Below are 113023 nucleotides of genomic sequence, written 5' to 3'. Positions count from 1 at the left end.
TCTGCCAACAGACGCCGAACTCGGATAGCCCTACTCGACAGTAGGTCGTGGATCACACTCCCGCACATCCGGTGCCGAACGTGCTACCTGGCGCGCTGTTTGCGGCCCGCTCCGGAAGGCGCCTCACCCGGTTCATCCCCCCTGACGATCGGCATACGCACCGAGTTGCCCCATTCGGTCCACGACCCGTCGTAATTGCGCACCGAGGGGTAGCCGAGCAGGTACGTCAGCACGAACCAAGTGTGGCTGGACCGCTCGCCGACCCGGCTGTACACCACCAGATCCTCGGCGCCGTTCAGCGCGCCGTAGAGCTCGTCCAGTTCCGCGCGCGAGCGGAAACGCTTGTCGGAGGCCAACGCTCGGTCCCAGGGGATGTTCAGCGCGGTGGGGATGTGGCCGCCGCGCAGGGCCGCGTCCTCGGGGTTGTCCGGCTTCGGGCTGGTCTCGCCGGAGTACTCCTCGGCGGAGCGCACGTCCAGCAGGGGCTTGCCGAGATGGGACAGCACGTCGTCGCGGAACGCGCGGGCGATCTCGTCGTCGCGGCGCACCGTGGGGTAGTCGCTGAGCGGGAGGTCGGGGGTGTCGAAGACGGTGTCGCGCTCCTCGGAGATCCACACGTCGCGGCCGCCGTCGAGCAACCGCACGTCCTCGTGCCCGAAGAGGGTGAACAGCCACAGCGTGTGCGCCGCTTGCGCGTTGCCGCGATCGCCGTAGATCACCACCGTGTCGTCGCGGGAGATGCCTTTCGCGCGCATGAGTTCGGTGAAACGCGCGCCGTCGATATAGTCACGCGTGACCGGATCGTTCAGATCACCTCGCCAGTCGATCTTGACCGCGCCGGGCACATGTCCGATGTCGTATAACTGGCTGTCCTCGTCGGCCTCGACGATCCGCAGTCCCGGCGCGCCGATGTTTGCCGACAGCCACTCCGTGGTTACCAGTCGGTGAGGATGCGCGTACGCACCGAAGGAGGGATGAGAGTCCGGGGCTACGGGCACGATTCGGGTCCTTCACACGAGGTGGTCGGTGGTAACGGCGGTTCGGGTCTCACAGGAGATGGTAAATGTGGGGCGTTTGTGAAACTGGTGTCAGATCACGAATCGGCTGAATGGGCGAATAAATCGCACCCTCATCCGATAAAGTCTCCCGGGAGGAGGGGTGAGCTATGTCCGATTCTTGGCCGCGGCGGCGACTGCTCGCGATCCTACGTGGCGCAAGCGAACCTCTCGACGCGCAGGAGCTGGCCAGGATCACCGGACAGCACGTCACCACGGTCCGTTTCCACCTGGATGTTCTCACCAAAGAATCCCTGGTCCGCCAATTCCAGCAGCCGCCCCGCGGGCGCGGCAGGCCGCGCATCGGTTACAGCGCGGTGCAGCGATCGGTCGGCTACCAGGAACTCGCGCAGGTGCTCGCCGATCAGCTCGGCCCCGACCCGCGCCACCGCCAGGAGGCGGGCATCGCGGCGGGCCGTGCGTGGGGCGGCAAACTCGATGTGGGTGACCACCCCGCCGAGACGCTGGAGGACGCGAAAGACGTCACCGTGACGGTGCTCTCGGAGCTCGGGTTCGCGCCCGAACGCGATCCGGCCGCCGACGACGAGCGCAGTGTGCTCATCCGGATGACCGCCTGTCCGCTGCGCGAGCTGGCCCGCACGCACTCCGACGTGGTGTGCGGGGTGCACCTGGGACTCATGAGGGAAGCGCTGGAGCGCTGCGGCGCCCAGGGCGTGTCGGTGCGGCTGCTGCCGTTCGTGGAGCCGGAACTGTGCCTGGCGCGGCTGGAATCGACCGGCTGCGGCGATCAGGACGAGCGCGCCGCGGTGCCGGTGGGCGCCGACCCGTCCGCCGAGCCGCCCCGCACGCCGCCGCTAGGAGGCCGTGTGCCGCCACAGCTGCGCAATACCGACCCCAACGTCTTCGAGCAGCCTGCGCAGCAGTGGTAGCCCGATCCCGATGACGCTGGACGGGTCGCCCTCGATCCGGTCGACGAACCAGCCGCCCAGCCCGTCCAGGGTGAACGCGCCCGCCACCTGCAACGGCTCGCCGGTGGCGATGTAGGCGTCCAGCTCGTCGGCCGCGGGCTTGGCGAAATGCACGGTGGTGGAACTGCAATCGACGGCCTGCGCGACCACCGCGCCGTCGCGCAACCGCAGCACGCAGTGACCGGTGATGAGATCGGCGCTGCGACCGGCCATGTCGGTCCAGCGAGCGCGCGCCACCTCGGCGGTGTGCGGTTTGCCCTGGAGTTCGCCGTCCACCAGCAGCATCGAATCGCATCCCACCACAACGCAATCGGCGTCGTAGTCGGGAACGGCCGCCGCCACCGCGGCGGCTTTGGCCTTGGCCAGCTCCACCACGACGGTCTGCGGGCCGGAGTCCGCGGGCAGCGCGGCGGCCACGGCGTCCTCGTCCACGTCCGACACCCGGACCACCGGGTCGATGCCCGCCGAGCGGAGCACCTCCCGGCGGGCGGGCGACGCGGACGCCAGGATCAGCGTGGACGTCACCGAAGGTGCGACAGTTGCGGGAAGGCGTACGGCGAGAACGGCGAGCTGCCGCGGTGCATCAGGGTGGGCCTGCCCCACGCGTCGGCGGGGCCGGTGGGCGCGGGGGGCGCATCCTGGCCCGCCGCGCTGAAAACGCACACCAGGGCAGCGAGTTCGAGGTCGTTCGGCGCGCCCTTCTCGATGCGGAGGAACGGCTGTCCGTCCGGCTCGGCGGCCGGGGTGGCCTGCACGGCGTTCGGCGCCTCGACCTCGACCTCGTCGGCGATCTCCTCGACCGTGAGATCCAACTCGGCGGCGGTCAACACGTCTTCATCTGCCACGGTCGTCACAGTGCCAGATCCTTCCTCTAGCTCGATCGGGCGGCTGTGTGTTCACCCGATGGGTGGGATGACGCGATGGTCATCCTCGGATCCACTCATTGCCTCTCAGCAACCAGTGTGCGCGGCTTACCGAGGGTATCGCTGATTCACAGCGGGATGTTGCCGTGTTTTTTCGGCGGGAGGGTCACCATCTTGCGTTCCAGCAGTCGCAGCGCGGACACGATCTGGCCGCGCGTGTGCGACGGCGGGATGACCGCGTCCACGTAACCGCGCTCGGCGGCGACGTACGGGTTCACGAGGGTGTCCTCGTACTCGTTCTGGAGCTCGAGCCGCAGCGCATCGACGTCGGCGCCGTCTTTCGCGGCCTGCTGCAACTGCTTGCGGTAGACGAATCCGACGGCGCCGGAGGCACCCATGACGGCGATCTGCGCGGTGGGCCAGGCCAGGTTCACATCGGCGCCCATGTGCTTGGAACCCATCACGTCGTAGGCGCCACCGTAGGCCTTGCGGGTGATGATCGTGATTTTGCCCACAGTGGCCTCGCCGTAGGCGTAGAGCAGCTTCGCGCCGCGCCGGATGATGCCGTTGTACTCCTGGCCGGTGCCGGGCAGGAAGCCGGGCACATCGACCAGCGTGATGATCGGGATGTTGAACGCGTCACAGGTGCGCACGAACCGCGCCGCCTTCTCCGAGGCGTCGATGTCCAGGCAGCCGGCGAACTGGGTGGGCTGGTTGGCGACGATGCCGACGCTGCGGCCGTCGACCCGGCCGAAGCCGACGATGATGTTCATCGCGCGCTCGGCCTGCACCTCGAGGAACTCGTCGTCGTCGAGCAACCTGCGGATGACCTCGTGCATGTCGTAGGGCTGGTTCGGCGAATCCGGGATGATCGAGTCGAGCTCGAGGTCCTCCTCGGTGAGCGAGTCCTCGATGGCGCCCTCGATGGGGTCGGTGGCCGGGAAGCGCGGGGCCTCGGCGCGGTTGTTGCTCGGCAGGTAGGACAGCAGATCCTTGACGTAGTCCAGCGCGTCCTGCTCGCCCGAGGCCACGTAGTGCGCCACACCGGACTTGGTCATGTGGGTGTGCGCGCCGCCCAGCTCCTCCATGGTGACTTCCTCACCGGTGACCGTCTTGATGACATCGGGGCCGGTGACGAACATCTGGCTGGTCTGGTCGACCATCACGACGAAGTCGGTGAGTGCGGGCGAGTACACGTGACCGCCCGCGGCCGGGCCCATGATCAGCGAGATCTGCGGGATCACGCCGGAAGCCTGGATATTGCGGTGGAAGATCTCGCCGTAGAGGCCGAGGGAGACGACGCCCTCCTGGATGCGCGCGCCCGCGCCCTCGTTGATGCCGATGAGCGGGCGGCCGGTCTTGAGCGCCAGATCCATGACCTTGACGATCTTCTCGCCGTACACCTCGCCGAGGCTGCCGCCGAAGACGGTGACGTCCTGGCTGAAGATGCAGACGTCGCGGCCGTCGATGGTGCCGTAGCCGGTCACCACGCCGTCGCCGAGCGGGCGGTTGTTCTCCAGTCCGAAGTTGACGCTGCGGTGGCGGGCCAGCGCGTCCAGTTCCACGAAGGAGCCCTCGTCCAGCAGTGCGAGGATGCGCTCGCGCGCGGTCATCTTGCCCTTGGCGTGGACCTTGTCGACCGCGGCCTCACCCATCGGGTGGGTCGCCTCTTCCAGCCGATTCCGCAGATCAGCCAGCTTTCCGGCGGTGGTGTGGATATCGGGTTCGCCCGCCGAACCGGAAGCGGACTGCTGCTGGACACTCGTCATGGCTCGGAGTGTAACCAGTACCAGTGCTCTTCCGGAACCGCGCCCGGGCTACCGATGAGTAGAAAAGCCCAGGTCGGCCACCGGATTCGGTGCTTTGTCACAAGCCGTGACCCGGGCCGGCGCGCGAAAAATCGGTATCGCCGGAGCCCCCCGCCCACTTAGCCTGAGTGCGTTCGTTTTTCGGCTTGAAAGGCAGGGGGAGCTGGGCTGATGTGGGAGTGGAGCAGACGGGTGCACGAGCACGCCGCGGCGGCCTCGTGGACCCGGTGGCGGATCACCGATCCCGAACCGACCATCCTCGATCCCGAGACCGACGCGGACCGGGGCGACGGTGTGGCGGAGGGGGCCGCGCCGGGCAGCATGACGCTGTCCGGCGCGGCCCCGTTCGCGTCCGGGCACGCAGTGGTGGTGACCGTGGTCGTCGCGGCGCCCGACCGGCCGGACACCTACGACCTGGCGGGCTGACCTGCCCCGCGCGGGCGATGCGGGCGAGTAGCGTGCACGACTGTGACGCCTTCGACTGATGCCCCCGACCGGTCGCCGCTGGACGCCGATCGCCTGCGGCGCGCGCCGGGCGAGTCGCCGGAACTCGCGTTCTTCTCGCGGGTGGACGTGGTGGAGTCCACCGGGTCCACCAACGCCGACCTGCTCGCGCTGGCCGGCGACGCCGACGCCGACCACCGGGCGCTGATCGCCGAGACCCAGGAGGCCGGACGCGGGCGGCACGCGCGCACCTGGGTGAGCCCGCCGCGCGCGCAGATCGCGCTGTCGGTGCTGGTGCGGCTGCCCGGTATCGACCCGGCGGCCCTGGGCTGGCTGCCGCTGCTCACCGGCGTCGCCGCCGTCGACGCGCTGCGCACCGCCGCCGGCGTGGACGCCGCCCTGAAGTGGCCGAACGACGTGCTGATCGGCGATCGCAAGGTGGCGGGCATTCTCGCCGAGGTCGGCGCGGCCGACGGGGTGCCCGCCGTGGTGGCGGGCATCGGCGTGAACGTGAGCCTCACCGAGCCGGAACTGCCTGTCCCGCACGCCACTTCGCTCGCGCTGGCCGGTGCGACCGATACCGACCGCACCCGCCTGGCCCTGGCCCTGCTCACCGAATTCGCCCGCCGCTTCACCGCCTGGCGCGAGGTCGCCTGGGACACCGCCGATCTCGCCGCCGCCTACCGCGCCCGCTGCGCCACCCTCGGCAAGGAGGTCCGCGCGGAACTGCCTGGCGGACGCGAACTCACCGGCGTCGCCGCGGATGTGGACGCCGCGGGCCGCCTGCTGATCGACGGCGAAGCGGTATCGGCGGGCGACGTCACCCACCTGCGCGCGGGGTACTGAGCGGCGCGGCGGTGAACCTCGCGATTCACCACCGCCCCAACGGAATTCGGCTCACACCGGCTGGAGCTTGCCCCGTGCCGCCTCCCTGGCGAACATGCGGTCGCGCTGTTCCTCGAACTTCACCACGTCCTGGCCGAGCTTCTCGACGAACGCGGCGAGCTCCTCGCGTGCCTTCTCCCCGCGCGGCCCGAAGTCGTTGCGGTCGAAGACGTTCCACTTCTTGAGCACCGGGTTGACCACTTCCTCCAGGTGCTGGCGCAGGTCGTAGATGCCGTGCTTGGCCATCAGCACACCGTTGCGCCGGAAGTTCGGCATCCCGTGGCCGGGCATGACGAAATTGGTGAGCACGCTGGTCAGCGCCGTCATCGCCTGGTCGGGCACCAGGTCCAGCGCCGCGCCGCACAGGTTGCGGTAGAAGATCATGTGCAGGTTCTCGTCGGCCGCGACGCGCTGGAGCATGCGGTCGGCGATCGGGTCCTGGCACACCTTGCCGGTGTTGCGGTGGCTCACCCGGGTGGCCAGCTCCTGGAACGTCACGTACGCGACGTTGACCAGGAACCCGCCCCAATCCTGCGGCGCGTGCGCGCCGTTGGTCATGTGGATCATCCGCGCCTGCTCCAGCGCGACCGGGTCCACGCCCCGCGTCACCACCAGGTAGTCGCGCATCACGATGCCGTGTCGGTTCTCCTCGGCCGTCCAGCGGCCCACCCAGGTGCCCCACGCGCCGTCCAGGGAGAAGTTCTGCGCGATCTCGCGGTGGTAGGAGGGGAGATTGTCCTCGGTGAGCAGGTTGGTGATCATGGCCGCCTTGGCGACCTCGCTCAGGCGGGACTGTTCGGGGTCCCAGTCGATGCCGCCGAGCGCCGCGAAGTTGCGGCCCTGGTCCCACGGCACGTAGTCGTGCGGGTGCCAGTCCTTGGCCATCGACAGGTGCCGGTTCAGGTTCTGTTCGGCCACCGGTTCGAGTTCGGTCAGGATTTCCAGCTGGGTCAGATCCTTGGTCACACACGCCTCCACAGTCGTTTCCACGTCTAGCCGAGCGGTTGTCGTCCGAAGTCGGGATCGAGCTTGTCGAGCAGAAGAGAACTTGGTCCAGCGCTATGCGAGGCAATGGGGTGAAACGTCCCCGCCAGGCTGAAGATTGTGCAGCACACGGCGCGGCGGTGTCAGCCATTCTGGCATCTCGGGCGGGGTAGGGTTTCGGGCATGGGTTATCCGGAGGACGTGCTCGCGCCCGACGAGCAGCTGATACTCCACCGCCATCCGCATTGGAAGATGCTGTTCTGGCCCGTCGTGACGCTGATCGTCGCCACGGCACTGGCCGGGTTCGCGGGGGGGCTGGCGTACCGCAATATCGAGGGTACGGGGCAGACGGTGGTGCTCGCGCTGATTCTGGCCGCCTGGGTCGGCATCGTCGCGTGGCGCTTCCTGGGGCCGCTGATCAGTTGGGCGTCAACGCATTTCATCATCACCGACCGGCGGTTGCTGATCCGCCAGGGCGTCATCACCCACGTCGGCACCGACATCCCGATGAGCCGCATCTCGAGTGTGCAGTTCCGGCACGGACTGTTCGACCGGATGCTGGGCACCGGCACGCTGATCATCGCGTCGTCCTCGGACGAGCCGCTCGAATTCGACGACATCCCCCGGGTGCAGGCCGTGCACTCGCTGCTCTACCACCAGGTCTTCGAGGTCGACCGCCACGCGGGCCGTCGCACCTACGGCGCACCGGACCACTGACGGGTTGCCGCCCGCGCGGCGCCTCCGTCCGTAATCTGTTGGCATGACCGCCGTACTCCTGGCCGAAGACGACGAGGCCATCGCCGCGCCGCTGTCGCGCGCGCTGGGGCGCGAGGGTTACTCGGTCACGGTGGAGAGCTTCGGGCCCGCCGTGCTGCGCCGCGCCCTGGAGGGCAATCACGACCTGCTGATCCTCGATCTGGGCCTGCCCGGGATGGACGGGCTCGAGGTGTGCCGCCAGGTGCGGGCGCGCGGCGCCGATCTGGCGGTGCTCATGCTCACCGCCCGCACCGACGAGGTCGATTTCGTCGTCGGGCTGGACGCGGGCGCCGACGACTACGTCGGCAAGCCGTTCCGCCTGGCCGAACTGCTGGCCCGCGTGCGAGCCCTGTTGCGGCGCAGCGGCATCGGCGACGAGGCGGTGGAGGTGGGCGGCATCCGGCTGGAACCCGCCGCGCGCCGGGTGCTGGTCAACGGCGTCGAGGTGGGCCTGGCCAACAAGGAGTACGAACTGCTCAAGGTCCTCATCGACCGGGCGGGCCAGGTGGTGCCGCGCGAGACCATCCTGCGCGAGGTGTGGGGCGACGCCGAACTGCGCGGTTCCAAGACGCTCGATATGCACATGTCGTGGTTGCGCCGCAAGATCGGCGACGAGGGGCCGATGGCCGAGCGGCGCATCGTCACCGTGCGCGGCGTCGGTTTCCGGCTGAACACCGACTGACGTGCGCAGGCGGATCCTGCGGTCGATCCTGACCGTGCTGACCATCACCACCATCGTGCTCGGCGTCCCCCTCACCTACACCGCGTGGCTGTGGGTGGAGGACATCACCCGCAACGACTTGCAGAGCAGGCTCGATCGGATCGCCGTCGAGGTGATCGCCCAGGAGCGCGCCGACGGCCTCGTGCACGGCGGGCTGGACGTGCGGTCGGTGCGCCCGCTGGTGCCCGAGAACGGCAGGCTCACCATCGTCTACCCCACGCCGGGCGACAACGCCGCCCGGATGGACGTGGGCGCGCAGACGGTGGCCGACCCGTTGGTGGAGTCGCTGTCGATGGGCACCGACGGGTCGCTGCGGTTGGAGGTGCCCGCCGCGCCGATGCAGGCCAGGCAGCGCCAGGCCGTCGCGGTGGTGGCGGCGGCCGTGCTGGCGTCCCTGGGTGCGGCGGTGACCGTCGCGGTGGTCACCGCGCGTCGGGTCGCCGACCCGCTGCGCGATGTGGCCGCGCGCGCGGCGCGGCTGGCGATGGGTGATTTCCGTCCTGATCCGCGCAGGCACGGCATCGCCGAACTGGATCGCGTCTCCGATGTGCTCGATTCGGCGACCGTCGAGATCGCGGGCCGCCTGCAACGCGAGCACGCGCTGGTGGCCGACGTGTCCCACCAGCTGCGCAGCCGGTTGACGGCGGTGCGGTTGCGCCTGGACGAGCTCTCCGCCCACCCCGACCCGGAGGTGGTGCACGAGGCCGAGGAGGCGATGGCGCAGGTCGACCGGCTCACCGAGGCCATCGACGATCTGGTGCGCGCCTCCCGCGACGAGGACGCCGCCGACCGCGACCCCATCCCGGTGATGGACGAACTGCGCGGCATCGTCGCCGAATGGACGCACCCGTTCGACGAGGCGGGCCGCACGCTGGTCCTCACCGGTGACGAATCGCTGAGCGCCCCGATCACCGCGTCCCGGCTGCGCGAGGCGGTCGCGGTGCTGATCGACAACGCCCTCATGCACGGCGGCGGCACCTGCACCGTGTCGGTGCGCACGGTGCGCCCCGGCAACGCCCGCGAACCCCTGGTGTGCGTGGAGGTGGCCGACGAGGGCGAGGGCGTGCGCGAGGAACTGGCCCCGCACATCTTCGACCGCGGCTTCTCCGCGGGCGGCTCCACGGGCGTGGGCCTGGCGCTCGCGCGAGCCCTGGTCGAGGCCGACGGCGGCCGCCTGGAACTGCAACGCCGCCGCCCCGCCCTGTTCGCCGTCTTCCTCGGCTACTCCGCGCCCCGGCGCCCGGTGGCCGCCGGCGTCCCGGAACCGCGCTAGCTACGGCCGAGCTGTTCTTCTTCGATGAGTTCCTCGAGTTCGGCGTCGAGTGCGCTCATTTCGTCGGGGAACACCCAGCGGCGCATGGCCCAGAAGCGGAACGCCATTTGCAGCAGGTTGCCGATGATGAACGCGCTGAAGAAATCGGCGAGGTTCTCGACGGTGAAGCTCACGTTGGGCTGGCGCAGATCGAACACGTAGCTCGAGATCCACAGTGGAATATTGCTCAACATCACACCGACGCCGCTCACTCCGAAGAAGAGCAACGCCTCGTGATGGCGTTCCCGTCCGCCCCGATTCTTGAACGACCATTCCCGGTTGAGAATGTAGGACGCGATGACCGCGATCACACCGGAGATGATCTTGGCGGTGACCGGTTTTTCGGTCAGCACCGTCCATTTCAGGGCGTAGAAGATTCCGCTGTCGATCACGAAGGTCGTGGCGCCGACGATGGCGAACTTGATCAGCTCGTGATGGCGGTACGCGATCTCCCGCAGGGGCGCTGGGAGGACGTTGACCACGTCGTCGACGAAAGACACGAGAGCCGAGTGTACCGGTAGCGGTGATTGCCGCCGGACATGACAAGATTGGTAGACGTGACCACCCGTTCTTTCGACAGTTCCGCCCTGCCCACCGTCACCATGATCGGCGGCGGCCAGTTGGCGCGGATGACCCATCAGGCCGCGATCGCGCTCGGCCAGCGGCTGCGGGTGCTCGCCGAGCGCCCCGAGGACCCGGCCGCCCAGGTCAGCCCCGAGGTGGTGCTGGGCAGTCACACCGACCTGGCCGCCCTGCGCAAGGCCGCCGTCGGCTCGCATGCGCTGACCTTCGACCACGAGCACGTGCCCACCGAGCACCTCGAGGTCCTGGTCGCCGAGGGCGTGAACGTGCTGCCGCCGCCGAGCGCGCTGGTGTACGCCCAGGACAAGCTGGCGATGCGCACCAAGCTCAGCGAGCTGGGCCTGCCGGTGCCCGCCTTCACCCCCGTGACCGAGGTCGCCGACGCGGTGCGCTTCGGTGACGAGCACGGCTGGCCGTTCGTGCTGAAGGCGGTGCGCGGCGGATACGACGGGCGCGGGGTGTGGATGCCCGCCGACGCCGCCGAGGCCGAGCGGATCGTCGCCGATCAGCTCGCGCACGGTGTGGGGCTGCTGGCCGAGGCCAAGGTGGATCTGAAGCGGGAGCTCTCGGCCATGGTGGCGCGCTCGCCGTTCGGACAGGCCGCGACCTGGCCGGTGGTCGAGACCGTGCAGCGCAACGGGCAGTGCGCCGTGGTGATCGCGCCCGCGCCCGACCTGCCCGACGATCTCGCGGCGAGCGCGGAGACCCTCGCGCTGAACCTGGCCGCCGAACTCGGCGTGGTCGGGGCGATGGCCGTGGAGCTGTTCGAGACCCACGACGGTGAGCTGCTGGTGAACGAGCTGGCCATGCGCCCGCACAACTCCGGGCACTGGGGGATGGACGGCGCTCGCACCGGCCAGTTCGAACAGCATCTGCGCGCGGTGCTGGACTATCCGCTGGGCGACACCAGCCCGCTCGCGCCGGTGACGGTGATGGCCAATATCCTTGGTGCTCCGCAGGCCCCGGCCATGTCGATGGACGAGCGCCTGCACCACTTGTTCGCGAGGATGCCCGAGGCGAAGGTGCACCTCTACGGCAAGGGGGAGCGGCCCGACCGCAAGATCGGGCACGTCAACGTGCTCGGTGACGACGTCGCCGCGGTGCGGGAGAAGGCCGAGCGCGCGGCGCACTGGATGTCGCACGCGGTGTGGACGGACGGATGGGATCCGCATGAGTGAGGGAGTGGTCGAGGCATGACCGAGCGCAGCGAGGTGCGGGCGTGAGCGAACCGCGGGTCGGGTTGATCATGGGCAGTGACTCGGATTGGCCGACGATGGAGGCCGCCGCCGAGGCGCTGTCGGAGTTCGGTGTGCGGTTCGAGGTGGGCGTGGTCTCCGCGCACCGCACCCCCCAGCGCATGCTGGACTACGCGCGCGGGGCGGCCGAGCGCGGTGTGCGGGTGATCATCGCGGGCGCGGGCGGTGCGGCCCATCTGCCCGGCATGGTCGCCTCCGCCACCCCGCTGCCCGTCATCGGCGTCCCCGTCCCCTTGAAGTACCTCGACGGCATGGACTCCCTGCTCTCCATCGTGCAGATGCCCGCGGGCGTCCCGGTCGCCACCGTCTCCATCGGCGGCGCCCGCAACGCCGGCCTGCTCGCCATCCGCATCCTCGCCGCCTCCGACGCCGCCCTGCGCTCCCGCATGGAGAAGTTCCAGGCCGACCTCGAACAACTCGTCCTCGACAAGGACGACGCCCTGCGCGCCAAACTCCTGGGCTGAGTTCAGCCCCGGCCACCCCGCAGCGCGGCTACGGCTTCGACGACTCCGTCGGTTTCGAGTGCGCCGAGCACTTCCTCGGCGCACTCGGGCGGGTTCCGTCGCGAATCGGCGATCTGCTGTACGCACGCCCACACGACCCGGTCATCGAGAGCGATCTGGTCGAGAAGAATCTCGTCGGGGCTCTATGGCCTCGATGTTCCAGTCCGCCAGATATTCGGCGGGGAGGTCGCGCAGGTTCGAGGTGACGATTACCTGCGCGCCTGCCTTGATCGCCGCCGCAAGCACGCGCCTGTCGTCGGGGTCGGGCAGCTTCAGCCCCTCGACCAGCGGGCTCGTATCCTTCGACCAGGCAGTCCGGTACCGTTCGCGTCGTACAGCACCACGAATGCCATGTCAGATGCCGAGATCCTGTCCGAGGGCGGACAATTCGTCGGCGGCCGCACGGCTCGCGGACTCGGCGGGATGACGCATGAGGTAGTCCTTGATGCGACGCATCGCCCGAGCCGCGACTTCCGCATCGATCTCGCCCGCAGCGATGCGCTTGGCTGTGTGCATGCCGGTCATGTCGGCCCCCTTTCCCCTCGAACATACGAAATAACCGACGTAAACGAAATAAACGAACAGCCACGGCGCGGTGTCGCTATTGGCCGGAGGTGCGGGTGCGGAGGTCGTTGTAGCGTGCGACGACGTCGGGGGTGGGGAGGGCTGTGGATATTTCGGGGGTGCCCGTGGCGGTCCAGGTGGGTTCGGCTTTGGTGTGGGTCCAGGCGGCTTGGCGGGCCGCGCCGAGGGCGACGTATTCGGCGGGGGCGGGGATGAGGACGTCGCGGGCGAAGAGGGCGGGGGCCAGGGCGCGGACGGCGGGGGATTTGGTGCCGCCGCCGACCAGCAGGATGCGGTCGATGGCGACGCCCTGGGCGGCGAGCCGGTCGAGACAGAAGACCAACGAGCAGAGCAGCCCCTCGACGGCCGCGCGCGCGATATTGGCGGGCGTGAGGTTGGTGAGGGTGATCCCGTGCAGGGCGCCCGCGGCGCCGGGCAGGTTGGGGGAGCGCTCGCCCGCGAGGTAGGGCACGAGGGTCAGCCCCTCGGCGCCGGGCGGTGCGGACAGCGCCAGCCGGGAGAACTCGTCCAGTCCGACGCCGAGGAGGCGCGCGGTCGAGGCGAGCACCGGCGCGCCGTTGAGGGTGCAGATGAGCGGCAGTTGGCGGCCGGTGGCGTCGGCGAACCCGGCGACCAATCCTTCGGCGTCGCGGGGCGGGGTGTCGGTGATCGCGCTGACCACTCCCGAGGTGCCCAGTGAGACAACGCAATCGCCGGGTGCGGCCGCGAGTCCCAGTGCGGCGGCGGCATTGTCGCCCGCGCCGGGCCCCAGCGTCTGCCCGCGCTCGGTGGTTCCCGCCGTCTCGAACGGACCGATCACGCGGGGCAGCAGGGGCGTTCGTCCGCGCAGGGCGAGGTCGAGAATCTCGGGGCGGTAGGTGTCGGTGGCGGCCGAGAAGTACCCGGTGCCCGAGGCGTCGCTGCGGTCGGTGGTGAGCGCGTCGAGACCGGGCGCGCCGGCCAGCCGCCAGGTGAGCCAGTCGTGGGGCAGGCACACGGCGGCGGTCCGGTCGGCATTCGCGGGCTCGCGGTCGGCCAGCCACCGCAATTTCGCCGCGGTGATCGCCGCGACCGGCACCACACCGACCTCGTCCACCCACCGCTGCCGCCCGCCGAACTCCTCGATGAGCTCCTCCGCGCTCCCCGCGGACCGAGTGTCGTTCCACAGCAACGCATTCCGGACGACATCGCCGTTCTCGTCCAGGCAGATCAGCCCGTGCTGCTGCGCCGCGACCGACACCGCCGCCACATCGTCGAGCCCGCCCGCCTCCGCCACGGCCCCCGCCATCGCCGCCACCCACGCTCCGGGATCCACCTCGGTCCCACCTGGATGCGGCCGCACCCCGGACCGGACGATCATTCCGTCCTCGGCGTCACACACCACCACCTTGCAGGACTGCGTCGACGAATCGATACCTGCCACCAGCACCACACCGACTCCCTTCCCTCGCCCCCGCCAGCGTACGGAGGGGAAGCGGAGCGGGGGATCGAACGAAGGGCACCGGGGTGATTGATTCGGGCGACCCCGGATCGCGTTCCGTATCGATCGGCCGAGCAGTACGCGTGGCGCACAGGCCCGTGCCCCGGCCGAGGGCGGCGAGCGCAGGCGGCCCGATGGTGCGCCGGTCTGACGCATGGCCGCACCCCGGATGAAGTTTCGTTCGTTTCGCCGAACGAGCGGAACACGCGGTCCGCACTGGCGAAGACTTGCCCCCGGCGTGCGCGGGTACCGCGCGCGTCAGGAGCCGCGCGTGCATGGGCGCCCCGGACGGTGCCGCGCGAGTCGGGGGCCCGGCACCGTAGTTCCCTCGGTCGCGCACCGAATCGGTGCGGTCCGGCCGAACCGGGGCGCCCGGGTCGCTACGGTGGCTGGCGTGAGTGAGGAGAGTGGGCGGGTGCGGGCGGGGGACGATCCGGCGCGGTTCCGGCTGACCGTCGTGGATCAGGCGCTGCGGTTGTTCGCCGACAAGGGGTACGAGGCGACGACCGTGGACGAAATCGCGGAGGCGGCCGGTATCTCGCGGCGGACGTTCTTCCGGCAGTTCCGGTCCAAGGAGGACGTGATCTTCGCCGATCACGAATCGCAGCTGGCGCAGGCGGCGCAGTACCTGGAGGGCGCGCAGGGCGACCCGTGGGAGGCGGTGTGCGAGGCGGTGGTGCAGGTGTTCGAGCGCTTCACCCAGTGGCGCGACATCGCGGCGCGGCGCTACCGGGTGGTGCGGCGGGTGCCCGCGCTGCGGGAACGCGAGATCGTCACGGTGTTCCGCTACGAGCGGCTGTTCACCGATTACCTGCGTTACCGGCTGCCCGAGGCCCCCGACTTGGCGCGGGTGCAGTTCACCGCCGCGGTCACCGCGACGCACAACTACCTGCTGCGCCGCATGGTGCGCGGGGAGTCCGACGCGGGCGCCGCCGATCTGCGCGTGGAGCTGGCCGCGATTCCGCGCGGTCCGGCCCGCGCCCGCGACGCCGACGAACTGGTGGTCGCGGTCTTCCCGAAGGGCATGCCGGCGCGCCGGGTCGCCGATCTGCTCGCCCACCGGCTGGGTACGCTATGACGTGCCCCACAATGCCAACAATCTGACACTGAGTGCCACGGGTATCCGCATGTGATGCCTGGCGCCCACGTATACTGGCGCACGATATGGCACTGAGTGCCGACTATCTCGACGGACCCAGGAGTGTGTCCCATGGCGGGAAACCCCGATTTCGACCTGTTCAAGCTCGAGGACTTCCACGACGAGCTGCGGGCGGCCATCCGCGCGCTGTCGGAGAAGGAGATCGCCCCGTACGCCAAGGACGTCGACGGTAACGCCCGCTTCCCGGAGGAGGCGCTGGCCGCGCTCAACGCCGCGGGCTTCAACGCCGTCCACGTGCCCGAGGCCTACGGCGGCCAGGGCGCCGACTCGGTCGCCACCTGCATCGTGATCGAGGAAGTGGCCCGCGTCTGCGGTTCCTCCTCGCTGATCCCCGCCGTCAACAAGCTCGGCACCATGGGCCTGATCCTCAACGGCTCCGAGGAGCTGAAGCAGAAGGTGCTCGGCGACCTGGTCGAGGGCAAGATGGCCTCCTACTGTCTGTCCGAGCGCGAGGCGGGCTCCGACGCCGCCGCCATGCGCACCCGCGCCAAGCAGGACGGCGACGACTGGGTCATCAACGGCACCAAGTGCTGGATCACCAACGGCGGCAAGTCCGACTGGTACACGGTGATGGCCGTGACCGCCGCCGACAAGGGCGCCAACGGCATCTCGGCCTTCGCCGTACACAAGGACGACGAGGGCTTCGTGGTGGGCCCGCTCGAGCACAAGCTGGGCATCAAGGGGTCGCCCACCGCCGAGCTGTACTTCGAGAACTGCCGCGTGCCGGGCGACCGCATCATCGGCGAGCCGGGCACCGGCTTCAAGACCGCGCTGCAGACCCTCGACCACACCCGCCCGACCATCGGCGCGCAGGCCGTCGGCCTGGCGCAGGGCGCGCTGGACGCCGCGATCGCCTACACCAAGGACCGCAAGCAGTTCGGCAAGGCCATCTCCGACTTCCAGAACACCCAGTTCATGCTGGCCGATATGGCGATGAAGATCGAGGCCGCCCGCCTCATGGTCTACACCTCGGCCGCCCGCGCCGAGCGCGGCGAGAAGAACCTCGGCTTCATCTCCGCCGCCGCCAAGTGCTTCGCCTCGGATGTGGCGATGGAGGTCACCACCAACGCCGTCCAGCTCTTCGGCGGCGCGGGCTACACCACCGACTTCCCGGTGGAGCGCATGATGCGCGACGCCAAGATCACCCAGATCTACGAGGGCACCAACCAGATCCAGCGTCTGGTCATGTCGCGCGCGCTGCTGCGCGGCTGAGTGCTCTCGAACGGGGCGGTCCGGAAACGGGCCGCCCCGTTGGTGTTTCAGGGCTACGTCCCGCCGCAGTGCCGTAAACCGATGGCGGCCAGGCGAACCCGGTTGGTCGCGCCGGTCTTGGTCATCAGGCTGGTGACGTGGGTCTTCACGGTCGTGATGCCGATGTGCAGGCGCGCGGCGATCTCGCCGTTGGACAGTCCGTCGGAAAGCAGTGCGAGCACGTCGGATTCGCGCGGGGTGAGGCCGGGGATCGCGGCGGCGGGCTCGGCCGGGGTGCGCGAGGTGACCGCCGCCGTCACCATCCGGTCCAGCACCTCCGCGCCGAAGGGGCGCTCACCGGCGGCGGCGCGGCGGATGCCGTCGAGCAGCACGTCGGGTGAGGTGTCCTTGACCAGGAACCCGCAGACGCCCGCGGACAGCGCGGGATACAGGTGGTCGTCGTCATCGAAGGTGGTCAGGGCGAGTATGCGGGCGCTCGGATCGGCGGCGAGAATCGTTGCGGTGGCGCGGATTCCGTCCATGCCGGGCATGCGCAGGTCCATCAGGGTCACGTCCGGGCGCAGTCGTTCGGCCAGGCGGACCGCCTCCGAACCGGTGGCGGCCTCGCCGACGACCTCGAGATCGGACGCGGTCTGGCAGAGCATGCGCAGGCCCGCGCGGACCAACTGCTGATCGTCGGCGATGAGGACGTGGATGGTCATATGGCCGCTCCCGCCAGCGGCACCTGGGCCGTCAAGCGCCAGCCGTCGCCGCCGGGACCGGCCGTCACCGTGCCGCCGAGCAGTTCGACGCGTTCGCGCAGGCCGATGAGACCGACCCCGTGACCGGAAGGCTCGCCGCGGGGAAAACCGTTGTCGCGCAAGTCGAAATGGGCTTCGGTGGCGCCGACCCGAAGGCTCAGTTCGGCGGTCGCGTCCGGGCCGGCGTGCTTCAGGACGTTCGCCAAGCCCTCCTGGGTGAGCCGCAGCAGGGTGAGGCCGGCGAGCGCGTCGACGGTGGGCAGGTTCTCATCGATCGCGGCGTCGACGCGCAATCCGAGTCCGCGCGCGGAATCCACGGCGGCCGCGACGGCGTCGGGCAGATCGGCCGGGGCGACGAAGGATTCGCCGCCGCCCTCCGGATCACGCAGGACGGCAACGAGTTTGCGCAGATCGGTCAGCGTGGCGCGGCCGCTGGCGTGCAGGTCGTCCAGGACTTCGAGCACGGGGGCGGGCGCGTCGGTGAGCGCGTGCCGGGCGACGCCGACGCGCAGCACGGTGGAGGACACGTGGTGGGCGATGAGGTCGTGCAGCTCGCGGGCGATGGCGGTGCGCTCGAGCACGCGGGCGGTGGCGATCTCGCGTTCCCGGTGCCGGGCGAGTTCCGCCGCGTCGCGCCGGACGCGTTCGGCATTCTCGCGGGTGGCGCGCAGCAGGGCGCCGATCACCACCGGGGCCGCCGCCATCACCACCGCGCGATAGCCGGTCGCGGCGAGTCCGTCGGCCCGGTGCAGGGCGTACACCACGGCGACCGTTCCCGCTCCGGCGAGCGGCTGCCACCCGCCCCGCCGTGCCGCGAGTTCGGCGAGCGCGAGCGCGGCCGCGATCTTCGCCACCAGCGGTCCGGTGTCGCCGACCAGGAAGGCGAGCCCGAGCAGTCCGGTCGCGGTGAGCGAGGCGGCCAGCGGGAAACGCGCACCGCCCGCCGTCGCCAGCGTCGCGAGCAGGCCGATGGCCCAGTCGGTTCCGGACGCGTCCGCGCTCAGCAGCGCCAGGCACCCCACGGCCGCGAGCAGCAGGACGGCCAGGCGCACCGGCACCGACCGCGGGTCGAGCAACCACTCGACACCCCGGGCCACACCTTTCGCCTCCACGCGAATCATGATGCCCGCTCGGCCCGCCGCCCGTCTCCTCCCCGGGGAGGAGAAGCCTCCTCCGCGCGGTCGCGAGACGAGCCCGCGGTCGGACCCGTCCACCCGCCCCGAACCGAACACTGAACCCATGACCGACCGCGAACCCAACCCCGCCGCGAACGCGGACCACCCACGCGAAGCCGCGAGCACCCCTGAGCGCGCCGCCACCACCACAAAAGCTTCCAAATCCACCCGCCCGTCCCGCCGTCGCCTTCTCGGCGCGATCGCCGCCTCCGGAATCGCGGCGGGCGCGGTCGGCGCCGGGGTCGGCGTCGCACTCGGCGCGGAGTCCAACCCACCCAGGCTCGCGCCGATCGCACAGCGCCGCTTCGAGAACAAAGTCGTGCTCATCACCGGCGCGACGTCCGGGATCGGGGCGGCGGCCGCGCGGCTGTTCGCGGCCGAGGGCGCGAAGGTGGCGTTCTGCGGGCGACGGGTCGAGCGCGGGAGAACGGTGGAGCGGGAGATCCGCGAAGCAGGCGGGGAGGCGACGTTCCTGCGCGCGGACGTTCTGGTGGAGAGCGATGTCCGCGATTTCGTCGACACCGCCGTCCAGCGCTACGGCGCGCTCGACGTGGCGTTCAATAACGCGGGCATCACCATTCAGAAGAAACTGCACGAGTACAGCGCCGACGAGTTCGACCGCGTGGTGAACACCAACCTGCGCGGCACCTTTCTCGCGATCAAATACCAAGTGCCGCACATGATCCGGTCCGGCGGCGGCACCATCGTGGTGACCTCGTCCAGCAACGCGCTCGCCACCGACGGCGGGCGCGGCGCCTACACCGCGAGCAAACGCGGGCTGGTGGGCCTGGTCCAGTCGGCGGCCCTCGACTACGCGGCCGACGGCATCCGCGTCAACGCCCTGGTCCCCGGCACCACCGACACCGAACTGGTGCGCCGCGCCGCGGGCATGGAGTCCCTGCCCGACGACGTCTACCAGGTGATGATGAAGCAGTGGGCGGGCTCCAACGTCCCCGGTCTCGGCAGGCTCGCCACGGCCGAGGAGATCGCCGCCTTCGCGCTCACGCTCGCCTCACCGGAACACCCGTATCTCACCGGCGCCCAGTTGGTGATCGACGGCGGCAAGACCGCCCACGCCTGATCAGGCGGCGGCGACCAGGTCGCGGTACTCCTTGTGCTCCACGATGTACTTCTCCACGTACCAGCAGGTCGGGATGACAGCGAAGCCGGCGTCGCGCGAGTCGTTGAGCGCGTACTCGACGACCTTCGCGGCGATCCCCTGCCCGCGGAACTCGGGGAAGGTCATGGTGTGGTGGAATTCGCGCGCCTTGTCACCGCTCTTGCGCAGCGTGCGTTCGTCGTAGTCGGCGTAACCGGCGAGCACGTCGTCGACATAGATCTCGAAGCGCGTGTCGGCCACATTGTGTTCCAACCTGGTGGTCATGGTTCTGGCAACTCCTTCGCGGCCGGAAATGTTTCCCGGGACCGGCATACCCGGGGCGGGATCACAGAATCGCGCCGGGGTTGAGAATCCCCTCGGGATCGAGCGCCGCCTTGATCCGCCTGGTCAGCGCCATCACGTCCGGGCCGACCTGGTCGGGCAGCCAGGCCTTCTTGAGCCTGCCGACGCCGTGCTCGCCGGTGATGGTGCCGCCCAGCGCGATGGCCAGATCCATGATCTCGCCGAAGGCGCGGTGCGCGCGGGCGGTGTTGTCGGGGTCGGTGGGGTCGTGCACGATCAGCGGGTGGGTGTTGCCGTCGCCGGCGTGCGCGATCACCGAGACCAGCACGTCGTTGCGTTCGGCGATGTCGGCGATGCCGGTGACGAGGTCGCCGAGGCGGGGCAGCGGCACCCCCACGTCCTCCAGCAGCAGCGGCCCGATCCGTTCCACGGCCGGGATGGCGAAGCGCCGCGCCGCCGTGAAGGCCTCGCCCTCCTCCGGGTCCTCGGTGTGGAAAACCTCGGTGGCCCCGGCCTTTTCGCACGCGGCGACCATGATCTCGGCCTCGCGTGCCGCGAACTCGCCCGGCGCGTCGGAGCGCGCGACCAGCAGCGCGGCCGCCGCGCGGTCCAGGCCCATGCGCATCTCGTCCTCCACGGCGTTGATGGCGACGGTGTCCATGAACTCGAGCATCGAGGGGCGCAGCGTTCCGGTGATGGCGAGGATGGCCTCGGTGGCGGCGGTCAGCGTCGCGAAACCGGCCACCACCGTGCTCTGGCGCGGTTGGGCGGGCAGCAGGCGCAGGGTGAGTTCGGTGATCACGCCGAGCGTGCCCTCGCTGCCGACGAACAGCTTGGTCAGCGAAAGTCCCGCGGAGTCCTTCAGGCGCGGTCCGCCGAGGCGCACCGGGGTGCCGTCGGCGAGCACGACCTCCATGCCCAGCACGTAGTCGGTGGTCACGCCGTATTTCACGCAGCACAGCCCGCCCGCGTTGGTCGCGGCGTTGCCGCCGATCGAGCACATCTCGAACGACGACGGGTCCGGGGGATACCAGAGCCCGTGCTCGGCGACGGCCCGCTTGACCTCGGCGTTGAGCAGCCCGGGCTGCACGACGGCGGTGCGGGTGACGGGGTCGACGGCGATGGCGCGCATCCGTTCGGTGCTCAGCACGATGCCGCCGTCCACGGCGGTCGCGCCGCCGGACAGGCCGGAGCCCGCGCCGCGCGGCACCACTGGGACGCGATGCGCATGGGCCCAGCGCAGGGTGGCGGCGACGTCGTCGGTGCTGGTGGCGCGCACCACGGCCAGCGGTGTACCCGCGTCGGGATCGCGGGCCCAGTCCTGGCGGTAGCCGGTCAGCAGGTCGGGATCGGTGAGTACGGCGCCCTCGGGCAGCGCGGCGGCGAGTTCAGGCAGGTCCACGCCCGTCAACGCTAGCGTTACCGGCCCGTAGGACGGTGGCGATTGGCGATTCACCCCGCGCGGGACCAGAATCGGCGGGGCAGGGGCTCGCCGCGCGCGGATCGGCCGTTGTCCGGACGGCGGACGGGTGCGGTGCACGGATCGTCGGGGTCCATTGTCCGGGGTCCTGCCTGATTCCCTACGGAGGATGACCGCATGGGGGATGTGACACCGGAGTACCGCGAGCTGGTCGCGGCCACGTTTGCCGGCGACTACGCCGATGGCGCCGTCGATCACGACGCGCTGCGCCGGATCCACGCGGGCGCGTTCGACCCGTGGTTGTCCGTGCTGGACCGCTCGGGCCTGTTCGACGCCCACGCCCTGGCCAACCTCGCCGAGCGCTGGCGCGCCGACCCGCGCGTCCTGCTCGACGCCCTGCTGGCCGACGCCGACGACGTGACCCGCCGCCGCTGGCTGAGCGCGTGGAGCGCGCTGAACCAACCGTCGGAGTCGGCGAAGGACTACGCGTAGAAGTTGCGTACCGCGGTCGGACGCCTGCGATCTGGACGCATCAGGTTCCGGATGGCTGTGTTCGATCCGGTCCGGCGGGTCGGTGTGATGCGGCCGCACGGACGCGCCCTGCTCCCCGTTCGCTCACCGCTCACTTGCCCGACACCTGGCGCTGGCACGCTGGCCGCGTGCGCGATCTAACCGCCGCGACGGAGCTCGTCGCCGACCGCTTCACCCGGTGGTGTGAGCGCGTCGTCGCCCGTCTGCCGTGGGGGCTGGACCGGATCGTCGCGCCGACGTTCCTCGGTTTCGCTCTGCTCAACAGCTTCACCTTCGGCGTCGATCTGGTGCTGCTGACCCTGTTTCGCAGCGGGTTCGGCTGGCCGGTGCCGCTCTCGTTCACCGTCGCCTACGTCTGCGCGTTCTCGCTCGCCTTCGTGCTCAACCGCACCTTCAACTTCCACTCGCACGCGCCGGTCGGCCGCCAGGCCGTGGTGTACGCGGTGGTGGTCGCGATCAACTACGCCGCGTTCATCCTCGGCGTCGGCGGCGGTCTCGCCGCCCTCGGCGTGCCCTACCACCTCGCGCGCCTGGTGGCGGGCGGGTGCGAGGCGATCTACATGTACAGCTGTATGCGCTGGGTGGTGTTCCGGAAACGGGCGCCGCACCGCGAGCCGGTCGGCGATCGCGCCTGACGCCGAGCCTGGCCGGCCACCGAGGTCCACGCCAGGGACGTTCGACGGCATACGCGTCAAACCTGCTCGCCGACGGGCACTTTCGCGCGGACGGCCACATGGGTGACCGGCGCGGATGCCGCCGGCGCATCGCGCGCGATCCCGGCTCAGCGCAACAACTCCACCCGATCTCCCTCCACCACGACCACCTCCTCATCGGTGAGCGCCCAGTGCGGCACGCCCGCCGCCCGGTACTCCGCGGCGAGTGCGTTGCCCACCCCGTCGGGGTCGGTGGGGGAATTGATGTGCGGCACGATCCGGTGATCGACCAAACCCAGTCCGTCCCACCGGGGTTCGACACCGCACGCGGGCAGCACCTCCCCCGGATCGTCGGCCGTCTCCAGCCCGTGCAGATCGGGCGTGAGCACGCACGCCCCCGCGCTGTACCCCGCGTAGCAGAGCGCGTCGTCGGCCAGCAGCCGGGCGAACGCGAGATCTGCTCCGCTGCGGGCGAATTGGGCCCGCAGCACGAACGTGTTGCCGCCCCGCACCCACGCCAGCGGAAAGGATGACAGTCTGCGCTCCAATTCCGCACCGCGCCCGACGTATTCGCGCAGATCCAGCACCTCGGGCCGATACCCGAGGCGGCGCAACGGCACCAGGTCGCTGGTCACCGCCGACGACCACGCGGCCGGCCAGGCGTCGCAGGCGTTGGGAATCACCGCCACCCGTCCGCGCCCACCGGCCAGTTCGGCGAGCCGTTCCTCGTGCCCGCCGAACCGGTAGGACGCCAGGAAGAGTCGCACGGCGTCAGATGGTGAAGGCGAGGTTGCGCACCAGTCGCAGACCGAAATCGCCGTCGCCGGTGATCGCGATCCGGTCCAGGTGCTCGTCGGCCGTCGTCCGTCCGCCGCCGAGCCGCACGAAAAGCCCGGAGTCCAGGGTGATCTCGGTGTCGGCGGCGCCGTCGAAGCTGTCCACGTACGACGCGCGCTCGTCCACCGCGATGCGCAACGTGCGAGGCAGCGCGCCGGTCAGCTCGAACGCGATCCGCGAACCCTTCGGCGCCCGACCGCGTTTGACCACCACGCGCGGAATCGACGTGGCGAGTTCCTCGAACGCGAGCGCGGCGCGTGGACCGCCCTCCTCGACATCCGCGCCGAGCGCGTCGGCGATGTCGAGCTCGTGCATCCAGCAGTCGAACAGCCGCACCCGCATGAAACGCCCGTAGGGCACGCGCCCGATCGGTGAGACGGTCGGCACCGCCCACGCCTCGTCGTCGAGGTCGGCCAGTGCGGCCCGGCGCCGCTCGGTGACCTCGGCGAACACGTCGAGCAGCCGCGCGCCGGAGACCGGCCGGAACCGGTCCACCCAGATCTCGTTGAGCACGCCGACTTCGTTGCGCACGTGCGGGAGTTCGCGCGCGTCGCGCTCGGGTGCGAGCGGGTCGCGCGGCGGCGGTTTCTCCCCGAGCAACCACGATTCGGTGCCCACCACGTGCGCGAGCACGTCGAAGACGCTCCAGCCGGGCAGGGCCGTCGGCGTGCGCCAGCGGTCTTCGTCCAGCTCGGCGACCAGTGCGGCGAGCGCGTCCCACTGGCGGGAGAGCAGCCCGGTCAGTTCGGCCCGGTCGGGCGGCTGCTCGGTCACGCGCCGGGCTCCCCGTCGGTGGCCGCGAGCGCGGCGAGCCCGTCGCGGATGGCGAGCGCGGTGCTCTCCGGATCGTGCGGACGGCGCAGCAGCAGGCCCTTGGCGAAGGAGATCTTGTCGCCGTGGCGGCGCGGCACCACGTGCAGGTGCACGTGGCCGACGGTCTGGAACGCCGCCTTGCCGTCGTTGAGCATGAGGTTGGCGCCGTCGGCGCGCAGGGTGCTGCGGCGCACGGCCAGCGCGATCCGGTGCCCGGCCCGGAACAGGTGCGCGCCGAGTTCGGCGTCCAGGTCCTCCAGTTCGGTGGCGTGGCGCTTGGGGATGACGAGGGTGTGCCCGCGCGTGACCGGACGAATGTCCAGGAAAGCGCACAGGGTTTCGTCCTCGAAGACCTTCGTCGCGGGGGCCTCGCCCGCGACGATCCGGCAGAAGACACAGTCGTTCACACCCGCGACCATACGGCGCGCGAGTGATATGGAACACCCGGATCCCCCGCCCGAGCATGATGCACGTCACTCCGTCGCGGCTGGTCGGGCGGCTGACCAGTTCACTGACGTGGCGGTGCGCTACCCGCGCGTAGGTGCGTTCTGGACGCGCTCACCTGGGCCGACGACGATCATCTCGACCGGGTTCGCGAGGGTGACAGCCACGCGCCCGGTCGGCGGCGGGCGGCGGGCTCGGTGCGAATCCGGCATATGGCCGGAAACGGGCTCGGCGGTGTGACCGCCATCTCAACTAGGCTCACCGCAAGCCAGGTACAGTTGCGAGGATTTCAGGCCAACTTACTCGCGAGTAACTTAGCCTGATCGTCCCGTCGGTGGCCCTACAGCCAGCACGAGAAGGAAGTCTGACAAGTGGAGACAACGCAAAACGTCGGCGATTCGTCGCCACGCGGAGCGCGTGTCGGAGTCGTTCGCGAGTCCAACGCGGGCGAGCGGCGTGTCGCATTGGTGCCGAAGATCATCCCGACCCTGACCAAGCAGGGTGTGGAGGTGATCGTGGAAGCCGGTGCCGGACTGGGTGCGCTCATTCCCGACGAAGCTTACGCCGAAGCGGGCGCCACCATCGGTGATCCGTGGTCGGCCGAGGTCGTGGTGAAGGTCGCGCCGCCCAGCGACGCCGAGGTGGCCAAGCTGTCCGAGGGACAGACGCTCATCGGGTTCCTGGCCCCGCGCAACGCCGACAACCAGATCGGCAAGCTGAAGGCCGCCGGTGTGCAGGCGTTCGCCGTCGAGGCGATCCCGCGCATTTCGCGCGCGCAGGTGATGGATGCCTTGTCCTCGCAGGCCAACGTGGCCGGGTACAAGGCCGTACTGCTCGCGGCCGAGGAGTCGACCCGGTTCTTCCCGATGCTCACCACCGCCGCGGGCACCGTGAAGCCGGCGACGGTGCTGGTGCTCGGCGTGGGTGTGGCCGGGTTGCAGGCGCTGGCCACCGCCAAGCGTCTCGGTGGGCGGACCACCGGATACGACGTGCGCCCCGAGGTGGCCGACCAGGTGCGTTCGGTCGGTGCGCAGTGGCTGGACCTGGGGATCGACGCCGCCGGTGAGGGCGGCTACGCCCGCGAGCTCACCGACGAGGAGAAGGCCCAGCAGCAGAAGGCGCTCGAGGAGGCCATCAAGGGCTTCGACGTGGTGATCACCACCGCGCTCGTGCCGGGCCGTCCCGCGCCCCGGCTGGTCACCGCCGCCGCGGTGGAGGGCATGAAGCCGGGCAGCGTGATCGTGGACCTGGCCGGTGAGACCGGCGGCAACTGCGAGCTCACCGAGCCGGGCGAGACCGTGGTCAAGCACGGCGTCACCATCGCCTCGCCGCTGAACCTGCCCGCCACCATGCCCGAGCACGCCAGTGAGCTGTACTCGAAGAACATCGCGGCCCTGCTGGAACTGATGCTCGTCGAGGGCAAGCTCGCCCCCGACTTCGACGACCAGGTGCTCGCGGACTCCTGTGTCACTCGTGAGGTGAACTGATGTATACCGAGCTGCTCGCGAATATCGCGATCCTGGTGCTGTCCGGGTTCGTCGGTTTCGCCGTGATCTCCAAGGTCCCCAACACGCTGCACACGCCGCTGATGTCGGGCACCAACGCCATCCACGGCATCGTCGTGCTGGGCGCGCTGGTCGTGCTCGGCAAGGTGGAGGACCCCTCGATCGGGATCCAGATCATTCTGTTCGTGGCGCTGGTGTTCGGCACCCTGAACGTGGTCGGCGGCTTCCTGGTGACCGACCGGATGCTGGGCATGTTCAAGGGCAAGAAGCCCGCGGCGTCGGAGAAGGCGGGGCAGTAAGCCATGGACAATCTCGTCAACATCCTCTACATCGTCGCGTTCTCGCTGTTCATCTACGGCCTGATGGGCCTGACGGGTCCGAAGACGGCGGTGCGCGGCAACTGGATCGCGGCCGCCGGTATGGGCTTGGCCGTGGTCGCGACCCTGATCTCGGTGCGCGACACCGAGAACTGGATCCTCATCATCGCCGGTCTCGTGGTCGGTGTCGTGCTCGGTGTGCCGCCCGCGATGCGCACCAAGATGACCGAGATGCCGCAGCTGGTCGCCGCGTTCAACGGCGTGGGCGGTGGCACGGTCGCGCTCATCGCGTGGGCCGAATTCCTCGACACCACCGGGTTCTCCGCGTTCAAGCACGGCGAGGAACCGACCGTCCACATCATCATCGGCTCGCTGTTCGCCGCGATCATCGGCTCCATCTCGTTCTGGGGCTCGATCATCGCCTTCGGCAAGCTCCAGGAGATCCTGCCCGGCCGCCCGATCGGCATCGGCAAGCTCCAGCAGCCGCTGAACCTGCTGCTGCTGGTGGGTTCGATCGCCGCGGCCGTGGTGATCGGCATCGGCGCCGCCGACGGTGGCGCGCCCGCGTGGGTGATGGTCGTGCTGCTGGTGCTGGCCGGCATCCTGGGCCTGATGGTCGTGCTGCCCATCGGCGGCGCGGACATGCCCGTGGTGATCTCGCTGCTCAACGCGTTGACCGGTCTGTCGGCCGCCGCGGCGGGCCTGGCGCTGAACAACACCGCGATGATCGTGGCGGGCATGATCGTCGGCGCGTCCGGCACCATCCTGACCAACCTGATGGCCAAGGCCATGAACCGCTCCATCCCGGCCATCGTGGCCGGTGGCTTCGGTGGCGGCGGCACCGCGCCGGGTGCCGGCGGCGGTGAGCAGAAGCAGGCCAAGGCCACCTCCGCGGCCGACGCCGCGATCCAGATGGCCTACGCCAACCAGGTGATCGTGGTCCCCGGATACGGTATGGCCGTCGCCCAGGCCCAGCACGCGGTCAAGGAGATGGCGGCGCTGCTCGAAGCCAAGGGCGTCGAGGTCAAGTACGCCATCCACCCGGTCGCGGGCCGCATGCCCGGTCACATGAACGTGCTGCTGGCCGAGGCCGAGGTCTCCTACGACGCGCTCAAGGAGATGGACGACATCAACGGCGAGTTCTCCCGCACCGATGTCGCCCTGGTCATCGGCGCCAACGACGTCACCAACCCGGCCGCCCGCGAGGACTCCGCCAGCCCGATCTACGGCATGCCGGTCCTCAACGTCGACCAGGCCAAGAACGTGATCGTGCTCAAGCGGTCGATGAACTCCGGCTTCGCCGGCATCGACAACCCGCTGTTCTACGCCGATCACACCTCGATGCTGTTCGGCGACGCGAAGAAGTCGGTCGGCGCGGTCACCGAGGAACTGAAGGCGCTGTAGCTTTCTCGAAGGCAGTAGCGTTACTCGAAGGCACGGCCCTCCACCCGCTGGTGGAGGGCCGTTTCGGCGTTCTGGCCTGGTAATTCGGTGGACGCCGCGGCCACGGTGCGCCGATCATTGGCCAGATGTTGGAACGCAAGGAAGCCCTGCGGTTGATCGGTTCCGAGCCAGGCCCGCCCGATCCCGCCGACGAGCTGCGCTGGACCGTCTCGCTGGATTCGTCGTTCGTGCCGCGCGACGTGCTCGACGTGCTCGCGCTCTCGCCGTTCGTGCGGGGCGAGCAGTCGCGCAACCGGAAGCGGAACCTGGAGCGGGTGCGCGTCGACGCGCCGCTGTGCCCGCCCGGCGCGGTGATCGCGCGCAGTATCGACGACGGGGATTCCCGCTCCATCCTGGCGGTGGGGGAGGGCTGGACGCTGCGGGCCGACCGCTGGGCCGACCGGTCGGCGGTGCTCGAGGTCAACGCCGTCACCGACGAACTGGCCAATGACGTGCTGGACCGGGCGACCGAAGGCGCGGAGGAGCCGCAGGCGCGGTCCGACGGTATCGAGGTGGGGTTCTGGTACTTCCACCCGCAGGGGCCGCGCAGGCGTCCGCAGATGATCGACACCCCGGTCTGGCCGCAGATCCGGGACAACTACGCCGGGGCCGCCAGCGACGCGCTGGACCGGTTGATGGCATTGTCGCCGAAGGATATTCGCGGCCGGTTGCTGCTGCTGCACGGCCCGCCCGGCACCGGGAAGACGACCGCGCTGCGCGCGTTGGCTCGGGCGTGGTCGTCGTGGTGCCAGCTGGATTGCGTGCTGGACCCCGACATGTTGTTCAGTCAGCCCGGTTACCTGATGCGCGCCGCGACCGAGGTGGAGGGCGAGCCGCGCCGCTGGCGGCTGCTGGTGCTGGAGGACTGCGACGAGCTGATCCGCGGTGAAGCGAAATCATCGTCGGGGCAGGGGCTTTCGCGGTTGCTGAATCTCACCGACGGAATTCTGGGCCAGGGGCGCGACATCCTGGTCGCCATCACCACCAACGAGGACCTCTCCCGCTTGCATCCCGCCGTCACGAGGCCGGGCCGCTGCCTGGCGCAGCTGGAGATCGGCCGCCTGAACCCGGCCGAATCCGCCCGCTGGCTCGGCGGGGACCACCCCGCCGTGTCGGGCGACGGTGCCACGTTGGCCGAGCTGATAGCGCTGAGAGATGGGACTGATCCCATTGACTCCGTCGCTGAGACGCCCGACGCGGGGATGTACTTGTAGGGCGCGGCCCGCCCTCATCACGCTGTCGCCGAGGTTCTGCGCCGACCGCAACCGATGCGTGCCGCATATTTCGCGAGAAGCTCGCGCCAGACCGATCGAAGTCGAGTGTTCGGGGATGACGGCCGTCGGCGTGCGTCACGGTGGGCTGCGGCGGCTGTGCCGCAGGCGTGTGGCCGGAATGATCACTTCCCGTGTCGCGGTGAACGTGGGTCGGCCGGGCCATAGGCGGATGCTCCGGGTGAACTGGTCGGCGCGGGAGCGGGTGGCGTGGCGGCACTCGGTCGGGAAATACCTCACGATCCGCTGTGCGCACGGCGGACGCGCCGGACTCAGTGGACGTCGTCGGATACCCCTGCGTCCGTGACCTTTTCGGTCCGCGTCAACGCCTGCGCGGGTGCGACCACGTGGGCCTTCCACCCGGACAGCGCGATCGCGATCATCGGGACTCCGAAGGCGGCGGTGAGCGGAATCAGTTCCGTGAGCCAGCCGATGATCGCGGGCCCCGCCAGCAGGCCGAGGTAGCCGATCGCGAAGACCCGCGCCATATCCGTTGCCGCGGTGGATGTTCCGAGGTTGCCCGCGGCGGTGAAGATCTGCGGGACCATGCCCGAGAGGCCCAGCCCGCACAGCGCCCACCCGAGCAGGCTCAGCGGCACCCAGGTCGACAGCATGATGACGGCGAGCCCGAGGGCCGAGAACAGCGCCCCGTATCGGACGACCGCGACGGGGCCGAACCGCGCGCTCACCCGGTCGGCGGCGAAGCGGCCCACCGTCATCGTCACCGAGAACGCGCCGAACGCCAGGGCGGCGGTGGCGGCGCCCACCCCCAGATGCTCGCCCATCTGCAAGGTGCTCCAGTCGGCGGCCACGCCCTCGGTGAGCAGCGCGGCGAACGCGATCATGGCCAGCGCCAGCACCTTTCGCCTGCGCGCCGAGTCGGTGGCGGCGACCTCGTCGGGGTGCGGTTCGGCGACGTTGTCCGGCTCGGTCTTGGCCGTCGCGCGGGTGTCGGCGAGCAGGCGTGGCACACTCGCGGCCACCGCGCACAGGCACAGCGCGGACGCGGCGATGAGGGTCACGCGCACGTCCCAGCCCGCGCGCAGCGTGGCCGCGCCCACCAGGGAACCGACCAGCCCGCCGCAGGAGAACAGCGCGTGGAACGCCGACATGATGGGCCGCCGGTAGGCCCGCTCGACGTGCACCGCCTGCGCGTTCATCGACACGTCCAGCGCGCCGTTGCCGAATCCGAAGCCCGCCAACGCCAATGCCAGCCACACGGGTCCGGTGGCGAAGCCGGGCCCGAGCACGGCCAGCGACGCGGTGACGGCGGCCGCGCCCACCAGGCGTCTGCTGCCGAACCGGTCGGCCAGTGGCCCGGCCAGCCGCATTCCCACGATGCCCGCCCCCGCCATCACGAGGATGAACATGCCCAGGGTGGAATGCGACACCCCCGTCCGATCGGTGATGACCGGGATGTGGACCACCCACATGGCCAGCAGGAAGCCGTTCAACCCGAACACGGTGAACACGGCCGCCCGCGCCACTCGAACCCGTCGCTCGATCGAAGTAACCGGCACCGTTTCGACGGTACCGGGATGAATCGTGAGGCGCCGCGAACGGCAGGCCCCCCGAAATGATGGGCAGCCTGGCTGTCGCGGGTTCGAGTCGAGACGAATCGAAAACGAATCGCCCGCCGACATGCGCGCGCGTCTACCCTGGACACGTGGACGCCCTAGCCAGTCTGCTCGAAGGTCCCCGTGCCCGGGGCGCGTTCCTGATGTGTTCGCTGCTCGATCCGCCCTGGTCGCTGCGCATCCAGGACGAAGCCCCGCTCACGGTGCTGTCCATGGTCCGCGGCTCGGCCTGGGTCTTCCCCGATCCGCCCGCGAACCCCCGTGCGGCCCAAGCGGACTCGGCACCGTGCCGGCTGGAGGCCGGGGATGTCGCCATCTTTCGCGGCCCGCACCCGTACACCGTCGCCGACGATCCCGCGACGGCGCCGCAGATCGTCATCCATCCCGGGCAGGTCACCACGACGCCCGACGGTGAGATCCTGTGCGAGACCTTGAGTCTCGGCGTCCGCCAGTGGGGCACCGATCCCGACGGCGCGACCGTTATGGTCACCGGAACCTACGAGTCGGCGGGGGCGGCCAGCCAGCGATTGCTGCGCGCCCTGCCGCCGGTCGCGGTCTTGCGCCGCGGCGACTTCGACGGCCGGATGGTCGACGTGCTCGCCGACGAGGCTACCAAGGATCTGCCCGCCCAGGGCGCCGTGCTGGACCGGCTGCTCGATCTGGTGCTCATCACCGCGCTGCGCGCCTGGTTCGCCCGCGCCGACGCGCCCGCCTGGTACCACGCCTACGGCGATCCGCTGGTGGGCAAGGCCCTGCGCCTGCTCCAGCACAATCCGGCCCACCCGTGGACGGTGGCGAGCCTGGCCGAGGCGGTCGGCGTGTCCCGCGCCGCGCTCGCGCGCCGGTTCACCGAGCTGGTGGGCGAGCCGCCGATGGCCTTCCTCACCGAATGGCGGCTCGCGCTGGCCGCCGACCTGCTCCAGGAGTCCGACGCCACCGTCGAGGCGATCGCGCGCCAGGTGGGCTACGGGTCGGCGTTCGCGCTGAGCACCGCGTTCAAACGGCACTTCGGGGTGAGCCCGCGCGACCACCGGCAGGGCGGCGCGCCCGCCGAGCTGTCCTCGACCGGGTGAGGCTATCGTCGGCCGGGTGACGCAGCAGCAGTATCCCGTGCTCTGGCCGATGCCGACCCGCTGGGCCGACAACGACCACTACGGCCATGTCAATAACGTGACCTACTACTCGTACTTCGACACGGCCGTGAACGCGTGGCTGATGAGCGCCACCGGCACCGATATCCGGGAACTGCCCGCGCTCGGCGTCGTCGCCCAGACCTCCTGCCAGTACCTCGGCTCGATCAGCTTCCCCGACGAGCTGCGCGTCGGCCTGCGCATCAGCCGCCTCGGCCGCTCCAGCATCACCTACGACCTGGCCATCTTCCGCGTCGCGGGCGACGACCTCGATCTCGCCGCCACCGGCGTCTTCGTGCACGTCTACGTCGACCACGAAACCCGCAAGCCGGTCGAGATCCCCGCCGTCATCCGCGAGGCCGCCGCCGCACTCGTGGTGGACTGACGCGCCGCGTTTCGGCGCAAAGTCTCGCGGCGCGCGGCGCGCGCCAGCACACTGGTGCCATGACTGCCACGACGACCGGGCATCGGCGGGCGGCGGTCTGTATCGGCGTGGACCGGGTCGGCGGGCTCGATCCCCTGACGGCCGCGGCCTCGGGGGCGGCGGCGATGGCGGCGTGGGCTCGCGCGCAAGGCTGTACGGTCGCCCCGCACACCGACCTCGAGGGGCCGGTGCATCGGCGCGAGGTGCTCGCCACCATCAAAGCCCTTGTCGACGAGCGGATCTACGACCAGCTGATCGTCTATTTCGCCGGGCACGGGCTGCTCTCCGCGCCCGGGGTCGAACCGACCGATTGGCAAGCTTTTTCGACTACGCCGGCGCGCTGTCGGCCTCGTCGGACTACAGCTGGTACCGGGACGTGACTCCGGCCTACATCGCGGTGCGGAGCGCGGCGGTCGCGCACGTCACGGTCGTAGGGTGGGAACTCGCCGACCAGCGGGGCGACGGTGCCGACGGGACTGTGCTCGCGCTCATTCCGGCTCACCCGGACGCGGGAGCGCGACGCGCCACCGATGGTGTACTCCAATTCGGCGACGGCACAGCGACATTGGTCAGCGTGGTACCGGCCGGTCGACGGCCGTGGTGGTGGATCGGGGCCGCGTCGTGGCGATGGACTATGGCGCCGCTGTTGTGCCGCGTCCGGCGGCATTGGGCAGCGCCCCACCCGGTTCCGAGCCGCCTGTCGATCCCGCAGTGCTTTTCGCGGCCAGACGCGCGGGCCTGGTGGACCGCGCCGAACCGGGCCTGCCCGACGACGTCGCGGCGCGCGGCCCCGTGACGGGCTGCCGAATTACGGTGCCGCCCAACGCGCCATCCTCGCCGACGTCGTGGCCGCGGCGGGCGTCACCGAGGAACAGATCGTTGCGGAGTTGGACGCCGTGGGCAGTCGCGATCCGCAGAACTGGGGCTGGGTGCTGGCGGCGCGGGTGCTGTCGCGGATTCCCGGTCTGGACGCCCGCGTGATCGACACCTGGCTGCGCGACGTGTCGCTCTACGTCACCGACGAGGCCGTGCGGCGGGCGGTGCACCAGGTCGTCGAGGCGGAACTCGGAGACGAGCCGTTCGTCGCGGTGGGGCCTTCGCTCGGGTCCGTGGTGGCCTACAACGTGCTGCGCTCGGCGCACCGCCGCGGGCCCTGCCGCGGGCTGATCACCCTGGGCTCGCCGCTGGGTGTCCCGTCCATTCGCGGCAGGTTGACCGCGCCGGTGAACTATCCGCACCGGCTGGCCGCCTGGTTGAACGCGTTCGACCAAGCCGATATCGTCGCGCTGCGTCCGCTCGATACCGAGTTCTTCCCCACCGACCCCCTGATCGAAAACCACGGGGGCGTCGCGAATTTCACGGGCAACCGGCACGGGATCGAGGGCTATCTGGCCGACGGCGTGGTCGCGAAGCGGATCGCCGACCTGCTGCGAGCGTGATCCGCCGCCGGACGCGCGGCGCGGAATTCGGGTGCACCGGGAACAGGATCGAGGGCTCTCCGGCCGATCGCGCCGTGACGAGCCGAATCGCGGGACTGCTGGGCTCGTGACGGGCGCGGCCCGGAAACTCGATTGTCGAACCCGCGTGCCGGGGGCCACCATGGGGTGATGGGCATCGTGGCGAGCACCGAATTGCCGCAGCGGATCGACGTGGGCGATCTGCTCGTCCGCCGGTGGGCGGACCCGGGCGATCTGCTGCCCCGGCTCGAGGCGGTCAACGCATCCTTCGATCTCCTCCATCCGTGGATGGAATGGCTCGCCGAGCCCGCGACAGTGGAGAGCCAGCGCGCGTTCGGCGAAGCCGCGGCGCTGAGCTGGCCCGCCGCCGACGGCAGCTGCAACTACGGCATCTTCGACGCCGGGGGCGCGGTGGTGCTGGGCGGGATCGGCGTGCACGCCCGCAGCACGGCGCAGGTGCGGGAGATCGGTTACTGGTGCCACGCCGCGCACACCGGGCGCGGCATCATCACCCGCTGCGCCGCCGCGCTGACCGACCTCGCGCTCGCGCTGCCCGGCGTCGAGCAGGTCGAAATCCGTTGTGACGAGGCGAATGTGCGCAGTGCGGCCATTCCGCGGCGGCTCGGGTACCGCTTGGCGCGCACCGAGCCGCGCGCGATCGAGGCGCCCGCCGAGTCGGGGATCACGCAGGTGTGGGTGCGGGAGCGCTGACCGGGCGGCTCACCCGCGCAGCGCGTCCTGGAAGCGGCGCATCCCCGCGAGCCAGCGGTCGTAGTCCGAGCCCTTGAACCGGTACATGTCGAGCACTTCGGGGTGCGGCAGGATCAGGAACCGTTCGTCGGCGACGCCGTCGACGATGTCCTCGGCCACGCGCTCCGGGGTGAGCACCGCACCCGCCGTCGTCACGGCCTTGATCGCGAGGGCGGCGGCTTCCGCGTCGTCCGGAATCAGGTCGCCGCTCAGGAGTTTCGTGTCCACGCCCATCGGGCACACGCAGCTGACCCGAATGCCCTTGTCGCCGTAGGTGACCGAGAGCCACTCCGCGAAACCCACGGCGGCGTGCTTGGTCACCGAGTACGGCGCGGAACCGATCTGAGTGAGCAGCCCGGCGGCCGACGCGGTCGTCACGAAGTACCCGGCGCCCCGCTCCACCCAGCCAGGCACCAGCAGTCGGGCCGCGCGCACGTGGGCCAGCACGTTCACCTCGAGCGCCGCCGACCACTGCTCGTCGGTGCTCTCCAGTCCGGGCCCGCCCCCGATTCCCGCGTTCGCGAAATACAGGTCCACGGGCCCGAATTCGGCCTCGGCGCGTTCGATCAACGCCAGGATCACCTGCTCGTCGGCCACATCGCCGCCCACCGCGACGGCGTTCGCCCCGATCCCGCCGGCCACCTCGGCGGCGGCGTCCGCGTTCAGGTCCGCCACCACGACCCGCGCCCCGCCGTCGACCAGCCGTCGCGCCAGCGCCGCCCCGATGCCGGCCCCCGCCCCCGTGACGATCGCGACCTTGCCCGAAGTCTCCATGCCCCGACAGTAGTAGGACCGCTCCGGTCCGGGCGGCCCCGCGCGTCAGTTCGAGCCGGCGAGGCGGTCGAGGAGCGGCGCGGTGCGCGGGCCGACGAGTTCGCGCATGACCAGCGCCATATTGGTGCGCTCCACGCCGGGGATCTTCAGGATCTGGCCCGCGATGCGGTAGAGGTCGTCGGCGTCCCTGGCGACCACGCGGACGGTGAGGTCGGTCAGGCCGGTCATACCGCAGACCTCGGTGACCTCCGGGACCTCGGCGAGTTCGTCGACCACCGAGTCGAGGCGGTGCTGGTCGACGACCACCGCCACGAAGGCCGCCAGCGGGTAGCCGAGCGCGCGCGGGCGCACCCGCTGTTCGAAGCTGCCGAGCACGCCGCTGGACTCCCAGCGCGACAGGCGCGCCTGCACGGTGTTGCGGGAGAGTCCGAGGCGATTGGCCAGCTCCACGCCGGTCGCGCGCGGGTTGGCGACCAGTTCGAGCAACAGGCGGGCGTCGGTGGCGTCCAATGTCGCCTCGGCGGGGTCTTTACTGGGCATACAACGCAGTATGGCACCACACGGGCGGTCGGATTTGAGCATTCTGCCCATCCGCCCGGAGGCCACTTGCGCAGTCCGCTTTCGCGTGGATGCTGTGAGGTAGGACACATGCACCCGGTGGAGGAGGCGATCCACGATGGTCGAGAAGCCCGCGTACCCGGTGCAGCTGGTGCAGCCCGACGGCCGCCGCGTCCTGGACCGCGAACACGCCGCGCTGGTTGCCGACATCGGCCCCGACCGGCTGCGCGGCCTCTACGAGGACCTGGTCGTCACCCGCCGCATCGACACCGAGGCAACCGCCCTGCAACGCCAGGGCCAGCTCGGGCTGTGGCCGCCGATGCTCGGCCAGGAAGCCGCCCAGGTGGGGTCGGCGCGCGCCCTGCACCCCGACGACTACGTGTTCTGCAGCTATCGCGAGACCGCGGTGGCGTACTGCCGCGGTGTCGCGCCGCGCGATCTCACCCGGCTGTGGCGCGGGGTCGCGCATCACTGCTGGGACCCGGACGCGGTCAACATGACCAACCCGAACATCGTGGTCGGCGCGCAGGGCCTGCACGCCACGGGCTACGCCTACGCCGCCCACCTCGACGGCGCGGAGATCGCCACCGTCGCCTACTTCGGCGACGGCGCGAGCAGCCAGGGCGATATGGCCGAGGCGATGGTGTTCGCCGCGAGCTGGAGCGCGCCGGTCGTGTTCTTCTGCCAGAACAACCACTGGGCCATCAGCGCGCCGGTCCGCGTGCAGAGCGCCACGCCGATCGTGCGCCGCGCCTACGGCTACGGCATGCCCGGCGTCCAGGTCGACGGCAACGACGTGCTCGCGGTGCTCGCCGTCACCCGGCAGGCCGTGGCGCGCGCCCGCGCCGGCGGCGGCCCGTCGCTCATCGAGGCCCTCACCTACCGCATGGGCCCGCACACCACCGCCGACGACCCCACCCGCTACCGCTCGGCCGCCGAGACCGAGGAGTGGAAGCGCCGCGATCCGATCGACCGCGTACGCCGCCTGCTGGAGCGGGAAGACCTGTGGGACAGCGCTTTCGAGAGCGCGGTGCGCGAGCGCGCCGACGCCGTGGCGCACGAACTGCGCACCGCCACGGTCGAGATGCCCGACCCCGCGCCGTCGGCGCTGTTCGACCACGTCTACGCCACCCCGCACGCGCCGCTCACCGAGCAGCGCCGGGAATACGCGGAGTACCTCACCGGCGACCCCGGGGAGGTACCCGCGCGAGGAGAAGGAGTCCGGTCGTGATCACCACGTTCGCCCATGCCCTCAACGCGGGTCTGCGCCGCGCGCTGGAGGACGATCCGAAGGTCGTCCTGATGGGCGAGGACATCGGCAGACTCGGCGGTGTCTTCCGCGTCACCGACACCCTTCAGAAGGATTTCGGCGACAACCGGGTGGTCGACACGCCGTTGGCCGAATCCGGCATCGTGGGAACGGCTTTCGGCATGGCGCTGCGCGGCTATCGGCCCGTGTGCGAGATCCAGTTCGACGGGTTCGTGTATCCCGCGTTCGACCAGATCGTCTCCCAGGTGGCCAAGATCCACTACCGCACGGGCGGCAAGGTGACCGCGCCACTGACCATCCGCATCCCGTTCGGCGGCGGAATCGGTTCCGTGGAGCACCATTCCGAGTCGCCCGAGGTGTACTTCGCGCACACCGCCGGACTGCGCGTGGTGTCGCCGAGTTCGCCCGCCGACGCGTATCACATGGTGCGGCAGGCGATCTCGCTGGACGATCCGGTGATCTTCTTCGAGCCCAAGCGCCGCTACTGGGACAAGGCGGAGGTCGATTTCGACGCCGAGCCCGACCTGCCGCTGGACCGGGCGCGCGTCTGCGTCCCGGGTACCGACGCCACGCTCGTCGCCTACGGCGGCACGGTCGCGACGGCTGTGGCCTCGGCGAAAATCGCTGCCGAGGAGGGACATTCGATCGAGGTGATAGATCTGCGCAGCCTCTCGCCGATCGACTTCGAGACCGTCGAAGCGTCGGTCGCCAAGACCGGCAGGCTCGTCGTGGTGCACGAGGCGCCGGTGTTCGCCGGGCTCGGCGCGGAGATCGCGGCGCGCGTCACCGAGCGCTGCTTCTATCAGCTGGAGGCGCCGGTGCTGCGCGTCGGCGGGTTCGACATCCCCTACCCCCCGGCTAAGCTCGAGAAGCACCATCTGCCCGATCCCGATCGCGTCCTCGCCGCGGTCGATCGAACGCTCGCCGCCTGACGGCCCGATCCGAGAGGTGTGCACGTGGACGACGACGCTCACGTCCTGGAGTTCCGGCTACCGGATCTGGGGGAGGGGCTCGCCGACGCCGAACTCGTGTCGTGGTCGGTCGGCGTGGGCGACACCGTCGAGCTGAATCAGACCATCGCGGAAGTGGAGACGGCCAAGGCGGTGGTCGCGCTGCCGTCGCCGTTCGCCGGGCGGGTCGAGGAACTGCTGGTGGAGCCCGGGCAGACCGTGCCAGTGGGGGAGCCGCTGATTCGCGTGCGCGTGGCGGCCGCGCCGGAGAGCGACGGGCGCACGGCGGTGCTGGTCGGCTATGGGCCCGAGGAGGAGACGGTGTCGCGACGGCGTGCGGCGCCGGTGCAGCCTCGCAGCGAGGGAGCGCGCGCCGCCGCCACACCGGCCGCGCGGAAACTGGCCAAGGAACTCGGCATCGACCTGTGGTTCGTGGCCGGCTCCGGACCGGACGGCGCGGTGACGGTCGAGGACGTGCGGGGCGCGGTGCCGGTGTCACCGCCCGGCACCCCGGCCAAGGTGAGCGGAAATGCCGTCGTGGAGACCTCCGTCGCGGAGAACCGGGGCGCCGGGGTGATCCGGCCCGCCGCGCGCGAGGAGCGCACGCCGATCACCGGTGTCCGCAAGCGCACCGCCGCCGCGATGACCGCCAGTGCCAGGCAGATTCCGCAGGCGAGCGCGTTCGTCACCGTCGATGTGACGGCCTCGATGGAGTTGCTCGACCACCTGCGCAGTACCGCGTCCTTCGCTGAGCTGACGCTCACTCCGCTGGCACTGGTGGCGAAGGCGACCTTGGCCGCGATCGCGGAATACCCTGGTGTGAACGCCTTCTGGGACGAGGCCGCGCAGGAGATCGTCACCAGGCACTACGTGAACCTGGGGATCGCCGTCGCCACCGATCGCGGCCTGTTGGTGCCGAATCTCAAAGAGGCGCAGTCGCTTTCACTGCGCGAACTCTGCCGGGAGATCGGCTGGCTCGCCGAGACCGCGCGTTCCGGGAAGGCGACGCCCGTCGACCTGCGCGGCGGGACGTTCACGCTCACCAACGTCGGGGTGTTCGGCGTGGATGTGGGTGTGCCGCTGGTCAATCCGGGGGAGTCGGCGATCCTGTGCCTCGGCGCGATCCGGCGGCGGCCCTGGGTCGTGCGCGACGAGCTCGCCGTGCGGTGGGTCACCACGCTCGGCCTCAGCTTCGACCATCGGCTCATCGACGGCGAACTCGCCGCCCGCTTCCTGGCGACGGTCGGGGAGTTGCTGGAGGACCCGCTCACCCTGCTCGGTCGCGCGTGAGCACCCGGCGGACCGCCAGCCCCGCGACCAGCGCCCAGAACGCCGCGCCGATGCCGAGGAACGCCACTCCGGAGGCGGCGATCAGGAACGTGACGATGCCCGCCTCGCGATGCCGTTCGGCCGACAGCGCACCGGCGAGCGCGGACGCCAGCACGCCGAGCAGGGCCAGGCCCGCGACGGTTTCGACGGTGCCCTCCGGCGCCGCCGCCACCAGCGTGACCAGTGCGGCCGATCCGAGCCCCAGCACCAGGTAGGTCGCGCCCGCCGTGCAGGCGGCCACCCAGCGGCGGCGCGGATCGGGATGGGCCGAGGGCCCGGCCGCGAGGGCGGCGCTGATGGCGGCCAGGTTGATGGCGTGCCCACCGGCCGGCGCGCCCGCGAGGGTGCCCAGACCGGTGACGGTCATCGCCGCGCGCCACGGCACCGCGTAGCCGAACGAGCGCATCACCGCCGCGCCCGGGATGTTCTGCGAGGCCATGGTGACGATGTAGAGCGGGACGGCGATGCCGATCATCGCCTGCCAACTCCAGTGCGGCGCGGCGATGTCCACCGTCGGGGCCATCGCGGCGAGGTCGAGGTCGTGGTGGCCGGCCGCGATGCCGACGCCCGCGCCGACGGTCGCCACGGCGAACGCCCCGATCACCGCCCACGTCGGCGCGAACCGCCGCAGGACCAGCCACACGAGGATCACCGGGATCACCACGGCGGGGCTCACCGGCAGCGCACGGACCGGCGCCAGGCACATCGGCAGCAGCACCCCGGCCAGCATTGCCTGCGCGATCTCCACCGGAATGGCCGCGATCAGGTCGCCCAGCCGCCGCCACAGACCGGTCAGCACGAACAGCGCGCCGGTCAACGCGAACGCGCCGAGCGCGGCCTGCCACCCGCCCGCCACCGCGCCGGTCCCCGCCAGCAGCGCCGCGCCCGGCGTCGACCACGCCAGCGTGATCGGCATCCGGTACCGCACGCTCAGCACCACGATGCCGACGCCTTGTGTGACGCAGAGCGCGAGCAAGCCGGACGCGGCCTGCGCGGGCGTCGCGCCCACCGCGCTGAGCCCGGCCAGCACCACCGCGAACGAACTGGCGAACCCGACGAGCGCCGTCACGGCCCCCGCCCCGATCGCCTGCGCGAGCCCGGCGCGCTCCTCCTCCGGCGCGCGCGTCGGCGACGAAACTTCGGTCATTGCCGCATCCTGCCGCCGTGGGGGAGCGCTGTCGCCTGCCAGTGCGCCGAAACTGGACCGAATGGGGGAGTGGGTATGCGGCGGAGTGCCCGCGCGACCGGTCCCCGATGCGTAGGGTGGACGGGTCGGCGCGCGTACGGGACTGGACTAGGAGCTGGGTTGGGCGCGGTACTGATCTCTGCGGAAGAACTTCGGGAAGCGTTGGCGGACAAGAAGTTCCGCCTGCTGGACGTGCGGTGGGCGCTGGGTGATCCGGACGGTCCGCAGCACTACCTGGCCGGGCACATCCCCGGCGCGGTGTTCGTGGACCTGGAGACCGAACTCGCCGCGCCGCCCTCGCCCGCGCGCGGCCGCCACCCGCTGCCCGACATCACGCACCTGGAGAAGTGCGCGCGCTCCTGGGGGATCCGTGCCGGCGATCCGGTGGTCGTCTACGACGCGACCGGTGGGATGGCAGCGGCGCGCGCCTGGTGGCTGTTGCGCTGGGGCGGCCTGGCCGACGTCCGCATTCTCGACGGCGGCCTGCCCGCGTGGACCGTCGCGGGCGGCGACCTCGCCACCGGCGCCGAGTCCGACCCCGAACCGGGCGACGTGGAACTGCGCGCGGGTGGTATGCCCGTCGCCGACGCCGACGCCGTCGCCACCTGGCCCGGTGTGGTCCTCGACGCCCGCGCCGCCGAACGCTACCGGGGCGAGGTCGAACCCATCGACCCCAAAGCCGGCCACATCCCCGGCGCCCGCAGCGCCCCCACCTCCGAAAACCTCGATGCAGATGGCAAGTTCCTCCCCGCCGAAGCCCTCCGCACCCGCTTCGCCCCGTTCACCCCGGGCCCCATCGCCGTCTATTGCGGCTCCGGCGTCACCGCCGCCCATCAGATCGCCGCCCTCGAGTCCGCCGGCATCCCCGCCACCCTCTACCCGGGCTCGTGGTCCCAATGGTCCAACGACCCGAAACGTCCCGTAGCCACCGGCGACTGACCGAGGTGAATAAGGGGCCAATCGCCGCGGGTCGTGCGAGGGGTCGGTGGTGACCTGCGGAGATCTGATGAATCAGACGTGCGAATGGCCGCGAGGGGCGCGGCTGAACCTGGTGCCGGCGGTGGGCGTTGGATGCCCCGCTCTGCGGCGTCAGGGGCAGGTGCGGGCGACCTTGGTGAGGGCTTCGTGGTCGGCGGTGGTGAGGGGGAGGTCGTAGCGGGTGGCGACGGTGAGGTAGCGGCCGGCGAAGTAGCAGTGGTTGGGGCGGGAAGGTGGTAGCCAGTCGGCGGGGGTGCGGTCGCCTTTGTCTCGGTTGACCGAGGCGGTGGTGGCCACGAGGTTGGTCTCCATGTCGTTGGCGAACGCCCGGCGCCGGGCCGGGGGCCAGGTGGAGGCGCCGAGATCCCAGGCGGCTGCCAGCGGGAAGAGATGGTCGATCTCGACCTCGCGGGCGCGGGACTTGTCGAATGTAACGGCGTCGCCGGTGTAGGGGTCGTGGAAGGTGCCCGATTCGACCACGCAGTCGCGGGTGCCCGGCCGGAACCGCACCTCGCGCAGTTGGGCGGCGAGCACGTTATTGCGGGTGTCGCAGCCGTCGTGCCCGCCCGGCGCGTCGTGATCGTCGGACCACGACGGGCCGAACACACACCCCTGCCCCGACCGGCACCCCCTCTCGTACCCGCCGGGCCGAACCCGCTTCTCCACCACCCGCACCCCCGCCAGCAACCCCTCCACCTGCGCCCGTGTGGGACTTCCCGGCGCGGGCGTCACCCACGCCCCGTCCCACCAGGCGCACCCGGCAGCACCCAGCACCACCGTGACCAGCACGGCGAACAGACGGGCGAGAACCGGGCGCACGCAGCCAGTTCTACACGCGCACCCCGACAAGGACGGCCGCCTCCGGCGTGGCGCCCCACGGCACGCCGGACACGCCGCCCACGCCACGCCGCAGCGGCCCTACCTCGCGCCCCTCACAACCAGGCCCGCGCCAGCAGATCATCTCCCGCGATCTCGCTCGCGCGCGGTGGGAATCTGGTCGCCGCGATCGATTCGGTGTGCACGCCGTCGTGCCCGATCAGCCAGGAACCGCCGCGCTCCTCGCACTCGGCGATCTTGGCGAACGTGGTGAGCAGGAACGTGACCGCCTCACGCGGATCGAGGGTGCGGGCCAGGCGCTGGGATTCACCGGGGCGCGAGAGATCCAGCCACACGCCGGACTGTCCGTCCAGCCGCATGCCGACGATCTTCCCCGCGTCGACGAAGGTGAATTTTCGGCGCTCCCACGGCGTGGTCGGCGTGAAGCTCTGCTCGAGTACCTGGAGCAGAATCGTCATGCTGCTGCCCTCCGCTTCCTAGAAGCTTGCTGCGGATTACGACTCGTGACCAGCAATTACCCCAGTATGTTCCACTTTCGCCCGCTTGGCGACCGCCGCGCCGCCCACCGGAAATCGTCCTGCCCCGTGCAGCGGTGGCCGTGAATTCCGGCGGTCCGCGACGACGAAGACCGCGCCCGCCGGATACGCCGGCCGTACGGCGGTGTCGGACCGGCCTGCTTGGATGGATGGATGCTGCACGGACTGTGGTCTCCCGGGTCCGGTCTGCTGCTGTGGACCGAGGGCGAGGTGCCCGCCGGTGTGCCCGACCCGCTGGGCGCCCGGCTGCGCACCGCGCGCTTCCGGCACCGCGCCGAGGTGCTGACGCCGCAAGGTCCGGCCGAGGTCCCTGCCCTCGCGATGGCTCCCGCGGCCGCGGCGAACGCCCTGCTCCAGCGTCTTCCGGCCGAGAGCGTCGCGGGTGACCTGCGCTTCCTGGCCCACGTCGCGCGCGGCATCGAGCGCTGGGCGCGCGCGGGCCGCGTCGTCCCCGAACTGCGCCGCGCCGACGGGCAGTGGTGGGTGCGGTGGCGCCTGGTCGGCGGCGCGCGGCAGCGGGCCTGGCTCGCCGAACTCGCGGCCGTGGCGCCGCCGGCGCTCGCGGTGGCGGGGCGTCCGGCGGCGGTGCTCGCCGACTTGGTCGCCGAACTCACCGACCCGATCGCCCGCGAACTGGCCGACGCCCCACCCCCCGTCCACCCGCTGCTCGCGGCCCTGGTCGGCGACCAGCCGCTGGACTCGGGCAGCCACCAGCTCGCCGACACCCTGGAACGCTGGCGCACCAGCCTCACCGCCGACGAACCCGAACTGGTCCTGCGCCTGTGCGAACCCGACGGTGAACCCGCCGCCGAGGACGACCCGCCGCTGTGGCGGCTGGAAGTGTGCCTGCGCGTCGAGGGCGAGGCGCCCACCCCGGTTCCGCTCAACGGCGACCCGGCCCTCATCCGCACCGCCGTCGACAAACTCGGCGCCGCCCAGCGCGCCTACCCGCGGCTGCGCGACCTCCCCGGCGACCCGTACAGCATGGATCTGCTGCTCCCCACCGCGGTGGTGGCCGACCTGGTCGCCCACGGCGTGCACGCCCTCCAGGAGGCGGGCGTGCGCTTGCTGCTGCCGCGCGCGTGGAACATCACCGAACCGTCGCTGCGGCTGCGCGTGGAGAGCGCGGTCCCGGCCGCCGAGAGCACGGTCGGGATGCGCGGATTGGTCCGTTACCGTTGGGAATTGGCGCTCGGCGGCCACGTGCTCAGCCCGGCCGAGATGGCCCGGCTGATCCGCGCGAAGTCCGATCTGGTGCGCCTGCGCGGGGAGTGGGTGCAGGCCGACCACAAGGCGCTGGCCGCGGCCGCCCGCTACGTCGCCGCGCACACCGACGACTCCCCGATCACCCTCGCCGACATGATCGGCCGCCTCGCCACCGACCGCGTCGACCGCGTGCCGATCACCGAGGTCACCGCCTCCGGTTGGGTCGCCGACCTGCTCGACGCCGACCGCGATCGCGCGCCCGTCCCCGCCCCGGGCGGCCTCAAAGCGCAGTTGCGCCCGTACCAGCGGCGCGGCCTGACCTGGCTGGCCACCATGAGCCGCATCGGGTGCGGCGCGATCCTCGCCGACGACATGGGCCTCGGCAAGACGGTGCAGGTGCTCGCGCTGCTCGTCCACGAACGCGAGAACGCCACGGAGGCAGTGGGTCCCACGCTGCTGGTGTGCCCGATGTCGGTGGTGGGCAACTGGCAGCGCGAGGCGGAGCGCTTCGCCCCCGGCCTGCGCGTGCTCGTGCATCACGGGTCGGGTCGGCGCACGGGGGAGGATTTCGCCGCCGCCGTGGGCGAGGCCGACCTGGTGCTCACCACGTATTCCTTGCTGGCCAGGGATTTCGAGGAACTGAGCGGACGCGACTGGGAACGCGTCGTACTGGACGAGGCGCAGCACATCAAGAACGCGGGCACCAGGCAAGCGCGCGCCGCCCGCGCGTTGCGCGCGCGACATCGGTTGGCGCTCACCGGAACTCCCGTCGAGAACCGGTTGGAGGAACTGCGCGCCTTGCTCGATTTCGCGATGCCGAAACTGCTCGGCAGCCCGCAGACCTTCCGCGCGCGCTTCGCCGTGCCGATCGAACGCGAAGGCGACCAGAACGCGCTGGCGCGACTGCGTTTCGTGACGAAGCCGTTCGTGCTGCGCCGGGTGAAGACCGATCCGGCGGTCATCGAGGACCTGCCGGAGAAGCTGGAGATGACCGTCCGCGCCAATCTCACCGTCGAGCAGGCCGCGCTGTATCAGGCGGTGGTCGAGGACATGCTGGACAAGCTCGAGAGCGCGAAAGGCATGGCGCGCAAGGGCGCCGTGCTCGGCGCGCTGACCAGGCTGAAGCAGGTGTGCAACCATCCGGCGCACTTCCTCGGCGACGGGTCGGGCGTGCTGGGGCGGGGCAGGCATCGCTCCGGCAAGCTGGCGCTGGTGGAGGACGTGCTCGACGCGGTGCTCGCCGACGGCGAGAAGGCATTGCTGTTCACTCAGTTCCGCGAGTTCGGCGAGCTGATCACGCCGTATCTGACCGAGCGTTTCGGCGCGCGGGTGCCGTTCCTGCACGGCGGCGTGGACAAGCGCCGCCGCGACGAGATGGTCACCGGGTTCCAGTCCGAGGACGGTCCGCCGCTGATGTTGTTGTCGCTCAAGGCCGGTGGCACCGGGTTGAACCTCACGGCCGCCAATCATGTGGTGCACCTGGATCGCTGGTGGAATCCGGCCGTGGAGAACCAGGCCACCGACCGGGTGTTCCGCATCGGTCAGCGGCGTGCGGTGCAGGTGCGCAAGCTGGTGTGCGTGGACACCATCGAGGAGCGGATCGACGAGATGATCAACGGCAAACGCCGCCTCGCCGATCTGGCGGTGGGCGCGGGGGAGAACTGGATCACCGAGCTCAGCACCGACGACCTGCGCGACCTGTTCACCCTCGGCACGGAGGCGGTGGGGGAGTGAACGATTTCGACGATTTCGGCAAGTACGGCAAGCGCAGGCCGGTGCGCGGCGGTGTGGCGGCCAAGAGCCGCCGCGGCGGTTTCGGGCGCACCTGGTGGGGCAAGGCGCTGATCGACGCCGTGGAGGCGATGGCCGAGCCGGGCCGGCTGGCGCGCGGGCGCACGTACGCGCGGTCGGGGCAGGTGGTGAACTACCGGATCGAGCCGGGCGCGGTGGTCGCGGAAGTGCAAGGGAGCCAACCGCGTCCGTTCACGTCGGTGTTCGCGGTGCGGCCGTTGCGCGCCGAGGAAGTGGAACTGCTGATCGACGCCATCCGGGGTGCGCCGGGCATGCTTGCGGCGATCGCGTCGGGCGAGCTGCCGCCGGAACTGGGCCCGCACCTGCTGCCCACCACCGCCGCCGAATTGGACTTCAGCTGTTCGTGTCCCGATCCCGGCTGGCCGTGCAAGCACGTGGCCGCGGTCTGCTACCTGGTGGCCGAACGCCTCGACGAGCGCCCGCGCGAGATCCTGACGTTGCGCGGACTCGATCTGGACACCCTCATCGCGGGCATCGAACGCGAATCCCCCGACGCCGTGGCGGCGGATCTGTACGGTGACGAGCTGGTGCCGCCCGACCTCCCGAAGGTCGAATACCGTTCGGCGGTAGACGATCTGGACCCGGTGTTGTTGCGCAAGGCGTTGCGCACGAGCGCCGAGGAGGAGTCGGTGGCGGCCACCGGCGCCCGCGAACTCGACGCGCTGTACGAACGTTTGCGCCGCTGAGCCGGACTCGCCGACGAGCGCCGGAAAGGCGCTGCGCACCAAGGGAATTCGATCCGCGCTCGGTCGGCGGGCGCACTGGTGTCCGACGACCGAGCGGATCGCCCGGCTGTTCCGCCCCGCGGTCTGCGGGTCGCGGGGGCGGACGGTGGCGCGGGAAATGGCAGGCACCCGGCAACGAGGCCGGCCGCGCCGCCGGGCATCGTCGGGCGGATCCCGCCCGGGGCGCTGGTGGCCGGTGCGTCTCGGCGCCGGGTGCCACTTTCAGTGTGCGCCGGCGGCGGGCTCGGGGATACGCCCGAGCGCTGTCCGCCCACTGCCCTTGTGCTGCCCTGCCACCAGGACGGCCGCGAAGCACAGCGTGGCCAGTCCGGCGAAGACGATGACGGGCTCGGGGAAGTAGAGGCAGGCGATCCAGAACGTCGCGCCCGCGGCCGCGAAACACAGCGCGTTGAACGGCGACCAGCGCCCCAGCAGCTGCGGCGCGGCGCGCGCCGCGACCATGGCGAGCAGCGCGAACAGGATGGCGAACACGGCCATGCCGACGCTGTAACCGGTGTTGAGACCGAACACGGTGACCTCCCGCCCGCCCTCGAACATGGGCGTGGTCGCCTGCCTCGACAGCTCGTTGATGGTCTCCTCGGCGGGGGTGTCGGCGCCGTTGAAGACGTGGATCATCAGCAGATGCGCGACGCCGATGACGGCGAGCAGGGCGGCGCCCGCGGTGTGGGCGGGCAGCGCCCAGCGAACGGTGGTGGTGGATGAGTCGGACATGGCGTCCTCCGGGGATGGGCTTCCGAACTACCTGCAGAACAAGCTCGGATTCAGCGTACATAACAAAATTTATGTTATAGACTGGCGGCCGTGGCGGGCAAGACCTCATGGCTGGCATCCGGACTGACGATCCTCGGCGCGGCGGGGCCGACCGCGCTCACCATCGACCGCCTGGTCGCCGAGACCGGTCTGAGCACCGGGTCCTTCTACCACCACTTCGCCGGCATGTCCGGCTTCAAGCAGGCGCTGCTCGCGCACTTCGAAGAGGCGCAGACGCTGCGCTACATCCGCGAGGTCCGCACCGCCGACCACCTCGCTCCGCGCGGCCGTCTCGACCTGCTCATGGATCTGGTGCTCGCCGACGGCGAACCGGCCCGCCTCGAGGTCGCGGTCCGCGCGTGGGCGCTGGACGATCCGGTCGCGGCCGCCGCCAAGGAGCGCGTCGACGCGACCCGCCTCGCTTTCCTGCGCGAACTGCTCGCCGAGGACGGCTACGAACCGGACGCCGCCGAACGGACCGCGCAGATCCTGTACCTGCTCGTGCTGGGCGCGGGCAATATCCTGCCGGAGGTGCCGCCCGAACAGCTCCGCGTCCTCTACAGCCAGGTGCTGCCGTGAACCACGCACGGCGCGAAGAACTTTCGATGCTCGACGATATGGGCACCGCGGTCCGCATCGCGCGCCCCGTGCGCCGGGTGGTGTCGCTCGTCCCGTCGTTGACCGAGTCCCTGGCCGTGACGTGCCCGGACCTGCTTGTCGCCGCGACCGAATGGTGCACGCACCCGGCCGATCTCGCGGTGGAGCGCGTGCGCGGAACCAAGAACCCGAACGTGCGGCGCATCGTGGAACTCGCGCCCGATCTGGTGCTGTGCAACCACGAGGAGAATCGCAAACTCGACGTGGAACGCTTGCGTGAGGCGGGAATCCCGGTGTGGGTCACCGTGATCGAGACCCTCCGGCAGGCATTCGACTCGCTGGGCCGTCTCTTCGCCGACGCACTGGGAGTCGCACCGCCCCAATGGCTCTCAGTCGCTGAGAAGTCTTGGAAGGAAACACCTTCCGCCCCGGTGCGCAACACTGTGATCCCCGTGTGGCGCGACCCGTGGATGGTCGTCGGCCGTGACACCTTCACCGGCGACCTCGCCCGCCACCTCGGATTGCGCCTGGTGCACGCCGACCGCCCGGACCGCTACCCCCGCCTCACCCAGGACGAACTGGTCCGCGAAGTCGACCTCGCGGTCCTGCCCGACGAGCCCTACGTCTTCACCGAAGACGATGGCCCCGAAGCCTTCCCGGGCATCCCGGTCGCCCTGGTGCCCGGCCGCCTTCTCACCTGGTACGGCCCCTCTTTGGTCACCGCCCGCGCCGAACTGACCGCGCGCATCGCGGCGGCCGCGCCGCGCGGTTAGGTCCTGTCGTCGAGGATCTACGACGCGAATCGGTAGTCGTCCAGATCGAAATGCCCACTGCGCCAAGCCGCTTCGACGGTCGTGGACGGCCGCAGCGGCACGTCCCCGTGCTTGTCGAAGTAGTAACTGTTGGACACCGCGCACGAATCCTGCCAGAACACCTGCCCGCCGCGGCGCGCCAGCATCTCCCGGAAGAACCGGTCGTTGGCCTCCTCGGTGACCTCGACCAGGGTCGCGCCCTCGTCGCGGGCGTGGGTGAGACAGCGCAGGATGTGGCGCACCTGGTTCTCGATGAGCGCGAAATACGACGACCCGTTATAGCCGTAGGGACCCATCACGGAGAAGAAATTCGGAAAGCCGGGCACGCTCACACCCTCGTAGGCCTGCAACCGGTGCTCGTCCCACCACTTCTCGAGATCGCGCCCGTCGACGCCGCGCAGGTCGTAGGTGGGCATGTTGCCCGACTCCATCACCTTGAACCCGGTGGCGAAGATGATCACGTCGACCGGGTGCTCGGTGGCCGCGGTGCGTACGCCCTCCGGCGTGATCCGCTCGATCGGATCGGTCTCCAGGGTGACGTTCTCGCGGTTGAACGTGGCCAGGTAGTCGTTGGAGAAGCTGGGCCGCTTGCAGCCGAGAGCGTAACGGGGCGTGAGCTTTTCGCGTACCTCCGGGTCGCGCACCTGCCTACGCAGGTGGGCCAGCCCGAGCCGTTCGCCGAGCGCGGCCGCGGGCACCGAGCTGTGGTAGTGCGCGGCGACGGGGAAGGTCAGCTCCACGAAGGTCTGGCTGACCAGCCGGGTCACCGTGCGGCTGCCCGGCACCCGCAGCGCCAGGCGCAGCGGCGCGGGCAGCGGCAGGTCGGGGCGCGGCAGGCACCAGATCGGCGTGCGCTGGAACACCGTCAGGTGCGCGACCTCCGGCGCGATCTCCGGGATCACCTGCACCGCCGACGCGCCCGTCCCGATGATCGCCACGCGCTTGCCGCGCAGGCTCTGCCCGTGGTCCCAGCGCGAGGTGTGCATGGTGCGGCCGGCGAAGTCGGCGGCGCCGGGGATCTCGGGCAGTTTCGGGCGGGTGAGCACGCCGGTCGCGCTGATCACGTAGCGCGCGGTGAGTTCCTCGCCTGCCTCGGTGCGCAACACCCACACGCGGCGGCCCTCGTCGAACTCCGCTCTGGTCACGGTGGTGCCGAAGTGGATGCGCGGGCGCAGGCCGTGCTTGTCGACGCAGGACTCGGCGTAGGCCTTCAACTCCCGGCCCGGCGCGTACACCCGCGACCAGTCCGAGCGCTGATCGAACGAGAACTGATAGCTGAACGACGGAATGTCCACCGCCACGCCGGGATAGGTGTTCCAGTGCCAGGTGCCGCCCACGCCGTCGGCGTCGTCGAGGAGCACGAAATCCTCGAAGCCCGCCTCGCGCAGTTTGATCGCGGCGCCGATTCCGGAGAACCCGGCGCCGACAATGACGGTCTCGTACGCGCGCCCGTCCAGGGAATCGGTGGACGTCATCGTCGCTCCTTCCCGATGCCCGCCGCGCGCGGAGCGGTCCACGCGGTGTGGCAGCACCTGCCCTCAATTAGGCGCGGCGGGTCGGGCGTTGTCAACGGCCCCGGCGGGCTACTCCGGCTCGACGCGGTACACCCGGCGCGCCGTCTCGCGGAAGACCCGCACCAGGTCGTCGAGCTCGGCGCCCTGGTTCGTGAGCGACTCCGCGACAGCTCGCACGCTGTTGCCCACCGAGGTGATCGGCCGGTCCACCGGGAAATTGGAGCCCCACAGCAGCCGCTCGGCACCGAACACGTCGTAGGCGTGCGCGATCATCGGCCCGATCCGGTCCACCAGTTCGGAAACCGGCGTCGGCGTGCCGCGCGGCGGTACCGGGTGGCCGAGGATCGGCATGGTCAACCCGCTCACTTTGGCCACCACGTTCGGGTGCTCGGCCAGCGCGCTGAGGTCGTCGCGCCAGCGCAGGAACAGCTTTCGCCGCTCGCCGGGGTTGGCGCCGGTGTGTTTGCCGACCTTGCCGAACAGCCCGGCCGGTGTGGCGAGGTGGTTCAGCACGATGGTGACCTCGGGGTAGCGGCGGGCCAGGGCGGTCACGTCGGGTAGCTGATGCGAGTACACCCACGCCTCGAACGAGAGTCCGCGCTCGGCGAGTTCGGCGAACCCGTCCAGGAAGCGCGGCGAGGTGAGCCCGCCCTCGGCGTGGTCGAAGGAGCGCACGTCGGGGTCCGGGTGCCGGGCGATCATGGTGCGGATGCCGCGGAACACCGGCGAGGCCGACCGGTGCGCGTCCAGCAGCGCCGCGAAACCGTCGGCGGACGGGTCGGCCGAGCCGATCACCGCGCCCAGCCGGGGTGTGTCGATGCCGAACGGCAGGCTCTCCACCCAGCGGGTCTCGTCGGCCTTCGCGCCCGTCCACTCCACCTCGATGTGCACGATCGCGTCCACGGGCACCGTGCCCGCGTCGGTGCGGTAGTCGGCGGGCAGGTAGGGATGCATATAAGCCGTTGGGTCACCGACGAATTCGCGGTCGCGGCGCGGGGCGAGGTGCGCGACGAGGTCGAGCGGCAGCGGCAGGTACCGGAACATCCGGGCCAGCGTGCTGAAATCGCGCGGCGTCGTCAGCGGGTCCCACTGGTGGATGTGCGCATCGATGACGCGAAGGTCGCCCAGGTCGTCCATGGGCGCGATTGTCACACGCCGCGCCGCCCGCGCGAGGGCGGATTCACCGGCCGGTGTGTTCGGGCCCGCAGGCGCACAGGAAGGTGCGCACCGCCGCCGCGGCGATCGCGGCGCGGTCGGCCGGGGACTCGGCGCCCCGGAGGAGGGCTACACGCACGGGTTGGTCGTCGCGTTCGACGATCTCGACGCGCTCGAGCGCTACCTCTACGACCCCGTCCACCTGGCGGGCGATCCCGAGATCCTGCCCTACTACGGCCGGATGCGGGTCGGTCCCGCCATCACCGACGACCCCGATCCGGACCTGCTGGCCAAGATCGGCGCGCCGCACGAAGCCAAGCTCGCGAAGTACCCGGAATGGGCCCCGCTCATGGACTCCATCCCTGAAGTCCGAATCTTCTGACGCGCCAGGGATTTCCGGGCGCGGTTCATACGTTGCGGCGGTACTGTCCGCCGACGGTGAAGAACGTCTCGGTGATCTGCTGGAGGGTGCAGACGCGCGCGGCGTCCATCAGGACGTCGAAGATGTTGTCGTCGGTGCGGGCGACGGCGTCGAGCCGGGCCAGCGCCGCATGTGCCGCGTCGCGGTGGCGGTCACGGAATTCGCGCACCCGGCGCAGCTGAGATTGTTTCTCTTCCGCTGTGGCGCGGGCCAGTTCGAGCTTGCGGTCCGGCTCGCCGTGCGGATTGCGGAAGGTGTTGACGCCGATGATCGGCAGGCTGCCGTCGTGCTTGCGGCGCTCGTACAGCAGGGACTCGTCCTGGATCTTGCCGCGCTGGTAGCCGGTCTCCATGGCGCCGAGCACGCCGCCGCGCTCACTGATCCGCTCGAACTCGCACAGCACCGCCTCCTCCACCAGGTCGGTGAGTTCGTCGATGAGGAAGCTGCCCTGCAACGGATTCTCGTTCATCGCCAACCCCCACTCGCGGTTGATGATGAGCTGGATGGCCAGCGCGCGGCGCACCGAATCCTCGGTGGGCGTGGTGACGGCCTCGTCATAGGCGTTGGTGTGCAGGCTGTTGCAGTTGTCGTACACCGCGATCAGCGCCTGGAGCGTGGTGCGGATGTCGTTGAAGTTCATCTCCTGCGCGTGCAGGGACCGCCCCGAGGTCTGGATGTGGTACTTGAGCTTCTGCGAGCGCTCGTTCGCCCCGTACCGGTCGCGCAGGGCGATCGCCCAGATGCGCCGCGCCACCCGGCCGATCACCGAGTACTCCGGGTCCATGCCGTTGGAGAAGAAGAAGGAGAGATTCGGCGCGAAGTCGTCGATGCGCATCCCGCGCGCGAGATAGGCCTCCACGTAGGTGAATCCGTTGGCGAGGGTGAAGGCGAGCTGGCTGATCGGGTTCGCGCCGGCCTCCGCGATGTGATAGCCGGAGATCGAGACGGAATAGAAGTTGCGAACACCGTTGCGCACGAACCACTCCTGGATATCGGCCATCATGCGCAAGCTGAACTCGGTGGAGAAGAGGCAGGTGTTCTGGCCCTGGTCCTCCTTGAGGATGTCGGCCTGTACCGTCCCGCGCACGGTCGCCAGCGTGCGGGCCCGGACCTCGGCGGCCTCCTCTTGTGTCGGTTCGCGCCCGTGCTCGGCCGAGAAGCGTTCCAGCGCTTGGTCGATGGCGGTGTTGAGAAAATACGCCAGGATTGTCGGGGCGGGACCGTTGATCGTCATAGACACCGACGTGGTGGGCGCCGTGAGGTCGAAACCGTCGTAGAGCGCCTTCATATCGTCCAGCGACGCCACCGAGACGCCCGAGGTGCCCACCTTGCCGTAGATGTCGGGCCGCTCGTCGGGATCGCGCCCGTACAGCGTGACGGAGTCGAACGCGGTGGAAAGCCTTGTCGCCTCGGCGTGTTCGGAGAGCACCTTGAACCGCCGGTTGGTGCGAAACGGATCGCCCTCCCCGGCGAACATGCGGGCCGGGTCCTCGTTGTCGCGCTTGAACGCGAACACCCCCGCCGTGAACGGGAATCGGCCGGGCAGGTTCTCCGCGCGCAGGAAGCGCAGCAGTTCCCCGTGGTCGGTGTAGCGCGGCAGCGCGACCCGCGCGATGCCGCTGCCGGACAGCGACTCCCGGCGCAGCGGCGTGCGAATCTCCTTGTCGCGCAAGCGAACCACTTGCTCGTCACCGCTGTAGGACTCGACCACCGACGGCCACCGCGCCAGGAGGTCGGCGTTCTCGGGAGTCAGATCGCGCCGCGCCGCCTCCAGCAGCTCGGCCACGGCGGTGTCGCCGGGCAGCTCGGCCAGCACCTGCTCGAGTCGCTGCACGCGCTGCGCCGCCCGAGCCTGCTCGGCGGTCGCGCGGTGGTAATCGCGCACGGTTTCGGCGATTTCGGCCAGGTAGCGGGTGCGCGCCGGCGGGATGAGCTGCGCGAACCGGGTCGAGGTACGGGTGTCGACCCTGGGCAGCGTGCCGGGCTCCACGCGCAGGCCGTGCTCGGCGAGCAGCGCGACGAGATGCTGGTAGAGCGCCGTCACGCCGTCGTCGTTGAAAGTGGCGGCGCTGGTGCCGAAGACGGGCATGTCCTCGGGGTTCGCGCCGAACGCCTCGCGGTTGCGCACCAGTTGGCGTGACACGTCGCGCACCGCGTCGGCCGCGCCCCGGCGCTCGAACTTGTTGATCGCCACCACGTCGGCGTAGTCGAGCATGTCGATCTTCTCGAGCTGGGAGGCCGCGCCGAACTCCGGCGTCATCACGTACAGCGACACGTCCACGTGGTCCACGATCGCCGTATCGCCCTGACCGATGCCCGGCGTCTCCAGGATCACCAGGTCGTACCCGGCGGCCCGGCAGGCGGCGACCATCGTGTCGAGGTCCTGTGGCAGTTCACGATTCCCGCGCGTGGCCAGGGACCGGAAGAAGACGTGCGCGCCGTCGAGCGCGTTCATCCGGATGCGATCGCCCAGCAGCGCGCCGCCGCCGCGCCGGCGCGTGGGGTCGATGGCGAGCACCGCGACGCGGAGCTTGTCCTGCTGGTCCGAACGCAGCCGGCGAATCAATTCGTCGGTGAGCGAGGACTTTCCGGACCCGCCGGTGCCGGTGATGCCGAGTACGGGCACCCGCCGCGACCGCGCCGCGCCGAGCAGACCGTCGCGCGCCGGATCAGGGAGCGCGTCCTGTTGCAGACAGGTGATGGCCCGCGCCAACGCCGCCCGCTCCCCGGTGAGTACCGCATCCAGCGCGGGCGGCTCGGTGGACAGGTCCACATCGCACGTGCGCACCAATTCGTTGATCATGCCGGGCAATCCGAGCCGCTGGCCGTCCTCGGGGGAGAAGATCCGCACGCCCGCCGCGGCGAGGCGCTCGATCTCCTCGGGCACGATCACCCCACCGCCGCCGCCGAAGATCCGGACGTGCCCCGCGCCCGCCTCTTTCAACGCCGCGGCCAGGTACTCGAAGTACTCCACATGCCCGCCCTGATACGAGCTGACCGCGACGCCCTGCACGTCCTCCTCGATGGCGGCGGCTACCACTTCGTGCACGGCCCGGTTGTGGCCGAGGTGGATCACCTCCGCGCCCTGGGATTGCAGGATGCGCCGCATGATGTTGATCGCCGCGTCGTGGCCGTCGAACAGCGCCGCCGAGGTCACGAAGCGCACGGCGCGGACGGGGGAGTGGAGCGCGCTGTGATCGGCCACGGGAACCCTCCGATGAGTCCTTCAACGCCCAATACTAGGACGTCAAACCATTCTACGGTGACCGGCATCACAGTGTGGGAAACCGCCGCGCAACGGTTGTGTTCGGGGCGAGTGAAACCCGCGACGCGCGGTCACAGCCGCGCTCCAATGGACGGCGGGACCGATCCCCCCGTGGAGGTAGCGCCGATGAGCCTTCGAATCGCACGCGGATGTGCACCGCGCGGCCGGCGGACGAAGGCCGACCGCACCCGGCGGGTGCTGCCGAAGCTGAGCGTGGGCGGGATACCGCTGCTCGGTGTGGAGTGGCTGGCCGTGGGCGGTGGACTGGGCTGAGAACACGAACGGCGCGTGCCGCACCGGGTGGGTGCGGCACGCGCCGGTGCGCGCGGTCAGCGGTTGGTGAACTTCGCCGGGCGCTTCTCCACGAAGGCGGTCATGCCCTCCTTCTGGTCTTCGATGGCGAACAGCGAGTGGAAGACCCGCCGCTCGAAACGCAGGCCCTCGGCGAGCGTGGTCTCGAAGGAGCGGTTCACCGACTCCTTGGCGATCATGGCGACCGGCAGCGACATCGAGGCGATGGTCTCGGCCACCTCCTGCGCGGTGTCGAGCAGTTCGGCGGCGGGCACGATCCGCGAGACCAGCCCGGCCCGCTCGGCCTCCTCGACGTCCATGTTCCGTCCGGTCAGCACCAGATCCATCGCCTTGGCCTTGCCGATGGCGCGGGTCAGGCGCTGCGAGCCGCCGATGCCGGGGATGACGCCGAGCTTGATCTCGGGCTGGCCGAACTTGGCGGTATCGGCGGCCAGCAGGATGTCGCAGATCATGGCCAGCTCACAGCCGCCGCCCAGCGCGTAGCCCGCCACCGCGGCGATGGTGGGCTTGCGGAAGTTCGCCAGCCGGTCCCAGCGCGCGAAGAAGTCGTTCATGAACATGTCCATGTACGACTGCGGCTGCATCTCCTTGATATCGGCGCCGGCCGCGAACGCGCGCTCCGAGCCGGTAATGACCACCGCGCCGATCCCGTCGTCGGTCTCGAGCTCGTCGAGCGCGGCGATCACGTCGTCGAGGACCTGGGCGTTGAGCGCGTTGAGAGCCTTCGGCCGGTTCAGCGTGATCCAGGCGACCCGGCCCTTGCGCTCCAGCAGGATCGTCTCGAAGGTGCGCCCGCCCGGCTCGTCCACGGAATCGCTGTGCGATGCAGTCACTGGTCCACCTCGTGCTCGGAACGGTTACGAACATCGGTGACGATAGCGGAGAAGTCCTTGCCCGCATTCTCCTGGTTGAACCGCGTGTAGATCTCGGCGGCCAGCGCGCCGAGCTGCCCGTCGACGCCGTTGGCGCGCAACGCGTTCGCGGCCAGGCCGAGGTCCTTGGTCATCAGCGCGGTGGCGAATCCCGGCTGGTAGTCGTTGTTCGCGGGGCTGGTCGGGACCGGACCCGGCACTGGACAGTAACTGGTCAGCGCCCAGCTCTGGCCCGACGCGGTGGACACCACGTCGAAGAAGGACTGGTGGCTCAGGCCCAGCTTCTCTCCGAGCACCAGCGCTTCGGAGAGCGCGACCATCGAGATGCCGAGCAGCATGTTATTGCAGATCTTGGCGGCCTGGCCCACGCCCGCGTCGCCGCAGTGCACCACCTTGCCGCCCATCACCTCCAGCACCGGCAGCCCGGCGGCGAAATCCTCCGCCGCACCGCCGACCATGAACGTCAGCGTGCCCGCGGCCGCGCCCGCGACACCGCCGGAGACCGGGGCGTCCAGGGCGCGATGCCCGGCCGCGACCGCGCGGGTGGCGGCCTCCTTGGCGTCGGCCACGTCGATGGTGGAGCAGTCGATGAACAGCGTGCCCGGCGCGGCGGCCGGCAGCAGTTCGGCGTACACGTCGAGGACGAGTTTGCCGTTGGGCAACATGGTGATCACGATCTCGCGGCCCGCCGTGGCGGCCGCGGCGGTGTCCACCACGGTCGCACCGTCCGCGCGCGCCTGCTCCTGGGCGGCGGGCACCGGGTCGTAGGCGAGCACGTCGTAGCCCGCCTTCACCAGGTTGGCCGCCATGGGCGCGCCCATGTGGCCGAGTCCGAGGAAACCGATCTTCTTGGTCATGGCTGCTGCGCCTCCGGTGCCGCGAGTCCGAGTTCCGAGTCGCCGAGCCCGGCGAAGTACGCCGCCACCTGATCCTCGGTCACCTCGGCGAGGGTGGCCGGATTCCACTTCGGGTCGCGGTCCTTGTCGATCACCTGCGCCCGGATGCCCTCCACCAGGTCGTGCGAGGCGAGCGCGGCCACCGAGGCCCGGTACTCCTCGTCGAGCACCGGTTCGAGGGCGGGCAGCGCGCGGGCGTTGCGCAGCGAGCGCAGCGTGACCTTCAGCGCCACCGGGGATTTGGCGAGGATGTCGTCGGCGGCGCGCTGGGCGTCGGCCGCGTCGTGGGCGCGCAGCCGGGCGACGATCTCCTCCACGGTGTCGGCGCCGTAGCAGGCGTCGATCCAGCCCGCCTGGGCGAGCAGCGCGGATTCCGGTGCGGCCGTGGCGAATTTGCCGATGGCCACCTCGGCGGTCTCGGTCGCCAGCGTCTCGATCAGCGCCGGAATGTGCTGGGATTCCACGTAGTAGTCGGCGAAACCGGTCGCGATCGCGTCGCCCGCCGTCATCCGCGCCGTGGTGAGCGCGACGTGGGTGCCGATCTCACCCGGCGCGCGCGAGAGCAGATAGGTGCCGCCCACATCGGGGATGAAACCGATACCGACCTCGGGCATCCCGATCTTCGAGCGCTCGGTGACGATGCGGTGGCTGCCGTGCCCCGACAGCCCGACACCGCCGCCCATCACGATGCCGTCCATCACCACGACGTAGGGCTTGGGGTAGCGGGCGATGAGCGCGTTGAGCACGTACTCGTCGCGCCAGAACCGGCCCGACGGCGAATCCGCGCCCGTCGCACCGTCGTTCGCGCTCGCCTTGGCGTCGTGGTAGATCGCGACGATATCGCCGCCCGCGCACAGGCCGCGCTCACCGGCGCCGGTGACCACGACGGTGCGCACGTCGGGATCGTCCGCCCAGGCGCGCAGCGCCTCGGAAATGGCCAGCGCCATCGGATGATTCAACGCGTTGATGGCCTTGGGCCGGTTCAGCGTGATCAGCCCGAGGCCGCCGCGCTTGTCGATGAGGACTTCGGGTTCGCTGCTCATGCTGCTCCTACGACCGAGCGGGCGACGACCACCCGCATGATCTCGTTGGTGCCCTCGAGGATCTGGTGCACACGCAGATCCCGGACGATCTTCTCCAAGCCGTATTCGGCCAGGTAACCGTAGCCGCCGTGCAATTGCAGGGCCTTGTTGGCGACCTCGAACCCGGCGTCGGTGGCGAAACGCTTGGCCATGGCGCACAACTCGACCTTGTCGGGGGCGTCCGCGTCCAGCGCGGCCGCCGCCCGCCACAGCAGCGTGCGGGCCGCCTCCAATTCCGTGCGCATATCGGCCAGTTCGAATTGCAACGCCTGGTTCTTCAGCAGCGGCGCGCCGAACGCGTGCCGCCCGGCCAGGTACGGCACGGTCTTGTCGAGCGCGGCCTGCGCCCCGCCCACCGAGCAGGCCGCGATATTGAGCCTGCCGCCGTTGAGGCCGTTCATGGCGATGCGGAAGCCCTCGCCCGCGCCGCCCAGCAGGTTGGCCGCGGGCACGCGGGCGTCCTCCAAGATCACCTGGCGCGTGGGCTGGGCGTTCCAGCCCATCTTGCGCTCGTTCGGCCCCACCGTCAGTCCGGGAGTGTCGGCGGGCACGATGAACGCCGAAATACCGCGCGCCCCTTCGTCTCCCGTGCGCACCATCATGACGTAGACGTCGTTGGCGCCCGCGCCGGAGATGAACTGCTTGGCCCCGGTGAGGACGTAGTCGTCCCCGTCGCGCACGGCCTTGGTGCGCAACGCCGCCGCGTCCGAGCCGACGCCCGGCTCGGTGAGCGCGTAGCTGCCCAGCAGTTCCATCGCCGTGAGGCCGGGCAGCCAGCGTTCCCGCTGCTCGGGCGTGCCGTAGGCGTCGATCATCCAGGCGGCCATGTTGTGGATGGAGATGTAGGCCGCGATCGACGGGCACCCGGTCGCCAGCTGCTCGAAGATGCGCGCGGCGTCGAGCCTGCGCAGCCCCGAGCCGCCCACGTCCTCGCCGACGTAGATGCCGCCGAGCCCGAGCGGGCCCGCCTTGCGCAGCACGTCGACCGGAAAGTGTTTCTGCTCATCCCATTCCAGCGCGTGCGGCGCCAGGAATTCGTCGGCGAACTGGCGCGCGGTGTCGCGGATCGCGCGCTCGTCGTCGTTCAAGGTGAACATCGGGCTCATTCCATCGTCGGGATGACGAACGCGTTGGATTCCTTCAGCCCCGCGGGCCAGCGCTGCGTCACCGTCTTGGTCTTGGTGTAGAAGCGGATCGAGTCCGGGCCGTGCTGGTTCAGATCGCCGAACCCGGAGCGCTTCCAGCCGCCGAAGGTGTAGTACGCGATCGGCACCGGGATGGGCACGTTGATGCCGACCATACCGACCTCCACGCGGGCCGCGAAGTCGCGGGCGGTGTCGCCGTCGCGCGTGAAAATCGCGACGCCGTTGCCGTATTCGTGCTCGTTGGCCAGGCGCAGGCCCTCCTCGTAGTCCTTCGCGCGGACCACGCTCACCACCGGGCCGAAGATCTCCTCCCGGTAGATCCGCATGTCGGCGGTGACCTTGTCGAACAGGGTCGCGCCCACGAAGTAGCCGTCCTCGGCGCCCTCGACGGTCAGGCCGCGCCCGTCCACCACCAGCTCGGCCCCCTCATCGATGCCGATCTGGACGTAGTTGTTCACCCGGTCCACGCCGTCCTTGCCGACCAGCGGGCCGAAATCGGCGCCAGGATCGTCGGAGCGGCCCACGTTGAGCTTGTGCACCCGCTCGGTGAGCTTGGCGACCAGCCGGTCGGCGGTCTCCTCGCCGACGGGCACCGCCACCGAGATGGCCATGCAGCGCTCGCCCGCGGAACCGTAACCGGCGCCGATCAATTGGTCGGCCACGTCGTCGAGATCGGCGTCGGGCATGACGATCGCGTGGTTCTTCGCGCCGCCGAAACACTGGGCGCGCTTGCCGTTCGCGGTGGCGGTTTCGTAGATGTACTGCGCGATCGGGGTGGAGCCGACGAAGCCGACCGCCTTGATCCGGGGATCGTGCAGCAGGGTGTCGACGGCTTCCTTGTCGCCGTTGATCACGTTGAACACGCCGGCGGGCAGACCGGCCTCGAGGAAGAGCTCGGCCAGCCGCAGCGGCACCGAGGGGTCGCGCTCGGAAGGCTTGAGCACGAAGGCGTTTCCGCACGCCAGCGCGGGACCGGCCTTCCAGAGCGGGATCATGGCGGGGAAGTTGAACGGCGTGATGCCCGCGACCACGCCCAGCGGCTGGCGCATGGAGTAGACGTCGATGCCGGTGCCCGCGCTCTCGGTGTACTCGCCCTTGAGCAGGTGCGGGATGCCGGTGGCGAACTCGATCACCTCGAGGCCGCGCTGGATGTCGCCCTTGGCGTCGGCGAGGGTCTTGCCGTGCTCGGACGACAGCAGCGCGGCGAGGCTGTCGATCTCGTCCTGCACCAGCGTCAGGAACTTCATCAGCACCCGCGCCCGCCGCTGCGGGTTGTAGGCCGCCCAGACCTGCTGCGCCTCGGCCGCGTTGGTGATGGCCGCCTCGACCTCGGCCTTGTTCGCCAGCGGCACCCGCGCCTGCACCTGGCCGAGATTGGGGTCGAACACGTCGCCGAACGCGCCCGACGCGCCCGCCACGTGCTGTCCACCGATGAAGTGTGTGAGTTCCCGAACCATGTCAGCCCTTCTGTTCGTCGATGCCGCCCCGGTATGCGGTCATCCTATAGTTGGACATCCAAGTAAATAATGGGCGGGGGCCGAATGTGACCCATCCCACTGGGAGGTCGGTGCGGCGGGAACCCGGAGATCGCGCCCCGCACGGGCGGCCCTTCACCCCGGTGATCGGTCATGATCCGCCCGGAGCCGACGCGAGGCGCGGATCTACTCCGACCGGGACGAGCGGGTCAGCACGATCGCGCCCGTCGTGAGCACCACGGCCCCGACCAGCAGCAACAGGACCGGTCCGAGCAGGCCGTCGGTGTGCTCGGCGATCAGTTGTGCGACGGCCAGCGCGACCGACCCCGCGCCGCCGATCATGAGCACGGGGGAGCGGTCGGTGGCGTAGAGGGCGAAGCAGACCACGGCGACCACGCCGGTCAACGCGACGGTGAGCAGCAGATCGTTCGTCCACGCCATCTGCGCGCCGACCACCGAGACCACGACCGCGATGGCGTACCCCGCCCAGTCCTCGATGAACGCGTCCGCCCTGGTCAGCGCGAACCAGACGAGCCCGAGCACGAACAGCGCCACCCCGTGCCCCGGGTCGCGCAGACCGAACACGTCGCCGACCAGCCCGCTCGCGACCGCCACCGAGAAACCCGCGCAGGCCAGCATGCCCACCACCGACGGGATCGCCAGGTAGCCGATCACGGCCGCCACCAGCCCCGCGCTCACCGCGATCACCCACGACGTGTCGTTGCCCGAATCGTCCAGACCGGCCCCGACGGCCCCCGCCACCGCGGCCGCCGCCAAGGCGAACAGCACCGCGGCCAGCCGCGTGCGCACGGTCGAGGTGAAGGCACGGCCGAACAACGCGTCCCGGCCGGCCAGCGCCACGCCACCGCCGATGAGCCCGATCGTCACCACGGCCAGCACCGCCACGCGTCCGGCGCGGGCGAGATCGTCCCAGGACGCGGCGAGGAACAGCAGCACGCCGCCGAGCACCAGGCCCGCGCCCACGTACGCCGCGATCTCGGCGACCAGTTTGCCCGGCGTCGGCCGGGCCGCGTCCTCCTCGGCCGCGAGGGCGGCGAGCACGGCCGCGCGCTGGTCCTCGCCGAGGACGCCGTCGTCGGTCAACCGCCGCAGCGCGGCCTCCACGCGTCGTTCGTGCGCCATCGGCTCAGTATGGCGAAGACGGGGGTCTCAGTTGCCCGAGAAGCCCGGCGTGCCGACCTCGAACTGGGTCGGCGTGCCGCCGCCGGGCGGTGCGGCGGGCGTCCGCTCGACGGCGAGCAGTCCCGCGACGGTCGCGCCCAATGCCGCGGTGACGGCGACAGCGGCGACCACCTTGCGCCGCCCGGCGTGCGACGGCGACAGTCCCGGCAGGCCCGCGCCCGCCCGCAACCGCGCCATCCGCACCACTCCCGACGTGCGTTCGGCGGCCAGCAGCACCGCGCCGCGCGCCGACACGTACTCCGGTTCCGGGTCGTACACCACCGGCAGATCGATGAGCTCGGCCAATTCGGCCCGCACGCTGGGGCTGCGGGTGCACCCGCCGAGCAGCACCAGCGCCTGCGGCCGCACGCCCGTCTCCTCGATGAGCTGCCGCACGAACGAGGCCGAATGGTGGATGCCCGCCGCGCACAGCTCGGCCAGATCGCTGCGGGTGACCACCGCGCGCCCGCCCGAGCCGGGATCGAGCGCCGTCACCACGCGCGCGCTGCTCAGCGCCTCGCGGTGCCTGCGGCTGGTCACCCGGTCGGTGAGCACGCCGTCGCGGGCCAGTTGCCAGCGCAGCAGCGCGTCGTAACCGTCGCCGCCCAGGACGGTACTGCGCTTACCGGACAGGATGGCGTCGGTGTGGCAGTCGGCGTGGGTGACGGTGAGCCCCGACGCGCCGAGGTCGTAGAGGATGACCGTTCCGCGATCGGGCAGCTGTCCGGTGAATCGCAGGTAGCGCAGCTGGGCGAGGGGTTCGTCGACGATGGTGATCCGCTCGCGGCCGGCCGCGGCGCGGATCGCGTCGGCATGTAGAGGGCAGCGGCAGGTCACGGCCGTGCCGGTGATGATCTCGTCGCGGCGCTCGGCGCTGGCGCGCATCCGGCGGATGGCGTCGAACACGGCCTCCTCGACGCTGCCGCCGGCGCGGCGGGGCACGTGGCACCGGTCGATGGCAGGGAGATGCGGCTGATCGGAATGCGTCAACATCGCACGCGCGCCGCCAGCGCCCGCCGATACCCCCAGGACCAGCACCATGGACTCCATGGTGGACCCTTTCGCCCGCGCTGCCAAGGCGACGCCGCCGCGAATTCGCCCGGAGGATGCCGGAGTGTTACCCGATGGACGCGCGCGAGGCGTATCGGACCGTCCGGTATGGCGGGCTCAGCGGCGTTCGGCGCGCCAGTGGGCCGGTTCGCCCCCGGCGTCGAAGTCACCCGCCGCGTGGCGGAATTCCGCCAGCAGCTGCAGCAGGGTGTGCAGCCGGTCCGACGGCAGGCCGGGCTGGGCGAACACCTTCGCGTTCAGCTGCTCGGTCGCCTCTGCCACCAATTCCCTTCCGGCGTCGGTGATCTCGATGAGCGTGGCGCGGCGGTCGCTCGGATGCGGCACGCGCACCACCAATCCGGCCGCCTCCAGCCGGTCGACGGTGTTGGTGACGCTCGTCGGGTGCACCTGCAACCGCGCGCTCGCCTTGGCCATCGGCAGCGCGCCGGTCTTGCTGAAGCTCAGCAGCATGAGCAGTTCGTAGCGGGAGAAGGTCAGGCCCGTCGGTTTGAGCGCCTCGTCCACCCGCGCCATCACGATCTGCTGGGCGCGGACCAGCGACGTCACGGCCGCCATTCCGTCGGCGACATCGCCCCAGCCGTGGCCGACCCACTGGCGGTGGGCCTCCTCGATCGGGTCCAGCGGGAGCGGTCGTGGCCGGGACATGCCCCAGATCATCGCACGGGCGCGCGCCGGGCCCTTTCGATCATGGTGAGCGCAACCCTGGCGCGCGTGCCCGAGTTGCACCATTCTCGGTGGCGAGGCGGGCGTGGCTGAGTGGTTGAGGCAACGGTCTGCAAAGCCGTTTACGCGGGTTCAATTCCCGCCGCTCGCTCCAGTAAGGGTGCGCCGTCCGCCGGTGCCCCGGTCCGGACACCGCCACTTCCGGATCGGAGTGCCGGCGGATTTCCCTGTCGAAAAGGCCTGCGGGGGTGGGTTGTTCTCAGCGCAGACCCGAGAAATCCCGCGCCACAACGTGATTGCGGTCGGCGAACGTGCCGAGCGCGTATTCCGGCAGGAACCCGAAGTATTGGCCGCGCGTGGTGGCGCTCCACTGGCGGGCGTGCGCGGTGCGGGTCTTGTGGAAGTTCACCATGTAGCCGCCCTCGTAGATCCGCAGCAGCCCGTAGCCGCCGGGGTACTCCTTCACCGCCGCCACCTCCAGGAACTCGACGGCGATGGGCGCGTCGGGCCGGGTGCGGCGATTCCGGTGGGTGTGGCCGCTGTGGTGCAGGAAGACGCCGGGTGCGCGCTCGTAGGTGCGCTGAAGGGCGGTCGCCGACGGGCCGTCGAGCACGAAGCCGGGGCCCGCGATGTTCGTGAGCCCCGACTCGGTGGTCACCGGGTGGTGGCTGAACATCAACGTCGGGCGATCCGGGTCGGCGCGCAGGATCTGGTCGAGGTGGTCGAGTTGCGCGGGGTCCATGCGTCCGCCCGCGCCGTCCAGATCGGCGGTGTCGAGGCCGACGAGGCGCAACCCACCCAGTTCCGCCGTCACCAACTGCTGACGGGGCGCGAAGAGATCGCCGAAGCAGTCGCGGTACTCGCCGAGCGGCGCGCAGGCCGCGTACTCCTCGCCCCGGTGCGGGCGGTCGTGGTTGCCGCGCACCGCGAACCAGTCGCGGCCGAGCGTGCCCCAGGTGTCGAGTTTCTCGCGGACGGAACGGGTTTCGCCGGGGCGCGCCTCATCGGTGAGGTCGCCGGCGACGATAAGCGTGTCCACCCCGCGGGTGCGGGCGTCGCCCAGCAGCGCGTCGAGCATGACGTCCGGGTACGGCGGCAGCTGCGGCACTTGCCGGAACCCGGGCGGGAATCCGCCCACGAGCAGGCCGCTGACCTCCTCGCCGTAGTGCACGTCGTTGGCCAGCGCGATGGTGCGCAGCAACCGGCCCGCAGGCGGCACCAACGTGGTGAACTCACCCGTGACTTCCGGTGTGCCGGGCGATCCCGTCACCAGCGACGCGGCCGGCGTGGCGCGCGCACCCTGCGACCACGCCTCGAACTTGTATCGCCGCCCCGGCTCCAGCCCGTCGATCTCCGCGTAGTGGAACGGCGTCGGCTCGGGATCCTCGAACACCTGCGGCGGGGCTCCCAGCGCGTCGGCCGGTCCGAGCCGCACTTCGGTCCCGGTCGCCACCGGCTGCCCGTTCGCGCTGGTCGTCCAGGTCAGCACCGCCGAGGTGTCGGTCACCGTGACGACCTCGAGATCCGTCGCCACCACCGGAACGCCTTGCCCCCGAGCCGAACCCACCCCGGCCGCGGCTCCCACCGCGAGCCCGGCGACCGCGCCCAGCACCGACCTCCGCGATACCCCGCAGCAGTTCATGCCGGCGAGGGTAACCGAACCGAATGAACACCCCGCATCCGCCGAAACCGCGACCCCCTGGCGCGTCGTTGCCGTACCGTGACCGCCATGTGGACCCTCGTGCCCCTCTCGATCGTCAGCAGCGTCATCATCGCCATCGGCTTCGCCGTCGGATTCCCCGAGGACTGAACGGCTTCCGATGATCAGCGCGCGGCGTCGGGGGTGGCGCGCCGCCGGGCCCGGCGTTTCCCCAGTGCGGCGAACTGGGTCTCCAGACCGTCGAGGAACGCCGTGAGGCCGAGTTCGAAGCTCTCCGCGTCGATTTCGTCGGCCTTCTCGCGCAGCAGATGTGCCCGGTCGAGGTGGGGGTAGCGGTCCCGGTAGAGGTCGGCGTCGTCGGCGAAACCGCGCGAGAACGAACCGACCGTCGAACCGAGCACGAGGTACCGCGTGGCCGCGCCGATCATGGTCGCGCGGCGCGGCGGCCAGCCCGCGCGGACCAGTCCGCCGTGCACGGCGTTCGCGGCGCGCAGCGCCCCGTCGCGGTGTCCGGGGCCGGAAGTGGCCAGGTACGGAACGAAATTCGGATGTGCGGCCAGCGCCGCCCGGAACGAGCGCGCCCAGGACGCCAGCGCCGCCCGCCAGGCGCCGCCCTCGAACGCGGACGCGTCCACGTGGCTCATGATCTCGCGCGCGATGTCGTCGAGCAGGTCGTCCTTGGTGGGGTAGTGCCCGTAGAGCGAGGCGGCCCGCACCCCTAGTTCGGCGGCCAGCTTGCGCATGGACAGCTCGGTGAGACCGTCGCGGTCGATGAGCGCCAGCGCCGCCGCGCGAATGCGGTCGCGGCTCAGCAGGGGCACGCGCGGCCTCGCCATCGCCCATCTCCTCCTCGCGCCACCGGACCCGGTCGAACCCAGCACCGGGGGCCGGACCGCTTGTTTACCGAACATCGTTAGGATAGCGTGCTCGACCATAACCTAACGCCGTACGGTTTCGGGCCGCCGCGAATATCGCCGGAGTTCTTCCACCGGATTCGGCCGCGCTCTCGGACCCGACCACGAGGGAGTGAACTACGTTGTCCGGCAATGACATCGACCGGCGCCGTGTCGCGCTGGTGACGGGCGCGGCCCGGGGCATCGGCGCCGCCGTGGCCGCCCGCCTGGCCGCCGACGGCGTCGCGGTCGCGCTGGCCGACCTGGACGAAGCCGCCTGCGCCGAGCGCGCCCACGAGATCGCCGCCGCGGGTGGCACGGCGTTCGGGCTCGGCTGCGACATCACCGACGAGGACCAGGTCGCCGTCGCGTTCGAGCGCGCCGCCGACGCGCTGGGGCCGGTGAACATCCTGGTCAATAACGCGGGCGTGCTGCGCGACAACCTGCTGTTCAAGATGTCGGCCGACGACTGGGACACGGTCCTGGCCGTGCACCTGCGCGGCGCGTTCCTGTGCTGCCGCGCCGCGCAGCGGTCCATGGTCGACCAGGGCTACGGCCGGATCGTCAACACCTCGAGCGTCTCGGCGCTCGGCAACCGCGGCCAGGCCAACTACGCCGCCGCCAAGGCGGGCATCCAAGGCCTGACCCGGACCCTGGCCATGGAACTCGGTCCGTTCGGCATCACCGTCAACGCCGTGGCGCCCGGATTCATCGCCACCGAGATGACCGCGCGGACCGCCGCCCGCCTCGGCCTCACGGCGGAGGAGTTGCAGGCGAAGACCGCCGAGATCACGCCGCTGCGGCGGGTCGGCGAGCCCGAGGACATCGCGAACGTGGTGGCCTTCTTCGCTTCTGACGACGCCGCGTTCGTCACCGGCCAGACCCTCTACGCCGACGGCGGACGCCGTCTCTGAGACCCCCGTGCGCAGAACAGTTTTCGACCCCGATCACGAAGCGTTCCGGAGCCAGAGCCGTCACCGAGTACTTGATCGCGCGCCGCTACGCCGACAACCGAGGCACAGCCACGACGGCGCCGGTGCGGTGACGATGATCATCGCGAAGGACGTGTGGACGTAGCGCCGGGTGGCGCGAGCAGGTCGATCGCGACGAGCAGTTCCACCAGGTCCGCGACGCGGCGCACGTCGCGGCCCGTGAGTTCCTGGATGCGGCGCACCCGGTACTTGGCCGTATTGTGGTGCACGCGAAGGTGTTCCGCGGCCGCGCGCAGGTTCATATCGGCCTCGGCGAAGGCCCGCACGGTGGCGGTGAGCATCCCGCCGCGCGCGAGGTCGTCGGCCAGGGCGGCGCCGATACGGGTGTCGACCAACCGGCGAGCCGTGTCGTCGGCGCGCAGCATCAGGTAGCGCAGTGGCGTCAGCGTGGGCAGCGCCAGCACGCCCCCGGCCTGCGGCAGCAGGTCCAGCGCCCCGCGCGCCTCCTGGTAGGCGGCGGGCAGCTGGGCGGCCTCGGCCGCCACGGTGCTCACACCCAGCGCCACGGTGACGCCCTCGGCGCGCAGCCTGTCCCCCGTGTCGCGCAGCCGGTCGCACAGGTCCTCGGCCGAGCCGTTGCGCCCGAGCGCCGGGATCGCGACGATCTCCCCGCCCCGCACCACCGAGAGCGTGCGCAGGCCGTTCACGCCCGTGCGCGCGATCGCCGCCGACACCTGGTGTCGGGTGCTGTCGGTGGCGTCGAGAACCCGGCCGGTCACCACCACCATCGTCCCCGGTTCGTCGGTGCCGAGCCCGTGCGCGGCTGCGGTGGCGTACTGCGGCCCGCGTTCGGGGAACGCGCCGTCGAGCAGCGTCTCCACCAGCTCCCGGGCGTCGCGTCCGGCTTCCTCCGAAAGGTATTGCTGGAACTCGAGATACGCGTTCGCGGCCTGCGTGCTGATCAGATCGCAGTACCGGGTGAGCGGTACGACCATGGACAGCGCGGCCTCCCGGCCCGCCTCCGATGCGCCCGCGTAGTTCATCAGCGACTGCCACATCGCGTGCTGGCCGAGCCGGAAGGCGTTGATGTAGTCGACCAGGGTCAGCCCGGCCTGCGCGCGCCGGGCCGCCGCGTGGCGGGCGTAGGCGACGTCGTCGGCGGTGATCTTACGATGGTCGAGCAGGGCCGCCAGCCCCGTCCGGCACAGCCGGGTCAGCTGGTCGTGCACGTCGGCGAGGAATACCTCGTCGCGGTCGGCGTAGGCCGGGATCTGGGCGATGATCGCCCGCAGGCCGGCATCGGCCATGTCGTGGGCGTGATCGAACACCTCGCCGACGATTCTGGTGCGCTCGGCCAGCATCGTCTCCGACACCGGACCCCGGTGTGATCCGGCTGACATACCCGGCGATTTATCCATGGACCGGCCGGTGTGTCAACACGCCGTTGGTCGCCCGCGCACTGTCCGCCGTGGACAAACCGGCGCGGCGAAAATGGTCCTCGGCGTCCGATGTGGCCCCCGAGCTGCGATTTTACGCTGACCGTGTCCCATTCACCCGGCGCTGTCGCGCCGACGGCCCCAGGTACGCCCGCTCCCACGTCTCGGACGCGGGCCGGAGGACACATGCTGCTCGAGATATCCCGTTTGACGCTGCGCTTCGGCGGCATCTCCGCCCTCTCCGACGTCGGCGTCGCGGTCGCCGCGGGCGAGATGGTCGGCCTGATCGGCCCGAACGGCGCGGGCAAGACCACCCTGTTCAACTGCGTGACCCGCCGCTACACCCCGGACCACGGGGCCGTGGTCTTCGACGGCACCGACCTGCTCACGATCCGTCCGCACGCGCTGGCCGGGATCGGCATCGCCCGCACGTTCCAGAATCTCGGCTTGTTCCCGCGCATGTCGGTGCGCGACAACGTGCTCGTCGGTGCGCACCATCGCGGCGGCGCGGGGTTCGGCACGGCCGGGTTGTGGCTCTCGCGCGTGCGCCGGGAGGAACGCGCGTTGCGCGCCGAGGTCGAGGAGGTGCTGGCGCGGCTCGACCTCGTCGAGGTGGCCGACCATCCGGCCGCGGGACTGCCGTTCGGCACGCTCAAGCGGGTCGAGCTGGCCAGGGCGCTGGCCGTGCGCCCGCGCCTGTTGTTGCTGGACGAGCCGGTCAACGGCCTCAGCCACGGCGAGGTGGACGAATTCGCCGCCCGGCTCGCGGCCCTGCGCGCCGACCTCGGGCTGACGGTGCTCGTGGTGGAACACCACATGGGATTCGTGATGGGCACCTGCGACCGCGTGGTCTGCCTGGACCGGGGGAGCGTGATCGCCGAGGGCGCACCGGAATACGTGCAACGCCACCCCGACGTGGTCGCCGCCTACCTGGGCACCGCCGCATGACCGCGTTCCTCGCCGTCACCGATCTGCGCGCGGGCTACGGCGACGCTCGAGTGCTGCACGGTCTGAGCTTCACCGTGGCGCGGGGCGAGATCTGCGCGATCCTCGGCCCCAACGGCGCGGGCAAATCCACGCTCCTGCGCGCGCTCAGCGGCATGGTGCGCACCGAGGGCTCCATCGAGTTCGACGACGTCGACATCGCCAGGCGCAAAACGGAATCCATCGCCAGGATGGGTGTCGCCCACGTACCCGAGGGGCGCGGCACCTTCGCCCCGCTCACCGTCGAGGAGAACCTGCGCCTCGGTGCCTACACCCGGCGCGATCGGGTGCGCTCGGCGGCGGATCTGCTGCGCGTCTTCGACTTCTTCCCCGTGCTGAAGGAGAAGCTGCGCGAACCCGCGGGCGGGCTGTCGGGCGGCCAGCAGCAGATGCTGGCCATCGGCCGCGCCCTCATGCTGCGCCCGCGCCTGCTGCTGCTGGACGAACCGTCCCTCGGCCTGTCGCCGCTGGTGACCAGAGAGCTGTTCGACATCGTCGGCGCCATCAACAAGGAGGAACGGATCACCGTGATCTTGGTCGAACAGAACGCGCATCTCGCGCTCGGCATCTCCCATCGCGCGCACGTGCTCGAGACCGGGCGGATCGTGTTGTCGGGCACCGCCGCCGACATCCGCCGCGACAACAAGGTCGCGGAGTCCTACCTCGGATACCGGGTGTGACCGTGGCCGGATTCCTACAGCAGGTCATCGAAGGGATCGGCGCGGGCGCCCTCTACGCGGGGCTCGCGCTGGCGCTGGTGCTCATCTACCGGTTCACCGGCATCGTGAATTTCGCCCAGGGCGAGCTGGCCATGTTCTCGGCGTTCCTGGCCTGGCAGTGCACCGAGGCGGGGCTGCCGTTCTGGGTCGCGCTGCCCGTGACGCTGGCGGTGTCGTTCGTCGCCGGAATGCTCATCGAACGGGTGGTCATCCGGCCGGTCGAGGGCGGGTCGGAGCTGACCGTGGTGATCGTGACCGTCGGCCTGTTCTTCGCGGTGCACGCCGCGGCGGGCTGGATCTGGTCCTACCAGGTCAAGGCCTTCCCGAATCCCTTCCCGGACGGCGCTTTCCGCGCGGGCGGGGTGACCGTGGGCTGGGGCAGTCTGGGCGTTATCGCCGTCGTGTCGATCGTCATGGCCTGCCTCTACGTGTTGTTCCGCTACACCGGGATCGGCTTGGCGATGCGCGCGGTGGCGTGTAATCCGCAGTCGGCCGAGCTCGTCGGCATCCGGGTGGGTGCCGTGCTCGGCCTCGGCTGGGGTCTGGCCGCCCTGGTCGGCGCGGTGTCGGGGGTGCTGTCGGCGCCGCTGCTGTTCCTCGAGCCGAACATGATGGCGGGCGTCCTGATCTACGCCTTCGCCGCGGCCACGCTCGGCGGATTCGACAGTCCGGTCGGCGCCGTGGTGGGCGGGTTGATCGTCGGCGTCGCGGAAACCCTCACGGGCGCCTACGTCGACGTCATCGGCACCGAACTGAAAATTGGTGTGCCGTTGGCGATCATCCTCGCCGTCCTGCTGATGCGCCCGCAGGGACTGTTCGGACGGGCGGCGGTGGAGCGGGTATGAGTGAGATGGTCACCACCACTCCCACACCGGAAGTCCCGGCAGTCGAGCGGAACTCACTATTGTCCGGGCTGTTGGCCCGTAAACAGCTTCTACTGATCGGGCTGCTCCTGGCCGCAGCGTGTGTCGCGCCGTTCCAGCTCACCCCGTTCCACACTTTCCAGCTCGCCATGGCGCTGGTGTACGTCACCGCGCTGCTCGGGCTGAACCTGCTGGTGGGCCAGGCCGGTCAGATCTCGCTCGGGCACGGCGCGTTCCTCGCGATCGGCGCCTACACCGCGGCCGTCATGATGGATCGCTGGGATACGCACTACGCCTTGACCATTCCCGTCGCGGCTGTGGTGACCTTCGTGCTGGGGTTCGCCCTGGGCGTGCCCGCGCTGCGGCTGCGCGGGCTGTATCTCGCGCTGGTGACGCTGTCCATCGCGATCTTCCTGGTGCCGCTGCTCAAGCGATTCGAGTCCGTCACCGGTGGGTCCATGGGGCTCACGCTCGACAAGCCGAGCCCGCCCGCGTGGACCGGGCTCGCCGAGGACCAGTGGCTGTACTTGCTCGCCCTCGTCGTCGCCCTGGCCGGGGTGGTCGTGGTCGCCGGTGTGCGGCGGTCGCGAGTGGGCCGGGCGCTCAACGCCATTCGCGACAACGAGACCGCGGCCGAAGTCATGGGCGTACGCGCGGCGCACTACAAGACGCTGGCGTTCGCCTGGAGCGCCATGCTCGCCGGTGTCGCGGGTTGCGTCTACACCTGGGTCATCGCCTACGTCTCGCCCGACTCGTTCGCCGTCACGCTGTCGATCACACTGCTGGCCGGGCTGGTGGTCGGCGGGCTCGGTTCGCTCTGGGGACCGGTGCTCGGCGGATTCTTCGTGATGTACGTGCCCGGGTTCGCCCAGGACGTCAACCAGGCCGCGCCCGGCGTCGTGTTCGGGCTGTCGATCATCGCGGTCATGTATCTCGCGCCGGGCGGGCTCGCCGGGCTCGCCGAGCGCCTCACGCGCCGGGTCGGGTTTCTTCTCCGGAAAGGCAAAGACAATGCTTGACAAGGTGATCAGGGCCGGCATGCTGGCCGCGGCGGTGCTGCTGACCGCCACCGCGTGCGGCGGACGCGGCGAGGGCGCGGACACACTCGGCTCGGGCGACTGCCGGGGTCAGCAGGTCACGGGCATCACCGACACCACCATCAAACTGGGTGGGGTCTATCCGCTCTCGGGACCGGCGTCGGCGTACGGGGAGATGCCCAAAGGCGTTCGGGCGTACTTCGATTACGTGAACGCCGAGCGCGGCGGCGTCGCAGGCCGCCAGGTCGAATACCTCGTGCGTGACGACGGCTACCAGCCGCCGAAGACGGTCGAGGAGACCCGCAGGCTGGTCGAGCAGGACCGGGTGTTCGCGCTCTTCCAGACCCTCGGCACGCCCACCTCCTCGGCCGTCTGGGATTACGTCGGCCAGCAGGAGGTCCCGCACGTGTTCGTCGCAGGCGGTGCGACGAAGTGGGGCGCCGACACCGATCATCCGTGGACGATCGGCTGGCAGCCGAGCTACCGCGCCGAGGGGCGCGCCTTCGCCGAATACGTGCGCACGCACCGCCCCGGCGCGACGGTCGCGGTGCTCTACCAGAACGACGACTTCGGCAAGGACCTGCTCGACAGCTTCCGGGAGTCGGTGCGCGACAGCGATATCCGCATCGTCGCAGAGCAGAGCTACGCGGTGACCGATCCGACCGTCGATCCGCAGCTGCGCAATCTCGCCACCTCGAAAGCCGATGTGCTGCTGAACTTCTCGACGCCGAAGTTCGCCTCGCAGGCGCTCGCCGCCGACGCTCGCGATCCCGGGTGGAATCCGCTGCACATCGTGTCCATGGTGGCCAACTCGCGCACCGTGCTCGAACCCGTCGGCTTCGCCAACGTGCAGGGCGTGGTGAGCGCCGCCTTCAGCAAGGACCCCGCCGACCCGCAATGGAACGACGATCCCGGCATGCGGCTCTACAAGGAGAAACTCGCCGCCTACGCGCCGGACGCCGATCCGGCCGACCAGTACACCTCCGTCGGCTGGGCCGCCGCGGAGAGCTTCCACAAGGCGATGGAGTCGGCGACCTGCCCCACGCGGGAGGGGTTGCGCGACGCCGTGCGCAACCTGTCCGACGTCGAGATCGGCCTGTTGCAGCCCGGTGTGACGCTGCGCACCGGGCCCGGTGACGGGTTCCCGATGGAGGCCATGCGCATCCAGCGATTCGAGGGAGATCGCTGGGTGCTCACCGGCGAACTGATCGACACCGCCGAATGATCCAGAACCGAATGCCGGAGCCGCGCATGATCAGTCAGCCGTCCACCCTCGGTGCGCCCGTGAAAACCCTCGCCGCCGTTCCGATCTCGGATCCATTGCGCGACACGCGCGGTCTGGCGTATCGCCTGGTCGAACGTTTCGCGGAGAAGTTCGCGCCCTGCGGGGTGCTGCCGGGCGATGTGCTGCGCGGCGAGATCACGGCGGTGACCAGGGCCTGCCTCGAGTTCGTGCACGGGGCGCTGGAGGGCTACGACACCGCCGAGAAGCTGGAGCGCGTGCGCCGGGCGGGCGCGGACTGGGCGCGCGAGGGGATACCGATCGACGTCATCCACCGCGCGGTGCACGAAGGGTTCCGGATCGGCCTGGACCTGGTGCTCGACGCGGCGGCGCCGGCGGACCTCGCGCGCCTGGTCGAGACCGTGCGCAGGCTGCTGGCCTGCCAATCCGTCGTCGACGCCGCCTTCGCCGACTCCTACGTGCGCGAACATCGCGCCGCGGTGGCCGAGCACCACGCGGCCGTGCACACCGTGGCCTCCGCACTGCTCGCCGGGCAGCCCGCGGCGCCGATGGTTCGCGCGGGCGGCATCGCCATCGCGGACTCGTATTTCATTTTCGCGATGGACATTCCGAAGCACCCCGACGAACAGCTGAGCCGCGTCGACCAGGTGGTCGCGCGGCGCAAGCTGCGGCGGGTGCAATCCGAACTGGCGGTGCGCTGCTCGGGACGCGCCCTCTCACTGCTCGGCACCGGCGGGGGCACGGTGCTGCTGCCTGCGGCCGGTGTGACGCCGGAGGTATTGGACGAGTTGGTCCGAGGGCTGTCCTCGGCGGCGCAGGTACCACTCACCGCGACCGTGCTGGAGGCCGAGACCCCCGACATCCCGGAGGCGGCCGAACGGGCGCACGAACTGCTGGACATGGTGCAGCGGCTGCGCAACGCCCCCGGCCTCTACCGCTTCGACGACTTGGTGGTCGAATACCAGCTCACCAGGCCGGGGCCGGGCCGCGAACGCCTGGGCGAAGTCCTCGATCCGCTCGACGACCGGCCGGAACTGCTGGAAACCCTGCGGCTGCACCTCGGCAACGACCTCAGCAGGCAGCGCACCGCCCGCACTCTGGGCCTGCACGCCAACACCATCGACTACCGGCTCCGGCGCATCGCCCAGCTCACCGGCTTGGATCCGGCGCAGTCCTCCGGGCTGTGGTACCTGCGCGCCGCCCTGGTGGCGCGCAGCTACCGCAACGCCGAAGCCGGTGTCGAGATGACCAGGGCCAGGGCCTAGAGCCGCCCGCCGCCACCGACGAGTCACGGGGGTGAACGCGCAGTCCGAGTACCCCGGAACTACACCGACTCCGCCCGTGCCTTCAGCCGATCCAGGGTGACGCGGATGTGCTCGGCGTTCGCGGCGGCCCGGTCGTTCACACCGGTGAGCAACCCGCCGAGCCGGTGGAACCACGTCGGCCGCCGATCCCAGGTGCTCTCGGTGACCGCGGTACCGGTCGCCGTGGGCGTCAACTCGTAGCGCCAGTGCGCGATGGGCAGCGGACCGGAGTCCACGTCGAACGCGAACGCCCGCCCGGGTTCCGCCTCCGTCACCGTGCAGGTGGTCGACCACCGCCGCCGGCCATTCCGATTGCTGCCCTTGAACTTCGCGCCCTCGGCGGCCGCCCCACCCCTGACCCACCGCATCGCCGTGGCCTCCTCGGCGACCTCGGCGAGCACACCGAGATCCGTGATGAGTTGGTACACGGCATCCGGTGCGGCCTCGATCTCGATGCGCGCGCTAGCGCTGGCGGGGGAGGAGACGGTCATGGGTGGATGGTAGCCGGGCGGTCCGGATCTCAGGGTTCCCAACCGCACCACGGGTGCCCGGAAATGCTCACGGAAGCGGCAGGCAGGAACTGCCGGTGTTCACGCCCCGCCCGACGACGTCGACGGTCACGTACCTCGCGGAGGTGACCTGGCCGGGCTTGAACTGCTGCGCGAAGACGTTCTGTCGGCCGACGTACGCGGGCGTCCACTCGAACGTCGCCGTCCCGCTCTCCGGGTGATAGACCGCGACCCCGAGCCGCTCCCCAGTCCCCGGCACCGGCCCACCACTGATCCCGACGGTCACCTCACCGGCCTCGGAAACCGGCGCGTCCACGTCCACCGTCACGGTGTAGACGCACCCGGTCCGCAACCCTTCGGCGGGCTGCTCCACGGTCACACCGGTGACCGCCGCCGACGCGTTCGGCGCGGTCCCGATCAGCACCGGAACCGCCCCGAGCACCACAGCGAGGCCGACTCGGCGAATACGAACGTTCATGGGGTCCTCTCCCTCGACGCAGCCGACCGCACCTGTCCCGCCCCACGATGCCAGCCGAGGAAGATTCTCGTCGCGCATCAGGGGAGATCTGTTCGAAGGGCTTAGCGCCGTCCGCCGCCACCGTCGAGCCACGGCGTGAACGCGCAGTCCGAGTACCCCGGAACTACACCGACTCCGCCCGCGCCTTCAGCCGGTCCCGGGTGATGCGGATGTGCTCGTACACGGCATCCGGCACGGCATCGATCTCGTTGCGCGCACTCGCTCGGCAGGAGGAGGAGGTCGTCGTGGGGATGGTAGCGGTCGGCCTCACACCGCACCTGGCCCCGCGACCGAACTGCCTCCGCTGCAAGGATTTGCGAGTTCCTGGAGTCGCCGGGAGTGCTCGAAGACCGAGGTGAGATGGGATATCGTGGGATCGGATTCGCAGGGCGGGACGCATCATGGGCCCATGGCTTCTGCGCTTGTGCGGCCGCTGACATTCATGAGCGAGGCCCGACCGACTTGATGGGGGACCGAAGGGGGAGAGCGGTTGATACTTGCCCCTCGAGGCACTCGGCGCCACGGTAGCCGATCACGACGAGCAGCCGGGAGCCCGGCCGTCCCCGCTGGAATCAGCGCTGGCTCGAGTCAGCGATCTCCACGGCGCAGTGGAGGCCGGTCCCGACGGGTTGGAGGGCATCAGCCCGGAGCTGGCCAAGCGGCTGCGCTTGCTCATCGAGTCCCTCGACAAGGTCGATGCCGGGCTCGAGATCCAGATGTCGTTGTCCGATGGAAGCGAGCGGCGGCCCAGCCTCACCCGACGCGGACGGGAACACGGCAGGGCACTGTTCGCCCCCACAGTCGAGACCGCGATCGAGACCATCGTGGGTGTGCTGGCCGCCGTCGAGATCAGCGACGAGTTCGCCAAGATCCTCGTGCGACCAGGTGGCAAGAAACGAGCGATCCCGATCGTCCGAGTTCCCGCCGATATCGCGAAGCGGGACATCGATTGGGATGTCTCGCTACGTATCCTCGTCCGCACCGAGCAGAGCCAGGACCGATTCGAAGGGCGCAAGCGCAGGGAGCACCAGTTCATCCGCCTGATCGCACCCGAGGAACCACAACCCATCGAACTCGGCTAGCTGCCCAGTTGAGTTCGATAACCCGTCCGTGGTTCGATGCCAGCCGAGCGAGGTTTCTCGTCGGGCATCGGGGGAGATCGGTCCGAAGGTTCATCGCGGCCGCTGTGATCTCACGGCATCTAGGCTCTGGTGGTGCCCGAAATCCTGTTGTCCAACCCGTTCTCGGACAAGACGCTCGTGGTCTGGCTCGAGGCGTGGGGTGAGGACTACTGGATGCGACCGGGTGATGCGATCACCATCGAATCCGACGCGACCGGGGATGAGCGGTTCGAGGTGTCGTGGCGTGAGGATGGGCTCGTCGTCTGGCCGTCGTCCCCTCGTGGCTGCACTGTTCGCGACCTGGCGGGCGCCGAACTCGAATGCGGTCACCAGCGCCCGGCTCAGGCCGGCATCGCCGTCGAACCGTCGGCGACATCGCCTCGGCCGGATTAGATGGGGTGATGTCGCCTCGAGTGCCTGGCGCTGGACCCGGTGGCGAAGACCAGGCAGTCGGCCCGGTGCACGGGCCTTTCCGCCGTGCGGATGCCGCCGGGCGAGATCGTCACGACAGGGCCAGGTGATCAGCCATCTGATGTCGTGCTCTGAACGCGCAAGTGCCCCGGCCGAACCGGGGCACTTCGCTTCGGAGGAGGGTGGGCCGATCAGCCGGGAACCCGGCTCGGTTCCCGTTCGGCAGGGCGCTCCTCCTCACGAATGCCGAAGTGCGCATGCAGGTTCCGCAGCGGTCCCGGCGCCCACCAGGTCCGGCGACCGCCGAGGCGCAGGGCGGCGGGCAGGAGGAACCCGCGGATCAGCGTCGCGTCGGCGAGGACGGCGAGCGGCAGGCCGATGCCGAACGCCTTCATGAAGGTGATGTCGGAGACCAGGAATCCGAGGAACACCACCGAGATGAGAACGGCTGCGGCGGTGACGATCCGGCCGACGCGTTCCAGGCCGAGGGCGACGGCGGCGCTGGGGTCGCCGGTGCGCTCGTACTCCTCGCGGATGCGGGCGAGCATGAACACTTGGTAGTCCATCGCGAGACCGAACGCGACACCGAACAGCATGACCGGCACCGTCGCGGCGAGCGTGCCGGTCACGGTGAAGCCGAGCAGCCCGGAGAGGTTGCCGTCCTGGAAGATCCACACCAGCGCGCCGAAGGTCGCGGTGAGGCTCAGGCAGCTCAACAGCACCGCCACCACGGGGATGAACACGCTGCCGGTGAGCAGGAACAGCAGCACCAGCATCGCGACGATCACCGTGCCCAGCGCGAGCGGAAGTCGTTGCACGAGAGCGGCGGTCGCGTCGGCGCTCACCGCCGCGATACCGCCCACCAGGGCGTCGCCAGGGGTGTCGGCGGCACGGAGGTCGCCGACCAGCGCCTCCAGTGTTTCGGGATCGCCGGTGTCGGGCACGACGGTCAGATAGGCGCCGCCGTCGGCCGCGAAGCGGGTGTGCAGCTCGCCCGGTGGCAGCACCCGAGCACCGCCCGCGTAACTGCCGGTGGACGTGTCGACCCGATCCACGTGCGGCAGTTCCGACAGGCGCGCGGCGTAGCCGTCGAGATCCCCGTCGACGCGCGGGAGGACGACGGTCAGCGCGTTCTGCTCGTTGGTGTCGAACTCGTCGCGCACGACCTCGGCGACCTGGCGGGCGCTGGACGAATCCGGCATCGAACGTTCGTCGGGGAAGCCGAGTTTCAGCCCGAGGAACGGTGACCCGAGCACCAGCAGCAGCGCCGTCACGGTGACGGCGACCGTCCCCGGCCGACGCATGACGAACACCGCGAGCCGATGCCAGCGCCCCTCGTGCAACTCACCGGACTGCTTGCGCGCCTTGCGAATACGCCACTTGTCGACGCGCCTGCCCAGCAGTGCCAGCACCGCGGGCAGCACGGTCAGCGAGCTGAGCGCGGCGATCAGCGCCACGGCGACGCCCGCGTAGCCGATCGAGCGCACGGCGGGCAGCGGGAAGTAGATCAGCCCCGCCAGCACCACCGCGACCGTGACGGCGGAGAAGGCCACGGTCCGCCCCGCCGACCGCATGGTCGTCGCGAGCGCGGTGAGAGGTTCGTCTCCCGCCGCCAGCTCCTCGCGGTAGCGGTTCACGACCAGCAGGCTGTAGTCGATCGCCAGACCCAGGCCGAGCAGCGTCACCACGTTCATCGCCAGCGCCGACAACTCGAGCGGCCCGGCCAGCAACCACACCACGCCCGTGGTCAGCACCACCGTCACCATCGCGATCAGCAGCGGCAGCAGCGCGGCCACCACACTGCCGAACACGAACAGCAGCACCACGAGGGTGATCGGGAACGCGATGGCCTCGCCCGCGATCGCGTCCTTCTCCGCCTGTTCGACCATCTCGTGCTGCAACATCGCGTAGCCACCCACCGCGACCTCGAGCCCGTCGTGGGCGCCCGCGTAGCGCGGGGCGAGCTCGGCGATGCGGTCGCCCACGTGGTCCTCATCGCCCAGGATGGTGGCGATGACCAGCGCTTTGTCGCCGTCGGCGCCGCGCAGCGCGGGCTGGCCGGTCGTCCAGTAGGACAGCACGCCGGTCACGTCGGCCTCGCCGCTCAGCCGTTCGGTGAGCGCGGTCGCCGCCGGTGCCGCGTCGTCGACCGGGCCCGGCGTGCGGACCAGCAGGACGAGGTTCGGCGGGCTCTGCCCGAACTGATCGCGCAGCACGTCGGAGGCCGCGCGGGATTCGGCGCCGGGGTCGTCGAATCCGCCGCTCTTCAACCGGTCGAACACGGTGGCGCCGGCGATCCCCGCCAGCAGCATCGCGATCGTGGCCACCACCAGCACCGCCCGCCGGTGACGCGCGCACAGACTCGTCGTTCTCTCCAACACGGCTGCCTCCTCCAGTCCCACCGCGAAGTCGCGGCGATACGAATGGGAGTCCGGAGGGGCCCCGAACGTGACAGTGTGCGATGCGCATCACACAATCGGGCCGTTTGTCACACTTAGCGCCCCGAGGGCACTCCTATGATCGACACCGTCACCAGGAGGCCACCGTGACCGATCCCGACCCGGCGACCCGAGAGTTCGCCGAACACCGCGAACTGCTGTTCGCCCTGGTCTACAACCTGCTCGGCACCGTCGCCGACACCGAGGACGTGCTGCAGGAGACCTGGCTGTCGTGGATGCCGCGGCGGCGACCCGGCGCCCCCGAGATCACCAACCCGCGCGCCTACCTGGTGCGGGTGGCGATCAACGCCGCGCTGTCCCGACAGGCCGATATCGCCCGCAGGCGCGAGACCTACGTCGGCCCGTGGTTGCCCGAGCCGCTGATCACCGATGAGGACGGCGACGATCCGGCCGTGCGCACCGAAGCCGTCTCCCTGGCGATGCTGGTGGTGCTGGAGACGCTGACGCCGCTCGAGCGCGCGGTCTTCGTGCTCAACGAGGTGTTCGGGTATCCGCACACCGAGATCGCCGCCATGATCGGGCGCGAGCCCGCCGCCGTGCGCCAGCTCGCGCACCGGGCCCGGTCCCACGTGCAGGCGCGCCGACCGCGGTTCCGGGCCGACCCGGCCGTGCAGCGGCGGGTGACCGAGCAGTTCTTGGAGGCGCAGCTCGGCAGTGATCTGGACGCGTTACTGCGACTGCTGGCCCCGGACGTCACGTTCCTCTCGGACGGCGGCGGCCGGACGCAGTCGGCCCTGCGGCCCATCCACGGCGCAGCGAAGGTCGCCCGCCTCCTCACCGGTGGGCCGTTCTACGCCAAGACCGCGGGCGCGCTCGACATCTATCCGGACTACGTCAACGGTGAGTTGTCCCTCGTCGCCCTACTGAACGGAAAGCCGTACGGGGTAGGTGTGCTCGAGATCGACCCCGAGACGGAGCAGATCCGGCACATCTACGCCGTGAGCAATCCGGAGAAGCTGACCCGGGTCAATCCCCGCGCGGACCGCGCTGTCGCAAACGCGCCCGAGCGGCGGTGAACGGCGTCGGGGCCGAGCTGGGCGATATTGGCTACTCCCCGTTGGCAATTCAGTACAGCACCCGATAGCTGAGGTGCGTGACGCGATTGCCGGGCCGGACGACCGGGTTGTCGAGGCGGATCTGCTTCTCGGCGAGATTCGCGAAATACGGTGTACCGGAACCGAGGAGGTAGGGCACCAGGTCGACGGTGATCACGTCCAGCAGCTCCGCGTCCAAGGCCTGCCGGGCGATGTCCGGGCTCGCGATCACCACGTCCTTGTCGCCCGCCAGTTCCTTCGCGCGCTCTATCGCGTTCGCGACGCCGTCGGTGACGAAGGTGAAAGGCGCTTCGGGGTAAGGGAATTCGTCGGCGGTCGGCGGGTGATGGGTCACCACGACGACCGGTACGCCGGTCGGGTGCATACCGTTCCACCCGCTCGCCACATCGAACAGCCTGCGGCCGGCGATCAGCGCGCCGATCCGGCCGACGATCTCCTGGAAGGATTCGACATCCTCCTCGGACTGCCGATACGAGATGCGCTCGTTGGCCGAGTCCGTCTCGACCGGCCCCGCCGTGTACCACTCGAACAACCTGTCCACGCTGCCGTCGGCATCCTCGATGAACCCGTCCAGCGACATCGACAGATTCGAAATGACCTGACCCATGATTTACTCCTCCGTTCTGGCCCCTTGTGGGCTCGTTCACCAGGAGGTCGGAGCCGCGGGGGCGCTTTCGACACACTTCCGAAAGAGTGACCCAGATCACTCTGATGCTCTGAGGATGGCCCGGTCCGTCGTCGCGTCAGACGCTCGGCAACACGCTGATCCGAGCGTTCGAGCGTGCCAGTGCACGCCTTGTACCGTCGGTGAGCTCGTGCCGCTGCCGCAATCCGCCGCTATCCCGAGGTCGCCCGCGAGGCTCTGGCGGCTGTCGATCGAGGAGATTGACTGTGCGATTCGCGAAAACCGGCCCAATCCAATGTCTTTGATGGGACCGAGGACGGATGGGTGCAGGTCGCGGTAGCAGCTGGGTTCGGGCGCACCTGTCTGAGAAGTCGTGCCAACTGGCCTGAGACGCCGACTGACGGCATAGACGAGAAGAGCCCCTGACCGCTCGAACAGGTCAGGGGCTCTTTCTCAACTGTGCCCTCGGCAGGATTCGAACCTGCGGCCTTCTGCTCCGGAGGCAGACGCTCTATCCCCTGAGCTACGAGGGCGGGATAGGGCTCGGTCGGAGAGTGTCCGATCGGGCCGGGTCAGCGTATCGCATCGGGTTGGCGGACGCCAAAAAGGGTGGCGGGCCGGGGGGTTCCGGCCCGCCAGGTGGTCATTCGAGGGGGAGGGGGGTGCCGCCGCGGTTGGTGAGCAGGGTGGTCAGCAGGGCGGATTCGGCCTGCTGGGTTTCGGACATCCGCGCGGCGAGGGTGCGCACCGCGGTGGTGGACGCGTGCTGGGCCCCGTAGTCGGCCATGGGGATGCCGCCCTGGTGGTGGCGCAGCATCAGGCTCAGGAACAGGGTGTCGATCTCGGGCGGGTTCGCCTGCCGCAGCGCGGCCAGCTCCTGCGCCGACGCCATGCCGGGCATGGCCGACACCGGGCCGGAGTGCCCGGCCGAGCCGCCACCGTGGTGCCCGCCGGATTCGCTCATCCAGCCCATGAACCCCTCGACGCTCTGGGCGGGCTGGTCCCAGATCTGCAACCAGCCCTGCATGCGGCCGACCTGGTTCTGCTGGGTGGTCATGATGTCGTAGGCCAGCCTGCGCACCTCGTTGTCGGTGGAGCGCAGCAGCGCGATGCCCGCCATCTCGACCGCCTGCGCGTGGTGCACGGACATGTCCTGGAGGAAGCCGACGTCGACGGGGCTCGGGTCGGGTTCGGCGCGGCCGTCCAGCGGCAACCGCACCAGGGTGCCGATCGCGAAACCGATCAGGATGGCCCCGATCACGCCGAGCACCAGCAGCGCCGTGCGCTGCCCCCGCGGACCCGGATCGGACGCGTGGTCCGAGCCGGTCTCGGTGCCGGATTCGCCGGTCACTACTCGGTCGCCCCCTCGGTGGGCGGGGTCTCCGGGATCACCGGCGCGCCCGGCGCGCCCGGCAGGCCGGGAATGCTCGGCACGCCCGGGATGTTCGGCACGCCACCGAGCTCGGCGGGATCGGCGACGATGTCACCGCCGTCCATCGGGATGGCGTCGGGTCCGGGCGGGGTGGGATCGAACGGCGCCGGGTTCTCCCGGTCGAAGTACGGGTTGGAGCACGCCGCGCCGACCTCGGGGTAGGTGTACTGGTTCTGGCGCAGCGCGGTGATGAACTGGTTGATCCGCTCGTCGTCGGGGTTGTCCAGCTTCAGCTGGTGGCCCCACGACTGCAACGACACCGGCGACTCCTGGCCCGGGTAGGGCGACATGAAGGTGTACTGCTTGCCCTCCACGCGCTTGGCCAGCGCGTCGACACCGTCGGAGCTCACCTTGTCGGGGTTGTAGGTGATCCACACGGCGCCGTGCTCGAGCGAGTGCACCGCGTTCTCGGTGCGGATCGGCTTGCCGTACACCACGCCGGTGCAGTCGGCCCAGGCCTGATCGTGCGGCCCGCCGAACGGCGGCGTCTGGTCGTAGGCGACGCGCTGGATCTCGGTGACGTGCTTGCCCGCGCCCGAGGCGTAGTCGACCTTCGTCACGCCCGCGATCTGATCGGAGGGGTCCTGGCGTTCCGCGCTGGGCGTGAACCGCTCCAGCTCGGCCTGCTCCTGATACTTGGGCACCAGGTTGTACGCGAGGGCGCCGATCAACGCGACGATCACCGCGCCCGCGCCGATGGCCAGCCAGGGGACCTGCCGTTTCGTGGTCAGCTGCCCCTTGCCACCGCCCTTCCGGCCGGAAGGGGAGCTCTTTCCGGCGGCGCGGACGGCCTTGGCCGACTTCGACGCGTTCTTGCTACTCGGCATTGCTCCGTTGCTCTCTCGATGTGGTGAACGGCTGTGTCGTTCGTTACGGACGGGTCCGCGGCGGTGCCCGCCCGTCGGCGTACACCTGCCCAGACCATAGGATAGAGACTCGTGACTCCAGCTGACCTTGCAGATCTCCTTCACGCCACCGCGGCGAAGGTGCTCGTCGAACGTGGATTGGACCCGGCGGTCCTGCCCGACGAGGTCACCGTGGAGCGTCCCCGCAACCCCGAACACGGCGACTATGCCACGAATGTGGCCATGCGTGTGGCCAAGCCGGCCGGAGTGAATCCCCGCGAGCTGGCCGGCTGGCTGGCCGATGCGCTGGGCGCGGCCGAGGGTATCGAGGCCGCCGAGGTCGCGGGTCCGGGCTTCCTGAACATCCGGCTGGCGGCCGCCGCGCAGGGCGCGATCGTGCAGAAGATCCTGGCCGCGGGCGAGTCGTACGGCCGGGCCGAGGCGCTGGCGGGTACCAAGATCAATCTGGAGTTCGTCTCCGCGAACCCGACCGGTCCGATCCACCTGGGCGGCACCCGCTGGGCCTCGGTCGGCGACGCGCTGGGCCGCATCCTGGCCGCGCAGGGCGCCGATGTCACGCGCGAGTACTACTTCAACGATCACGGCGCGCAGATCGACCGGTTCGCCAACTCCCTGGTCGCGGCCGCGATCGGCGAGCCGACCCCCGAGGACGGGTACGCGGGCGCCTATATCGAGGACATCGCGTCGCGGGTCGTGGCCGACAACCCCGGTGTGCTCGACCTGCCCGAGGACGAGCGCCACGAGGTGTTCCGGCGCGAGGGCGTGGAGCTGATGTTCGCCCACATCAAGGAGACGCTGCACGAGTTCGGCACCGACTTCGACGTCTACTTCAACGAGAGCTCGCTGTTCGCCTCCGGCGCGGTGGACAAGGCCGTCGCGGAGCTGAAGGCCTCGGGCAACCTCTACGAGAAGGACGGCGCCTGGTGGATCGCCTCCACCGAGTACGGCGACGACAAGGACCGCGTCGTCATCAAGAGCGACGGCAAGTCCGCCTACATCGCCGGTGACATCGCCTACTTCCAGAACAAGCGCGCCCGCGGCTTCGACCTGTGCCTCTACATGCTCGGCGCCGACCACCACGGCTACATCGGCCGGCTCAAGGCCGCCGCGGCCGCGTTCGGCGACGATCCCGACACCGTCGAGGTGCTGATCGGCCAGATGGTGAATCTGGTGAAAGACGGTGCGGCCGTGCGGATGAGCAAGCGCGCGGGCACCGTGGTGACCCTCGACGACCTGGTCGAGGCGATCGGTGTGGACGCGGCGCGCTACTCGCTGGTGCGGTCCTCGGTGAACTCGAGCATCGACATCGATCTCGACCTGTGGACCAAGCAGAACAACGAGAACCCCATCTACTACGTGCAATACGCGCACGCTCGCTCCAGCCGCATCATCGACAACTCGGCGGCGTTCGACTTCGCTTCCGTGGCACCGGATTTCGCGCTGATGACCTCCGACCGCGAGGGCGAGCTGATCCGCACGCTCGGCGAGTACCCGCGGGTGGTGGCCACCGCCGCCGAGATGCGCGAACCGCACCGCGTGGTGCGCTACCTCGAGGAGCTGGCCGGGGCCTACCACCCGTTCCAGTCCGACGACGACATGCGGGTGCTGCCCAAGGGCGACGAGCCGGTGACGCCGCTCGGCTCGGCCCGGCTCGAGCTGGTGAAGGCCACCCGCCAGGTGCTGGCCAACGGCCTGGGCCTGCTCGGTGTGAGCGCGCCGGAGCGCATGTAGTGACCCAGAAGACGAATCCGTCCGCGTGTACCGCGCGTTCGGCGAGGAAGGAAGACCGATGAGCGCGCACCCCGCCGGACCGAGGCACGCCGAGATCCCCCACGCGCCGACCCTGCCGGAGCGGCCGTCCGATCCGAAGCAGATGATCGATCTGCCCGCGAACGTCTGGCCGCGCAACGCTTCTCGCGGTGAAGACGGCGAGGTCCGCCTGGCCGGTGTGCCGGTGCGCGAGCTCGCCGAGCGGTTCGGCACACCGCTGTTCGTGATCGACGAGGACGACTTCCGCACCCGCTGCCGCGATATGGTGCGCGCGTTCGGTCCGGGCGCCAAGGTGCATTACGCCTCGAAGGCGTTCCTGTGCGGTGAGGTGGCGCGCTGGATCCGCGACGAAGGGCTCTCGCTGGACGTCTGCTCCGGCGGCGAGCTGGCCGTGGCGCTCAACGCGGGCTTCCCGGCCGAGCGGATCGCGTTGCACGGCAACAACAAATCGGTGCCCGAGCTCGAGGCCGCGGTGGCGGCGGGCGTGGGTCACGTGGTGGTCGACTCGCTCTACGAGATCGAGCGGCTCGAGGCCGTCGCGGGGCGCGCCGGGGTGGTGCAGGACGTGCTCGTCCGCGTCACCGTGGGCGTGGAAGCCCATACGCACGAATACATTTCGACCGCGCACGAGGATCAGAAGTTCGGTTTCTCGATCGCCGGCGGCGACGCCATGGAGGCGCTGGCGCGGGTGTTCGAGGCCGACAACCTGCGCCTGGTGGGCCTGCACTCGCACATCGGCTCGCAGATCTTCGAGATCGACGGGTTCGAGATCGCCGCGCGCCGCATGCTCGGCCTGCTGCGCGAGGCCATCGACAAGTTCGGCGTGGAGCGCACCGCCCAGATCGCCATTCTGGATCTCGGTGGGGGACTGGGTATTTCGTACCTGCCCAACGACGATCCGCCGCCGCTGGACGAGTTCGCCGCCAAGCTGCGCCGCCTGGTCGCCGAGGAGGCCGACCGGGCCGGACTGCCGGTGCCCACCATCGCGGTGGAACCGGGCCGCGCCATCGCCGGCCCCGGCACCGTCACGCTCTACGAGGTCGGCACCATCAAGGACGTCTCGCTCGACGGTGGCCTGCGCCGCCGCTACGTCAGCGTCGACGGCGGTATGAGCGACAACATCCGCCCCGCGCTGTACCAGGCCGACTACGACTGCCGCCTGGTCTCGCGGTCCTCGGAGTCCGCGGCGGTGGTCGCGCGCGTCGTCGGAAAGCATTGCGAGAGCGGCGATATCGTCATTCGTGACACCTGGATGCCCGCCGATGTGGGCCCGGGTGACCTGATCGCGGTCGCCGCGACGGGCGCGTACTGCTACTCGATGTCGAGCCGATACAACCAGTTGACCCGTCCGGCGGTCGTCGCCGTGCGCGACGGGCAGCCGCGACTGGTGCTGCGCCGGGAGACGGTGGCGGATCTGCTGAGCCTGGAGGTGGAACAGGGATGACCGAAGTGGCCAAGAACGGGACCTGGGGTAACGATCGCCCGATCGGCGTCGCGGTGCTCGGCATGGGCAACGTCGGCACCGAGGTGGTGCGCATCCTGCGCGACCACGCCGACGACCTGCGCTCGCGCGTCGGTGCCCCCGTGGTGCTGCGCGGCGTGGCCGTGCGCAGCCTCGACAAGGATCGCGGCCTGCCCGCCGATCTGCTCACCACCGACGCGGCGGCGCTGGTCGCCCGCGAGGACGTGGATCTGGTCGTCGAGGTCATCGGCGGCATCGATCCGGCACGCGGCCTGATCCTGGCCGCGCTGAACGCGGGCAAATCCGTGGTTTCCGCCAACAAGGCGCTGCTGGCCGACTACACCGGCGAGCTGGCGGCCGCCGCCGAGCGCAATCGCGCCGACCTCTACTTCGAGGCCGCGGTGGCCGGCGCGATCCCCGTGGTGCGCCCGCTGATCCAGTCGCTGTCGGGCGATCGGGTGAACCGCGTGGTGGGCATCGTCAACGGCACCACCAACTTCATCCTCTCCGCCATGGACGAGACCGGCGCCGACTACTCGGCCACCCTGGCCGAGGCCACCCGGCTGGGCTACGCCGAGGCCGATCCGACCGCCGACGTGGAGGGCTACGACGCCGCCGCCAAGGCCGCGATCCTGGCCTCGCTGGCCTTCCACACCCGCGTGACCGCGGCCGATGTGTACCGCGAGGGCATCTCCAAGATCACCGCCGAGGACCTGGAGACGGCGTCCGCGGTGAACTGCACGGTCAAACTGCTGGCCATCTGCGAGCGCGTCGCGGGCGAGCCCTCGCCGGAAGAAGGCGGCAAGGAGCGGGTGTCGGTGCGCGTCTACCCGGCGCTCATTCCGCGCAAGCATCCGCTGGCCGCGGTGTCGGGCGCGTTCAACGCGGTGGTCGTGGAGGCCGAGAACGCGGGCCGCCTGATGTTCTACGGCCAGGGCGCGGGTGGCGCCCCGACGGCCTCGGCGGTGCTGGGCGATCTGGTGATGGCCGCGCGCAACAAGTTCTACGGTGGCCGCGCTCCGGGCGAATCGGTTTATGCTGAGCTACCGATCGCGCCGATCGGCGACACGCCCACCCGCTATCACGTCAACCTCCAGGTCGAAGACCGTCCCGGCGTGCTGGCGAAGGTGGCGGGCGAGTTCGCCAAGCACGGGGTGAGCATCTCGACGGTCCGCCAAGAGGGACACGGCGAGGGTGCGCGCCTGGTCGTGGTGACCCACCACGCCGTGGAGTCGGCGCTCGCGGACACCGTCGCAGCCCTGGCGGAGATGGCGTCCGTCACGTCCGTGACCAGCGTCTTGAGATTGGAAGGCACCGAGGAATGACAACGGCATCGGGTGGGCAGACCACCGGCGTCGCCCCGCAGGCGGGAGTGCACTCCCGCTGGCCGGGGCTGATCGCGGCCTACCGCGACCGGCTCGCGGGCGCGGCCGACTGGGAGCCGGTCACCCTGTTCGAGGGCGGCACCCCGCTGGTGCCCGCGCCGCACCTGTCCGAGCTGACCGGGTGCGAGGTGTACCTCAAGGTCGAGGGCGCGAACCCCACCGGTTCCTTCAAGGACCGCGGCATGACGATGGCGATGACCGACGCCAAGTACCGCGGCCAGAAGGCCGTGCTGTGCGCGTCGACCGGCAACACCTCCGCCTCGGCCGCCGCCTACGCGACCCGCGCGGGCATGAGCTGCGCGGTGCTGATCCCGCAGGGCAAGATCGCGATGGGCAAGCTGGCTCAGGCGGTCATGCTCGGCGCGCAGATCATCCAGGTGGAGGGCAACTTCGACGACTGCCTGGAGCTGGCGCGTAAGGTCACCGCGGAGTTCCCGGCCGTCGGCCTGGTGAACTCGGTGAACCCGGCCCGCATCGAGGGCCAGAAGACCGCGTCGTTCGAGATCTGCGACGTGCTGGGCCGCGCGCCCGACGTGCACGCGCTGCCCGTGGGCAACGCGGGCAACATCACCGCGTACTGGCGCGGCTATCGCGAGTACCACGCCGACGGCATCACCGCCGGTCTGCCGCGCATGCTCGGCGTGCAGGCCGCGGGCGCCGCGCCGCTGGTCAACGGTGCCCCGGTGAAGGAGCCCGAGACCATCGCGACCGCCATCCGGATCGGCGCGCCCGCCTCGTGGAACGGGGCCGTGGCGGCCAAGGAGGAGTCGGGCGGGGCGTTCCGCGCGGCCACCGACGACGAGATCCTGGCCGCGTACCGCCTGGTCGCCGCCTCCGAGGGCGTGTTCGTGGAGCCCGCCTCGGCCGCGAGTGTGGCCGGTGTGCTGGCCGCGCGCGCCGAGGGCTGGCTGGAGCCGGGGCTGACGGTCGTCTGTACCGTCACCGGCAACGGACTCAAGGACCCCGACACCGCGCTGCTGGGCATGCCGCAGGTGGAGCCGATCGCGGTGGACCCGGTCGCGGTCGCCGCCCGACTCGAGCTGGCCTGAGTGAACGCGCGCGAGAGCCAGGTGATGACCAGGACGCTGCCCGCGGGGCTCACCGTGACCGCGCGGGTGCCCGCGTCCAGCGCCAACCTGGGACCCGGATTCGACACGCTCGGAATGGCTTTGGGCATCTACGACGAGATCGAGGTGCGCACCACCGATTCCGGGCTCACCATTCGCGTCGAGGGTGAGGGCGCCGACGACGTGCCATGGGGCCCTTCGCATCTCGTGGTGCGGGCCATCGAACGCGGGCTGGAGTCCGCGGGCGTGTGGGCCGACGGCCTCGATGTGGTGTGCCGCAACGCGATTCCGCATTCGCGAGGGCTGGGATCGTCGGCGTCGGCGGTGGTCGGCGGCCTGGCCGCCGGGCGTGCTCTGGCGGCGAAGCTCGACCCCGCGCTGGGTGGGGATGCGGACGAACTCGTCCAGCTCGCTTCGGAATTCGAGGGTCACCCCGACAACGCCGCGGCCAGCGTGCTCGGCGGCATCGTGGTCTCCTGGACCGAGACCGCGGCGGGCGCCGACGTGGCCGACCACGGCCGGTCCTACCGCGCCGTGCGGCTCACGCCGCATCCGTCGCTGCGTCCGGTGGTGCTGATCCCGCAGGTGCGCTCGTCCACCGCGCACACCCGCGGCCTGCTGCCCGAGACGGTGCCGCACGGGGACGCGGCGTTCAACGTGAGCCGCGCGGCGCTGGCCGTCGTCGCGCTCACCGAGCGCCCCGACCTGCTGCTGCCCGCCACCGCGGACCGGCTGCACCAGACCCAGCGTGCCCCCGCGCTACCGCTCACCACCCGGTGGATCGAGCGGCTGCGCGAGGCGGGCATCGCGGCGACGGTGTCGGGCGCCGGACCCACCGTGCTGGCGCTCGGGACCGGCGAATTCCCCGCCGAGCTCCGCGAACTCGCGGCCGCCGACGGGCTGCGCGTGGTGGAGCCGGGACTCGCCGAGGGCGTGCTGGCCGGCTGACGGCGAGTCCGCCTTGCCGAGCCTCGCGGTCGCCAGCTATCCTGGGCAAGTCCGTACATCGTGCGCATCAGACGCCGGTGCTTCATCAGGGCAATCGCTCCAGCAGGCTCCAGGCTCGAGCCTCCAGGCCATGGGGGTACTGCGTAGCCGCGCAACTGGAATGATCTCTCCCACCTTTCACAACCGGTGGCGAAGCCTCCGGTCCGGCGGGCAGGCGATACGGCATACCGAGTCCGGCACCGTGCCCGGACTGCGGACGAACCCTCGAAACAGCACACGGCGGTCGAGGGAAGGAAAGGATTTCCGTGACAGATACGGACCTGCTCGCGACACCCGGGGTGGATACCAACCCAAGTTCCTCGGGCGGCCGCGAAAGTGAATCCGGACAGATTTCGAAGATGAGCGAAAAAACCGACGTCGCACGATCGGGGCTGACTGGAATGTTGTTGCCGCAGTTGCGCGCGCTCGCGGGGGAACTCGGTATCCGAGGCACCTCCGGTATGCGCAAGGGCGATCTCATCGCCGCCATCAAGGAGAATCAGGCGGGGAAGCCCGCGAAGGCGGACAAGCCCGCCCGCGCGGAGGCGAAGGCCGAGCAGGCGGCTCTCGATGTGACCCCCGCTGCGGAGGCGAAGTCCGCCCCGGCCGAGGAGTCCAAGGCGAAGGAAGCCGCGCCCGCCGAGAAGGCCGCCGCGCCCGCGCCCGAGACCAAGGCCCCCGCCGAGGCGGAGCCCGCGAAGTCCGAGAACGCCGCGCCCGCCGAGACCACCGAAGAGTCCGGCCGCGAGGGCGGTCAGCGTGGCCGGGGTCGCCAGCGTCGCGGCCGTGACCAGGCGCGTTCCGGCGGTGGCGACAACGCCGACGCCCGCACCGAGGAGCAGAAGTCCGACGCCGAGTCCGGTGAGCGCCGCCGCAACCAGGGCGAGCGCAACCAGGGCGAGCGCGGCGAGCGCAACCAGGGCGACCGCAACCGCAACGGTGAGCAGCAGCGCAATCAGGGTGAGCGCAACCAGGGCGATCGCAACCAGGGCGGCGACGACGAAGAGAGCGGCCGCGGCCGTCGCGGTCGCCGGTTCCGGGAGCGCCGTCGTGGGCGCGACCGCGAGGGCGGCGGCGGTGAGGCCCGCGAGCTCGAGATCCGCGAGGACGACGTTCTGCAGCCGGTCGCCGGCATCCTCGACGTGCTGGACAACTACGCGTTCGTCCGCACCTCGGGTTACCTGGCCGGGCCGAACGACGTGTACGTGTCGATGAACCTGGTCCGCAAGAACGGCCTGCGCCGCGGTGACGCCATCACCGGCGCCGTGCGCGCCCCGCGCGACGGCGAGCAGTCCAACCAGCGCCAGAAGTTCGATCCACTGGTGCGGCTGGACACCGTCAACGGCGGCGACGTCGAAGCGGCCAAGCGGCGCCCCGAGTTCGGCAAGCTCACCCCGCTGTACCCGAACCAGCGCCTGCGGCTCGAGACCCAGCCGAACAAGCTCACCACCCGCGTGATCGACCTGATCATGCCGATCGGCAAGGGCCAGCGCGCCCTGATCGTGTCGCCGCCCAAGGCCGGCAAGACCACGATCCTGCAGGACATCGCGAACGCGATCGCGACCAACAACCCCGAGTGCTACCTCATGGTGGTGCTGGTCGACGAGCGTCCCGAAGAGGTCACCGATATGCAGCGGTCGGTGAAGGGTGAGGTCATCGCCTCCACCTTCGACCGTCCGCCGAGCGATCACACCTCGGTCGCCGAGCTGGCCATCGAGCGCGCCAAGCGCCTGGTGGAAATGGGCAAAGACGTTGTGGTGCTGCTGGACTCGATCACCCGGCTGGGCCGCGCGTACAACAACTCCTCGCCGGCGTCGGGCCGCATCCTCTCCGGTGGTGTCGACTCGACCGCGCTGTACCCGCCCAAGCGGTTCCTCGGCGCGGCGCGCAATATCGAGAACGGCGGCTCGCTCACCATCATCGCCACCGCGATGGTGGAGACCGGCTCCACCGGTGACACGGTGATCTTCGAGGAGTTCAAGGGCACCGGCAACGCCGAGCTCAAGCTGGACCGCAAGATCGCCGAGCGGCGCGTGTTCCCCGCGGTGGACGTCAACCCGTCCGGTACCCGCAAGGACGAGCTACTGCTGAGCCCGGACGAGGCGGCCGTACTGCACAAGCTGCGCCGCGTACTGTCTGGCCTGGACTCGCACCAGGCGATCGATCTGCTGATCGACCGTCTGAAGAAGTCCAAGAACAACCTCGAGTTCCTGATGTCGGTCAGCAAGACCGCGCCGGGCGCGCTCGACGAGTAGCACCGCGACATGTCGCACGTCCGAAGGGGCTCCGCCACGGCGAGGCCCCTTCGGCGTGTACGGGCGGAAGAAGACGAGACCGATCGCGGCCGCGCCGAGCACCATGCAGCCGATCAACCCCGTCAGGCCGGTCGATTCGGCGCCGGATGCCCCGGCGCTCGTGTCCTCGGTGACCACCGCGTAGGCCGGGTAGTCCGCGGGCGCGGACTCGGGCGCGGTGAACCAGCCCGCCGTCACGGCCAGTATCAGCAAGGCGAAGACCGCGAGGGCGACCCTGTTGTGCATGGGTTTCTCCTCTCTGTCTCATGTCGTCGGCGCGATCGCACTCGCGCCGGGCGCACACGGCACTGGGCACACCGGAGGTGAAACGGGGAGCGGAGGCCCGCGGCCTCCCGACGACGCCGATGCCCCGAGTCCTCGACGTACAGCAACCATATGAACGGTTATGTTCGTATTCATGAGTAGTCGGCTACTCGTCTTAGGGGTAGACGGCAGTGTTATTGGCACGACATCCCCCACCCTCAGGGGCGTCCTAGGAACAAGGTTGGGAGCGAGCCCGAGGGCCGGGTTTACGCGGCTGTGTTTTTGGCGCGCCGGCGCGCGCGAACGGTCGGTCGTCGGGCTCCCTCCCCGCGGTGGTCGGGAGGGTGCGGATGGTGCGCTCGGATCGAGGGTGAGCCTGTGGAACAAATGCACGCGCTAGGGTGTTTTGGCTGGGTGTCAGGGGTTCTGGCATACTGAACCGCTGTGCGTCTGCGCCCGATGCAGACAATCCCGCCTAAGTCGGTTCCGGTTCACGCCCGTGTGGCGACCCGGCGACCACTATCGAGAGGACACCCATGAAGGCAGGAATTCACCCGACGTATGTCGACACCACGGTCGTCTGCGGTTGCGGCAACACGTTCCAGACCCGCAGCACCAAGGAGTCGGGTCACATCACCGTCGAGGTCTGCTCGCAGTGCCACCCGTTCTACACCGGCAAGCAGAAGATCCTGGACACCGGTGGCCGCGTGGCGCGCTTCGAGGCCCGCTACGGCAAGCGTGCCGCCAAGAAGGCCGACGCCGACGCCAAGTAGCTTCCTCGCCGACGCCCGGTTCTGCATCCGCAGGCCGGGCGTCGGTGCGTTCGCCGGTCCCGTCGCGGACCGCTGATCAGCGACGCCGAACCCGCAACGCCGGGCATCAGAGAGGGAAGCACCACCATGACGCAGCCGTCCGCGATCGACGACATCCTGGCCGAGCACGCGGGACTCGAAACGCAGCTGGCCGATCCGGCGCTGCACAACGATCCGGGCGCCGCCCGCCGCGTGGGCAAGCGCTTCGCCGAGCTGGCCCCGATCATGGCCACCTACCGCAAGCTGGAGACGGCGCGCGACGACCTGGCCGCCGCGCGCGAACTCGCGGCCGACGACGCCGCCTTCGCCGCCGAGATCCCCGGCCTGGAACAGCAGGTCGACGAGCTCGAGGCCACCCTGGCCGATCTGCTCGCCCCCCGCGACCCGCACGACGCCGACGACGTGGTGCTCGAGGTGAAATCCGGCGAAGGCGGCGAGGAGTCCGCGCTGTTCGCCGCCGACCTGGCCCGCATGTACGTGCGCTACGCCGAACGGCACGGCTGGAAGGTCGAGATCCTCGACGCCACCTTCTCCGACCTGGGCGGATACAAGGAGGCCACGCTCTCCATCAAGAGCCGTGAGCCCGGCCGCGACGGCGTGTGGTCGCGCTTCAAGTTCGAGGGCGGCGTGCACCGCGTACAGCGGGTGCCGGTCACCGAATCGCAGGGCCGCATCCACACCTCCGCCGCGGGCGTGCTCATCTACCCGGAGCCCGACGAGGTCGCCGAGGTGCAGATCGACGAATCCGACCTGCGCATCGACGTCTACCGCTCCTCGGGCAAGGGCGGACAGGGCGTCAACACCACCGACTCCGCGGTGCGCATCACACACCTGCCCTCCGGCATCGTCGTGACCTGCCAGAACGAGCGCTCCCAGCTGCAGAACAAGGCCCGCGCCATGCAGGTGCTCGCGGCCCGGTTGCAGGCGCTGGCCGAGGAACAGGCCGAGCAGGAGGCCGCCGCAGGGCGCGCCAGCCAGATTCGCACGGTGGACCGCTCCGAACGCATCCGCACCTACAACTTCCCGGAGAACCGCATCGCCGATCACCGCATCGGCTTCAAGGCGCACAACCTGGACGCGGTGCTGGACGGTGACATGGACGCGCTGCTCGACGCGCTCGGCAAGGCCGACCGCGAGGCACGCATGGCGGCCGAGTGACGCGCGCATTCCGGAGAATCGCGCCGTGACCCGGCCCGATCTCGGGCACAGTGAGGACGTGAACCGTGCCCCGCTGCGCCCCGAGATCAACGACGCCGTGCGGATCCTGACCGCGGCGGGCGTGCACAGCCCCCGGTCCGACGCCGAGCAGCTGGCCGCCCACCTGCTCGGCGTCGAACGCACCCGCCTGGCCATGCATCCGCTGGTCGAGGCCGATTTCGTGGCCGAGTACCGCGCGCTGGTCGGCAGGCGTGCCGAGCGGGTGCCGCTGCAGCACCTCACCGGGCTGGCCGCGATGGGGGAGATCGACCTCGAGGTGGGGCCGGGGGTCTTCGTGCCGCGCCCCGAGACGGAACTGCTGTTCGCGTGGGCCCTGGCGCACCTGGAGACGCTGCCGCACGATCACGAACCCGTCGTCGTCGACTTCTGCACCGGGTCGGGCGCGCTCGCGCTCGCCGTCGCGCACGCCAGGCCCGACGCGCGCGTGCACGCCGTCGAACTCGACCCCGCCGCGCTGAGCTGGGCCCGCCGCAACGCCGACGCCCGCATCGCCGCCGGCGACACCCCCATCACCCTGCACGCCGACGACGTCACCGACCCGCATCTGCTCACCGAACTGGACGGCACCGTCGACGTCCTGCTCGCCAACCCGCCCTACATCCCGTCCGACGCGATCCTGGAACCCGAAGTGGCGCACCATGATCCGCACCTGGCCTTGTTCGGCGGGCCGGACGGGCTGGACGTCGTGCGGGGGATGATCCCGAACATCGCCCGCCTCCTGCGGTCGGGCGGGGTGACGGGGATCGAGCACGACGATTCGAACGGGTCGGCCCTGGCGGCCCTGCTCAGAGAGCATGGGGGGTTTACGGATGTGGTCGAACACCCGGACTTCGCGGGAAAGCCCCGCTTCGTCAGCTCGACCCACTTGTGACCTGAGGCCGACCCTCGTGCCAGGATGGGGCGCGTGAGTACCGTCTACGACTGCGCGGACCCCGACTCGCGCGCCGCCGGGATGTCGGCGGCGACCAGCGCCCTGAAGTCCGGGCGACTGGTGGTGATGCCCACCGATACGCTGTACGGGCTGGCGGCCGACGCGTTCGATTCCAGTGCCGTGAGCGATCTGCTGGCGGCCAAACGGCGCGGCCGGGATATGCCCGTGCCCGTGCTGGTCGGGTCGTGGCACACCATCGACGGGCTGGTGTTCTCGGTGCGTCCGCAGGCGCGCGAGCTGATCCGCGCGTTCTGGCCGGGCGGGCTGAGTCTCGTTGTGCAGCAAGCGCCTTCGCTGGCGTGGGATCTGGGCGACACGCGCGGCACGGTGATGCTGCGGATGCCGCTGCACCCCGTCGCGCTGGACCTGCTGCGCGAGGTGGGCCCGCTGGCGGTGTCGAGCGCCAACGTGTCGGGGCAGCCGCCCGCGAAGACCGCCGCCGAGGCCCGCGAGCAGCTGGGCAGCCTGGTGGGCGTGTATCTGGACGGCGGCCCGGCCACGCACGCCGTCGCCTCCACCATCGTCGACCTGACCGCGGATCGCCCGCGGGTGCTGCGCGAGGGCGCGGTGCCGGTCACCGAGATCGCCGAGGTGCTCGGCATGTCGCCGGGTGAGCTGACCGACGTGCCCGCGCGGTGAGCGGGAGAAAGGTCGCATGAATCTGGCGTTTGCGCCGGTCTTCGGGTCGGGTTCGGTGGTCCCGCTGCGCGAGTTGCTGCTCGTGCTGCTGGTCTCGGCGACGGTGACCTTCCTGGCGACCGGCGGTATCCGTCTGCTCGCCATCGCCTTCGGCGCGGTCGCGGTGCCCCGCGAACGCGATGTGCACGTGGCCCCGATCCCGCGCATGGGCGGCGTGGGCATGTACATCGGCGTGGTCGCCGCCGTGCTGTTCGCGCACCAGCTGCCCGCCCTGCGCCGGGGTTTCGACTACGCCCCCGACATCCCCGCCGTGCTGGTCGCGGCCACCATCATCGTGCTGGTCGGCATCGTGGACGACCGCTGGGGCCTGGACGCGCTCACCAAATTCGCCGGGCAGGTCACGGCCGCGGGCGTGATGGCCGTGATGGGCCTGAGCTGGTACGTCATCTACAACCCGTTCAACAACTCGACCGTGGTGCTGGACGCGTTGCAGGGCGGCCTGGTCACCGTGGCCGTGGCGGTCACGCTGATCAACGCCATGAATTTCGTCGACGGCCTGGACGGTCTGGCGGCCGGGCTCGGACTGATCTGCGCCGCCGCGGTTTTCGTGTTCTCCGTCGGTTTGCTCTACGAACAGGGCGGCGACGTGGGCACCTATCCGCCCGCGCTGCTAGCCGCCGCGCTGGCGGGCGCCTGCGCCGGATTCCTGCCGCACAATTTCCAGCCCGCGCGGATATTCATGGGCGATTCCGGATCGATGCTGATCGGCCTCATGCTCGCCTCGATTTCCACGGGCGCCTCCGGTCGTATTCCGCTCCAGGGATACGGCCCGCGCGACATCGTGGGTCTGCTCTCGCCGATCCTGCTGGTCGGCGCCGTGATGTTCATTCCGGTGCTGGATCTGCTGCTGGCGATCCTGCGGCGGGTGCGCGCGGGCGTGAGTTTCTCGACCCCGGACAAAATGCATCTGCACCACCGCCTGCTGCAGATCGGTCATTCGCACCGGCGGGTGGTGCTGCTCATCTATTTGTGGGTGGGTGTGCTCGCGTTCGGCGCGGTCGGCACCTCGCTGATGGACCGCAGGCTGGTGGTGCTGCTGGTGGCGGCGGGGCTGGTGTTCGCGCTCGTGGTCACCGCCATTCCGGGCCTGCGCCCGGGGGAGCGCCGGGAGGCCGGCGAGACCGGTAGGTAAAGTCGCTACCGTGAGTTTCACCCCGAATCCGATCCCCGGTCCCGACGCGCCGCTCAAGGCGGCACTGCGCTACGGGTTGATCGGACTCGCCATTCTGGTGGTGCTCAGCACGGCGCTCGGCTCGCTGGCGGCCGGCCTGCCCGGTCTGTGGGGCGCGCTGCTCGGCGCCGCGATCGGCGGCGTCTTCATCCTCACCACCGCCGCGGTGATCCTCTACGGCGCGAAGCTGCCGCCGAGCACCGCGGGCCTGGTCATGCTGGTCAGCTGGGTTCTGAAGGTGCTGCTGGTGCTGATCTCGGTGGCGATTCTGAACCGGTTCGACTTCTACGACCGGGTCACCCTGTTCCTCACGGTGGTGGGCGCGCTGATCATCGTGCTCGGCGCGGAGACGTATGGCGTTCTGCGACAGAAGGTTCCGTATGTCTCGACGACTGCGGGCGACTCCACCCCCGACGAAACGCTCGACTGACTCACCCCCCTACACAGCGTCGTAGATAGCTTGGTAAAGTGTTGGTAAGCAAGCGACCAAAGGGGGGATCACCACGATCCTGCCGAGTACCGCTATGCTAACTGCCGTGCCGGGCCCGAGGGTTCCGGTTCTGCATGTCGACGAATGTCGCCGACACACGTACAGACGCCCGAGCGGGATGCCGCGCAGCTGCTGACGAACTTCGAGCCGACCCGAGTCGACCCAAATTGATCGTCAATGTCCGATCGAACCGCGGGAATGACCGTACCCGCGGCCCGAACACGGGAGAGAACGCTGAGCGTCACCACTTTGGCGGCGGGTGAGTTCCACGCGCCGTCGCTAACCGACTTCTTCCCTCCAGCTCTGCTGTTCGAGGGAACGCCGTTCGAACTCGATCGTTTGATGCTGGTCCGGCTGCTGATGACCGCGGTGCTGGTCATCTTCATGCTGGTGGCCTTCCGCAGCCCCCGCCTCGTTCCGCGCGGTATCCAGAACGTCGCCGAAATCGGCTTGGTGTTCGTCAAGGAACAGATCGCGGAAGAAGTGCTCGGCAAGGAGACCGGCCGTAAGTTCTTCCCGCTCATCGCGACGATCTTCTTCACGGTTCTCTTCCTGAACTTCTCCGGCATCATCCCGGGCTTGAACATCTCGTCCAACGCGCGGATCGGCATGCCGATCGTGCTGGCGGCCATCGCGTACATCACGTTCAACTACGTGGGCATCAGGAAGTACGGCTTCTTCACCTACATGCGCAGCAGCATCGTCGTCCCGAACGTGCCGCCCGCGCTGCACGTGCTGCTCATCCCGATCGAGTTCGTCTCCACCTTCATCCTGCGCCCGTTCACGCTGACCGTCCGACTCATGGCGAACATGCTGGCCGGCCACATCATGCTGGTGCTGTTCTTCAGCGCGACCTGGTACTTCCTGTTCGACGCCACCGCGTGGATGAAGGTGTTCTCGCCGTTCTCGCTGCTCGCCGGACTCGCGTTCACCCTGTTCGAGATGCTGGTCATCTTCCTGCAGGCCTACGTGTTCGCGCTGTTGACCGCGGTGTACATCGGCCTGGCCGAGCACGCCGACTCCCACTGACCCGACCGTACGACCCAAACCGGAGACCTGCTACACCTCGCCGACCGGCGGGTGAGCAAAAGAAAGGGAAACAAGACTCATGAGCCTCTCGTACCTGGCCCAGGAAGCTGCCACCGAGTCGACGCTGAGCGGCCTGGGCGCCGTCGGCTACGGCCTGGCCGCCATCGGCCCGGGCATCGGCGTCGGCATCGTCGTCGGTAAGGCGATCGAGGGTATCGCCCGCCAGCCCGAGCTGCAGGGCACCATCCGCACCAACATGTTCCTCGGTATCGCGTTCACCGAGGCCCTGGCCCTGATCGGCCTCGTCGCCGGCTTCATCTTCTGATTCCGATGTACCAGTACTCAGTACTCGCAGCGGAGGGAGAGGATGTGAATCCTCTCCTCCCCGCGACCTACGACATCGTCTGGTCGATAGTCTGCATCGCGATCATCGGGTTCTTGTTCTACAAGTACGTGGTGCCGCGGCTGACCAAGGTGCTCGACGAGCGCTCCGACAAGATCGAAGGCGGCATCGCCCGCGCCGAGCAGGCTCAGGAAGAGGCCCAGCAGACGCTGCAGCAGTACCAGCAGCAGCTGGCCGACGCCCGCCTCGAGGCGGCGCGCATCCGCGAGGAAGCGCGCACCCAGGGCCAGCAGATCCTCGCGCAGCTGCGCACGGAGGCGCAGGCCGAGAGTGACCGCATCGTCGCCGCGGGCCACGCCCAGCTGGAGGCCCAGCGCCAGCAGATCCTCACCGAACTGCGCTCCGAGGTCGGCCGTACGGCCGTCGATCTGGCCGAGAAGATCATCGGTCAGTCGGTGTCGGACGAAGCCAAGCAGGCGGCCTCGATCGAACGGTTCCTGACCGAGCTCGACGAGTCCGACGCCGGCATCGGGGTCGGAAGGTAACCATGCCGCAGCGGGTCGACGGCCGGACGCGGAAGCGGAGCGCAACCGCGCGGGCCGTCCCGTCCAGGCAAGATTGGACACAGCGAAAGTGAGAAGCATGTACGCAGCGAGCCGCGAGGCCAGCTCCCGGTCCCGGGAGGCGCTTCGGGCCGCTCTGACCGGAAGCGACAGTGTTGCCGCCACGACGGGCTCGGAACTGTTCGCCGTTGTCGCCGTGCTGGACGACCAGCGTTCGCTGCGTGTTGCGCTCGCGGACGTGTCGGTGCCCGGCTCGGTGCGCGCCGAGCTGAGCGAGCGGGTCTTCGGTGCCAAGGTCAGCGCCGCCACGCAGGCGGTGCTGACCACCGCGGTGGCGCAGGACTGGTCCCGCACCTCCGACCTGGTGGACACCCTGGTGCTGCTCGGGCAGGAAGCCCTGCTGGAGTCGGCGTCCGAGCGTGGCCGTCTCGACGCCGTCGAGGACGAGCTGTTCCGGCTCGGCCGGATCATCGCCGACAACCCGGAGCTGGAGCAGGCCCTCTCCGACCGCGGCAAGCCCGCCGAGGGCAAGCGCGAGCTGATCGCGCGGCTGCTGTCGGGCAAGGCCGAGCCCATCACGGTGACCCTCGCCGAACAGGTGGTGACCAGGCAGCGCGGTTCCCTCGGCGTGGCCATCGACGAGTTGTCCGACTTGGCGGCGGCCCGGCGTGAGCAGATCGTCGCGCATGTCCGCGCCGCGATCGACCTGGCGCCGCAGCAGCGGGAGCGGCTGGCCGCCTCCCTGCGGCGGATCTACGGCAAGCCGGTCACGGTGCACGTGCAGGTCGACCCGAGCCTGTTGAGCGGGCTCGTCGTGCGCGTCGGTGACGACGTCATCGACGGCAGCGCCACCGGCCGACTGGAGCGGCTGCGCCGCGAACTGGCGTAATCCAGCGCCACCCCCCGACATTCCAGACCAGACAGCGAGAGCAGGACAGAACATGGCGGAGCTGACGATCTCCTCCGACGAGATCCGTAGCGCGATCGAGAGCTACACCCAGAGCTACACCCCCCAGACCTCCATCGAGGAAGTCGGTGTGGTCACCGACACCTCCGACGGCATCGCGCACGTCAGCGGCCTGCCCTCGGCGATGGCCAACGAACTGCTGGAGTTCCCCGGCGGCGTGCTCGGCGTGGCGCTGAACCTCGAGGACCGCGAGATCGGTGCGGTCATCCTCGGCGAGTTCGCCGAGATCGAAGAGGGCCAGCAGGTCCGCCGCACCGGTGACGTGCTCTCGGTGCCGGTCGGCGACAAGTTCCTCGGCCGCGTCGTCAACCCGCTCGGCCAGCCGATCGACGGCCTGGGCGAGATCGAGGCCGACGAGCGCCGCGTGCTCGAGCTGCAGGCCGCGACCGTGCTGGAGCGCCAGCCGGTCGAGGAGCCGCTGGCCACCGGCATCACCGCCATCGACGCCCTGACCGCCATCGGCCGCGGCCAGCGCCAGCTGATCATCGGCGACCGCAAGACCGGCAAGACCGCCGTCGCGATCGACGCCATCCTGAACCAGAAGGCCAACTGGGAGACCGGCGATCCGAGCAAGCAGGTCCGCTGCATCTACGTCGCCATCGGCCAGAAGGGTTCCACCATCGCGGGCGTGAAGGCCGCGCTGGAGGAGCACGGCGCGCTGGAGTACACCACCATCGTCGCGGCCCCGGCCTCCGACTCCGCCGGCTTCAAGTGGCTGGCCCCCTACACCGGTTCGGCCATCGGCCAGCACTGGATGTACCAGGGCAAGCATGTCCTGATCGTGTTCGACGACCTGACCAAGCAGGCCGAGGCCTACCGCGCCATCTCGCTGCTGCTGCGCCGCCCGCCGGGCCGCGAGGCGTACCCGGGTGACGTCTTCTACCTGCACTCGCGTCTGCTGGAGCGCTGCGCGAAGCTGTCCGACGAGATGGGCGCGGGCTCGATGACCGGTCTGCCGATCATCGAGACCAAGGCCAACGACGTCTCGGCGTTCATCCCGACCAACGTCATCTCCATCACCGACGGCCAGGTCTTCCTCGAGTCCGACCTGTTCAACAAGGGTGTCCGCCCGGCGATCAACGTCGGTACCTCGGTCTCCCGCGTCGGTGGCGCCGCCCAGACCAAGGGCATGAAGAAGGTCGCCGGTTCGCTGCGTCTGGAGATGGCCCAGTACCGCGAGCTGGAGGCGTTCTCCGCCTTCGCCTCCGACCTGGACGCCGCCTCGCTGGCCCAGCTCGAGCGCGGCGCCCGCTGGGTCGAGCTGCTCAAGCAGGACCAGTACTCCCCGGTCTCGGTCGAGGATCAGATCGTCTCGATCTACCTGGTCGACCAGGGCTACTACGACTCGGTTCCGGTCGCCGACATCCGCCGGTTCAACCGCGAACTGCTCGAGGACCTGCACACCAGCGCGGCCGACGCCTACAAGTCGATCGAAGGCGGCAAGGTGCTCGACGCCGAGAACGGCGACGCGCTGAAGGCGGCCACCGACAAGTTCAAGGAGGGCTTCCTGGCCTCCGACGGCACCCGCGTGGTGAACGAGGCCGCCGCGGGCGAGCTCGCGCACGAAGAGGTCGAGTCCCTGTCGGTCACCCGCAAGAAGCTCGAGAAGTAAGCCGGGTTCGGAACCGATGCGACTCATCTCTACGCAGCGAATGAAGGGAGTGACGACAAATGGCTAGCTTGCGCGAACTGCGCTCCCGCATTCGTGGTGTGAACTCGATCAAGAAGATCACCAAGGCCCAGGAGCTGATCGCGACCTCGCGTATCTCCAAGGCCCAGGCCAGGGTCGCCGCCGCGAAGCCGTACGCCCAGGAGATCACCAAGGTCCTCGGGGAACTGGCCAGCGCGTCGAAGAACCTTTCGCACCCCCTGCTGACCGAGCGCCCGAACGCGCGCCGGGCCGCCATCCTGGTGATCACCAGTGACAGCGGCATGTGCGGTGGCTACAACTCCAACGTGCTCAAGCGCGCCGAAGAGCTGATGGTCACCCTGCGTGGCGAGGGCAAAGAGCCGGTGCTCTACGTCATGGGCAACAAGGGCCTGACGTACTACACCTTCCGCAACCGTCCGTTCGTGTCGGCGTGGACCGGCTTCTCGCAGCAGCCGAAGTACACCGACGCCTCGGCCGCCTGCCGCCACCTGGTGTCCGCCTTCATGGCGGGCTCCGACGGGCAGGTGCCGCACCCGAACGGGACCGGCGACATCGACGGTGTCGACGAACTGCACGTGGTCTACACGCGGTTCGTGTCCATGCTCACCCAGACCCCGGAGGTGCGCCGCCTGGCGCCCATCCAGGTGAGCTTCGTGGACGAGAGCATCGAGGTGGGCGAGGACTTCATGTCCGACTCGGCCACCACCGAGGCGCAGGCGCAGTACGAATTCGAGCCCGACGCCGACGTGCTGCTGGCGGAACTTCTGCCGAAGTACGTCAACACGCGTATCTACGCGTCGTTGCTCGAGGCAGCGGCATCCGAGTCCGCCGCTCGGCGCACCGCAATGAAGGCCGCCACCGACAACGCCAACGAACTGGCGAGTGTGCTTCAGCGCGAAGCCAACTCGGTGCGTCAGGCCCAGATCACGCAGGAAATCAGCGAAATCGTCGGCGGCGTGAACGCGCTGGCGTCGAGCTCGGACCGCGACTAAGCGCAGGAAGAGAACCAATCCAAATGACCGCAGCTGTCACTCAAGACAACACGAGCCGGACCGGCGCCGCCGCGGGCCGCGTCGTCCGGGTCATCGGCCCCGTCGTGGACGTCGAGTTCCCGCGTGGTGCCATCCCCGAGCTGTTCAACGCTCTGCACGCCGAGATCACGCTGCCCTCGGTGGCCAAGACGCTGACCCTCGAGGTCGCCCAGCACCTCGGCGACAACATCGTCCGCACCATCTCGATGCAGCCGACCGACGGCCTGGTCCGCGGCGCGACCGTGACCGACACCGGCAAGCCGATCTCGGTGCCCGTCGGTGACGTCGTCAAGGGCCACGTCTTCAACGCCCTCGGCGACTGCCTGGACACCCCCGGCCTGGGCCGCGACGGCGAGAACTGGGGCATCCACCGCAAGCCGCCGAGCTTCGACCAGCTCGAGGGCAAGACCGAGATCCTCGAGACCGGCGTGAAGGTGCTCGACCTGCTGACCCCGTACGTGAAGGGCGGCAAGATCGGTCTGTTCGGTGGCGCCGGTGTCGGCAAGACCGTGCTGATCCAGGAGATGATCACCCGTATCGCGCGGGAGTTCTCCGGTACGTCGGTGTTCGCCGGCGTCGGCGAGCGCACCCGTGAGGGCACCGACCTGCGCCTGGAGATGGAGGAGATGGGCGTCCTGCAGGACACCGCCCTCGTCTTCGGCCAGATGGACGAGCCGCCGGGCACCCGTATGCGCGTCGCCCTCTCGGCCCTGACCATGGCCGAGTACTTCCGCGACGTGCAGCACCAGGACGTGCTGCTGTTCATCGACAACATCTTCCGCTTCACCCAGGCCGGTTCCGAGGTCTCGACCCTGCTGGGCCGTATGCCCTCGGCCGTCGGTTACCAGCCCACGCTGGCCGACGAGATGGGTGAGCTGCAGGAGCGCATCACCTCGACCCGTGGTCGCTCGATCACCTCGCTGCAGGCGATCTACGTCCCCGCCGACGACTACACCGACCCGGCGCCGGCGACCACCTTCGCCCACCTGGACGCGACGACCGAGCTCTCCCGCCCGATCTCGCAGAAGGGCATCTACCCCGCCGTCGACCCGCTGACCTCGACCTCTCGAATCCTCGAGGCCTCGATCGTCGGCGAGAAGCACTTCGCGGTGGCCAACGAGGTCAAGCGGATCCTGCAGAAGTACAAGGAACTGCAGGACATCATCGCCATCCTCGGTATGGACGAGCTCTCCGAAGAGGACAAGGTCCTCGTCGGCCGCGCCCGTCGCCTGGAGAAGTTCCTCGGCCAGAACTTCATCGTGGCCGAGAAGTTCACCGGTCAGCCGGGTTCGGTGGTGCCGCTCGAGCAGACCATCGACGACTTCGACCGGGTCTGCAAGGGCGAGTTCGACCACTTCCCGGAGCAGGCGTTCAACTCCTGCGGTGGTCTCGACGATGTCGAGGCGGCCGCGAAGAAGATCGCCGGAAAGTAGTCACTCATGGCGGCTGAGTCCACTAAAGACATGTCAGTAGATCTCGTCGCGATCGAGCGGCGGCTGTGGTCGGGGCAGGCGACGTTTGTCAGCGCCCAGACCACCGAGGGCCAGATCGGCATCATGCCGGGCCACGAGCCGCTGCTGGGCCAGCTCGTCGAGGGCGGCACGGTCAATATCGTGCCCGTCGACGGCGAGCGGATCGTCGCGGCCGTGCACGGCGGTTTCTTCTCGGTGACCGCGAACACGGTCCGGATCCTGGCCGAGTCCGCGGAGTTCGCCGGTGAGGTCGACGTCGACGCGGCGCGCAAGGTGCTGGCCGAGGGTTCGGCCTCCGATGAGGAACTGCGCGCGGCGCAGGGCCGGGTGCGCGCGGTCGAGCAGGTCGCGAACGCCTAGGACCCCAAGGGTTCTCGAATAGGCACCGTTGTCGGCGGCGAAGGTATCTTCGCCGCCGACAACGGTATTCAGGCCCGGTTGCGGGACCGTTTGTAGACTCGTGTTTGAATGTCGCAACGGTTGGGTATCCGGCACCGTTCGACACGGCGCCCAGCGAAAGGACGGGACAGCATTGCAGACCGGGATGGTTGTACTGATCATTCTGGTGTTACTGCTGCTCGCACTGGCGTTGGTCTCCGTCTACCGCCTGATCATGATCCGCCGCGGCGGCACCGCCGCGCTGTTGCGGGTCCTGCCCGCCGAGGGCGGCCACGGCTGGCGGCACGGACTGATCCGCTACGACGAGGACCGGCTCGTCTTCTTCAAGCTCACCAGCCTCAAGCTCGGCCCGGATTCGACGATCCGCAGGCGCGGCATCGAGGTGGGTGACCGGCGCGGCCCGCGCGGCGACGAATACGACATCATGACCGACGAAATCATCGTCACCGAGGTCTCCGACGCCGAGGGCAGCTACGAGCTCGCGCTCGACCGCGGCGCCCGCGCGGCCTTCCTCTCCTGGGTGGAGTCGCGCCCGAGCGATCGCACCCGCCGGATGCCCGGCCTTTAGCGGTTACGGTCGTCCGTCCGATTCGTCCAGGAACGCCTCGATCACCGGTGCGAGCCGTCCCGCGTTGGTCACCAGGTCGACATGCCCGCCGGGATGGCGGTGCAGCGTCGCGTGGGGGAGCAGCCCGGTCATGATCCTGGCATTGACCATCGGAATGATCGGATCGTCCGTGCCGGCCACCACCAGCGTGCGCTGCCGGATCGCGGGTAGCGCGAACAGGCTCGTCCACACCGATCCGGCCAGCAATTGGTGCAGATAGCCCGCCTTCGATCCGGCGTGCGGTTGCGCGCCGAAGAGTGCGGCCACCTCGCCGGGGCGCTCGCGCACCGTGCCGCCGTACAGATCGGCGGCGATCGACGCGGCGTAGGACGGGTCGCGGAATCGGCGCGGGGTCACCATCCTGGCCAGCACCCGGGGATGGGCGGGCACCATCAGCACCCCGGTGCCGGTGGCGACCAGCACGAGCCTGCGGCACCGGCGCGGATTCTGGAACGCGAACTGCTGGGCCAGCGCGCCGCCCCAGGAGAGCCCGAGCACGTCGACCACGCCGATGTCCAGCGCCGTCAGCACCCGGCCCAGCACCCAGGCCAGGTACGGAAATCCGTACGGCAGGGCCGAGGTGGGCGATCCGCCGGTGCCGGGCACGTCGAAACGCACCACGGTCCGCTGCGAATCCAGCTGCGTGACAAAAGGTTCCAGCACTTCGTAGGCCGCGCCGATGCCGTTGCAGAGCACCAGCGGCGCCCCCGTGCCGGGGCGGACGTCGACCCGGATCCGCTGCCCGCCCGCGGCGACGTAGGTCGGCGTCACCGGTACAGCACCACCACATCGGCGACGCACGCAGGCCGCTCGCTGCCCTCCACCTCGAAGGTCAGCCCGAACACCGCCTCGAGGCCGGCCGGTTTGCGCCGCGCGGCGCGCACGGTGACCGTGGTGCGCAGCTTCGACCCGACCGGGACCGGGGCGGGGAAGCGCACCTTGTCCAGTCCGTAGTTCAGCGCGGCGGTGAGGTTGTCGATGGTCAGGACTTCGGAGATCGCGGCGGGCGCGAGCGAGAGCGTCAGGTAGCCGTGCGCGATCGTGCCGCCGAAGGGTCCGGCGGCGGCCCGTTCGGGATCGGTGTGGATCCACTGGTGATCACCGGTCGCGTCGGCGAACAGGTTCACCTGGCCCTGGGTGATCTGGAGCCAGTCGCCGGTGCCGAGGTTCTCGCCCACCAGGTCGAGCAGTTCGGCGGGATCGGTCAGATGTGTGCTCATGGGGAGTCTCCTTCTCACTTCTGGTGGACGTAGGTGCCGGGCGCCGGTGCCAGGGGCTCGAATCCGCGGCCGCCCAGCGCCCGCGGCGCCTCGACCTGGGGTCCGCTGCGCTCGCCGAGCCAGGCCGCGTAGTGCGGCCACCACGAACCGGCGGATTTCTCGACGCTCGCCTTCCACTCGTCGGGACCTTCGGCGTCGACCGGCCCGGCGCGGAAGGACGCGCGCGGATTGCCGGGCGGGTTGACCAGCGACGCGATGTGGCCGCTGGAGGACAGCACGTAGGTGGCATCCTTGGACCCGAGCAACTGGGCGCTGCGGAAGGTGGCCTGCCAGGGGCAGATGTGGTCGGCCACACCGCCCACCACGTACGCGTCGGCGGTGACGGCGCCGAGGTCGATCGGGGTGCCGAGCATGCTCACCTCGCCCGGCCTGGTCAGCGAGTTGCGCAGACCCATGAGCACCAGGTCGCGGTGCAGCGCGGCCGCCAACCGGGTGGTGTCGGCGTTCCAGAACAGCACGTCGAACGCGGCGGGCGGGCGGCCCTGCACGTAGTTGTTCACCCAGTACCGCCAGACCAGATCGGTCGGGCGCAGCCAGGCGAACACCTCGGCCATCGCCCGTCCGTCCAGGTAGCCCTGTCGCGCCGAGGCCCGGATCGCGGCCTGCGCGGCGCGTTCGCTCATCGCCGCGGCGGCGAACCCGGCGCGGTCGTGGTCGAGCACGGTGACGCCCAGGGAGAGGCCGGCGATCTTGTCGCCCTCGCCGATCGCGCTCAGGTGGGCGGCGACCATCGACGCGAGAATGCCGCCCGAGCACGTCGCGAGCAGGTGCGCGCTCGGCGTCCCGGCGATCGCCCGCACGGCGTCGAGCGCCTCGACGAGCGCGCCGCCGTAGGCATCGAGGCCCCAATCGCGGTGCCGCGCTTGGGGATTGCGCCACGAGATGGTGAACACCTGCTGGCCCTGGGACAGGAAGTACTCGATCATGCTGCGGCCGGGCGCGATGTCCATGATGTAGTACTTGTTGATCACCGGCGGCACCATCAGCAGCGGGATCTGGCGCACCGTCGGCGTCTGCGGCGCGTAGTGGATGAGCTCGAACATGCGGGTCTGCAGCACCACCGCGCCCTTGGTGAGCGCCACCGTCTCGCCGACGGTGAACGCGTCGGGCTCCACCATCGCGGGCACCCGCGGTTTGCTCGCCATATCCCGGGCGAACGCCTTCAGCCCGCGCACGGCCGACAGACCGCCGGTATCGATCAGCGCCTTCCATCCGAGCGGACTGATCACCGGGCTGTTGCTCGGCGCCAGGCCCTCGATGAGGTTGTCCAGCACGAACCGCAGCTTCTCCCGGTCGTGCCAGTCCAGATCCGCGTCGGCGAACAGTCGCTCGGCGGTGTCCACCGAGGCCAGGTACGCCTGCATGGTCCGGCGCATCCACGGATTGTGCTGCCAGGCGGGGTCGGCGAAGCGTTTGTCGGCGCGCGCGGGGGCGCGCTCGGAGCGGCCCGCGGCCACGTCGACGAGTTCGCGGGTGAGCAGGCCGAGGCGGCCCGCGACGGTGCCCGACCGCTTGGCCAGTCCGGCGCCCATCCGCAGCCAGGAACGGTCGGGCAGCATCCGTCCCGCGAAGCTGCGGGTGGAGCTGATCAGCAGGAGGTCGAGCGGGGCGGCGAGTTCGTCTTCCCTGGGGTTCTCGGTCACGGTCGTCAAGCGGATGCTCCCTGGTGCGGCTGGTCGTCGGACACTTCCAGCGTGATCCGGGACAAGATCGGATTCGATGGTGGCGCGAACAACGTCGGGCATCCCGGAGTGTTCGCGGGCACATCGGGCCTATGGTGTCGGCATGGGAAGCGCGCCCGATCCGAGCATCGTCCGGCTGGCCGAGTCCCTGCTCGTGCGCGTCGAGGAGCTCGGCGCCGCGATGGCGGAGGTCATCCGGCGCGACGTCGACTTCTACCGCTCGAATCCCGGCATCGTCACCACCGAGGAATTGCGGCGCAGCTGCGTCGACAACATGACCTACGTGTTCGAGGCGTTGTCCGGCGCCACCGACCCCGACGTCGCCATCGCGATCGACACCGGGACCAAGCGCGCGGTGACGGGAGTACCGCTGACCGCGGTGATGGCGGCCTACCGGGTGGGGTTCCGGTTCATCTGGGAGACCACGCTGGCCGAGGCTCGCCGCCGCGGTGATGTCGACACCGAGTCGGTGCTCACGGCGATCTCCCAGATCATGGTCGCGATGGACACCTTCACCCAGGCCATGACCGGTGCGTACCGGCAGCAGCTGACCTCGCAGATCCTCGGTCGGGAGGCTGAGCGGTCGGCGCTGGTGGAGGCGATCCTGTTCGGCCGGATCACCGACACGCAGAATCTCTGGGACGCCGCCGACGCGCTGCGCCTGCCCACCTCGGGCCCGTACGTCGTGGTGGCGGCGGAGGTGCCGGCGATCGGCCGCACCGGCCTGCCGGAGATCGCGAACCGGCTCGACGCGCGCGACATCCGTTCCGCCTGGCGGCTGCTGCCCGACCTGCAAGTGGGCATCGTCCACCTGCGCAGACCCGCCTGCCACGACGTGCTGCTGGAGGTGTTGCGCGCCGGGGCGTCGGCCCGGGTCGGGCTCAGCCCCGCGTTCGCCGATCTCGCCGACACCGGCGAGGCGCTGCGTTTCGCGCGCCTGGCGATCACCGGCAAAGCGCGAACGCCGGGCGAATTCGTGCAGGTCTTCGACGATTCCCCGCTCGCCGTCGCCGCGGTGAGCGCGCCCGAGGTGATGCACCGCATCGGGCAGACGGTGCTCGGTCCGCTCGACGCCCTGCCCGAGGACGACCGGGACATCCTGATCGCGACCTTCGAAGCCTGGCTCGACGCGGGCGGTTCCGCCGCCGAGACCGCGGCCCGGATCCACGTGCACCCGAACACGGTGCGGCACCGGCTGCGCCGGATCGAGGAGCGCACCGGCCGATCGCTGTCTCGTCCGCGCGATGTGGCCGAGCTGTGCCTCGCGCTGGAGGTGCACCGGCGCCTGCCCGGCTAGGCTCGGCAGGGTGAGTGTGCATCTGACGCGGATCTACACGCGGACCGGCGACGACGGAACCACCGGCCTCAGCGATTTCTCGCGCGTGTCGAAGACCGATCCGCGTCTGGTCGCCTACGCCGACTGTGATGAGGCGAACGCCGCGATCGGCGTGGCCATCGCGCTGGGACAGCCCGCCGAGCAGCTGCTCGCGGTGTTGCGCCAGGTGCAGAACGACCTGTTCGACGCGGGTGCGGACCTGTCCACCCCGGTGGTCGAGGATCCGAAGTACCCGCCGCTGCGCATCACCCAGGACTACATCGACCGGCTCGAGGGCTGGTGTGACGAGTTCAATGCCGAACTGCCCGCGCTGAATTCGTTCATCCTGCCCGGCGGCACCCCGCTGGCGGCGCTGCTGCACACGGCCCGCACGGTGGCCCGGCGCGCGGAACGTTCGGCCTGGGCGGCGGTCTCGGCGCACCCCGACGACACGAGCGCGCTGCCCGCGAAGTACCTCAATCGCCTGTCGGACCTGCTGTTCATTCTCAGCCGATACACCAATCCCGACGGTGACATCCTCTGGCGGCCGGGTGGCGGCAAGAAATAGTCCGGCCGCGCCGGCCGCCGATCGTGTGCCAGGACACCGGGATCGCGTACACGCACCGGGATGGCGCCGACGGTGGATAAGCTAGCCGGTGTGAGCGAAAGGTTTCTGGTCACCGGGGGCAATCGGCTCGTCGGCGAGGTCGCAGTGGGAGGCGCGAAGAACAGCGTCCTCAAGCTGATGGCCGCCGCCCTGCTCGCCGAGGGCACGTCCACGATCACGAACTGCCCCGACATCCTCGACGTTCCGCTGATGGCGGAAGTGCTGCGCGGACTCGGGTGCGAGGTCGTGATCTCCGACGACGCGCCGGGCGACCGCTCCGTCGTCACCATCACCACGCCCGCGGAGCCCAAGTACCACGCGGACTTTCCCGCGGTCACGCAGTTCCGCGCGTCGGTGTGCGTGCTGGGTCCGCTCATGGCGCGGTGCAAGCGCGCGGTGGTCGCGCTGCCGGGTGGTGACGCGATCGGATCGCGCCCGCTCGACATGCACCAGCAGGGGTTGCGCCTGCTGGGCGCCACCAGCGAGATCGAGCACGGCTGCGTGGTGGCCCGCGCCGACGAACTGCGCGGCGCCCGCATCCGCCTCGACTTCCCGTCGGTCGGCGCGACCGAGAACATCCTCATGGCCGCGGTGCTGGCCGAGGGGGAGACGGTGATCGACAACGCCGCGCGCGAACCCGACATCGTCGACCTGTGCAACATGCTCGTGCAGATGGGCGCGCGCGTCAGCGGTGCGGGCACCTCCGTGCTGACCATCCAGGGCGTCGAGCGTCTGCGCCCGACCGACCACCGCGTGATCGGCGATCGCATCGTCGCCGCCACCTGGGGCATCGCCGCCTCGATGACCATGGGCGACGTCCGCGTCACCGGCATCAACCCCAAGCACCTGTCCCTGGTGCTGGACAAACTGCGTTCCGCGGGCGCCCGGATCTCCTTCGACGTGGACGGTTTCCGCGTGGTGCAGCCCGAACGCCCGCGCGCGGTGAACTTCTCGACCCTGCCGTTCCCCGGTTTCCCGACCGACCTGCAGCCGATGGCCATCGGCCTGGCCGCCATCTCCGACGGCACCTCGATGATCACCGAGAACATCTTCGAGGCGCGGTTCCGCTTCGTGGAGGAGATGATCCGCCTGGGCGCCGACGCCAGGACCGACGGTCACCACGCGGTGGTGCGCGGCATCCCGCGGCTGTCCTCGGCGCCGGTGTGGTCCTCCGACATCCGGGCCGGCGCGGGTCTGGTGCTGGCCGGCCTGGTCGCCGACGGCACCACCGAAGTGCACGACGTCTTCCACATCGACCGCGGTTACCCGAACTTCGTCGAGCAGCTCCAGGCACTCGGTGGGCTCGTGGAGCGGGTCGGCGCCCCGGATTGATCTTCTCCCCGGCGCGGTGTTGATCTAGTTGCCGACGAAAACCCTTTCTGACCAGGCGATTTGACATCGTGCAGAGCGCAACGTAACTTTATCCAAGTCAGAGCGACACGGACACCGACCCGGGGCCGAGCGGAAACGCCAGCCAGGGAAACGAGGTAGGACGAGGAGCGCCTGGCGATCACACTGGTTCGGTTGGTTCCTGGATTTGGTTCTGGGTGTTGGTCGGGCTAAGCTGAGAAAAAGTTGCCTCTCTGAAGTGCCGGGTGATTCTGGTGTGGATGGGTGTGCGTGTGTTCTTTGAGAACTCAATAGTGTGTCGATGAATGTCAGTGC

Annotated in this window: 112 protein-coding genes and 2 tRNA genes; 67 read left to right on the top strand and 47 right to left on the bottom strand. The window is 70.1% G+C overall.

Annotated elements, in window-relative coordinates:
* Positions 1–83 precede the first annotated feature (83 nt).
* The gene (locus DFR74_RS27755; protein ID WP_067510556.1) at positions 84–998 is read right to left on the bottom strand and encodes a sulfurtransferase; all 915 of its coding nucleotides are present in this window, start codon (positions 996–998) and stop codon (positions 84–86) included.
* Between the two features lie 167 nt (positions 999–1165).
* On the opposite strand from DFR74_RS27755, the gene DFR74_RS27750 reads away from it, so the two are divergent.
* Positions 1166–1945, top strand: a complete 780-nt coding sequence (locus tag DFR74_RS27750) for a helix-turn-helix transcriptional regulator (RefSeq protein WP_067510554.1) — start codon at positions 1166–1168, stop codon at positions 1943–1945.
* Here the strand turns inward: DFR74_RS27750 and DFR74_RS27745 are convergent.
* The 3 genes from DFR74_RS27745 to DFR74_RS27735 all read right to left on the bottom strand — a co-directional run bounded on the left by DFR74_RS27745 (position 1871) and on the right by DFR74_RS27735 (position 4616).
* Complete coding sequence (locus DFR74_RS27745) at positions 1871–2509, bottom strand: Maf family protein (protein ID WP_067510552.1); 639 nt, start codon at positions 2507–2509, stop codon at positions 1871–1873. The two genes, DFR74_RS27750 and DFR74_RS27745, sit on opposite strands and share 75 nt — an antisense overlap.
* Entirely contained in the window at positions 2506–2838 is a 333-nt protein-coding gene (locus tag DFR74_RS27740; protein WP_067510549.1) for an acyl-CoA carboxylase subunit epsilon, read from the bottom strand. The genes DFR74_RS27745 and DFR74_RS27740 overlap by 4 nt, the downstream gene beginning before the upstream one ends.
* A 137-nt stretch (positions 2839–2975) precedes the next feature.
* Entirely contained in the window at positions 2976–4616 is a 1641-nt protein-coding gene (locus DFR74_RS27735; RefSeq protein ID WP_067510547.1) for an acyl-CoA carboxylase subunit beta, read from the bottom strand.
* Positions 4617–4826: 210 nt separating this feature from the next.
* Between DFR74_RS27735 and DFR74_RS27730 the strand changes: the two genes are divergently transcribed.
* Together DFR74_RS27730 and DFR74_RS27725 are read left to right on the top strand one after the other, a co-directional pair.
* Positions 4827–5081, top strand: a complete 255-nt coding sequence (locus tag DFR74_RS27730) for a hypothetical protein (protein WP_067510545.1) — start codon at positions 4827–4829, stop codon at positions 5079–5081.
* Between the two features lie 42 nt (positions 5082–5123).
* A complete protein-coding gene (locus tag DFR74_RS27725) occupies positions 5124–5945 on the top strand; it encodes a biotin--[acetyl-CoA-carboxylase] ligase (RefSeq protein ID WP_067510544.1) in 822 nt (273 codons plus the stop codon).
* 51 nt (positions 5946–5996) lie between these two features.
* Here DFR74_RS27725 and DFR74_RS27720 read toward each other — a convergent pair whose 3' ends face one another.
* Positions 5997–6950: an acyl-ACP desaturase gene (locus tag DFR74_RS27720; RefSeq protein WP_067510644.1), complete on the bottom strand. Its 954-nt coding sequence runs from the start codon at positions 6948–6950 to the stop codon at positions 5997–5999.
* A 201-nt stretch (positions 6951–7151) separates the two neighbouring features.
* Between DFR74_RS27720 and DFR74_RS27715 the strand changes: the two genes are divergently transcribed.
* The 3 genes from DFR74_RS27715 to DFR74_RS27705 are packed head-to-tail and all read left to right on the top strand — an operon-like array spanning position 7152 to position 9718.
* Complete coding sequence (locus DFR74_RS27715) at positions 7152–7685, top strand: PH domain-containing protein (RefSeq protein ID WP_067510542.1); 534 nt, start codon at positions 7152–7154, stop codon at positions 7683–7685.
* 43 nt (positions 7686–7728) lie between these two features.
* A complete protein-coding gene (locus DFR74_RS27710) occupies positions 7729–8406 on the top strand; it encodes a response regulator transcription factor (RefSeq protein WP_067510540.1) in 678 nt (225 codons plus the stop codon).
* 1 nt (position 8407) lies between these two features.
* Positions 8408–9718: a sensor histidine kinase gene (locus DFR74_RS27705; protein WP_067510538.1), complete on the top strand. Its 1311-nt coding sequence runs from the start codon at positions 8408–8410 to the stop codon at positions 9716–9718.
* Here DFR74_RS27705 and DFR74_RS27700 read toward each other — a convergent pair.
* On the bottom strand, positions 9715–10257 hold the full coding sequence (locus DFR74_RS27700) for a GtrA family protein (RefSeq protein ID WP_067510536.1): 543 nt from the start codon (positions 10255–10257) through the stop codon (positions 9715–9717). The two genes, DFR74_RS27705 and DFR74_RS27700, sit on opposite strands and share 4 nt — an antisense overlap.
* 39 nt (positions 10258–10296) lie before the next feature.
* Here DFR74_RS27700 and DFR74_RS27695 point away from each other — a divergent pair, with 39 nt between their 5' ends.
* On the top strand, positions 10297–11517 hold the full coding sequence (locus tag DFR74_RS27695) for a 5-(carboxyamino)imidazole ribonucleotide synthase (protein ID WP_067510534.1): 1221 nt from the start codon (positions 10297–10299) through the stop codon (positions 11515–11517).
* 41 nt (positions 11518–11558) lie between these two features.
* A complete protein-coding gene (gene purE / locus DFR74_RS27690) occupies positions 11559–12059 on the top strand; it encodes a 5-(carboxyamino)imidazole ribonucleotide mutase (RefSeq protein ID WP_267898926.1) in 501 nt (166 codons plus the stop codon).
* Between the two features lie 393 nt (positions 12060–12452).
* Here purE and DFR74_RS37355 read toward each other — a convergent pair whose 3' ends face one another.
* Positions 12453–12623: a hypothetical protein gene (locus DFR74_RS37355; RefSeq protein WP_157115841.1), complete on the bottom strand. Its 171-nt coding sequence runs from the start codon at positions 12621–12623 to the stop codon at positions 12453–12455.
* Between the two features lie 76 nt (positions 12624–12699).
* The gene (locus tag DFR74_RS27680; protein WP_067510532.1) at positions 12700–14094 is read right to left on the bottom strand and encodes a xylulokinase; all 1395 of its coding nucleotides are present in this window, start codon (positions 14092–14094) and stop codon (positions 12700–12702) included.
* 442 nt (positions 14095–14536) lie between these two features.
* Here DFR74_RS27680 and DFR74_RS27675 point away from each other — a divergent pair, with 442 nt between their 5' ends.
* Together DFR74_RS27675 and DFR74_RS27670 are read left to right on the top strand one after the other, a co-directional pair.
* Positions 14537–15220 (top strand): TetR family transcriptional regulator, encoded by a 684-nt coding sequence (locus tag DFR74_RS27675; RefSeq protein ID WP_067510530.1) that lies wholly within the window; start codon positions 14537–14539, stop codon positions 15218–15220.
* Between the two features lie 132 nt (positions 15221–15352).
* Positions 15353–16513, top strand: a complete 1161-nt coding sequence (locus DFR74_RS27670; RefSeq protein ID WP_067510528.1) for an acyl-CoA dehydrogenase family protein — start codon at positions 15353–15355, stop codon at positions 16511–16513.
* A 53-nt stretch (positions 16514–16566) separates the two neighbouring features.
* Here the strand turns inward: DFR74_RS27670 and DFR74_RS27665 are convergent, their stop codons facing one another.
* Positions 16567–17214 (bottom strand): response regulator, encoded by a 648-nt coding sequence (locus tag DFR74_RS27665; RefSeq protein ID WP_067510526.1) that lies wholly within the window; start codon positions 17212–17214, stop codon positions 16567–16569.
* Positions 17211–18374, bottom strand: coding sequence for a sensor histidine kinase (locus DFR74_RS27660; RefSeq protein ID WP_084537790.1), 1164 nt, complete (start codon positions 18372–18374; stop codon positions 17211–17213). Before DFR74_RS27660 ends, DFR74_RS27665 begins: the two co-directional genes overlap by 4 nt.
* Positions 18375–18492: 118 nt before the next feature.
* Here DFR74_RS27660 and DFR74_RS27655 point away from each other — a divergent pair, with 118 nt between their 5' ends.
* A complete protein-coding gene (locus DFR74_RS27655; RefSeq protein ID WP_084537789.1) occupies positions 18493–19509 on the top strand; it encodes an SDR family NAD(P)-dependent oxidoreductase in 1017 nt (338 codons plus the stop codon).
* Here the strand turns inward: DFR74_RS27655 and DFR74_RS27650 are convergent, their stop codons facing one another.
* Positions 19510–19812, bottom strand: coding sequence for a GNAT family N-acetyltransferase (locus tag DFR74_RS27650; protein WP_067510524.1), 303 nt, complete (start codon positions 19810–19812; stop codon positions 19510–19512).
* Positions 19813–19873: 61 nt separating this feature from the next.
* Complete coding sequence (locus DFR74_RS27645; protein WP_067510523.1) at positions 19874–21232, bottom strand: FAD-binding oxidoreductase; 1359 nt, start codon at positions 21230–21232, stop codon at positions 19874–19876.
* A gap of 195 nt (positions 21233–21427) precedes the next feature.
* Here DFR74_RS27645 and DFR74_RS27640 point away from each other — a divergent pair, with 195 nt between their 5' ends.
* Entirely contained in the window at positions 21428–21742 is a 315-nt protein-coding gene (locus DFR74_RS27640) for a hypothetical protein (protein WP_067510521.1), read from the top strand.
* A 167-nt stretch (positions 21743–21909) separates the two neighbouring features.
* Positions 21910–22416, top strand: coding sequence for a GtrA family protein (locus DFR74_RS27635; RefSeq protein ID WP_067510636.1), 507 nt, complete (start codon positions 21910–21912; stop codon positions 22414–22416).
* A gap of 146 nt (positions 22417–22562) precedes the next feature.
* Here DFR74_RS27635 and DFR74_RS27630 read toward each other — a convergent pair whose 3' ends face one another.
* From DFR74_RS27630 to DFR74_RS27620, 3 genes are read right to left on the bottom strand one after another with little or no spacing between them, the layout of a single operon-like run.
* Complete coding sequence (locus DFR74_RS27630) at positions 22563–23201, bottom strand: Type 1 glutamine amidotransferase-like domain-containing protein (protein WP_067510518.1); 639 nt, start codon at positions 23199–23201, stop codon at positions 22563–22565.
* 4 nt (positions 23202–23205) lie between these two features.
* Complete coding sequence (locus DFR74_RS27625; protein ID WP_084537788.1) at positions 23206–24045, bottom strand: maleylpyruvate isomerase family mycothiol-dependent enzyme; 840 nt, start codon at positions 24043–24045, stop codon at positions 23206–23208.
* Complete coding sequence (locus tag DFR74_RS27620; RefSeq protein ID WP_195125450.1) at positions 24042–24491, bottom strand: HIT family protein; 450 nt, start codon at positions 24489–24491, stop codon at positions 24042–24044. The genes DFR74_RS27625 and DFR74_RS27620 overlap by 4 nt, the downstream gene beginning before the upstream one ends.
* A gap of 408 nt (positions 24492–24899) precedes the next feature.
* On the opposite strand from DFR74_RS27620, the gene DFR74_RS27615 reads away from it, so the two are divergent.
* The 4 genes from DFR74_RS27615 (at position 24900) to DFR74_RS27600 (ending at position 29007) form a co-directional block, all read left to right on the top strand.
* Positions 24900–26015, top strand: a complete 1116-nt coding sequence (locus DFR74_RS27615; RefSeq protein ID WP_067510514.1) for a Re/Si-specific NAD(P)(+) transhydrogenase subunit alpha — start codon at positions 24900–24902, stop codon at positions 26013–26015.
* Positions 26015–26332, top strand: coding sequence for an NAD(P) transhydrogenase subunit alpha part 2 (locus tag DFR74_RS27610; RefSeq protein ID WP_067510512.1), 318 nt, complete (start codon positions 26015–26017; stop codon positions 26330–26332). The genes DFR74_RS27615 and DFR74_RS27610 overlap by 1 nt, the downstream gene beginning before the upstream one ends.
* Before the next feature lie 3 nt (positions 26333–26335).
* Complete coding sequence (locus DFR74_RS27605; protein ID WP_067510510.1) at positions 26336–27754, top strand: NAD(P)(+) transhydrogenase (Re/Si-specific) subunit beta; 1419 nt, start codon at positions 26336–26338, stop codon at positions 27752–27754.
* 125 nt (positions 27755–27879) lie between these two features.
* Positions 27880–29007, top strand: a complete 1128-nt coding sequence (locus tag DFR74_RS27600; protein WP_084537787.1) for a DUF5925 domain-containing protein — start codon at positions 27880–27882, stop codon at positions 29005–29007.
* 329 nt (positions 29008–29336) lie between these two features.
* On the opposite strand, the gene DFR74_RS27595 is transcribed toward DFR74_RS27600, so the two are convergent.
* Entirely contained in the window at positions 29337–30584 is a 1248-nt protein-coding gene (locus DFR74_RS27595; RefSeq protein WP_232331782.1) for an MFS transporter, read from the bottom strand.
* A 146-nt stretch (positions 30585–30730) separates the two neighbouring features.
* Between DFR74_RS27595 and DFR74_RS27590 the strand changes: the two genes are divergently transcribed.
* The 5 genes from DFR74_RS27590 (at position 30731) to DFR74_RS27570 (ending at position 34363) form a co-directional block, all read left to right on the top strand.
* Positions 30731–31714 carry an AraC family transcriptional regulator gene (locus DFR74_RS27590; RefSeq protein WP_067510509.1) on the top strand — a complete coding sequence of 328 codons (984 nt, stop codon included), beginning with the start codon at positions 30731–30733 and terminating at the stop codon, positions 31712–31714.
* A 49-nt stretch (positions 31715–31763) separates the two neighbouring features.
* Positions 31764–32156: an acyl-CoA thioesterase gene (locus DFR74_RS27585; protein ID WP_067510627.1), complete on the top strand. Its 393-nt coding sequence runs from the start codon at positions 31764–31766 to the stop codon at positions 32154–32156.
* Positions 32157–32215: 59 nt separating this feature from the next.
* Entirely contained in the window at positions 32216–32575 is a 360-nt protein-coding gene (locus DFR74_RS27580; RefSeq protein ID WP_147265951.1) for a caspase family protein, read from the top strand.
* A 465-nt stretch (positions 32576–33040) separates the two neighbouring features.
* Complete coding sequence (locus tag DFR74_RS27575; RefSeq protein WP_067510506.1) at positions 33041–33634, top strand: alpha/beta fold hydrolase; 594 nt, start codon at positions 33041–33043, stop codon at positions 33632–33634.
* A 168-nt stretch (positions 33635–33802) separates the two neighbouring features.
* Positions 33803–34363, top strand: a complete 561-nt coding sequence (locus DFR74_RS27570; RefSeq protein ID WP_067510504.1) for a GNAT family N-acetyltransferase — start codon at positions 33803–33805, stop codon at positions 34361–34363.
* Positions 34364–34372: 9 nt separating this feature from the next.
* Here the strand turns inward: DFR74_RS27570 and DFR74_RS27565 are convergent, their stop codons facing one another.
* Together DFR74_RS27565 and DFR74_RS27560 are read right to left on the bottom strand one after the other, a co-directional pair.
* Positions 34373–35176 (bottom strand): SDR family oxidoreductase, encoded by an 804-nt coding sequence (locus tag DFR74_RS27565; RefSeq protein ID WP_067510502.1) that lies wholly within the window; start codon positions 35174–35176, stop codon positions 34373–34375.
* Positions 35177–35221: 45 nt separating this feature from the next.
* Positions 35222–35716, bottom strand: coding sequence for an Lrp/AsnC family transcriptional regulator (locus DFR74_RS27560; RefSeq protein WP_067510500.1), 495 nt, complete (start codon positions 35714–35716; stop codon positions 35222–35224).
* A gap of 136 nt (positions 35717–35852) precedes the next feature.
* Between DFR74_RS27560 and pdhA the strand changes: the two genes are divergently transcribed.
* From pdhA to DFR74_RS27545, 3 genes are read left to right on the top strand one after another with little or no spacing between them, the layout of a single operon-like run.
* Positions 35853–36965: a pyruvate dehydrogenase (acetyl-transferring) E1 component subunit alpha gene (gene pdhA / locus DFR74_RS27555; RefSeq protein ID WP_067510498.1), complete on the top strand. Its 1113-nt coding sequence runs from the start codon at positions 35853–35855 to the stop codon at positions 36963–36965.
* Positions 36962–37936: an alpha-ketoacid dehydrogenase subunit beta gene (locus DFR74_RS27550; protein ID WP_067510496.1), complete on the top strand. Its 975-nt coding sequence runs from the start codon at positions 36962–36964 to the stop codon at positions 37934–37936. The genes pdhA and DFR74_RS27550 overlap by 4 nt, the downstream gene beginning before the upstream one ends.
* 24 nt (positions 37937–37960) lie before the next feature.
* Positions 37961–39244 carry a dihydrolipoamide acetyltransferase family protein gene (locus DFR74_RS27545; RefSeq protein ID WP_067510625.1) on the top strand — a complete coding sequence of 428 codons (1284 nt, stop codon included), beginning with the start codon at positions 37961–37963 and terminating at the stop codon, positions 39242–39244.
* Here DFR74_RS27545 and DFR74_RS27540 read toward each other — a convergent pair.
* Positions 39222–40430: a benzoate/H(+) symporter BenE family transporter gene (locus tag DFR74_RS27540; protein ID WP_067510495.1), complete on the bottom strand. Its 1209-nt coding sequence runs from the start codon at positions 40428–40430 to the stop codon at positions 39222–39224. The two genes, DFR74_RS27545 and DFR74_RS27540, sit on opposite strands and share 23 nt — an antisense overlap.
* A 171-nt stretch (positions 40431–40601) precedes the next feature.
* On the opposite strand from DFR74_RS27540, the gene DFR74_RS27535 reads away from it, so the two are divergent.
* On the top strand, positions 40602–41408 hold the full coding sequence (locus tag DFR74_RS27535; protein ID WP_067510623.1) for a sulfurtransferase: 807 nt from the start codon (positions 40602–40604) through the stop codon (positions 41406–41408).
* A gap of 150 nt (positions 41409–41558) precedes the next feature.
* Here DFR74_RS27535 and DFR74_RS27530 read toward each other — a convergent pair whose 3' ends face one another.
* Both DFR74_RS27530 and DFR74_RS27525 read right to left on the bottom strand, forming a co-directional pair.
* Positions 41559–42266 (bottom strand): HNH endonuclease family protein, encoded by a 708-nt coding sequence (locus tag DFR74_RS27530; protein WP_067510492.1) that lies wholly within the window; start codon positions 42264–42266, stop codon positions 41559–41561.
* A 113-nt stretch (positions 42267–42379) separates the two neighbouring features.
* The gene (locus tag DFR74_RS27525; RefSeq protein WP_067510490.1) at positions 42380–42742 is read right to left on the bottom strand and encodes a hypothetical protein; all 363 of its coding nucleotides are present in this window, start codon (positions 42740–42742) and stop codon (positions 42380–42382) included.
* Between the two features lie 231 nt (positions 42743–42973).
* On the opposite strand from DFR74_RS27525, the gene DFR74_RS27520 reads away from it, so the two are divergent.
* Both DFR74_RS27520 and DFR74_RS27515 read left to right on the top strand, forming a co-directional pair.
* A complete protein-coding gene (locus DFR74_RS27520) occupies positions 42974–45760 on the top strand; it encodes a DEAD/DEAH box helicase (RefSeq protein WP_113975319.1) in 2787 nt (928 codons plus the stop codon).
* Positions 45757–46524: an SWIM zinc finger family protein gene (locus tag DFR74_RS27515; RefSeq protein ID WP_067514309.1), complete on the top strand. Its 768-nt coding sequence runs from the start codon at positions 45757–45759 to the stop codon at positions 46522–46524. The genes DFR74_RS27520 and DFR74_RS27515 overlap by 4 nt, the downstream gene beginning before the upstream one ends.
* A 261-nt stretch (positions 46525–46785) precedes the next feature.
* On the opposite strand, the gene DFR74_RS27510 is transcribed toward DFR74_RS27515, so the two are convergent.
* Entirely contained in the window at positions 46786–47295 is a 510-nt protein-coding gene (locus DFR74_RS27510; protein ID WP_067514308.1) for an LIC_13387 family protein, read from the bottom strand.
* Between the two features lie 90 nt (positions 47296–47385).
* Between DFR74_RS27510 and DFR74_RS27505 the strand changes: the two genes are divergently transcribed.
* Both DFR74_RS27505 and DFR74_RS27500 read left to right on the top strand, forming a co-directional pair.
* Positions 47386–47913, top strand: a complete 528-nt coding sequence (locus tag DFR74_RS27505) for a TetR/AcrR family transcriptional regulator (protein WP_113975318.1) — start codon at positions 47386–47388, stop codon at positions 47911–47913.
* The gene (locus DFR74_RS27500) at positions 47910–48704 is read left to right on the top strand and encodes a helical backbone metal receptor (protein ID WP_369123287.1); all 795 of its coding nucleotides are present in this window, start codon (positions 47910–47912) and stop codon (positions 48702–48704) included. Before DFR74_RS27505 ends, DFR74_RS27500 begins: the two co-directional genes overlap by 4 nt.
* 17 nt (positions 48705–48721) lie before the next feature.
* On the opposite strand, the gene DFR74_RS27495 is transcribed toward DFR74_RS27500, so the two are convergent.
* Together DFR74_RS27495 and DFR74_RS27490 are read right to left on the bottom strand one after the other, a co-directional pair.
* A complete protein-coding gene (locus DFR74_RS27495) occupies positions 48722–50218 on the bottom strand; it encodes a flavin-containing monooxygenase (protein ID WP_067514306.1) in 1497 nt (498 codons plus the stop codon).
* A gap of 108 nt (positions 50219–50326) precedes the next feature.
* The gene (locus DFR74_RS27490) at positions 50327–51394 is read right to left on the bottom strand and encodes an amidohydrolase family protein (protein WP_067514305.1); all 1068 of its coding nucleotides are present in this window, start codon (positions 51392–51394) and stop codon (positions 50327–50329) included.
* 55 nt (positions 51395–51449) lie between these two features.
* Here DFR74_RS27490 and DFR74_RS27485 point away from each other — a divergent pair, with 55 nt between their 5' ends.
* Positions 51450–51794: a Dabb family protein gene (locus DFR74_RS27485; protein ID WP_198161928.1), complete on the top strand. Its 345-nt coding sequence runs from the start codon at positions 51450–51452 to the stop codon at positions 51792–51794.
* A gap of 25 nt (positions 51795–51819) precedes the next feature.
* Here DFR74_RS27485 and icmF read toward each other — a convergent pair whose 3' ends face one another.
* Complete coding sequence (gene icmF / locus DFR74_RS27480) at positions 51820–55038, bottom strand: fused isobutyryl-CoA mutase/GTPase IcmF (protein WP_067514303.1); 3219 nt, start codon at positions 55036–55038, stop codon at positions 51820–51822.
* A 186-nt stretch (positions 55039–55224) separates the two neighbouring features.
* On the opposite strand from icmF, the gene DFR74_RS36255 reads away from it, so the two are divergent.
* The gene (locus tag DFR74_RS36255) at positions 55225–55371 is read left to right on the top strand and encodes a hypothetical protein (protein ID WP_157115905.1); all 147 of its coding nucleotides are present in this window, start codon (positions 55225–55227) and stop codon (positions 55369–55371) included.
* Between the two features lie 56 nt (positions 55372–55427).
* Here the strand turns inward: DFR74_RS36255 and DFR74_RS27475 are convergent, their stop codons facing one another.
* The 8 genes from DFR74_RS27475 to DFR74_RS27440 all read right to left on the bottom strand — a co-directional run bounded on the left by DFR74_RS27475 (position 55428) and on the right by DFR74_RS27440 (position 63778).
* Complete coding sequence (locus tag DFR74_RS27475) at positions 55428–56243, bottom strand: enoyl-CoA hydratase (RefSeq protein ID WP_269749376.1); 816 nt, start codon at positions 56241–56243, stop codon at positions 55428–55430.
* Positions 56240–57139, bottom strand: a complete 900-nt coding sequence (mmsB, locus tag DFR74_RS27470) for a 3-hydroxyisobutyrate dehydrogenase (RefSeq protein WP_067514302.1) — start codon at positions 57137–57139, stop codon at positions 56240–56242. The genes DFR74_RS27475 and mmsB overlap by 4 nt, the downstream gene beginning before the upstream one ends.
* On the bottom strand, positions 57136–58221 hold the full coding sequence (locus DFR74_RS27465) for an enoyl-CoA hydratase/isomerase family protein (RefSeq protein WP_067514301.1): 1086 nt from the start codon (positions 58219–58221) through the stop codon (positions 57136–57138). The genes mmsB and DFR74_RS27465 overlap by 4 nt, the downstream gene beginning before the upstream one ends.
* On the bottom strand, positions 58218–59357 hold the full coding sequence (locus tag DFR74_RS27460) for an acyl-CoA dehydrogenase family protein (RefSeq protein WP_067514300.1): 1140 nt from the start codon (positions 59355–59357) through the stop codon (positions 58218–58220). The genes DFR74_RS27465 and DFR74_RS27460 overlap by 4 nt, the downstream gene beginning before the upstream one ends.
* 5 nt (positions 59358–59362) lie before the next feature.
* Positions 59363–60862 (bottom strand): CoA-acylating methylmalonate-semialdehyde dehydrogenase, encoded by a 1500-nt coding sequence (locus DFR74_RS27455; RefSeq protein WP_067514299.1) that lies wholly within the window; start codon positions 60860–60862, stop codon positions 59363–59365.
* Positions 60863–61066: 204 nt separating this feature from the next.
* A complete protein-coding gene (locus tag DFR74_RS27450; RefSeq protein ID WP_067514298.1) occupies positions 61067–62023 on the bottom strand; it encodes a DUF2157 domain-containing protein in 957 nt (318 codons plus the stop codon).
* 27 nt (positions 62024–62050) lie between these two features.
* Positions 62051–63103 carry an Hsp70 family protein gene (locus DFR74_RS27445; RefSeq protein ID WP_067514311.1) on the bottom strand — a complete coding sequence of 351 codons (1053 nt, stop codon included), beginning with the start codon at positions 63101–63103 and terminating at the stop codon, positions 62051–62053.
* A gap of 126 nt (positions 63104–63229) precedes the next feature.
* Positions 63230–63778 carry a MarR family winged helix-turn-helix transcriptional regulator gene (locus tag DFR74_RS27440; protein ID WP_228790579.1) on the bottom strand — a complete coding sequence of 183 codons (549 nt, stop codon included), beginning with the start codon at positions 63776–63778 and terminating at the stop codon, positions 63230–63232.
* 97 nt (positions 63779–63875) lie between these two features.
* On the opposite strand from DFR74_RS27440, the gene DFR74_RS27435 reads away from it, so the two are divergent.
* Positions 63876–63950 (top strand) — tRNA-Cys (locus DFR74_RS27435).
* Between the two features lie 105 nt (positions 63951–64055).
* On the opposite strand, the gene DFR74_RS27430 is transcribed toward DFR74_RS27435, so the two are convergent.
* Both DFR74_RS27430 and DFR74_RS27425 read right to left on the bottom strand, forming a co-directional pair.
* The gene (locus DFR74_RS27430) at positions 64056–65438 is read right to left on the bottom strand and encodes a metallophosphoesterase (RefSeq protein WP_067514296.1); all 1383 of its coding nucleotides are present in this window, start codon (positions 65436–65438) and stop codon (positions 64056–64058) included.
* A 182-nt stretch (positions 65439–65620) separates the two neighbouring features.
* Positions 65621–66292, bottom strand: a complete 672-nt coding sequence (locus DFR74_RS27425) for a TetR family transcriptional regulator (protein WP_067514295.1) — start codon at positions 66290–66292, stop codon at positions 65621–65623.
* 200 nt (positions 66293–66492) lie between these two features.
* On the opposite strand from DFR74_RS27425, the gene fabG reads away from it, so the two are divergent.
* Complete coding sequence (gene fabG / locus DFR74_RS27420) at positions 66493–67263, top strand: 3-oxoacyl-ACP reductase FabG (RefSeq protein ID WP_411720173.1); 771 nt, start codon at positions 66493–66495, stop codon at positions 67261–67263.
* Between the two features lie 137 nt (positions 67264–67400).
* On the opposite strand, the gene DFR74_RS27415 is transcribed toward fabG, so the two are convergent.
* Complete coding sequence (locus DFR74_RS27415) at positions 67401–68654, bottom strand: PucR family transcriptional regulator (RefSeq protein ID WP_084538095.1); 1254 nt, start codon at positions 68652–68654, stop codon at positions 67401–67403.
* Positions 68655–68903: 249 nt separating this feature from the next.
* On the opposite strand from DFR74_RS27415, the gene DFR74_RS27410 reads away from it, so the two are divergent.
* Genes DFR74_RS27410 through DFR74_RS27385 form a run of 6 tightly spaced genes read left to right on the top strand, consistent with a single transcriptional unit; the run spans position 68904 to position 74828 of the window.
* Positions 68904–69665, top strand: coding sequence for an ABC transporter ATP-binding protein (locus DFR74_RS27410; protein WP_067513398.1), 762 nt, complete (start codon positions 68904–68906; stop codon positions 69663–69665).
* A complete protein-coding gene (locus tag DFR74_RS27405; protein ID WP_067513400.1) occupies positions 69662–70381 on the top strand; it encodes an ABC transporter ATP-binding protein in 720 nt (239 codons plus the stop codon). Before DFR74_RS27410 ends, DFR74_RS27405 begins: the two co-directional genes overlap by 4 nt.
* Entirely contained in the window at positions 70378–71265 is an 888-nt protein-coding gene (locus tag DFR74_RS27400; protein ID WP_232331888.1) for a branched-chain amino acid ABC transporter permease, read from the top strand. The genes DFR74_RS27405 and DFR74_RS27400 overlap by 4 nt, the downstream gene beginning before the upstream one ends.
* On the top strand, positions 71262–72302 hold the full coding sequence (locus DFR74_RS27395) for a branched-chain amino acid ABC transporter permease (protein WP_228790573.1): 1041 nt from the start codon (positions 71262–71264) through the stop codon (positions 72300–72302). The genes DFR74_RS27400 and DFR74_RS27395 overlap by 4 nt, the downstream gene beginning before the upstream one ends.
* Positions 72295–73545, top strand: coding sequence for an ABC transporter substrate-binding protein (locus DFR74_RS27390; protein ID WP_067513402.1), 1251 nt, complete (start codon positions 72295–72297; stop codon positions 73543–73545). The genes DFR74_RS27395 and DFR74_RS27390 overlap by 8 nt, the downstream gene beginning before the upstream one ends.
* Positions 73546–73571: 26 nt before the next feature.
* Positions 73572–74828: a PucR family transcriptional regulator gene (locus DFR74_RS27385; protein WP_067513466.1), complete on the top strand. Its 1257-nt coding sequence runs from the start codon at positions 73572–73574 to the stop codon at positions 74826–74828.
* Between the two features lie 59 nt (positions 74829–74887).
* Here DFR74_RS27385 and DFR74_RS27380 read toward each other — a convergent pair whose 3' ends face one another.
* The 3 genes from DFR74_RS27380 to DFR74_RS36250 all read right to left on the bottom strand — a co-directional run bounded on the left by DFR74_RS27380 (position 74888) and on the right by DFR74_RS36250 (position 76164).
* Entirely contained in the window at positions 74888–75358 is a 471-nt protein-coding gene (locus DFR74_RS27380) for an SRPBCC family protein (protein ID WP_067513404.1), read from the bottom strand.
* A gap of 67 nt (positions 75359–75425) precedes the next feature.
* Positions 75426–75854: a hypothetical protein gene (locus DFR74_RS27375; RefSeq protein ID WP_147265950.1), complete on the bottom strand. Its 429-nt coding sequence runs from the start codon at positions 75852–75854 to the stop codon at positions 75426–75428.
* 163 nt (positions 75855–76017) lie between these two features.
* Positions 76018–76164: a hypothetical protein gene (locus DFR74_RS36250; protein WP_157115879.1), complete on the bottom strand. Its 147-nt coding sequence runs from the start codon at positions 76162–76164 to the stop codon at positions 76018–76020.
* 226 nt (positions 76165–76390) lie between these two features.
* On the opposite strand from DFR74_RS36250, the gene DFR74_RS27370 reads away from it, so the two are divergent.
* Together DFR74_RS27370 and DFR74_RS27365 are read left to right on the top strand one after the other, a co-directional pair.
* On the top strand, positions 76391–76975 hold the full coding sequence (locus DFR74_RS27370; RefSeq protein ID WP_147265949.1) for a hypothetical protein: 585 nt from the start codon (positions 76391–76393) through the stop codon (positions 76973–76975).
* A gap of 132 nt (positions 76976–77107) precedes the next feature.
* On the top strand, positions 77108–77407 hold the full coding sequence (locus DFR74_RS27365) for a hypothetical protein (RefSeq protein ID WP_147265948.1): 300 nt from the start codon (positions 77108–77110) through the stop codon (positions 77405–77407).
* A 209-nt stretch (positions 77408–77616) separates the two neighbouring features.
* Here DFR74_RS27365 and DFR74_RS27360 read toward each other — a convergent pair whose 3' ends face one another.
* Positions 77617–79806, bottom strand: a complete 2190-nt coding sequence (locus DFR74_RS27360) for an MMPL family transporter (protein ID WP_232331889.1) — start codon at positions 79804–79806, stop codon at positions 77617–77619.
* A gap of 164 nt (positions 79807–79970) precedes the next feature.
* On the opposite strand from DFR74_RS27360, the gene sigJ reads away from it, so the two are divergent.
* Positions 79971–80900, top strand: coding sequence for an RNA polymerase sigma factor SigJ (gene sigJ / locus DFR74_RS27355; protein ID WP_067513412.1), 930 nt, complete (start codon positions 79971–79973; stop codon positions 80898–80900).
* Positions 80901–80949: 49 nt separating this feature from the next.
* Here sigJ and DFR74_RS27350 read toward each other — a convergent pair whose 3' ends face one another.
* The 4 genes from DFR74_RS27350 to DFR74_RS27335 form a co-directional block, all read right to left on the bottom strand.
* On the bottom strand, positions 80950–81546 hold the full coding sequence (locus DFR74_RS27350) for a dihydrofolate reductase family protein (RefSeq protein ID WP_067513414.1): 597 nt from the start codon (positions 81544–81546) through the stop codon (positions 80950–80952).
* Between the two features lie 478 nt (positions 81547–82024).
* Positions 82025–82097: transfer RNA gene (locus DFR74_RS27345), tRNA-Arg, on the bottom strand.
* Positions 82098–82207: 110 nt separating this feature from the next.
* Entirely contained in the window at positions 82208–82915 is a 708-nt protein-coding gene (locus DFR74_RS27340; protein WP_067513416.1) for a DUF305 domain-containing protein, read from the bottom strand.
* Positions 82915–83823 carry a DUF3105 domain-containing protein gene (locus tag DFR74_RS27335; protein ID WP_067513418.1) on the bottom strand — a complete coding sequence of 303 codons (909 nt, stop codon included), beginning with the start codon at positions 83821–83823 and terminating at the stop codon, positions 82915–82917. Before DFR74_RS27335 ends, DFR74_RS27340 begins: the two co-directional genes overlap by 1 nt.
* Before the next feature lie 111 nt (positions 83824–83934).
* Between DFR74_RS27335 and argS the strand changes: the two genes are divergently transcribed.
* The 21 genes from argS (at position 83935) to DFR74_RS27230 (ending at position 106435) form a co-directional block, all read left to right on the top strand.
* A complete protein-coding gene (argS, locus tag DFR74_RS27330) occupies positions 83935–85593 on the top strand; it encodes an arginine--tRNA ligase (RefSeq protein ID WP_067513420.1) in 1659 nt (552 codons plus the stop codon).
* Positions 85594–85651: 58 nt separating this feature from the next.
* Positions 85652–87076, top strand: coding sequence for a diaminopimelate decarboxylase (lysA, locus tag DFR74_RS27325; RefSeq protein WP_067513422.1), 1425 nt, complete (start codon positions 85652–85654; stop codon positions 87074–87076).
* A complete protein-coding gene (locus tag DFR74_RS27320) occupies positions 87073–88419 on the top strand; it encodes a homoserine dehydrogenase (RefSeq protein WP_067513423.1) in 1347 nt (448 codons plus the stop codon). The genes lysA and DFR74_RS27320 overlap by 4 nt, the downstream gene beginning before the upstream one ends.
* Positions 88416–89528, top strand: a complete 1113-nt coding sequence (gene thrC / locus DFR74_RS27315) for a threonine synthase (protein WP_067513425.1) — start codon at positions 88416–88418, stop codon at positions 89526–89528. Before DFR74_RS27320 ends, thrC begins: the two co-directional genes overlap by 4 nt.
* A 24-nt stretch (positions 89529–89552) precedes the next feature.
* Complete coding sequence (gene thrB / locus DFR74_RS27310) at positions 89553–90494, top strand: homoserine kinase (protein ID WP_067513470.1); 942 nt, start codon at positions 89553–89555, stop codon at positions 90492–90494.
* Between the two features lie 305 nt (positions 90495–90799).
* Entirely contained in the window at positions 90800–92788 is a 1989-nt protein-coding gene (gene rho / locus DFR74_RS27305) for a transcription termination factor Rho (RefSeq protein ID WP_067513428.1), read from the top strand.
* An 839-nt stretch (positions 92789–93627) separates the two neighbouring features.
* Positions 93628–93864: a 50S ribosomal protein L31 gene (rpmE, locus tag DFR74_RS27300; RefSeq protein WP_067513429.1), complete on the top strand. Its 237-nt coding sequence runs from the start codon at positions 93628–93630 to the stop codon at positions 93862–93864.
* 126 nt (positions 93865–93990) lie between these two features.
* Positions 93991–95061 (top strand): peptide chain release factor 1, encoded by a 1071-nt coding sequence (prfA, locus tag DFR74_RS27295; protein ID WP_067513431.1) that lies wholly within the window; start codon positions 93991–93993, stop codon positions 95059–95061.
* A 58-nt stretch (positions 95062–95119) separates the two neighbouring features.
* A complete protein-coding gene (prmC, locus tag DFR74_RS27290) occupies positions 95120–95992 on the top strand; it encodes a peptide chain release factor N(5)-glutamine methyltransferase (protein ID WP_067513474.1) in 873 nt (290 codons plus the stop codon).
* Positions 95993–96025: 33 nt separating this feature from the next.
* Positions 96026–96691, top strand: coding sequence for an L-threonylcarbamoyladenylate synthase (locus tag DFR74_RS27285; protein ID WP_067513472.1), 666 nt, complete (start codon positions 96026–96028; stop codon positions 96689–96691).
* A gap of 16 nt (positions 96692–96707) precedes the next feature.
* Entirely contained in the window at positions 96708–97883 is a 1176-nt protein-coding gene (locus tag DFR74_RS27280; RefSeq protein WP_067513433.1) for a glycosyltransferase family 4 protein, read from the top strand.
* 10 nt (positions 97884–97893) lie between these two features.
* Complete coding sequence (locus tag DFR74_RS27275) at positions 97894–98352, top strand: hypothetical protein (RefSeq protein WP_067513435.1); 459 nt, start codon at positions 97894–97896, stop codon at positions 98350–98352.
* Between the two features lie 258 nt (positions 98353–98610).
* Positions 98611–99441, top strand: coding sequence for a F0F1 ATP synthase subunit A (gene atpB / locus DFR74_RS27270; RefSeq protein ID WP_113975317.1), 831 nt, complete (start codon positions 98611–98613; stop codon positions 99439–99441).
* Positions 99442–99520: 79 nt separating this feature from the next.
* Positions 99521–99766, top strand: a complete 246-nt coding sequence (locus DFR74_RS27265) for an ATP synthase F0 subunit C (RefSeq protein WP_067513439.1) — start codon at positions 99521–99523, stop codon at positions 99764–99766.
* Between the two features lie 5 nt (positions 99767–99771).
* A complete protein-coding gene (locus DFR74_RS27260) occupies positions 99772–100329 on the top strand; it encodes a F0F1 ATP synthase subunit B (RefSeq protein WP_067513441.1) in 558 nt (185 codons plus the stop codon).
* A gap of 97 nt (positions 100330–100426) precedes the next feature.
* Entirely contained in the window at positions 100427–101236 is an 810-nt protein-coding gene (locus tag DFR74_RS27255; RefSeq protein ID WP_067513443.1) for a F0F1 ATP synthase subunit delta, read from the top strand.
* Between the two features lie 52 nt (positions 101237–101288).
* On the top strand, positions 101289–102926 hold the full coding sequence (atpA, locus tag DFR74_RS27250) for a F0F1 ATP synthase subunit alpha (protein WP_067513444.1): 1638 nt from the start codon (positions 101289–101291) through the stop codon (positions 102924–102926).
* A 59-nt stretch (positions 102927–102985) separates the two neighbouring features.
* Positions 102986–103957: a F0F1 ATP synthase subunit gamma gene (locus tag DFR74_RS27245; protein ID WP_067513446.1), complete on the top strand. Its 972-nt coding sequence runs from the start codon at positions 102986–102988 to the stop codon at positions 103955–103957.
* A 23-nt stretch (positions 103958–103980) separates the two neighbouring features.
* Positions 103981–105429: a F0F1 ATP synthase subunit beta gene (gene atpD, locus DFR74_RS27240; RefSeq protein WP_067513449.1), complete on the top strand. Its 1449-nt coding sequence runs from the start codon at positions 103981–103983 to the stop codon at positions 105427–105429.
* Positions 105430–105435: 6 nt separating this feature from the next.
* Complete coding sequence (locus DFR74_RS27235) at positions 105436–105828, top strand: F0F1 ATP synthase subunit epsilon (RefSeq protein WP_195125411.1); 393 nt, start codon at positions 105436–105438, stop codon at positions 105826–105828.
* A 184-nt stretch (positions 105829–106012) separates the two neighbouring features.
* A complete protein-coding gene (locus DFR74_RS27230) occupies positions 106013–106435 on the top strand; it encodes a DUF2550 domain-containing protein (RefSeq protein ID WP_067513476.1) in 423 nt (140 codons plus the stop codon).
* Positions 106436–106438: 3 nt separating this feature from the next.
* On the opposite strand, the gene phaZ is transcribed toward DFR74_RS27230, so the two are convergent.
* The 3 genes from phaZ to DFR74_RS27215 are packed head-to-tail and all read right to left on the bottom strand — an operon-like array spanning position 106439 to position 109406.
* Entirely contained in the window at positions 106439–107245 is an 807-nt protein-coding gene (phaZ, locus tag DFR74_RS27225) for a poly(3-hydroxyalkanoate) depolymerase (RefSeq protein ID WP_067513452.1), read from the bottom strand.
* On the bottom strand, positions 107242–107694 hold the full coding sequence (locus DFR74_RS27220; protein WP_067513454.1) for a MaoC family dehydratase: 453 nt from the start codon (positions 107692–107694) through the stop codon (positions 107242–107244). The genes phaZ and DFR74_RS27220 overlap by 4 nt, the downstream gene beginning before the upstream one ends.
* Before the next feature lie 14 nt (positions 107695–107708).
* A complete protein-coding gene (locus DFR74_RS27215; RefSeq protein ID WP_228790562.1) occupies positions 107709–109406 on the bottom strand; it encodes a PHA/PHB synthase family protein in 1698 nt (565 codons plus the stop codon).
* A gap of 133 nt (positions 109407–109539) precedes the next feature.
* On the opposite strand from DFR74_RS27215, the gene DFR74_RS27210 reads away from it, so the two are divergent.
* The 3 genes from DFR74_RS27210 to murA all read left to right on the top strand — a co-directional run bounded on the left by DFR74_RS27210 (position 109540) and on the right by murA (position 112690).
* On the top strand, positions 109540–110733 hold the full coding sequence (locus DFR74_RS27210) for a PucR family transcriptional regulator (RefSeq protein ID WP_067513456.1): 1194 nt from the start codon (positions 109540–109542) through the stop codon (positions 110731–110733).
* A 10-nt stretch (positions 110734–110743) separates the two neighbouring features.
* Entirely contained in the window at positions 110744–111319 is a 576-nt protein-coding gene (locus DFR74_RS27205; RefSeq protein ID WP_067513458.1) for a cob(I)yrinic acid a,c-diamide adenosyltransferase, read from the top strand.
* A gap of 90 nt (positions 111320–111409) precedes the next feature.
* On the top strand, positions 111410–112690 hold the full coding sequence (gene murA, locus DFR74_RS27200; protein WP_195125409.1) for a UDP-N-acetylglucosamine 1-carboxyvinyltransferase: 1281 nt from the start codon (positions 111410–111412) through the stop codon (positions 112688–112690).
* The last annotated feature ends 333 nt before the right edge of the window (positions 112691–113023 follow it).

This window comes from Nocardia puris, assembly GCF_003315035.1.
In the GTDB taxonomy this organism is placed as follows: Bacteria; Actinomycetota; Actinomycetes; order Mycobacteriales; family Mycobacteriaceae; genus Nocardia; species Nocardia puris.
This window is presented reverse-complemented; position numbering and strand designations above follow the sequence as displayed.

Excerpts from the sequence above, each read along its gene's own strand:
- DFR74_RS27750 (WP_067510554.1), top strand. The coding sequence starts at position 1,166 with ATGTCCGATTCTTGGCCGCGGCGGCGACTGCTCGCGATCCTACGTGGC.
- DFR74_RS27735 (WP_067510547.1), bottom strand. The coding sequence starts at position 4,616 with ATGACGAGTGTCCAGCAGCAGTCCGCTTCCGGTTCGGCGGGCGAACCC.
- DFR74_RS27730 (WP_067510545.1), top strand. The coding sequence starts at position 4,827 with ATGTGGGAGTGGAGCAGACGGGTGCACGAGCACGCCGCGGCGGCCTCG.
- DFR74_RS27715 (WP_067510542.1), top strand. The coding sequence starts at position 7,152 with ATGGGTTATCCGGAGGACGTGCTCGCGCCCGACGAGCAGCTGATACTC.
- DFR74_RS27710 (WP_067510540.1), top strand. The coding sequence starts at position 7,729 with ATGACCGCCGTACTCCTGGCCGAAGACGACGAGGCCATCGCCGCGCCG.
- DFR74_RS27695 (WP_067510534.1), top strand. The coding sequence starts at position 10,297 with ATGACAAGATTGGTAGACGTGACCACCCGTTCTTTCGACAGTTCCGCC.
- DFR74_RS37355 (WP_157115841.1), bottom strand. The coding sequence starts at position 12,623 with ATGACCGGCATGCACACAGCCAAGCGCATCGCTGCGGGCGAGATCGAT.
- DFR74_RS27670 (WP_067510528.1), top strand. The coding sequence starts at position 15,353 with ATGGCGGGAAACCCCGATTTCGACCTGTTCAAGCTCGAGGACTTCCAC.
- DFR74_RS27665 (WP_067510526.1), bottom strand. The coding sequence starts at position 17,214 with ATGACCATCCACGTCCTCATCGCCGACGATCAGCAGTTGGTCCGCGCG.
- DFR74_RS27660 (WP_084537790.1), bottom strand. The coding sequence starts at position 18,374 with ATGATTCGCGTGGAGGCGAAAGGTGTGGCCCGGGGTGTCGAGTGGTTG.
- DFR74_RS27655 (WP_084537789.1), top strand. The coding sequence starts at position 18,493 with ATGACCGACCGCGAACCCAACCCCGCCGCGAACGCGGACCACCCACGC.
- DFR74_RS27650 (WP_067510524.1), bottom strand. The coding sequence starts at position 19,812 with ATGACCACCAGGTTGGAACACAATGTGGCCGACACGCGCTTCGAGATC.
- DFR74_RS27640 (WP_067510521.1), top strand. The coding sequence starts at position 21,428 with ATGGGGGATGTGACACCGGAGTACCGCGAGCTGGTCGCGGCCACGTTT.
- DFR74_RS27610 (WP_067510512.1), top strand. The coding sequence starts at position 26,015 with ATGTATACCGAGCTGCTCGCGAATATCGCGATCCTGGTGCTGTCCGGG.
- DFR74_RS27605 (WP_067510510.1), top strand. The coding sequence starts at position 26,336 with ATGGACAATCTCGTCAACATCCTCTACATCGTCGCGTTCTCGCTGTTC.
- DFR74_RS27600 (WP_084537787.1), top strand. The coding sequence starts at position 27,880 with ATGTTGGAACGCAAGGAAGCCCTGCGGTTGATCGGTTCCGAGCCAGGC.
- DFR74_RS27585 (WP_067510627.1), top strand. The coding sequence starts at position 31,764 with ATGCCGACCCGCTGGGCCGACAACGACCACTACGGCCATGTCAATAAC.
- DFR74_RS27580 (WP_147265951.1), top strand. The coding sequence starts at position 32,216 with ATGACTGCCACGACGACCGGGCATCGGCGGGCGGCGGTCTGTATCGGC.
- DFR74_RS27570 (WP_067510504.1), top strand. The coding sequence starts at position 33,803 with ATGGGCATCGTGGCGAGCACCGAATTGCCGCAGCGGATCGACGTGGGC.
- DFR74_RS27565 (WP_067510502.1), bottom strand. The coding sequence starts at position 35,176 with ATGGAGACTTCGGGCAAGGTCGCGATCGTCACGGGGGCGGGGGCCGGC.
- DFR74_RS27560 (WP_067510500.1), bottom strand. The coding sequence starts at position 35,716 with ATGCCCAGTAAAGACCCCGCCGAGGCGACATTGGACGCCACCGACGCC.
- pdhA (WP_067510498.1), top strand. The coding sequence starts at position 35,853 with ATGGTCGAGAAGCCCGCGTACCCGGTGCAGCTGGTGCAGCCCGACGGC.
- DFR74_RS27540 (WP_067510495.1), bottom strand. The coding sequence starts at position 40,430 with ATGACCGAAGTTTCGTCGCCGACGCGCGCGCCGGAGGAGGAGCGCGCC.
- DFR74_RS27525 (WP_067510490.1), bottom strand. The coding sequence starts at position 42,742 with ATGACGATTCTGCTCCAGGTACTCGAGCAGAGCTTCACGCCGACCACG.
- DFR74_RS27520 (WP_113975319.1), top strand. The coding sequence starts at position 42,974 with ATGCTGCACGGACTGTGGTCTCCCGGGTCCGGTCTGCTGCTGTGGACC.
- DFR74_RS27510 (WP_067514308.1), bottom strand. The coding sequence starts at position 47,295 with ATGTCCGACTCATCCACCACCACCGTTCGCTGGGCGCTGCCCGCCCAC.
- DFR74_RS27495 (WP_067514306.1), bottom strand. The coding sequence starts at position 50,218 with ATGACGTCCACCGATTCCCTGGACGGGCGCGCGTACGAGACCGTCATT.
- DFR74_RS27490 (WP_067514305.1), bottom strand. The coding sequence starts at position 51,394 with ATGGACGACCTGGGCGACCTTCGCGTCATCGATGCGCACATCCACCAG.
- DFR74_RS36255 (WP_157115905.1), top strand. The coding sequence starts at position 55,225 with ATGAGCCTTCGAATCGCACGCGGATGTGCACCGCGCGGCCGGCGGACG.
- mmsB (WP_067514302.1), bottom strand. The coding sequence starts at position 57,139 with ATGACCAAGAAGATCGGTTTCCTCGGACTCGGCCACATGGGCGCGCCC.
- DFR74_RS27465 (WP_067514301.1), bottom strand. The coding sequence starts at position 58,221 with ATGAGCAGCGAACCCGAAGTCCTCATCGACAAGCGCGGCGGCCTCGGG.
- DFR74_RS27460 (WP_067514300.1), bottom strand. The coding sequence starts at position 59,357 with ATGTTCACCTTGAACGACGACGAGCGCGCGATCCGCGACACCGCGCGC.
- DFR74_RS27455 (WP_067514299.1), bottom strand. The coding sequence starts at position 60,862 with ATGGTTCGGGAACTCACACACTTCATCGGTGGACAGCACGTGGCGGGC.
- DFR74_RS27450 (WP_067514298.1), bottom strand. The coding sequence starts at position 62,023 with ATGGCGCACGAACGACGCGTGGAGGCCGCGCTGCGGCGGTTGACCGAC.
- DFR74_RS27445 (WP_067514311.1), bottom strand. The coding sequence starts at position 63,103 with ATGGTGCTGGTCCTGGGGGTATCGGCGGGCGCTGGCGGCGCGCGTGCG.
- DFR74_RS27440 (WP_228790579.1), bottom strand. The coding sequence starts at position 63,778 with ATGTCCCGGCCACGACCGCTCCCGCTGGACCCGATCGAGGAGGCCCAC.
- DFR74_RS27430 (WP_067514296.1), bottom strand. The coding sequence starts at position 65,438 with ATGAACTGCTGCGGGGTATCGCGGAGGTCGGTGCTGGGCGCGGTCGCC.
- DFR74_RS27425 (WP_067514295.1), bottom strand. The coding sequence starts at position 66,292 with ATGGCGAGGCCGCGCGTGCCCCTGCTGAGCCGCGACCGCATTCGCGCG.
- DFR74_RS27410 (WP_067513398.1), top strand. The coding sequence starts at position 68,904 with ATGCTGCTCGAGATATCCCGTTTGACGCTGCGCTTCGGCGGCATCTCC.
- DFR74_RS27405 (WP_067513400.1), top strand. The coding sequence starts at position 69,662 with ATGACCGCGTTCCTCGCCGTCACCGATCTGCGCGCGGGCTACGGCGAC.
- DFR74_RS27395 (WP_228790573.1), top strand. The coding sequence starts at position 71,262 with ATGAGTGAGATGGTCACCACCACTCCCACACCGGAAGTCCCGGCAGTC.
- DFR74_RS27390 (WP_067513402.1), top strand. The coding sequence starts at position 72,295 with ATGCTTGACAAGGTGATCAGGGCCGGCATGCTGGCCGCGGCGGTGCTG.
- DFR74_RS27385 (WP_067513466.1), top strand. The coding sequence starts at position 73,572 with ATGATCAGTCAGCCGTCCACCCTCGGTGCGCCCGTGAAAACCCTCGCC.
- DFR74_RS27380 (WP_067513404.1), bottom strand. The coding sequence starts at position 75,358 with ATGACCGTCTCCTCCCCCGCCAGCGCTAGCGCGCGCATCGAGATCGAG.
- DFR74_RS27375 (WP_147265950.1), bottom strand. The coding sequence starts at position 75,854 with ATGAACGTTCGTATTCGCCGAGTCGGCCTCGCTGTGGTGCTCGGGGCG.
- DFR74_RS27350 (WP_067513414.1), bottom strand. The coding sequence starts at position 81,546 with ATGGGTCAGGTCATTTCGAATCTGTCGATGTCGCTGGACGGGTTCATC.
- DFR74_RS27335 (WP_067513418.1), bottom strand. The coding sequence starts at position 83,823 with ATGCCGAGTAGCAAGAACGCGTCGAAGTCGGCCAAGGCCGTCCGCGCC.
- lysA (WP_067513422.1), top strand. The coding sequence starts at position 85,652 with ATGAGCGCGCACCCCGCCGGACCGAGGCACGCCGAGATCCCCCACGCG.
- DFR74_RS27320 (WP_067513423.1), top strand. The coding sequence starts at position 87,073 with ATGACCGAAGTGGCCAAGAACGGGACCTGGGGTAACGATCGCCCGATC.
- thrC (WP_067513425.1), top strand. The coding sequence starts at position 88,416 with ATGACAACGGCATCGGGTGGGCAGACCACCGGCGTCGCCCCGCAGGCG.
- thrB (WP_067513470.1), top strand. The coding sequence starts at position 89,553 with ATGACCAGGACGCTGCCCGCGGGGCTCACCGTGACCGCGCGGGTGCCC.
- rpmE (WP_067513429.1), top strand. The coding sequence starts at position 93,628 with ATGAAGGCAGGAATTCACCCGACGTATGTCGACACCACGGTCGTCTGC.
- prfA (WP_067513431.1), top strand. The coding sequence starts at position 93,991 with ATGACGCAGCCGTCCGCGATCGACGACATCCTGGCCGAGCACGCGGGA.
- DFR74_RS27280 (WP_067513433.1), top strand. The coding sequence starts at position 96,708 with ATGAATCTGGCGTTTGCGCCGGTCTTCGGGTCGGGTTCGGTGGTCCCG.
- atpB (WP_113975317.1), top strand. The coding sequence starts at position 98,611 with ATGACCGTACCCGCGGCCCGAACACGGGAGAGAACGCTGAGCGTCACC.
- DFR74_RS27265 (WP_067513439.1), top strand. The coding sequence starts at position 99,521 with ATGAGCCTCTCGTACCTGGCCCAGGAAGCTGCCACCGAGTCGACGCTG.
- DFR74_RS27260 (WP_067513441.1), top strand. The coding sequence starts at position 99,772 with ATGTACCAGTACTCAGTACTCGCAGCGGAGGGAGAGGATGTGAATCCT.
- DFR74_RS27255 (WP_067513443.1), top strand. The coding sequence starts at position 100,427 with ATGTACGCAGCGAGCCGCGAGGCCAGCTCCCGGTCCCGGGAGGCGCTT.
- atpA (WP_067513444.1), top strand. The coding sequence starts at position 101,289 with ATGGCGGAGCTGACGATCTCCTCCGACGAGATCCGTAGCGCGATCGAG.
- DFR74_RS27245 (WP_067513446.1), top strand. The coding sequence starts at position 102,986 with ATGGCTAGCTTGCGCGAACTGCGCTCCCGCATTCGTGGTGTGAACTCG.
- atpD (WP_067513449.1), top strand. The coding sequence starts at position 103,981 with ATGACCGCAGCTGTCACTCAAGACAACACGAGCCGGACCGGCGCCGCC.
- DFR74_RS27235 (WP_195125411.1), top strand. The coding sequence starts at position 105,436 with ATGGCGGCTGAGTCCACTAAAGACATGTCAGTAGATCTCGTCGCGATC.
- DFR74_RS27230 (WP_067513476.1), top strand. The coding sequence starts at position 106,013 with ATGGTTGTACTGATCATTCTGGTGTTACTGCTGCTCGCACTGGCGTTG.
- DFR74_RS27220 (WP_067513454.1), bottom strand. The coding sequence starts at position 107,694 with ATGAGCACACATCTGACCGATCCCGCCGAACTGCTCGACCTGGTGGGC.
- DFR74_RS27210 (WP_067513456.1), top strand. The coding sequence starts at position 109,540 with ATGGGAAGCGCGCCCGATCCGAGCATCGTCCGGCTGGCCGAGTCCCTG.